This is a genomic window from Pseudomonas fluorescens (assembly GCF_004683905.1).
In the GTDB taxonomy this organism is placed as follows: domain Bacteria; phylum Pseudomonadota; class Gammaproteobacteria; order Pseudomonadales; family Pseudomonadaceae; genus Aquipseudomonas; species Aquipseudomonas putida_A.
On sequence record NZ_CP038438.1, the window covers coordinates 2,693,829 to 2,806,343 of the forward strand.

109 protein-coding genes, 3 tRNA genes, 3 rRNA genes and 3 pseudogenes (2 of these 118 running past the window's edge) are annotated in these 112,515 nt (G+C 59.2%); 55 read left to right on the forward strand and 63 right to left on the reverse strand.

Annotated features, from left to right (window positions below; all coding sequences use genetic code 11):
• Both E4T63_RS12045 and E4T63_RS12050 read left to right on the forward strand, forming a co-directional pair.
• Window positions 1-14 carry the 3' portion of a TonB-dependent receptor plug domain-containing protein gene (locus E4T63_RS12045; protein ID WP_135295559.1) on the forward strand. 2,374 nt of this gene lie to the left of the window's left edge, so only the last 14 of its 2,388 coding nucleotides appear in the window; its start codon lies beyond the left edge, outside the window; it ends in the stop codon at window positions 12-14.
• Between the two features lie 41 nt (window positions 15-55).
• On the forward strand, window positions 56-1,420 hold the full coding sequence (locus tag E4T63_RS12050; protein WP_135295560.1) for an APC family permease: 1,365 nt from the start codon (window positions 56-58) through the stop codon (window positions 1,418-1,420).
• On the opposite strand, the gene E4T63_RS12055 is transcribed toward E4T63_RS12050, so the two are convergent.
• Both E4T63_RS12055 and E4T63_RS12065 read right to left on the reverse strand, forming a co-directional pair.
• Window positions 1,417-1,878: a DUF3574 domain-containing protein gene (locus E4T63_RS12055; RefSeq protein ID WP_098968323.1), complete on the reverse strand. Its 462-nt coding sequence runs from the start codon at window positions 1,876-1,878 to the stop codon at window positions 1,417-1,419. The two genes, E4T63_RS12050 and E4T63_RS12055, sit on opposite strands and share 4 nt — an antisense overlap.
• A gap of 614 nt (window positions 1,879-2,492) precedes the next feature.
• Window positions 2,493-3,404, reverse strand: coding sequence for an AraC family transcriptional regulator (locus E4T63_RS12065; RefSeq protein ID WP_135295561.1), 912 nt, complete (start codon window positions 3,402-3,404; stop codon window positions 2,493-2,495).
• A 103-nt stretch (window positions 3,405-3,507) separates the two neighbouring features.
• Here E4T63_RS12065 and E4T63_RS12070 point away from each other — a divergent pair, with 103 nt between their 5' ends.
• The 5 genes from E4T63_RS12070 (at window position 3,508) to E4T63_RS12090 (ending at window position 7,956) form a co-directional block, all read left to right on the forward strand.
• Window positions 3,508-4,053, forward strand: a complete 546-nt coding sequence (locus E4T63_RS12070; RefSeq protein ID WP_027614171.1) for a carboxymuconolactone decarboxylase family protein — start codon at window positions 3,508-3,510, stop codon at window positions 4,051-4,053.
• Between the two features lie 64 nt (window positions 4,054-4,117).
• Window positions 4,118-5,188 carry an acyl-CoA dehydrogenase family protein gene (locus tag E4T63_RS12075; protein ID WP_135295562.1) on the forward strand — a complete coding sequence of 357 codons (1,071 nt, stop codon included), beginning with the start codon at window positions 4,118-4,120 and terminating at the stop codon, window positions 5,186-5,188.
• Complete coding sequence (locus E4T63_RS12080; RefSeq protein ID WP_135295563.1) at window positions 5,185-6,027, forward strand: ABC transporter ATP-binding protein; 843 nt, start codon at window positions 5,185-5,187, stop codon at window positions 6,025-6,027. The genes E4T63_RS12075 and E4T63_RS12080 overlap by 4 nt, the downstream gene beginning before the upstream one ends.
• A complete protein-coding gene (locus E4T63_RS12085; protein WP_135295564.1) occupies window positions 5,993-7,192 on the forward strand; it encodes an ABC transporter substrate-binding protein in 1,200 nt (399 codons plus the stop codon). Before E4T63_RS12080 ends, E4T63_RS12085 begins: the two co-directional genes overlap by 35 nt.
• Window positions 7,192-7,956: an ABC transporter permease gene (locus tag E4T63_RS12090; RefSeq protein ID WP_135295565.1), complete on the forward strand. Its 765-nt coding sequence runs from the start codon at window positions 7,192-7,194 to the stop codon at window positions 7,954-7,956. Before E4T63_RS12085 ends, E4T63_RS12090 begins: the two co-directional genes overlap by 1 nt.
• A 769-nt stretch (window positions 7,957-8,725) precedes the next feature.
• Here the strand turns inward: E4T63_RS12090 and E4T63_RS12110 are convergent.
• Window positions 8,726-11,107, reverse strand: coding sequence for a DUF3772 domain-containing protein (locus E4T63_RS12110; protein ID WP_135295566.1), 2,382 nt, complete (start codon window positions 11,105-11,107; stop codon window positions 8,726-8,728).
• A gap of 194 nt (window positions 11,108-11,301) precedes the next feature.
• Between E4T63_RS12110 and E4T63_RS12115 the strand changes: the two genes are divergently transcribed.
• From E4T63_RS12115 to E4T63_RS12135, 5 genes are all read left to right on the forward strand, one after another.
• The gene (locus tag E4T63_RS12115; protein WP_135295567.1) at window positions 11,302-12,066 is read left to right on the forward strand and encodes a COG4705 family protein; all 765 of its coding nucleotides are present in this window, start codon (window positions 11,302-11,304) and stop codon (window positions 12,064-12,066) included.
• 28 nt (window positions 12,067-12,094) lie between these two features.
• Complete coding sequence (locus tag E4T63_RS12120) at window positions 12,095-12,532, forward strand: hypothetical protein (RefSeq protein ID WP_135295568.1); 438 nt, start codon at window positions 12,095-12,097, stop codon at window positions 12,530-12,532.
• Between the two features lie 98 nt (window positions 12,533-12,630).
• Window positions 12,631-13,296: a response regulator gene (locus E4T63_RS12125; protein ID WP_098968331.1), complete on the forward strand. Its 666-nt coding sequence runs from the start codon at window positions 12,631-12,633 to the stop codon at window positions 13,294-13,296.
• Window positions 13,272-14,624, forward strand: a complete 1,353-nt coding sequence (locus E4T63_RS12130; protein WP_135295569.1) for an ATP-binding protein — start codon at window positions 13,272-13,274, stop codon at window positions 14,622-14,624. Before E4T63_RS12125 ends, E4T63_RS12130 begins: the two co-directional genes overlap by 25 nt.
• 83 nt (window positions 14,625-14,707) lie before the next feature.
• Window positions 14,708-16,060 carry a hypothetical protein gene (locus tag E4T63_RS12135; RefSeq protein WP_135295570.1) on the forward strand — a complete coding sequence of 451 codons (1,353 nt, stop codon included), beginning with the start codon at window positions 14,708-14,710 and terminating at the stop codon, window positions 16,058-16,060.
• 318 nt (window positions 16,061-16,378) lie between these two features.
• On the opposite strand, the gene E4T63_RS12140 is transcribed toward E4T63_RS12135, so the two are convergent.
• The 6 genes from E4T63_RS12140 to E4T63_RS12165 all read right to left on the reverse strand — a co-directional run bounded on the left by E4T63_RS12140 (window position 16,379) and on the right by E4T63_RS12165 (window position 22,035).
• Window positions 16,379-17,464 (reverse strand): hypothetical protein, encoded by a 1,086-nt coding sequence (locus E4T63_RS12140; RefSeq protein ID WP_127646236.1) that lies wholly within the window; start codon window positions 17,462-17,464, stop codon window positions 16,379-16,381.
• Window positions 17,465-17,510: 46 nt separating this feature from the next.
• A complete protein-coding gene (locus tag E4T63_RS12145; protein ID WP_127646237.1) occupies window positions 17,511-18,179 on the reverse strand; it encodes a hypothetical protein in 669 nt (222 codons plus the stop codon).
• A gap of 660 nt (window positions 18,180-18,839) precedes the next feature.
• Window positions 18,840-19,676, reverse strand: coding sequence for a PhzF family phenazine biosynthesis protein (locus E4T63_RS12150; RefSeq protein ID WP_098968335.1), 837 nt, complete (start codon window positions 19,674-19,676; stop codon window positions 18,840-18,842).
• Between the two features lie 54 nt (window positions 19,677-19,730).
• Window positions 19,731-20,180, reverse strand: a complete 450-nt coding sequence (locus tag E4T63_RS12155) for a GNAT family N-acetyltransferase (RefSeq protein ID WP_098968336.1) — start codon at window positions 20,178-20,180, stop codon at window positions 19,731-19,733.
• Window positions 20,181-20,285: 105 nt separating this feature from the next.
• The gene (locus E4T63_RS12160) at window positions 20,286-21,011 is read right to left on the reverse strand and encodes an alpha/beta fold hydrolase (RefSeq protein ID WP_135295571.1); all 726 of its coding nucleotides are present in this window, start codon (window positions 21,009-21,011) and stop codon (window positions 20,286-20,288) included.
• Window positions 21,012-21,111: 100 nt separating this feature from the next.
• Window positions 21,112-22,035 (reverse strand): LysR family transcriptional regulator, encoded by a 924-nt coding sequence (locus tag E4T63_RS12165; RefSeq protein WP_135295572.1) that lies wholly within the window; start codon window positions 22,033-22,035, stop codon window positions 21,112-21,114.
• Between the two features lie 271 nt (window positions 22,036-22,306).
• Here E4T63_RS12165 and E4T63_RS12170 point away from each other — a divergent pair, with 271 nt between their 5' ends.
• Window positions 22,307-22,903, forward strand: coding sequence for a DJ-1/PfpI family protein (locus E4T63_RS12170; protein ID WP_096797689.1), 597 nt, complete (start codon window positions 22,307-22,309; stop codon window positions 22,901-22,903).
• 31 nt (window positions 22,904-22,934) lie between these two features.
• Here E4T63_RS12170 and E4T63_RS12175 read toward each other — a convergent pair whose 3' ends face one another.
• Together E4T63_RS12175 and E4T63_RS12180 are read right to left on the reverse strand one after the other, a co-directional pair.
• Window positions 22,935-23,093, reverse strand: coding sequence for a DUF2986 domain-containing protein (locus E4T63_RS12175; protein WP_081730283.1), 159 nt, complete (start codon window positions 23,091-23,093; stop codon window positions 22,935-22,937).
• 156 nt (window positions 23,094-23,249) lie between these two features.
• On the reverse strand, window positions 23,250-24,281 hold the full coding sequence (locus tag E4T63_RS12180) for an alpha/beta hydrolase family protein (protein ID WP_135295573.1): 1,032 nt from the start codon (window positions 24,279-24,281) through the stop codon (window positions 23,250-23,252).
• A gap of 222 nt (window positions 24,282-24,503) precedes the next feature.
• Between E4T63_RS12180 and E4T63_RS12185 the strand changes: the two genes are divergently transcribed.
• The 3 genes from E4T63_RS12185 (at window position 24,504) to E4T63_RS12195 (ending at window position 27,031) form a co-directional block, all read left to right on the forward strand.
• Complete coding sequence (locus E4T63_RS12185) at window positions 24,504-25,199, forward strand: tRNA (adenine(22)-N(1))-methyltransferase (protein ID WP_134786153.1); 696 nt, start codon at window positions 24,504-24,506, stop codon at window positions 25,197-25,199.
• A 72-nt stretch (window positions 25,200-25,271) separates the two neighbouring features.
• On the forward strand, window positions 25,272-25,715 hold the full coding sequence (locus tag E4T63_RS12190; protein WP_098968341.1) for a MerR family transcriptional regulator: 444 nt from the start codon (window positions 25,272-25,274) through the stop codon (window positions 25,713-25,715).
• A gap of 83 nt (window positions 25,716-25,798) precedes the next feature.
• The gene (locus E4T63_RS12195; protein WP_135295574.1) at window positions 25,799-27,031 is read left to right on the forward strand and encodes an NADH:flavin oxidoreductase/NADH oxidase family protein; all 1,233 of its coding nucleotides are present in this window, start codon (window positions 25,799-25,801) and stop codon (window positions 27,029-27,031) included.
• Between the two features lie 65 nt (window positions 27,032-27,096).
• Here the strand turns inward: E4T63_RS12195 and E4T63_RS12200 are convergent, their stop codons facing one another.
• Together E4T63_RS12200 and E4T63_RS12205 are read right to left on the reverse strand one after the other, a co-directional pair.
• The gene (locus E4T63_RS12200; RefSeq protein WP_097087837.1) at window positions 27,097-27,657 is read right to left on the reverse strand and encodes a fasciclin domain-containing protein; all 561 of its coding nucleotides are present in this window, start codon (window positions 27,655-27,657) and stop codon (window positions 27,097-27,099) included.
• Between the two features lie 119 nt (window positions 27,658-27,776).
• On the reverse strand, window positions 27,777-28,199 hold the full coding sequence (locus E4T63_RS12205; RefSeq protein WP_135295575.1) for an SgcJ/EcaC family oxidoreductase: 423 nt from the start codon (window positions 28,197-28,199) through the stop codon (window positions 27,777-27,779).
• Window positions 28,200-28,252: 53 nt separating this feature from the next.
• Here E4T63_RS12205 and E4T63_RS12210 point away from each other — a divergent pair, with 53 nt between their 5' ends.
• On the forward strand, window positions 28,253-28,546 hold the full coding sequence (locus E4T63_RS12210; RefSeq protein ID WP_135295576.1) for a hypothetical protein: 294 nt from the start codon (window positions 28,253-28,255) through the stop codon (window positions 28,544-28,546).
• 166 nt (window positions 28,547-28,712) lie between these two features.
• On the forward strand, window positions 28,713-29,147 hold the full coding sequence (locus E4T63_RS12215; protein ID WP_098968345.1) for a GFA family protein: 435 nt from the start codon (window positions 28,713-28,715) through the stop codon (window positions 29,145-29,147).
• A gap of 19 nt (window positions 29,148-29,166) precedes the next feature.
• Here E4T63_RS12215 and E4T63_RS12220 read toward each other — a convergent pair.
• Together E4T63_RS12220 and E4T63_RS12225 are read right to left on the reverse strand one after the other, a co-directional pair.
• A pseudogene (locus tag E4T63_RS12220) lies at window positions 29,167-29,250 on the reverse strand (DUF1993 family protein); the annotation flags it as partial.
• A gap of 45 nt (window positions 29,251-29,295) precedes the next feature.
• Window positions 29,296-29,688 carry a MerR family transcriptional regulator gene (locus tag E4T63_RS12225; RefSeq protein WP_041074696.1) on the reverse strand — a complete coding sequence of 131 codons (393 nt, stop codon included), beginning with the start codon at window positions 29,686-29,688 and terminating at the stop codon, window positions 29,296-29,298.
• 74 nt (window positions 29,689-29,762) lie between these two features.
• On the opposite strand from E4T63_RS12225, the gene E4T63_RS12230 reads away from it, so the two are divergent.
• Window positions 29,763-30,842, forward strand: coding sequence for an SDR family oxidoreductase (locus tag E4T63_RS12230; RefSeq protein WP_098968346.1), 1,080 nt, complete (start codon window positions 29,763-29,765; stop codon window positions 30,840-30,842).
• Window positions 30,843-30,987: 145 nt separating this feature from the next.
• Here E4T63_RS12230 and E4T63_RS12235 read toward each other — a convergent pair whose 3' ends face one another.
• Both E4T63_RS12235 and E4T63_RS12240 read right to left on the reverse strand, forming a co-directional pair.
• Window positions 30,988-32,109: an SMP-30/gluconolactonase/LRE family protein gene (locus tag E4T63_RS12235; protein ID WP_098968347.1), complete on the reverse strand. Its 1,122-nt coding sequence runs from the start codon at window positions 32,107-32,109 to the stop codon at window positions 30,988-30,990.
• 115 nt (window positions 32,110-32,224) lie between these two features.
• Entirely contained in the window at window positions 32,225-33,259 is a 1,035-nt protein-coding gene (locus tag E4T63_RS12240; RefSeq protein ID WP_135295577.1) for an NAD(P)/FAD-dependent oxidoreductase, read from the reverse strand.
• A 136-nt stretch (window positions 33,260-33,395) separates the two neighbouring features.
• On the opposite strand from E4T63_RS12240, the gene E4T63_RS12245 reads away from it, so the two are divergent.
• Window positions 33,396-34,511: a saccharopine dehydrogenase family protein gene (locus E4T63_RS12245; protein ID WP_135295578.1), complete on the forward strand. Its 1,116-nt coding sequence runs from the start codon at window positions 33,396-33,398 to the stop codon at window positions 34,509-34,511.
• Between the two features lie 2 nt (window positions 34,512-34,513).
• Window positions 34,514-35,002, forward strand: a complete 489-nt coding sequence (locus E4T63_RS12250; RefSeq protein WP_135295579.1) for a DUF2269 family protein — start codon at window positions 34,514-34,516, stop codon at window positions 35,000-35,002.
• A gap of 8 nt (window positions 35,003-35,010) precedes the next feature.
• Here the strand turns inward: E4T63_RS12250 and E4T63_RS12255 are convergent, their stop codons facing one another.
• Window positions 35,011-35,463, reverse strand: coding sequence for a thiol-disulfide oxidoreductase DCC family protein (locus E4T63_RS12255; RefSeq protein WP_135295580.1), 453 nt, complete (start codon window positions 35,461-35,463; stop codon window positions 35,011-35,013).
• 689 nt (window positions 35,464-36,152) lie between these two features.
• On the opposite strand from E4T63_RS12255, the gene E4T63_RS12265 reads away from it, so the two are divergent.
• The 5 genes from E4T63_RS12265 (at window position 36,153) to rrf (ending at window position 41,360) form a co-directional block, all read left to right on the forward strand.
• Window positions 36,153-37,689, forward strand: a 16S ribosomal RNA gene (locus tag E4T63_RS12265).
• A gap of 81 nt (window positions 37,690-37,770) precedes the next feature.
• Window positions 37,771-37,847 (forward strand) — tRNA-Ile (locus E4T63_RS12270).
• 29 nt (window positions 37,848-37,876) lie between these two features.
• A tRNA-Ala gene (locus E4T63_RS12275) sits at window positions 37,877-37,952 on the forward strand.
• 247 nt (window positions 37,953-38,199) lie between these two features.
• Window positions 38,200-41,091 (forward strand): 23S ribosomal RNA (locus E4T63_RS12280).
• 153 nt (window positions 41,092-41,244) lie between these two features.
• Window positions 41,245-41,360, forward strand: a 5S ribosomal RNA gene (gene rrf, locus E4T63_RS12285).
• Together the 16S, 23S and 5S rRNA genes with 2 tRNA genes alongside form the textbook arrangement of a ribosomal RNA operon.
• Before the next feature lie 81 nt (window positions 41,361-41,441).
• Here the strand turns inward: rrf and E4T63_RS12290 are convergent.
• From E4T63_RS12290 to E4T63_RS12300, 3 genes are read right to left on the reverse strand one after another with little or no spacing between them, the layout of a single operon-like run.
• Window positions 41,442-42,371 carry an alpha/beta hydrolase fold domain-containing protein gene (locus E4T63_RS12290; protein WP_134787570.1) on the reverse strand — a complete coding sequence of 310 codons (930 nt, stop codon included), beginning with the start codon at window positions 42,369-42,371 and terminating at the stop codon, window positions 41,442-41,444.
• A 37-nt stretch (window positions 42,372-42,408) separates the two neighbouring features.
• On the reverse strand, window positions 42,409-43,665 hold the full coding sequence (locus E4T63_RS12295) for an MFS transporter (RefSeq protein WP_027613784.1): 1,257 nt from the start codon (window positions 43,663-43,665) through the stop codon (window positions 42,409-42,411).
• A gap of 47 nt (window positions 43,666-43,712) precedes the next feature.
• Entirely contained in the window at window positions 43,713-44,645 is a 933-nt protein-coding gene (locus E4T63_RS12300; RefSeq protein WP_245223440.1) for a DMT family transporter, read from the reverse strand.
• A 99-nt stretch (window positions 44,646-44,744) separates the two neighbouring features.
• On the opposite strand from E4T63_RS12300, the gene E4T63_RS12305 reads away from it, so the two are divergent.
• Window positions 44,745-45,611 (forward strand): LysR substrate-binding domain-containing protein, encoded by an 867-nt coding sequence (locus E4T63_RS12305; protein ID WP_135295581.1) that lies wholly within the window; start codon window positions 44,745-44,747, stop codon window positions 45,609-45,611.
• A 49-nt stretch (window positions 45,612-45,660) separates the two neighbouring features.
• Here the strand turns inward: E4T63_RS12305 and proP are convergent, their stop codons facing one another.
• A complete protein-coding gene (proP, locus tag E4T63_RS12310; protein ID WP_135295582.1) occupies window positions 45,661-47,163 on the reverse strand; it encodes a glycine betaine/L-proline transporter ProP in 1,503 nt (500 codons plus the stop codon).
• Window positions 47,164-47,393: 230 nt separating this feature from the next.
• Between proP and E4T63_RS12315 the strand changes: the two genes are divergently transcribed.
• Complete coding sequence (locus tag E4T63_RS12315; RefSeq protein ID WP_103367606.1) at window positions 47,394-49,598, forward strand: OsmC domain/YcaO domain-containing protein; 2,205 nt, start codon at window positions 47,394-47,396, stop codon at window positions 49,596-49,598.
• A 490-nt stretch (window positions 49,599-50,088) separates the two neighbouring features.
• Here E4T63_RS12315 and E4T63_RS12320 read toward each other — a convergent pair whose 3' ends face one another.
• Window positions 50,089-50,370 (reverse strand): hypothetical protein, encoded by a 282-nt coding sequence (locus E4T63_RS12320; RefSeq protein WP_098968355.1) that lies wholly within the window; start codon window positions 50,368-50,370, stop codon window positions 50,089-50,091.
• An 88-nt stretch (window positions 50,371-50,458) separates the two neighbouring features.
• Between E4T63_RS12320 and E4T63_RS12325 the strand changes: the two genes are divergently transcribed.
• Window positions 50,459-50,947: an AAA family ATPase gene (locus E4T63_RS12325; protein ID WP_135295583.1), complete on the forward strand. Its 489-nt coding sequence runs from the start codon at window positions 50,459-50,461 to the stop codon at window positions 50,945-50,947.
• Window positions 50,948-51,050: 103 nt separating this feature from the next.
• Here E4T63_RS12325 and E4T63_RS12330 read toward each other — a convergent pair whose 3' ends face one another.
• Both E4T63_RS12330 and E4T63_RS12335 read right to left on the reverse strand, forming a co-directional pair.
• Window positions 51,051-51,290, reverse strand: coding sequence for a hypothetical protein (locus E4T63_RS12330; RefSeq protein WP_193774888.1), 240 nt, complete (start codon window positions 51,288-51,290; stop codon window positions 51,051-51,053).
• Window positions 51,291-51,355: 65 nt separating this feature from the next.
• Complete coding sequence (locus E4T63_RS12335) at window positions 51,356-51,832, reverse strand: hypothetical protein (RefSeq protein WP_098968357.1); 477 nt, start codon at window positions 51,830-51,832, stop codon at window positions 51,356-51,358.
• Between the two features lie 320 nt (window positions 51,833-52,152).
• Between E4T63_RS12335 and E4T63_RS12340 the strand changes: the two genes are divergently transcribed.
• Window positions 52,153-54,072, forward strand: a complete 1,920-nt coding sequence (locus E4T63_RS12340) for a tyrosine-protein phosphatase (protein ID WP_135295584.1) — start codon at window positions 52,153-52,155, stop codon at window positions 54,070-54,072.
• 897 nt (window positions 54,073-54,969) lie between these two features.
• On the opposite strand, the gene E4T63_RS12350 is transcribed toward E4T63_RS12340, so the two are convergent.
• The 7 genes from E4T63_RS12350 to E4T63_RS12395 form a co-directional block, all read right to left on the reverse strand.
• Window positions 54,970-55,944 carry an AraC family transcriptional regulator gene (locus E4T63_RS12350; RefSeq protein ID WP_135295585.1) on the reverse strand — a complete coding sequence of 325 codons (975 nt, stop codon included), beginning with the start codon at window positions 55,942-55,944 and terminating at the stop codon, window positions 54,970-54,972.
• A gap of 1,093 nt (window positions 55,945-57,037) precedes the next feature.
• Window positions 57,038-57,766 carry a peptidoglycan recognition protein family protein gene (locus tag E4T63_RS12370; RefSeq protein ID WP_098968363.1) on the reverse strand — a complete coding sequence of 243 codons (729 nt, stop codon included), beginning with the start codon at window positions 57,764-57,766 and terminating at the stop codon, window positions 57,038-57,040.
• Complete coding sequence (locus tag E4T63_RS12375) at window positions 57,766-58,308, reverse strand: PAAR domain-containing protein (RefSeq protein WP_098968364.1); 543 nt, start codon at window positions 58,306-58,308, stop codon at window positions 57,766-57,768. The genes E4T63_RS12370 and E4T63_RS12375 overlap by 1 nt, the downstream gene beginning before the upstream one ends.
• A gap of 214 nt (window positions 58,309-58,522) precedes the next feature.
• Window positions 58,523-58,885, reverse strand: coding sequence for a DUF6124 family protein (locus E4T63_RS12380; RefSeq protein WP_135295587.1), 363 nt, complete (start codon window positions 58,883-58,885; stop codon window positions 58,523-58,525).
• Between the two features lie 362 nt (window positions 58,886-59,247).
• On the reverse strand, window positions 59,248-59,721 hold the full coding sequence (locus E4T63_RS12385; protein WP_098968367.1) for a MaoC family dehydratase: 474 nt from the start codon (window positions 59,719-59,721) through the stop codon (window positions 59,248-59,250).
• Between the two features lie 26 nt (window positions 59,722-59,747).
• The gene (gene panB / locus E4T63_RS12390) at window positions 59,748-60,590 is read right to left on the reverse strand and encodes a 3-methyl-2-oxobutanoate hydroxymethyltransferase (protein ID WP_003224363.1); all 843 of its coding nucleotides are present in this window, start codon (window positions 60,588-60,590) and stop codon (window positions 59,748-59,750) included.
• A 25-nt stretch (window positions 60,591-60,615) separates the two neighbouring features.
• The gene (locus E4T63_RS12395; RefSeq protein WP_098968506.1) at window positions 60,616-61,233 is read right to left on the reverse strand and encodes a LysE family translocator; all 618 of its coding nucleotides are present in this window, start codon (window positions 61,231-61,233) and stop codon (window positions 60,616-60,618) included.
• Window positions 61,234-61,412: 179 nt separating this feature from the next.
• Here E4T63_RS12395 and E4T63_RS12400 point away from each other — a divergent pair, with 179 nt between their 5' ends.
• The 5 genes from E4T63_RS12400 (at window position 61,413) to E4T63_RS12420 (ending at window position 66,182) form a co-directional block, all read left to right on the forward strand.
• Window positions 61,413-61,865 (forward strand): Lrp/AsnC family transcriptional regulator, encoded by a 453-nt coding sequence (locus tag E4T63_RS12400; RefSeq protein ID WP_045122414.1) that lies wholly within the window; start codon window positions 61,413-61,415, stop codon window positions 61,863-61,865.
• Between the two features lie 55 nt (window positions 61,866-61,920).
• A complete protein-coding gene (locus E4T63_RS12405; protein ID WP_098968368.1) occupies window positions 61,921-62,793 on the forward strand; it encodes a helix-turn-helix domain-containing protein in 873 nt (290 codons plus the stop codon).
• 117 nt (window positions 62,794-62,910) lie between these two features.
• The gene (locus E4T63_RS12410) at window positions 62,911-64,179 is read left to right on the forward strand and encodes a DUF1479 domain-containing protein (protein ID WP_134786168.1); all 1,269 of its coding nucleotides are present in this window, start codon (window positions 62,911-62,913) and stop codon (window positions 64,177-64,179) included.
• A gap of 197 nt (window positions 64,180-64,376) precedes the next feature.
• Window positions 64,377-65,636, forward strand: a complete 1,260-nt coding sequence (locus E4T63_RS12415) for an IS256 family transposase (RefSeq protein WP_135295504.1) — start codon at window positions 64,377-64,379, stop codon at window positions 65,634-65,636.
• Window positions 65,637-65,930: 294 nt separating this feature from the next.
• Window positions 65,931-66,182 (forward strand): DUF2790 domain-containing protein, encoded by a 252-nt coding sequence (locus tag E4T63_RS12420; protein WP_098968370.1) that lies wholly within the window; start codon window positions 65,931-65,933, stop codon window positions 66,180-66,182.
• A gap of 45 nt (window positions 66,183-66,227) precedes the next feature.
• On the opposite strand, the gene E4T63_RS12425 is transcribed toward E4T63_RS12420, so the two are convergent.
• Window positions 66,228-67,172 carry a LysR family transcriptional regulator gene (locus E4T63_RS12425; protein WP_135295588.1) on the reverse strand — a complete coding sequence of 315 codons (945 nt, stop codon included), beginning with the start codon at window positions 67,170-67,172 and terminating at the stop codon, window positions 66,228-66,230.
• Window positions 67,173-67,259: 87 nt separating this feature from the next.
• Here E4T63_RS12425 and mug point away from each other — a divergent pair, with 87 nt between their 5' ends.
• The 5 genes from mug (at window position 67,260) to E4T63_RS12455 (ending at window position 71,205) form a co-directional block, all read left to right on the forward strand.
• Window positions 67,260-67,778, forward strand: a complete 519-nt coding sequence (gene mug, locus E4T63_RS12430; RefSeq protein WP_135295589.1) for a G/U mismatch-specific DNA glycosylase — start codon at window positions 67,260-67,262, stop codon at window positions 67,776-67,778.
• A 72-nt stretch (window positions 67,779-67,850) separates the two neighbouring features.
• On the forward strand, window positions 67,851-68,234 hold the full coding sequence (locus tag E4T63_RS12435; RefSeq protein WP_135295590.1) for a DUF1801 domain-containing protein: 384 nt from the start codon (window positions 67,851-67,853) through the stop codon (window positions 68,232-68,234).
• A 137-nt stretch (window positions 68,235-68,371) separates the two neighbouring features.
• Window positions 68,372-68,446, forward strand: a tRNA-Gln gene (locus E4T63_RS12440).
• A 172-nt stretch (window positions 68,447-68,618) separates the two neighbouring features.
• Complete coding sequence (locus E4T63_RS12445) at window positions 68,619-68,999, forward strand: RidA family protein (protein WP_135295591.1); 381 nt, start codon at window positions 68,619-68,621, stop codon at window positions 68,997-68,999.
• 217 nt (window positions 69,000-69,216) lie between these two features.
• The gene (locus E4T63_RS12455; RefSeq protein ID WP_003224378.1) at window positions 69,217-71,205 is read left to right on the forward strand and encodes a peptidase U32 family protein; all 1,989 of its coding nucleotides are present in this window, start codon (window positions 69,217-69,219) and stop codon (window positions 71,203-71,205) included.
• 27 nt (window positions 71,206-71,232) lie between these two features.
• On the opposite strand, the gene E4T63_RS12460 is transcribed toward E4T63_RS12455, so the two are convergent.
• From E4T63_RS12460 to E4T63_RS12485, 6 genes are all read right to left on the reverse strand, one after another.
• Window positions 71,233-72,195, reverse strand: a complete 963-nt coding sequence (locus tag E4T63_RS12460) for a Dyp-type peroxidase (protein WP_135295593.1) — start codon at window positions 72,193-72,195, stop codon at window positions 71,233-71,235.
• 68 nt (window positions 72,196-72,263) lie between these two features.
• Window positions 72,264-73,529 (reverse strand): NAD(P)/FAD-dependent oxidoreductase, encoded by a 1,266-nt coding sequence (locus E4T63_RS12465; RefSeq protein WP_135295594.1) that lies wholly within the window; start codon window positions 73,527-73,529, stop codon window positions 72,264-72,266.
• Between the two features lie 2 nt (window positions 73,530-73,531).
• Window positions 73,532-75,109 (reverse strand): aldehyde dehydrogenase (NADP(+)), encoded by a 1,578-nt coding sequence (locus E4T63_RS12470; RefSeq protein WP_135295595.1) that lies wholly within the window; start codon window positions 75,107-75,109, stop codon window positions 73,532-73,534.
• 58 nt (window positions 75,110-75,167) lie between these two features.
• Entirely contained in the window at window positions 75,168-76,115 is a 948-nt protein-coding gene (locus tag E4T63_RS12475; RefSeq protein WP_135295596.1) for a dihydrodipicolinate synthase family protein, read from the reverse strand.
• A 50-nt stretch (window positions 76,116-76,165) separates the two neighbouring features.
• Window positions 76,166-77,092: a 4-hydroxyproline epimerase gene (locus E4T63_RS12480; protein ID WP_135295597.1), complete on the reverse strand. Its 927-nt coding sequence runs from the start codon at window positions 77,090-77,092 to the stop codon at window positions 76,166-76,168.
• A 21-nt stretch (window positions 77,093-77,113) separates the two neighbouring features.
• Window positions 77,114-78,742 carry an APC family permease gene (locus E4T63_RS12485; protein ID WP_135295598.1) on the reverse strand — a complete coding sequence of 543 codons (1,629 nt, stop codon included), beginning with the start codon at window positions 78,740-78,742 and terminating at the stop codon, window positions 77,114-77,116.
• 200 nt (window positions 78,743-78,942) lie between these two features.
• Here E4T63_RS12485 and E4T63_RS12490 point away from each other — a divergent pair, with 200 nt between their 5' ends.
• Window positions 78,943-79,716 carry an AraC family transcriptional regulator gene (locus tag E4T63_RS12490; protein ID WP_135295599.1) on the forward strand — a complete coding sequence of 258 codons (774 nt, stop codon included), beginning with the start codon at window positions 78,943-78,945 and terminating at the stop codon, window positions 79,714-79,716.
• Between the two features lie 10 nt (window positions 79,717-79,726).
• Here E4T63_RS12490 and phnE read toward each other — a convergent pair whose 3' ends face one another.
• The 7 genes from phnE to E4T63_RS12525 form a co-directional block, all read right to left on the reverse strand.
• The gene (gene phnE, locus E4T63_RS12495; protein ID WP_003224391.1) at window positions 79,727-80,494 is read right to left on the reverse strand and encodes a phosphonate ABC transporter, permease protein PhnE; all 768 of its coding nucleotides are present in this window, start codon (window positions 80,492-80,494) and stop codon (window positions 79,727-79,729) included.
• A complete protein-coding gene (locus E4T63_RS12500) occupies window positions 80,491-81,318 on the reverse strand; it encodes a PhnE/PtxC family ABC transporter permease (protein ID WP_135295600.1) in 828 nt (275 codons plus the stop codon). Before E4T63_RS12500 ends, phnE begins: the two co-directional genes overlap by 4 nt.
• Window positions 81,312-82,109, reverse strand: coding sequence for a phosphonate ABC transporter ATP-binding protein (locus E4T63_RS12505; RefSeq protein ID WP_135295601.1), 798 nt, complete (start codon window positions 82,107-82,109; stop codon window positions 81,312-81,314). The genes E4T63_RS12500 and E4T63_RS12505 overlap by 7 nt, the downstream gene beginning before the upstream one ends.
• Complete coding sequence (locus E4T63_RS12510) at window positions 82,106-82,969, reverse strand: putative selenate ABC transporter substrate-binding protein (protein WP_096796864.1); 864 nt, start codon at window positions 82,967-82,969, stop codon at window positions 82,106-82,108. Before E4T63_RS12510 ends, E4T63_RS12505 begins: the two co-directional genes overlap by 4 nt.
• Window positions 82,970-83,159: 190 nt before the next feature.
• Window positions 83,160-83,750, reverse strand: coding sequence for an HD domain-containing protein (locus tag E4T63_RS12515; protein ID WP_135295602.1), 591 nt, complete (start codon window positions 83,748-83,750; stop codon window positions 83,160-83,162).
• A 77-nt stretch (window positions 83,751-83,827) separates the two neighbouring features.
• Entirely contained in the window at window positions 83,828-84,385 is a 558-nt protein-coding gene (locus tag E4T63_RS12520; protein WP_134786184.1) for a helix-turn-helix domain-containing protein, read from the reverse strand.
• 75 nt (window positions 84,386-84,460) lie between these two features.
• Window positions 84,461-84,859, reverse strand: coding sequence for a RidA family protein (locus E4T63_RS12525; protein ID WP_135295603.1), 399 nt, complete (start codon window positions 84,857-84,859; stop codon window positions 84,461-84,463).
• A gap of 122 nt (window positions 84,860-84,981) precedes the next feature.
• Here E4T63_RS12525 and E4T63_RS12530 point away from each other — a divergent pair, with 122 nt between their 5' ends.
• Both E4T63_RS12530 and E4T63_RS12535 read left to right on the forward strand, forming a co-directional pair.
• Window positions 84,982-85,926 carry a LysR family transcriptional regulator gene (locus E4T63_RS12530; RefSeq protein WP_135295604.1) on the forward strand — a complete coding sequence of 315 codons (945 nt, stop codon included), beginning with the start codon at window positions 84,982-84,984 and terminating at the stop codon, window positions 85,924-85,926.
• A gap of 74 nt (window positions 85,927-86,000) precedes the next feature.
• Window positions 86,001-87,161 (forward strand): radical SAM protein, encoded by a 1,161-nt coding sequence (locus E4T63_RS12535; protein WP_135295605.1) that lies wholly within the window; start codon window positions 86,001-86,003, stop codon window positions 87,159-87,161.
• Here E4T63_RS12535 and E4T63_RS12540 read toward each other — a convergent pair.
• Entirely contained in the window at window positions 87,143-88,030 is an 888-nt protein-coding gene (locus tag E4T63_RS12540) for a LysR substrate-binding domain-containing protein (protein ID WP_135295606.1), read from the reverse strand. The two genes, E4T63_RS12535 and E4T63_RS12540, sit on opposite strands and share 19 nt — an antisense overlap.
• Before the next feature lie 135 nt (window positions 88,031-88,165).
• Here E4T63_RS12540 and E4T63_RS12545 point away from each other — a divergent pair, with 135 nt between their 5' ends.
• Genes E4T63_RS12545 through E4T63_RS12565 form a run of 5 tightly spaced genes read left to right on the forward strand, consistent with a single transcriptional unit; the run spans window position 88,166 to window position 93,478 of the window.
• On the forward strand, window positions 88,166-89,218 hold the full coding sequence (locus E4T63_RS12545; protein ID WP_135295607.1) for an agmatine deiminase family protein: 1,053 nt from the start codon (window positions 88,166-88,168) through the stop codon (window positions 89,216-89,218).
• A 3-nt stretch (window positions 89,219-89,221) separates the two neighbouring features.
• Window positions 89,222-90,130: an N-carbamoylputrescine amidase gene (gene aguB, locus E4T63_RS12550; protein WP_135295608.1), complete on the forward strand. Its 909-nt coding sequence runs from the start codon at window positions 89,222-89,224 to the stop codon at window positions 90,128-90,130.
• 2 nt (window positions 90,131-90,132) lie between these two features.
• Window positions 90,133-91,236, forward strand: a complete 1,104-nt coding sequence (locus E4T63_RS12555; RefSeq protein WP_135295609.1) for an extracellular solute-binding protein — start codon at window positions 90,133-90,135, stop codon at window positions 91,234-91,236.
• Between the two features lie 47 nt (window positions 91,237-91,283).
• A complete protein-coding gene (locus E4T63_RS12560; RefSeq protein WP_135295610.1) occupies window positions 91,284-92,405 on the forward strand; it encodes an agmatine deiminase family protein in 1,122 nt (373 codons plus the stop codon).
• A gap of 50 nt (window positions 92,406-92,455) precedes the next feature.
• On the forward strand, window positions 92,456-93,478 hold the full coding sequence (locus E4T63_RS12565) for a GlxA family transcriptional regulator (RefSeq protein WP_135295611.1): 1,023 nt from the start codon (window positions 92,456-92,458) through the stop codon (window positions 93,476-93,478).
• Window positions 93,479-93,712: 234 nt separating this feature from the next.
• On the opposite strand, the gene E4T63_RS12570 is transcribed toward E4T63_RS12565, so the two are convergent.
• Together E4T63_RS12570 and E4T63_RS12575 are read right to left on the reverse strand one after the other, a co-directional pair.
• Window positions 93,713-94,732: an AraC family transcriptional regulator gene (locus tag E4T63_RS12570; RefSeq protein ID WP_098968396.1), complete on the reverse strand. Its 1,020-nt coding sequence runs from the start codon at window positions 94,730-94,732 to the stop codon at window positions 93,713-93,715.
• A gap of 90 nt (window positions 94,733-94,822) precedes the next feature.
• On the reverse strand, window positions 94,823-95,518 hold the full coding sequence (locus E4T63_RS12575; protein WP_027613831.1) for an SDR family NAD(P)-dependent oxidoreductase: 696 nt from the start codon (window positions 95,516-95,518) through the stop codon (window positions 94,823-94,825).
• A gap of 439 nt (window positions 95,519-95,957) precedes the next feature.
• Here E4T63_RS12575 and E4T63_RS12580 point away from each other — a divergent pair, with 439 nt between their 5' ends.
• From E4T63_RS12580 to E4T63_RS12595, 4 genes and pseudogenes are all read left to right on the forward strand, one after another.
• Window positions 95,958-97,454 (forward strand): sensor domain-containing diguanylate cyclase, encoded by a 1,497-nt coding sequence (locus tag E4T63_RS12580; protein ID WP_098968397.1) that lies wholly within the window; start codon window positions 95,958-95,960, stop codon window positions 97,452-97,454.
• A gap of 169 nt (window positions 97,455-97,623) precedes the next feature.
• A pseudogene (locus E4T63_RS28855) lies at window positions 97,624-97,710 on the forward strand (oxidoreductase); the annotation flags it as partial.
• 119 nt (window positions 97,711-97,829) lie between these two features.
• Window positions 97,830-98,051, forward strand: a complete 222-nt coding sequence (locus E4T63_RS12590; protein ID WP_098968507.1) for a hypothetical protein — start codon at window positions 97,830-97,832, stop codon at window positions 98,049-98,051.
• A gap of 162 nt (window positions 98,052-98,213) precedes the next feature.
• On the forward strand, window positions 98,214-100,340 hold the full coding sequence (locus tag E4T63_RS12595; protein WP_135295612.1) for a TonB-dependent siderophore receptor: 2,127 nt from the start codon (window positions 98,214-98,216) through the stop codon (window positions 100,338-100,340).
• A 67-nt stretch (window positions 100,341-100,407) separates the two neighbouring features.
• On the opposite strand, the gene E4T63_RS12600 is transcribed toward E4T63_RS12595, so the two are convergent.
• Window positions 100,408-100,947 (reverse strand): GAF domain-containing protein, encoded by a 540-nt coding sequence (locus tag E4T63_RS12600; protein WP_135295613.1) that lies wholly within the window; start codon window positions 100,945-100,947, stop codon window positions 100,408-100,410.
• A 217-nt stretch (window positions 100,948-101,164) separates the two neighbouring features.
• Between E4T63_RS12600 and E4T63_RS12605 the strand changes: the two genes are divergently transcribed.
• On the forward strand, window positions 101,165-101,395 hold the full coding sequence (locus tag E4T63_RS12605) for a hypothetical protein (protein ID WP_027613841.1): 231 nt from the start codon (window positions 101,165-101,167) through the stop codon (window positions 101,393-101,395).
• A gap of 83 nt (window positions 101,396-101,478) precedes the next feature.
• Complete coding sequence (locus E4T63_RS12610) at window positions 101,479-101,718, forward strand: hypothetical protein (protein WP_135295614.1); 240 nt, start codon at window positions 101,479-101,481, stop codon at window positions 101,716-101,718.
• Window positions 101,719-101,740: 22 nt separating this feature from the next.
• Here E4T63_RS12610 and E4T63_RS28860 read toward each other — a convergent pair.
• Window positions 101,741-101,882: pseudogene (locus E4T63_RS28860) on the reverse strand (LysR family transcriptional regulator); the annotation flags it as partial.
• A 908-nt stretch (window positions 101,883-102,790) separates the two neighbouring features.
• Here E4T63_RS28860 and E4T63_RS12625 point away from each other — a divergent pair.
• The gene (locus tag E4T63_RS12625; RefSeq protein ID WP_027613844.1) at window positions 102,791-103,204 is read left to right on the forward strand and encodes a hypothetical protein; all 414 of its coding nucleotides are present in this window, start codon (window positions 102,791-102,793) and stop codon (window positions 103,202-103,204) included.
• A gap of 86 nt (window positions 103,205-103,290) precedes the next feature.
• Here the strand turns inward: E4T63_RS12625 and E4T63_RS12630 are convergent, their stop codons facing one another.
• From E4T63_RS12630 to E4T63_RS12690, 12 genes are all read right to left on the reverse strand, one after another.
• Entirely contained in the window at window positions 103,291-103,770 is a 480-nt protein-coding gene (locus E4T63_RS12630; protein WP_167797073.1) for a hypothetical protein, read from the reverse strand.
• Window positions 103,771-104,521: 751 nt separating this feature from the next.
• Entirely contained in the window at window positions 104,522-105,067 is a 546-nt protein-coding gene (locus E4T63_RS12635; protein WP_135295616.1) for an NADAR family protein, read from the reverse strand.
• Window positions 105,068-105,078: 11 nt separating this feature from the next.
• A complete protein-coding gene (gene sseB / locus E4T63_RS12640; RefSeq protein WP_135295617.1) occupies window positions 105,079-105,879 on the reverse strand; it encodes an enhanced serine sensitivity protein SseB in 801 nt (266 codons plus the stop codon).
• Between the two features lie 165 nt (window positions 105,880-106,044).
• Entirely contained in the window at window positions 106,045-106,266 is a 222-nt protein-coding gene (locus E4T63_RS12645) for a hypothetical protein (RefSeq protein WP_135295618.1), read from the reverse strand.
• A gap of 361 nt (window positions 106,267-106,627) precedes the next feature.
• Entirely contained in the window at window positions 106,628-107,677 is a 1,050-nt protein-coding gene (locus E4T63_RS12650) for a tyrosine-type recombinase/integrase (RefSeq protein ID WP_135295619.1), read from the reverse strand.
• A 1-nt stretch (window position 107,678) separates the two neighbouring features.
• Entirely contained in the window at window positions 107,679-107,921 is a 243-nt protein-coding gene (locus E4T63_RS12655; protein ID WP_095135434.1) for a DUF4224 domain-containing protein, read from the reverse strand.
• A 515-nt stretch (window positions 107,922-108,436) separates the two neighbouring features.
• Window positions 108,437-108,820 carry a DNA N-6-adenine-methyltransferase gene (locus tag E4T63_RS12665; protein WP_135295620.1) on the reverse strand — a complete coding sequence of 128 codons (384 nt, stop codon included), beginning with the start codon at window positions 108,818-108,820 and terminating at the stop codon, window positions 108,437-108,439.
• Between the two features lie 49 nt (window positions 108,821-108,869).
• Entirely contained in the window at window positions 108,870-109,199 is a 330-nt protein-coding gene (locus E4T63_RS12670; RefSeq protein WP_135295621.1) for a hypothetical protein, read from the reverse strand.
• Window positions 109,200-109,599: 400 nt separating this feature from the next.
• Window positions 109,600-110,142: a hypothetical protein gene (locus tag E4T63_RS12675; RefSeq protein WP_245223442.1), complete on the reverse strand. Its 543-nt coding sequence runs from the start codon at window positions 110,140-110,142 to the stop codon at window positions 109,600-109,602.
• Window positions 110,139-110,453, reverse strand: a complete 315-nt coding sequence (locus E4T63_RS12680; RefSeq protein ID WP_135295622.1) for a DUF4406 domain-containing protein — start codon at window positions 110,451-110,453, stop codon at window positions 110,139-110,141. The genes E4T63_RS12675 and E4T63_RS12680 overlap by 4 nt, the downstream gene beginning before the upstream one ends.
• On the reverse strand, window positions 110,450-111,049 hold the full coding sequence (locus E4T63_RS12685; protein WP_135295623.1) for a hypothetical protein: 600 nt from the start codon (window positions 111,047-111,049) through the stop codon (window positions 110,450-110,452). The genes E4T63_RS12680 and E4T63_RS12685 overlap by 4 nt, the downstream gene beginning before the upstream one ends.
• A 640-nt stretch (window positions 111,050-111,689) precedes the next feature.
• Window positions 111,690-112,515 carry the final stretch of a DNA cytosine methyltransferase gene (locus E4T63_RS12690; protein WP_135295624.1) on the reverse strand. 980 nt of this gene lie beyond the right edge of the window, so only the last 826 of its 1,806 coding nucleotides appear in the window; its start codon lies beyond the right edge, outside the window — the gene reads right to left on this strand; its stop codon occupies window positions 111,690-111,692.

Genomic DNA, 112,515 nt, shown 5'->3' on the forward strand with positions numbered 1-112,515 from the left:
CTTACGGCTTCTGAGCCGCACCGCCATGGACGGCGGATCTTCTGCGGGACTCTGCATGAATCACTCCAACGGTCCCAAGCGTCACCTGCCGGTAATGCAGGCGTTGCTGATCACGCTGGGCATGGTGATCACCACCGACATCCTCAAGACCGCGCCGACCGTGGCGCTGAACGTCGGGCCTGCCTGGTTCTACTGGGTCTGGGTGCTCGGCGGCCTGGCGTCGATGGCCGGGGCGTTGTGCTTTGCCGAAATGGCCGCGGCATTTCCACATCCTGGCGGCGACTATCACTTTCTGCGCACGGCCTATGGCGAGCGCATGGGTTTCCTGTTCGCCTGGTCGCGCTTTTCGGTGATGCACACCGGCTGGATCGCCTTGTCGGCGTTCATGTTTGCTGATTACGTCAATGCCGTGGTGCCGCTCGGTCGATACGGCTCGGGGCTGTTTGCTGGCGGGGTGATCGCCGCGTTGGTGCTGCTCAATCTGACCGGCAAGCACATCGGTTTCATCACCCAGACGTTGTTGGTCGGCTTGTTGGCGCTGGGCTTTCTGAGCATCGCCAGCGCCGGGGTGTGGCTGGCGTGGCAGGGGATTGAAGCGGCGCCAGCGAGCGTTTCGGTTGCGCCGGAAAACCCCGGTATGGCCGGGTTTTCGGCGGCGATGATTTTCGTGTTTCTGGCGTTTGGTGGCTGGAGCGATGCGGCGACCTTGTCGGCGGAAGTGCGCGATGGGCGACGCGGAATCTTTATCGCCATGCTCGGTGCGCTGACGCTGCTGATGGCGATTTATCTGGCGCTGAACTGGGCGTTTGTGCGAGGCCTGGGATTCGCTGGACTGGCGGCGAGCAATGCACCGGCGGTGGAGCTGTTGAACCGTGCATTCGGGGCGCCGGGGGTGCTGCTGATTCTGCTGATGGTCGGCATCGCGGCCATCGCCACTATCAACTCGACCTTGCTGGTCGGCGCCCGCACCACCTACGCCGCGGCCCGCGATGTGCCGCAGTTGCGTCGTTTCGGCGAGTGGCACGAACGTGACGGCGTGCCGCGCAAAGCCCTGCTGGCGGAGGGCGCGGTGGCATTGTTGCTGGTGCTGTTTGGCAGTTTCACCCAGAGCGGCTTCAACACCATGGTCGAGTACCTGACCCCAGTGTATTGGTTGTTTCTGAGCTTCAGCAGCCTGGCGCTGATCATTCTGCGGCGGCGCTTTCCCGATGTGCCTAGGCCGGTGAGGGTGCCGTGGTATCCGCTGGTGCCGCTGCTGTTTTTCGGGCTGTGCCTGTACATGCTCTATTCGAGCGTGACGGTGGTGGGGTGGGGCGCGTTTCTGGGGATTGGTGTGTTGCTGATGGGGGCGCTGCTGCTGGCGGGATTGAGCCGCCTGGCGTCGACGCCTCGGCAAGCTCTCGGCCAGATCAGCGATTAGAACGATACGTCGGCCGGTTGCGACAGACGCAGTACCGACAAGTCCCCGGTAATGCGTTTGTACGCCAGTCGAATTGCCTCGATGTTGCCGGCGTTCTGCGGATTGTTCTCGTGCAGGATCACGATCACTTTGGTACTCAGCCGCTCCGGCTCCTTCGCCCCATGATCGCGCCACTGCCCATAGGCATCGAACACGGTGAAGCCGTCGGGAAACCGCGACGTCACTTCCTTGTCGAGAAACTCGCGCCAGCGCGCCGGGCTGACCGCGCCTTCCTTGCCATCCACCGTGCCTACCGAGAAGTACAGCTCGGTGCGAATCCACTGCGCCTGCGCCGGACGCGTGGCGTCGCCTTGCAGGGTTGAACTGGTGGGGTCATGGGTGTGAACGGCGGCAGGCGGCGGGCTGGCACAACCGGCGACAGTGACGAACAGTGCGGCCAGTAACAGGCGTCTTTGCATGAAGCATCCCTTTTTATGAGTTGAGTACAGGGGCGCAATTATAGAGGGCGAGGTTAATAGCGATAAAAGATTAAAAAATGGTTTTGTGGTTGATTAGTGGAATAAGGAACGAACCAAGCCAGGATGCCAAATGTACCGCCGCCTTCGCGGGCAAGCCCGGCTCCCACAGGTCTCGTGGCGTGCACAAATCCCGTGATCCACACATCTCCCCTGTGGGAGCCGGGCTTGCCCGCGAAAGCGCCGGTTCAGTCAATAAAGATGTTGGATGCACCAACGCCATCGCTGGCAAGCCAGCTCCCACAAGTTTTTGCGGTGTACACAGATCCGCTGATCGACACCATCCACTGTGGGAGCGGGCTTGCCCGCGAAAGCGCCGGTCCAGTCAATAAAGATGTTGGATGTACCAGCGTCATCGCTGGCAAGCCAGCTCCCCCAGGTTTTTGCGGTGTGCACAGATCCGCTGATCAACACCATCCCCTGTGGGAGCGGGCTTGCCCGCGAAAGCGGTGTATCAGTCGCTGGGGATTTTGCCTGTGCCGGCGCTTTCGCGAGCAAGCTCGCTCCCACAGTCTCTCTCGGTGCTTTCCAGCAGCGACGGCGTACTAACGCTTCGCTCAGCGCCCCTCATGCTGCTTGCGATAAGCCCCCGGTTGCACCCCCGCCGACTTGGCAAACGCTCGTGTAAATGCGGCGATCGACTGATAGCCCACGGCCGCGCACACCTGTTCCACCGTGTGATTGGCCCGTAGCAACTGGCAGGCATGCCGCATGCGCAACGCCAGCAGCACTTGCCCCGGCGACTGCCCGGCCAGCTCATTGAAGCGTTTGAAAAACGCCGAGCGCGACAGGCCGATACTCGCCGCCATGCTCTCCAGCGACCACGGCAATTGCGGTTGTTCGATCAACTGGTCCAGCAACGGCGCGAACTGCGGATTGCGCGCCAAAGCCACGAGGCCGCCGAGGCTCTGGTTGTCGGCCATCTGTTGGCGCAACACATACAAAAACAGCAGATGACTCAAGCGTTCGAGCAGCGCCGAGGAGGGCGCCGGCAAGCGTTCACACTCTTGCAGGATCAACTCGAACAAGGCTCGCGCCGCGCTCGAAGAGGGATCGCCCGCGCGCAGGATGATCCAGTCCGGCAGGCCTTCGATGATCAGCGACGACAGCCCGGACTTGAAATGAAAGAACCCGCAGACCAGCCCGACGCCATCCTGTGCCTCACTGTCGAGCGCGGTCATGGCCATGCGCGGCAGCGACTGGGCGAGGGCCGTCTCTTCGGCGCTGGAGAGGCGGTAGTTCAGATCGCGCAGCAGAAATACCGCATCTCCCGCGTTCAACACTATCGACTGCTCCTGCCCGTCAATGTGCAGCCAGCAACGCCCCTGCACGATCAAGTGAAAACTGGCGCGCGCCAGCCCGTGCGTACTCGCATGCCAGCCACCGCAATAGCGCCCGACGTGGAACAGGCTCGCATCGAGTTCGAGGCTTTCTAATAACCAATCAACCAGTGGGCTGGACGAAATCATCTAATGGAAACACTCAGGAGCAAGTAATCGCTACTTTAGAATATGGATCGAAATTTTTATAACCAACAGACTGGCCGGACACTCAACAGCAGGAGTCCACTCCATGTCGCGCCTTACTCTACACACCGTGCAAAGCGCTCCCGAAGCCGCCAAACCGTTTCTGGAAAATGCGCAGAAAAACTCCGGATTCATTCCGAACCTGCTGGCCGTGCTGGCCAATGCCCCGGCCGCGCTGGAAACCTACGTTACGGTATCGGCGCTCAATGGCAAGTCCGAACTCAGCCTCGCCGAGCGCGAAGTGGTGCAACTGATTGCGGCGACCAACCATGGTTGCGATTTCTGTGTCGCAGGTCATACCGCCGTCGCGCTGAATAAGGCAAAACTGCCGCCGGAAGTGGTCAGTGCGCTGCGTGAAAAAGCCACTGTCCCCGTGGAAAAACTGGAAACCCTGGCCGCGTTTGCCCGCGAAGTGATTGCCACCCGGGGCAAGGTCAGCGATCAGACCTTCAACCAGTTCAAGGCCGCCGGCTACACCGAAGGCAACGCGCTGGAAGTGATCCTCGGCATCAGCCTGGCGACCCTGTGCAACTTCGCCAACGTGTTCGCCGACACGCCGCTCAACCCCGAGCTGGCGCCGTATCGCGCGTAATCGGCCAGCGCTTCAGGCCGCATCGTCTATGGTTGATGCGGCTGCGTACAAGGAGAGAAACGACATGCTCAATCCGGCATTAATTCAATGGCTGGAACACAACGCCCAGGCCCTGGATGCGGGCGACGGCGATCCACAACAGGTGCTGACGCAACTGGCGCAGGCCGGCGTGCTACGGGTCGGCATCAGCCCGGCGCTGGGCGGCAGCGGTGGTCACGTCAGTGATGCTGTGGAAACCCTGGCTGCCGTCGCCAGCCATTCATTGGCGGCGGCGTTTGTGTTCTGGGGCCAACGGGCCTTTATCGAATACCTGCTGCACAGTCCCAACGCTGCGCTGAGGGAAAAACTGCTGCCGGCGTTGCTCCGCGGCGAACTGGCCGGCGCCACCGGTTTGTCTAACGCGATGAAGTACCTGTCCGGCATCGAGGCATTGCAAGTGCGTGCCGCCCACACCGCAGACGGCTGGACCCTGAACGGGCGCCTGCATTGGGTGACCAATCTGCGCCAAAGCGGTTTCGTGGTGGCGGCGGCGATCGAGCACGAGGAGGGTGGTTCGCCGTTCGTGCTGGCGATCGCCGATGACGCTGCTGGTGTGCAACGTTCCGCCGACCTGCAACTGATGGGGCTGCAATCGAGCAACACTGCCGCCATCGATTTTGCCCAAGTGGCGGTCGGACGCGAATGGCTGCTGCATGAAGATGCGCGCAAGTTTCTGCCAGCGGTGCGCCCGGCGTTCCTCGGCTTGCAGTGCGGCATGGCGATTGGTCTGGCGCGACGGGCGCTGGCCGAGGTCGAAGGACATTTGCAGGACGGCCGTTCGATCCTGCTGGAGCCGTTGCAGGAACAACGCGAGCAACTGGCGCAGAGCGTCGATGCGCTCAAGCAAGGTTTGCACGACGGGCGTTTCCTGACCCAGCCGGGCGCCTTGTTCCAGATCCGCATCGCGCTGGCCGAATCCGCCGCCAACGCCGTGCAACTGGAATTGCAATCCAGCGGCGGCAAGGCTTATCTGACCGAGCACGGCAGCGGTTTCGCCCGGCGCTGGCGCGAGTCGGCGTTCGTGCCGATCGTCACTCCGAGCCTGGTGCAATTGCGCGCCGAATTGCAGCGGCAGAAACGGGAAGCGACGGCATGACGGCGCCGGTGCTGGAGGCGCAGGGCATCAGCCTCGGCTACCCGCGAGAGCAGGGCTGGCACACCGTGCTGGAGCACTTCGACCTGCAATTGCAACCCGGCGAAGTGGTGACGATTCTCGGCCCCAGCGGTGTCGGCAAATCCAGTCTGCTGCGAGTGCTGGCGGGTTTGCAGGCACCGCAACAGGGTCGGGTGAGCCTGCTTGGCGAGCCGCTGACCGGTGCGCATCCACGAGTGGCGGTGGCGTTTCAGGACCCGAGCCTGCTGCCGTGGCTGACTTTGGAAAAGAACGTCGCCTTCGGTCTCGACTTCGCTCGCCAGCCGCACCTCACGGCCGAGCAGCGCAAGGCGCGGATCGACCACGCCATCGCTGCGGTCGGCCTCGAACACGCGCGGTTGCAGCACCCGGCGCAATTGTCCGGCGGCATGGCCCAACGCACCGCGCTGGCGCGGTGTCTGGCGCGGCAGCCGCAGGTGCTGTTGCTCGATGAACCGTTCGGCGCGCTGGATGAAATCACCCGCGCCGACATGCAGCAGTTGCTCCTGCAATTGATCGCCGAGCACCACACCGCAGCCGTGTTGATCACCCACGACATCGATGAAGCCTTGCTGCTTTCCGAGCGGATTCTGCTACTGGGTAACAGCCCGGCGCACATCCTCGGCGAGTGGCGCATCGACCTGCCTCAGCCGCGTGCCGAGCTGGTCGAGGAACTGGGCGCGCTGCGCATCGACATCCTCAAAACCCTTCGGCGGGCGAGCCGCAACCCCCTCATTCAACCTGTGCCCGCTACGTCGGAGATTGACCATGTGCCTGGACGACTTCACTCACACACGTCGTGACTTCCTCAAACTCAGCGCGCTGCTGACCGCTGGCGGTGCGTTGCCGCTGCTCAACAGCCTCAGCGCGCGCGCCGCTGCTGAACCGAACGCGCCGGTGCGCATCGGTTATCTGCCGATCACCGATGCCACGCCGTTGCTGGTCGCGCACAACAACGGCCTGTTCGAAGCCGAAGGCATCCAGGCTGAGCGCCCGGTGCTGTTGCGCAGTTGGGCGCAGGTGATCGAGGCGTTCATTTCCGGGCAGGTCAACGTGATTCACCTGCTGTCGCCAATGACCGTGTGGGCGCGTTACGGCAGCAAAGTGCCGGCCAAGGTCGTGGCGTGGAACCACGTCGGCGGCTCGGGTCTGACCGTGGCACCGGGCATCACCGAGGTCAAGCAACTGGGCGGGCAATCGGTGGCGATTCCGTTCTGGTATTCGATTCATAACGTGGTGGTGCAGCAACTGTTCCGCGACCACGGACTGGTGCCGGTGAGCAAGTCGGCGAGCGCCGCGCTGGCGCCGAACGAAGTCAATCTGCTGGTGCTGCCGCCGTCGGATATGCCGCCGGCCCTGGCGAGCAAACGCATCGCCGGCTACATCGTCGCCGAGCCGTTCAACGCTCTGGCCGAGGAGCTCAAGGTCGGCCGGGTGCAGCGCTTTACCGGCGACGTCTGGCGCAATCACGCCTGCTGCGTGGTGTTCATGCACGAGCAGGATCTGAACAACCGCCCCGAGTGGTCGCAGAAAGTGGTCAACGCCATCGTCAAGGCGCAGGTCTGGACCCGCGACAACCGCGCCGAGGCGGCGAAACTGCTGTCCAAGGACGGCGAAAATCGCTACACGCCGCACGCGCAACCGGTGCTCGACCGGGTGCTGTCGCCGGCCACCAGCGACCGCGAGCAGTATCTGGCCAGCGGCGCGATCCTGCACAGCCATTGGGACGAGCAGCGCATCGATTTTCAGCCGTACCCGTTCCCCAGCTACACCGAAGAACTGGTCAAACGTCTGAAGGACACGCTGATCGAGGGCGACAAGGGATTCCTTGCCAACCTCGATCCGCAGCAAACCGCCCGGGATCTGGTAGACGATCGCTTCGTGCGTAATGCCATTGCTACAGTCGGCGGGATGAAGGCATTCGGATTACCGGAAAGCTTTGATCGCAGCGAGGAGTTCAGCCTCTGATGCGTCAGCGATCTTCTTCGACCGTTCGTGGTTTGTTGGGTGTGGCGGGGCTGTTGTGCCTGTTGCTGCTGTGGTGGCTGGGCGTACACGTGTTCGGCGGCAACGACAGCCTGGCGCTGCGCTTTTCACCCGAGGCGACCCTGGCGAGCCTCGGCGAACTGCTGCTGCGCCCGGAGCTGTACGAGCATGTGCTGGTCAGCCTGAAGCGGATTCTGGTCGGTCTGCTGCTGGCGCTGTTGATCGGCGTGCCACTGGGCTTGATGATCGGCAGCTACCGGCATCTGGAAGCGGCGACCACGCCGGCGTTTCAGTTTCTGCGGATGATTTCGCCTCTGTCGTGGATGCCGGTGGTGGTGATGCTGCTGGGCGTTGGCGATCAGCCGATCTACTTCCTGCTGACCTTCGCCGCCGTGTGGCCGATCCTGCTCAACACCGTGGCCGGCGTGCGCCAGCTCGACCCGCGCTGGCTGCAACTCAGCCGCAGCCTCAGCGCCACCCGCTGGGAAACCCTGCGCAAAGTGATCCTGCCCGGCGTACTCGGCCATGTGCTGACCGGAGTGCGGCTGTCGATCGGCATTCTGTGGATCGTGCTGGTGCCGTGCGAGATGCTCGGCGTCAGCGCCGGGTTGGGCTACTTCATCCTCGATACGCGTGATCGACTGGCGTATTCGGAACTGATGGCGATGGTACTGCTGATCGGCGTACTGGGCTTTGCCCTGGATGCGTTCGCGCGCTGGCTGCATCGGCGTTGGGCGCCGGCGTGAGGCTCATCGCGAACAGGCTCGTTCCCACAATGGATTAATGACAAGCATGCATTCCGTGTTTAGCGTAGAACCCCTTGTGGGAGCGAGCCTGCTCGCGAAGGCGGAGTGTCGGTTGTCGGAGATTTTGCCTGTGCCGGCGTCTTCGCGAGCAAGCCCGCTCCCACAATGGATCAATGGCAGGCATGCATTCTGTGTTTAGCGCAGAGCCCCTGTGGGAGCGAGCTTGCTCGCGAAAGTGGTGTGTCGGTTGTCGGAGATTTTGCCTGTGCCGGCGTCTTCGCGAGCAAGCCCGCCCCCACAACGGATCAATGGCAGGCATGCATTCCGTGTTCAGCGCAGAGCCCCTGTGGGAGCGAGCTTGCTCGCGAAAGCGGAGTGTCAGTCGCCGGAGGTTTTGCCTGTGCCGGCGTCTTCGCGAGCAAGCCCGCTCCCACAATGGATTAATGACAGGCATACATTCCGTGTTCAGCGCAGAGCCCCTGTGGGAGCGAGTTTGCTCGCGAAAGCGGAGTGTCAGTCGCCGGAGGTTTTGCCTGTGCCGGCGTCTTCGCGAGCAAGCCCGCTCCCACAATGGATAAATGGCAGGCATGCATTCTGTGTTTAGCGCAGAGCCCCTGTGGAAGCGGGCTTGCTTGCGAAAGCGGAGTGTCAGTCGCCGGAGGTTTTGCCTGTGCCGGCGTCTTCGCGAGCAAGCCCGCTCCCACAATGGATTAATGACAGGCATACATTCCGTGTTTAACGCAGAGCCCGCTCCCACAGGGGGGGGCTGTTACGGGGCGGAGGCTGGTTTCGCCAGCGCAATCCCCGCATCCCCCAACCGCTTGAGAATTTCGAACAGCAAATCACTCTTGGTCCCGCCCACGATCCGCGGGCTGCCGACGTAGCCGGTCACCGTCAAGGTGATGCCATCCGGCGAGAGTTTGCTGAAGCGCACGTACGACGCTGGTTTGTCGAGGATGTTTTCGTTTTCGTGGTAGGTGTTCAGCAGCAGTTCCTTGACCTGTTCGGGGTCGATGTCCAGCGGGAACATCAGCTCCAGGCTTGCCACCCCCTGGGCGCTGCCGCCGAGGGTGACGTTGCGCAGGTTCTGCGAGATCAGTTGTGAGTTGGGCACGATCACGATGGAGCGGTCGCTGAGCTGGATTTCCGTGGCGCGCACGTTGATCCGGCGGATGTCGCCCTCGACGCCGCTGATGCTGATCAGGTCGCCGACCTTCACCGGGCGTTCGGTGAGCAGGATCAGCCCGGAGACGAAGTTCTTGACGATCTCCTGCAAACCGAAACCGATCCCCACCGAGAGCGCACTGACGATCCACGCCAGATTGGTCCAGCGCACGCCCAGCGACGACAGCGTCAGGAGGATGACCGTGGCATAACCGATGTTGGAAAACAGCGTGCTTAACGACGCGCACATGCCCGGATCCATGTCGGTCTTGGGCAGGAATTCGTTGTCGAGCCAGCGGCGCAGGGCGCGGATCAGGTAGATGCCGATCAGTAGCGCCAGCACGGCATTGATCAGATGCGCCGGAACGATGTTCAGCTTGCGCAAGCCGGCGCCACCGAGAATGCCCATGACATTGCTGGTCAGTTGCCCGAACGTGGTGCCGATGCCGCCGACGAACAGGGTAATCACCGCCAGCAACAGCAGCCCGGCGCGGCTGGCACCGGACAGCACAATCGAAATCTGCTCCAGCCGCCGGTCGCCCATGCCCAGGGTCTGCTTGATGGTCTTGCCGGCCGAGTAGCGCGGCGAGAACAGGTATTCGCAGGCATCCTTGACCACTTGAACCAGCAAATAGAAACCGGCCAGCACGATATAGGCCCAGACCAATTCATAGGTGACGAAGCGGGCCAACGACACATAGCCGGTGAGCAGAGCCAGCGCCGACACGCACATGCACACCGTGGCGATGCTGTAGATCGCCCCGGCAAACGTGCTGCCGGCCTCCGGGTCATTGGCGGTGAGCAACGCTTTGCGCACTTTGCCGACGCGCAACAGCAGCGGCACCAGAATCACGATCACCACGATGGCAATCACCCCGCGCTGGGCGATCACGATCTGGCTGCTCATGCCGGTGGCGTTGCTGACCTGCACCAGCGTTACCAGCACCAGCAGAGTGGCAGCGAGAATCCTTGGATAGGGCCGCAACGCCAGCGCCACCGAGTCGGCCATCGCCGGCAGCCGCCATGAGGGATGTTTGGTCGACAGCAGTGCGCGGCTCAGCGCGGTGATCAGGACGCAGGCGTAAACGGCTTTTTCAAACTCCTCGGAAAAAGTCTGCAGCATGGGCGTCAGCGGTTCGTGACGGGTGCAGGCGTAGAACAGCAGATGCAGGGCGATGGCCGTGGTGCCAAGGGTCGCCAGCGCCGAGGCGAACGCCAGCGCGCTGCGGCGCAGGCGCCCCTCCGGCATGCGGTGGATGCAAACCCAGGTCAGGCCACGCTCGGCGAGTCGGCGGCCGACCGTCCAGAAAGCCAGCGCCAGCAGCACCAGCACGCAGGTGAAAAAGCGCTGGCCGGGCGCCCAGACCGTGGCCCAGGTGAGTTTCACCTGATTGATGAAAAAATTCAGGCGCTGACGATCATCCGGCTCTGGCGACACCAATGGCGACCAGAAGTCCGGGCTCAGAATGCTGTCGGTGCGCAGCGTCAGTTCGCTTTCGAGCAGTGTGCGGCGGATGCCGGCGATTTGCGTGATCAGCTCGGCGGCGCTTTGTTTGAGCGCGGCAAGGCTTTTGAGCGTGGCATCGACCTTGTTTTTCTGCTCGTTGAGCTGCGCCCGTTGCGCGGCGATTTCCGCCTGTTCGGCGGCAATCTGCGTATCCGGCGCCGCGCCGAGCACCCCCAGTTGCACCGCCAGTTGTGCCTGCTGCGGCAACAGAGAAGCCGACAACCGATCGATGTCCAGAATGAACGTCTGTACCCGGTCTTGCGGGCCTTCGAGCTGGTTGTAGTTGTTGGCGGCGGAAATCTGCTGCTTCAGCCCGTCTAGGCGCAGTTGCAGGGCTTGCAGATCACTTTGCGAGACCTCCACCAGCGGCGCCGCAGTGGTCGCCGAAGGTGCCGGCAAATCCGCCGCCCACAACGCCGAACCGCCCGGAGCGAGCAGGAGCAGCGCGACAAAAAACAATGACTTCAATGTGTTGCGCATGAGAGGGGCCGGTTCTCGTTGATCACACAAGCTATGAGGTTAGGTGATCGAACCGGGCGCGGCGGAAAATTTCAGGCGAGCAGGGCGGGCCAGTGAGCCGGCCGTGCCGTGTACGCCCTCAGTCTCAGCTAAGTATTGGCTCGTATCTTCCCCCCAGCGCAAGTTCAGCGCTGGACAGGAGAGGCGATCCACACATGAATCCCGCAAAAGCCGGATGGCTTAACAAAGTCCCCGAAGTGACACTGGCCTTCTGGGTGATCAAGATTCTCTCGACGACCGTGGGTGAAACCGGCGCCGACTTTCTCGCCGTGGATGCCGGTTTCGGTGCTGGCTGGACCAGCATCGGCATGGCGCTGTTACTCGGGTGCGCGCTGTTCTTTCAAATGCGTAAAACCGCGTATACGCCCTGGATCTACTGGTTGACCGTGGTGCTGGTGAGCATCGTCGGCACGCAGATCACCGACATCATGACCGACATGCTCGACATCAGCCTGTACGTCAGCACTGCGGTGTTCTCGGTGTTGCTGGCCGTTAACTTCCTGATCTGGTTCACGATGGAGAACAACCTGTCGATCCGCGAAATCAACACGCCGCGGCGCGAGCTTTTTTACTGGTCCACTGTGCTCTGCACCTTTGCCCTGGGCACTGCCGCCGGGGACCTGGCAACCGAAGCGTTGGGGTTGGGCTTCACCGTCGGTGCAGTGATATTCGGCGCGCTGATCGCGGCGACGCTGCTGGCCTGGCGGATGGGGGGCAACGTGGTGCTGACCTTCTGGATCGCCTACATCCTCACCCGTCCGTTCGGCGCCTCTCTCGGTGACTTGCTGACTCAGGCCAAGACCTACGGTGGCCTGGGCATGGGCGCCGCCTGGACCAGTGCGATCTTCCTCAGCGTCATCGTGCTGCTGGTGGCGGTCGCGCAGATCAGCCTTGGCAATCGCAAAACCCTCACTCAATAAACGTTTGGATACCCATCAAGGAATCAATATGCACGCCTTCAAAACGGCTTTTCGCCACGTCGCGATCATCTCGTCTCTGGTACTGCTCGGTAGCCTCGCCGGCTGCTCGAAACCCGCCGACAAGCCCGCTGCCGGCACGCCGACCAGCTCTTTGAGCGCGCCGCCGCAATCGGGCTCGAAGCTGGGTGACCTGAGCGAGTTCCGCAACATCGCCGCTGACGTCAGCACGCTGGTCGAGAAAAACGACCTGCTCGGCGCCAAGACCCGGATCAAGGATCTGGAGACCTCCTGGGACTCTGCCGAAGCCGGCATCAAGCCGCGTGCCGCTGCCGACTGGCATGTACTGGACAAGGCCATTGACCGCGCGCTGGATGCCCTGCGCGCCAGCTCGCCGAAGCAGGCTGACTGCAAGGCGGCCATGGATGATCTGCTCAAGGCCTTCGATTCGATGAACGGCAAGCAGTGATCGCAGCGCTGAACCGGCGGCGGACAAACGTCGGTTCAAGTGCTTCAATACAGGCGCGATGGCAATGACCGTCGCGCCTTTTTCTGTCGGAGCGCTGCATGCGGATTCTGCTGGTCGAAGATGACCTGATGATTGGCGAAGCCATCGAGGCGGCGCTCAAGGAAGCGAGCTACGCCACCGACTGGGTGAAAAACGGCCTCACCGCGCTGGCGGCGCTGGACACCCAGACCTACGATCTGGTGTTGCTCGACCTCGGCCTGCCCGGCAAGGACGGGCTCGATGTGCTGGATGCCATTCGCGCGCGCAACAACCCCGTGCCGCTGCTGATTATCACCGCCCGCGATGGCCTCGATGACCGGCTGCGTGGCCTCGATGGCGGCGCGGATGACTTCCTGCTCAAACCGTTCGCCATGGCCGAGTTGCTGGCACGGATGCGCGCGGTATTGCGCCGTCGCGGCGGTAACGCCCAATCGTTGCTGGATAACGGCGAGGTGTCGCTGAACCTGATTTCGAAACAGGCCTCCACCGCGCAAGTCGCCGATGTACAGCTTTCCAGCCGCGAGTTTGCGCTGTTGCAGGCGCTGTTGATTCGTCCGGGGGCGATTCTCTCGCGCAGCGAACTTGAGGACCGGATTTACGGCTGGGGCAACGAAGTGGAAAGCAATGCGGTGGAATTTTTGATCCATTCGCTGCGGCGCAAACTGGGCAACCATGTCATCAGGAATGTCAGGGGGATGGGATGGATGGTTTCAAAAGGCGTTTGAGCGACTCGGTGCAGTCACGGCTTTCCATCACGCTGTCTCTGGCGATTCTCATTGTCGCCTTGCTCGCCGGTGCATTCGCGTTCATCTCGGCACTCGACGAAGCGCACGAAATGCAGGACGAAAGCCTGCGTCAGGTGGCGCTGCTGTTCGATCGGCAGCACATGACCCTGGGTTATCCCGCTGCCGGGCAGGTCGTTGGCGATGACGAAGACTCGCGGATCACCGTGCAATACCTGGCCGACAGCAGCAAAGCCGTCGGCACTGATGACGCGAGCATTCCGTTGCCCTTTCCCCTGACCCTGGCCGATGGTCTGGCGACGCTGAATATCGCCGGTGAACACTATCGTGTGCTGGTCAGAACCACCTCGGCAGGCGAACGCATTGCGGTCGCGCAGGAAGCCGATGTGCGCGACAAGGAAGCCCGGGAAAGCGCCTGGCGCAGCCTGCTGCCATTTCTGATTCTGTTTCCGGTGCTGCTGTTGGTAGTGGGGGATCTGGTGCGCAAGCTGTTTCGCCCGATCGCGACGCTCTCGGCGGAAATCGATCAGCGCGACCAACAGGCCCTGCATGCGATTGATGAACAGCACTTGCCGAGCGAAATCCGGCCCTTCGTCGTGGCGATCAATCGGTTGCTGCGCCGCGTTGCGCAGGCGATGGAGGCGCAACGACGGTTTATCGCCGATGCCGCCCATGAACTGCGCTCGCCGATGACGGCGCTGTCGCTGCAGGCTGAGCGATTGGCCGCTACGCCCATGTCGGCTGACACCCGGCAGAACTTTCTGCCGCTGGCTCAGGGGATCGAGCGCAGTCGCAAGCTGATCGAGCAATTGCTCGCTCTGGCCGCCGCACAATCAATCGCGCAACGCGCCGAGGCTGCCGTGTCGGTGCATGCAGTGTTCCGCCGAGTGCTGGAAGACCTGCTGCCACTGGCAGAGAACAAAGCCATCGATATCGGCGTGGAGAGCGTCGAGGATGTGCAGGTCGTCATCAGCGAACTGGATCTGATCATCCTGATCAAGAACCTGGTGGATAACGCCATCCGCTATACCCCGGCGGGCGGACGAGTCGACCTCAGCGTCGAACGGACGGAGCAGGGCGCGCGCATCGAAATCAAGGACTCGGGGCCGGGCATCCGCGCCGAAGAACAGGCGCTGGTGTTCGATCCGTTTTACCGCAGCCTGGGCACCGGCGAGGCCGGGTCCGGGTTGGGGCTGTCGATTGTCAGGGCGATCGCCGAACGGACGGGGATTCGGGTGGGTTTGAGTTTTGTCGATGAAGTGGGGCGGTGTGGCTTGCGTGTTTCGCTGTGGTTGAAAGATAGGTTGTGAGAGAACCCTGCATTTAAAAAAGCGACGGTGACAGGCATGCTATGGCTCACGCCAATGTTCGGACGTCAGGGATAGTCAGCTCCATGTGGAAAGTTTTGTTGCAAAGACTCACCGGAAAAACATCCACCACTGCAAAAACCGAACGCTCAGTAGATCCAGTAGATCCAGTAGATCCACCTGAAGTATTGCCAGTGCGTGACTGGAAGTGGCTGGTCATGTCCTGGGATGGATTCCACAGGGAGGCCGGTCTACGGCAAATCCGCTCATCGCAATCGACCGAGCGGCTGGCGTCCATTATCGTGCGGCTCAACGACTGGGTGCCGCAGGTACGTGCGGCGGCCAGAGACGCTTTCGCAGACTACCTGACCCCCGAGTATGGCCCTTGGCTGATCGCCAAGACTCCCGCCATCCTTGCCCTTGAGCAGCGCCGACGCGAAGACCACGGCGTTACTATCCAAAAGCTTGAAGCGCTGCTGGCAACACCCGAATGCCTCGCGCAAACCACAGCTGCCTTCGAAACCAGCCGTGGCGCCTGTACGCGGTTGTTTTTCAGGGTACTCGCTCAGACAAAGCGCGCAGATGAGCTGGAGGCGTTTCTTGTCGCGAGCCTTCATCATGCAGATTTCAGTGTGCGGCGAGCTGCGCTCGGCAGGGCAATGGCGCTGCCTCTGGCATCGGCTCAGAAGGCCATCGCCTATGGACTCGCCAGCAACAGCAGCATTCTCCGGCGCCTGTCGTTTCTGCAAGCCATTGAGTTGCAAACGGATCGCACACGACTGATCGAAGACTTTCTGACCGACCCATCGTCTGCAGCAAGATCGACTGCACTCTGGGCCGCCAGAAAGTATGGCGTCGACCCGTTGCAGGTACTTCAAGCGCAACTGGCAGGCGAGATTCCCGCCACCAAAGCCCGTTGGCTTGGCGTACTCGGGTTGGCGCAGTCGCTTGGCATGGCAATCCCGCAAGGGTGGATGAACGCGGCCCTCAGCCAAAACAGTGGCGAGGTTCGGTCACTGGTCCTGAGCCTCGAAGGAGAGTGCAGGCCTGATTTACTGATCGCGGCGATCGCGGATCCGTCACGCCCGGTGTTCGAGGCCGGAGTACGCGGCCTGCGCCCGCAGCCATGGAAAGTCATCGAGTCAGCATTCAGCGCTCAGCTCGAAACACTCTGGCCAGCGCTGTCCGCCTCTCGACGTCAGGCGCTGCTTGAGCTGATGCCCAAATGGACGCAGGCCGGGTATCTGTTGCAGCAGCTGTCTAGCGCACCTGCTGAATCTTCCGTGCTTGAGCAGTTGCGTGCATGGGTCTATGGCCAGACTTATTCGATTACTGACCGCGAAACATCGGAAAGCGAGCGTGCCCGAGTTGTCGCGAAACTGACTGCGCTTGAGAAGGACGGGGTATTGCCGGCAGGGTCGGTTGCCAGGCTGATATGAAGTTGAAACCGGTGGGATACGGGCAGAACACTGATGATCCCGTCGCATTGAGCTTGATAATAATGTTTAAGCTAAAGGAACGTTATTTTTTTTAACTAGGCTCATCAACCATTGCGGTATTTTGAGTTATATTTACCGTGAACGGCCGAATCGACGTTATTGATAAAACAATTTCATAGGTTTTTACAGTAGAGAGGGGTTTGTCAGCGTATTTAAGGACAAAGTGGAAGTTGAAGTGCCGGCTTTCTGCGTGTAACTTGAAATTTGCAAAAAACCGGCTGGATACCAGGAAGGGTTGGAAATGTAATGGTGTTTTTCTCAGGATATTCTTAACGATAATAGACCAAACCCTGCATTGCTGACATCAAATTCACTTCGAATGATGTTGTCGTCTGGGAGAATAACTGTGGGCCCATTACAAGCCAGATATAACGAACCAGTACATTCTTGCGCATAAACCGCGTCGCCGCTCCAGAGGGGAAGAACAGTTCCTTTTGCGCCATACTTGAAAAGTAGCTGCCCCCGTTTGGCTCCTGGGCCGTGATATGGATATCGCGTATCACCCTCGACGCTTTCTTTACATCCACCAGGTCCGCAGTAAGGATATCGCAAGGCCCCTACAGCATTTACCACAGATTTTTCTGGTTCGGGGTCTGGAGCATATCGCCAACATGCACTGCGTTCCAAGATAGCTGGCATTGGCATTGACATGAAAGCATTCGGGCTATATCCATCACTATCTATAAGTTTCCAGTTGGTCCAGCGGGGGAGTTTCGTACTTTTCCACCCGCACTGTGCGTAAACCGTATATATCATGTCTTGTTTTGGCGTAATCGCTGGGTTTCGGGCGATTATTATTTTTATATTTCCTGAGTTTGATTCCAAATCATCATTTGTGGTGTTGATTCTGAAATAAAGCTCACCCTCTTCGTTTAAAGTGGTGAAGCTGTATTCATTCCAGACGGGCTGTGCCAGTCCATTCTCACCGTACTTATAAATTAACTGTCCCGCGCGTGCACCTCTACCACTGTAGGGGCAGCGTTTATCTGCCTCTACACTGTTGCGATTACCTTCTGGTCCGGAATACAAAGGTTTTTCGGCTCCGTATTCGCAATCCCAAACGCTTCTGTGTTCTTTGCTTGTTTCGGTGTGAAACCAAATTTGCGGGTATAGGATAGGTACGGGTAATAACAATGTTCTGTTGTTTCCCAAGTCAGCCCAGTTTCGATATCGTGCTGAGATGGTTTTAATCTCGTTGTACGTTGTAACCGCTCCTGGTCGGTGGATGCTATATCGGTCGGGGCGTTTGAATGGATCTGTGGCAAAACCATATTCAACGATATCCTCTACCATTGCTGTGATAGCAGCAGAGAAATCTCCTCCTGCACTGACTGCGATTCCCATGTTTAAGTTCTCCCTAAATGATGGTGGCGATTTTTCGAAACGTTTTTCATTTGTTTAAAACAATTGAAGCTATTTTGTCTTTAGCTGTTTGTTTTATTTCTTTGATGGCGAAATCGACGGCAATGTGTTTCACGCCTTGAGCTAATAAATTTTTGTATGCACTTTGATATTCGCGTTCAATTCTTTTTCTTTCCAGGTTTATGTTGAAAGCGTCTGTGGCTGCCTTAAATTCTTCAGGTGTTGAATTAAATTTGATGGGAGGAATTTCAATAGTGATGGTTCCGTATTCCTTTTCTTCCGGGGGGTTAAAGTTTAGTTGTACGGAACTTGTGATGTTCAGCTTTTCCTGAACTTCTAAAAATCTTGTGTTGTATTCGCGTTGCAACTCATTTGTTTTATTGTTGATGATGTCTGACTCTCTTTTGTACCACTTTGACCAAATGGCTTGTTCTACACAGCTTTGACTGATATTGGCCGAACTGTTTTTAGCGTTTGAACCGATAAAGCGCTGAATGTGTATTTGATCATGCCAGTTTCCATCTCCAAGCCTAAAGCGACAGCGATATCCATCCTCGCTAGCAAAAATATCCCCAAGCTCGGAGATGGTTATTTCAATTTTGTCAAGCGTGTCTTCATAATATTCTAAAGTTCCGGTGCGGGAACTAACTGAAAGCTTTAGTTCCTCTCCGATTTTATGTAATATCAGTCGTTCCACGACTGTGATTCTTTCGTTTTCATTATCAATTTTTGGTCGGTTCATTTGTTCTGTGTATATAGCTGATTTAGTTTCAGTGTCGACTGGGTATAGGTCCATTTTTTTCTCGAAATTGTCTTTTTGTTGAATGGGAGTTGGGAGATCTAATTCTAAAAGATAGCGCCTTTTACGCCACCTGTCAGAAGTGACAGGTTTTTATATTTTTTTGTGACTTCGGTTATAGCATTCTGAAATAACTATAACGTGTGGATTTGGATGTTTTGCTGGGAAAACAACAGTGAATCTCTGCGCAAAATACTTGGCAGCTATTGTTTCGGATGACCAAGCGTCGGAGTTTTACTTTAAGTTCGTCAGATTAATGGTTGGCCATGAATCCAGCGAATTTAATAGTAAGTTCGGGAAAGCAACGCTTCCAGTGCGGTTGAAGCATTCGCCACCGGTCAGAGGCTAAACAGTCGGTAAGCTGCAGGTCGTGGATGCCAAAGATGATGAAGTCTCTAATGGGATACGGGCAGCAAGACTGTTCGGTTCATCAAATGCCTGGGTTCAGTAGTTTTCGTTTTACCAGGAAGGTCGCTTAAGCGGTTTCAGAAGGGGCGCTCTGGGACATTGAGGCTGCATGCGCAGAAATGGGCAGAGCGTGATTCAAAAAAAAACTGCTCAAAAGACCACCCGGCCGGAAATACAGTGCTGAACGGCACCGCCCACCCAGACGCTGCCGTCCACGTTCTCAATGTGCAATCGGCCGCGGCGGCCCATGGCGGTGCCTTGGCTCACGGTGTAGCGGTCGCCAAGGATGCCTGAGCCGATCAGCCACTGAGCCAGGCTCGCATTGAGGCTGCCGGTGACGGCGTCCTCGGCGCATTCCTCGCCCATGAAGGCTCTGACTTCCACGTCCGTTTCAGCGTCGGGACCCGCCCACGGCGCAATAACCCCGACATTCAGCCCCTGCAGTGCCGCGTAATCAGGCTTGATCGCCAACAGGTCTTCACGACTCGCCAGCAACACGCCCGCCCAACCCGGACCGTTATCGACCCATTGGCTCGCGCGGATCTGCCCGGTGGCGAGGCCGAGTCCTTGCTCGATCAGGTTGAGCGTCGTTGCCTCCAGCGGCCCGCTGCGCACCAATGGTGGCGCGGCGAAAGCCAGTTGCGGACCTTGCTTGCGTACCCGAATCAAGCCCGCCGAGCACTCCTGAACAATCTCGAGCTGCTCAGGGTTGTCGTTCCGTGCCAACCACACCTTGCAGCTGCCCAGGGTGGGATGCCCAGCGAAGGGCAGCTCACGCAACGGTGTAAAGATGCGGACACGGTAGTGCGCGTCCGGCGCCTCGGGCTTCAACAGAAAAGTGGTCTCACTGAGTTGAGTCCAGCGGGCGAACGCCTGCATCTGCTCGGTCGTCAGCCCATCAGCATCCACCACCACTGCCAGCGCATTACCTTCGTAGGGGTGATCGGCGAATACGTCGACTTGTTCGAACTGCAGCGAGCGTGGCATTGAATGTCCTTATAGGTTGAGTTGGGGAAGGTTTTTTACGCGGATGGATTCGGATCACGTCTGCTGGCTTTCAGGGCCTGTCCACGACATTTCAATATGCGTGTCTGTCGTGCCAGTCTGGCGAAAGCCCAGCCGTTCATAGAGCTTCTGCGCCAGAGTGTTCGTGCGAAAAGCGCCCAATTGCAATGGCACTTGACGTGCAGCGGCTTGCAGCTGGAGGTTCTTCAGAATGCGCGAGCCAATGCCCTTGCCTTGGTATTCGGGCGAAATAGCGATGTTCTGAACATGGATTCGGTCTTCCTTTTCCAGTATTTGCACATAGCCAACAAGCCGGCCGTCTTGTTCAATAACCGAAGTGGCTGTGCATGCGAATTCCACCGCGAAATTTGCGCGTTGCCAACTCTCATCCCAGCCCCATATTTTTTCGATGTGTTCGCGGAAGACCGCTCGATGCAAGTCGAAGAGGGCTGTCAGGTCGCTATCCGTGGCGGGGCGTGCGGTCATGCGGGTCTCTGATTTGTGCTTTTGACCTGGTGAGGCTAGTGGCTGCAACAAAAAACGGCAATTCGGATCGATATGCCGCGCAGCATCTGACTGGCCCAAATACACTCAAAGCGCCACCCGCTGCAGAAACTTCCTGACCTCCAGCGAATATGCCCCCGGATGCGAAAACCTGAACATATGCCCGGTCCTCGGCATGACGACTTCCTGCGCGCCTTTTATGCCATTCAGCAGAATCCCTGCAGCCTCTTTGCCGATCAGCCTGTCTTCCTCGGGCGTAAGGATCAGCGTCGGCACGTCGATCTTTGCCAGCAGGGCGGTGTAGTCGACTTTCTCGATCGAGCGCACGCGGTTGACGTAGGCCTTGTGTGGGGTTTGCTTGATGAAGAAGGCGCGGCTGTTGGCGGCTGACCAAGGGATTTCACCTTCCTTGTCGAACGACGAAGCCAGTTGCGCGGCGTGGAAGCGCAGGGTGGTCTGTCGATAAAGCGGTCCGGGGAAGAACGGCGCCAGTGCGGCCAGCGTTTTCAGCAGGGGCGAGGTGATCGGGTTTTTGGCGAAACCGCCGGACAGCACCAGGCCCTTGAGGCCTTTTGGCTGGCGCGTTGCAACCGCGATCGAGGCGACCGCGCCGTAGGAGTCGCCCACCAGCACGTAGCATTCGAGATCTTTCACTTGATCAACGATGAAGTTGGCGAGCGTTTCCAGATCAGCGACGTCGTCCGGTAAGCGCAACGTACGCATGGCGCGGTGCTGCAAGTGGCTGAGTTGGTTGAGCTGCCACGGCGCACCGGCGAAGCAAGGGACCATGACCAGCGTGGGCTCGGTTTGCATGAGAATTCCAGGGATGTTGAACGGATGTCCGCACTCTAGGAGCACCGAGGCGCGCGATCCAATGGCATTGGTGCAGCCTCTCGATGCACGAGGTCGATCATCAGTCGCCGATCAGCATTCTGGTGATCCATTCAACCGCCGGCTCGTTGGCGCGCCCGCGTGCGCGGACGACAAAGACCTCCCAGGTGGGCAGCGTCAGGGGCAATTCGAACAGGCTCAGTTGTGCGGTTTCCTGCATCTGCAAGGCGACACGTTCGGCGACCACGGCAATCGATTCCGATGCGCCAACCATGAATGGCACTGCGAGAAAACTCGGGCAGGTGACGCTGACCTTGCGGCTGCGACCGAGCTGTTCCAGCGCGTCATCGACAGCGCCCCGCGTGTCGCCCCGGGGCGAAATCAGAACGTGCGGCAGACGCGTGAAGTCATCCAGTTCCATATGCAAATGTTTGCCGCGCTTGACCAATGCCGGGTGCCCTTTGCGGGCGATGCCGACGAATCGCTCCTTGTGCGCGAGCTGGCAATCAAAGCGGTGCGGCACTTGCGCAAACGAACCCGAACCCAACACCAGGTCGATCTCGCCGGCGTCCAGTTGGCGCATCGCCGACTCGCCATCCACCGGCCCGAGTTTCAGCACCACCTCCGGCGCCGCAACCTGAATTTTCGCCAGCGCCGGGGCGATGACGGTCAGCACGGCGTGATCGGTGGCCGCTATCCGCAGTGTCGCCTGCAGACGCGCTGGATCGAACGGCCCCCGTGGGCTGGCGACCAGCCGCACCGATTCGAGCACCGCCGCCACTCTGGGCATCAGCTCGATGGCCAGCGGCGTCGGTGCCATGCCGCGAGGGTTGCGAATGAACAACTGATCATCAAACGCCGTGCGCAAACGCGACAGGGCATGGCTGGTGGCCGACTGCGACAGATGCAGGTGCTGCGCCGCACGACCGACGTGCCTTTCCTCCCAAAGCGCCTCAAGAACCACCAGAAGATTGAGGTCGAAACGCGTCAGATCCAGCGGCTTCATGGGGTGTTGGCCTTTTCATCATTCGATGTTCGCCACTTTCCTACAGCCACTGGCTGAAAGCTACAGCCCGATCTTTCCTGGCAGGCATGCAGGCGTGGTCGCCTGAGAAGGTATAGGGCGAGACGACGCGGTTGTTCAGCCGTCCTTTCCGTGGCGCGTAGCCGGTGTATCAAATGCCCGTCGATGTCGCCTGCAATGTACCCATGACAATTTTTTGATTGTGATGAGCGGCAGATTTTACGATGAGTCATCGCCCATTTAGAGACTCACCATGCACATCGCCATCCTGACCTTTGAAGGCTTCAACGAACTGGATTCGCTCATCGCGTTCAGCATTCTCAACCGGGTCAAACAGCCCGATTGGCGCGTGTCGATCGCCAGCCCGACGGAAAAAGTGCGCTCGATGAATGGCCTGGTAATCGAGGCTCAGGTGTCATTGGAGGAGGCGAGCGACGCGGACGCGGTGTTGGTGGGCAGCGGAAGTCTGACCCGGGATATCGTGGCGGATACCGAGCTGATGGCGCGGCTACGGCTCGATCCGCAGCGCCAGCTCTTGGGCGCCCAGTGCTCGGGCACGCTGATCCTGGCAAAGCTCGGCCTGCTCAATGACGTCCCAGCCTGTACCGATCTGATCACCAAGCCCTGGGTGGAGGAGGCCGGTGTGGCGGTGCTCAATCAGCCTTTCATGGCCAAGGGCAATGTCGCCACCGCTGGCGGTTGCCTGTCCTCACAATATATGGCGGCCTGGTTCATCGCCCGTCTGGCCGGTGTGGAGGCCACCCGCAACGCGTTTCATTATGTGACGCCCGTTGGCGAGAAAGAGCTCTACATCGATCGGGCGATCGCGAACATCGAGGCGTATCTGTAAAGCACGTTTAATCGACGCCTGAAGCAGCGAATCAGCTCTCACGGGTTTCAACCGGTTCGGCCGCCGCTTCGGCCGCCAGTTTCGCGCGGTCGGCCTTGCTGATGTACTTGGGCTTTTTCGGCGCGAGTTTGGCGCTGGCCTTTTTGGCCTTTTCCTTGAACAACTGCTGCAGTTTCTTTTGGCGGTTCATGTTTCTACTCGGAGAAGGGGAGCCGGGCATATGCCCATCAAGCGCGCATTAAAACCGGCTCGGAGCGATTTGGCGAGTCTGTTGCAGCGATGCAGGATCAAACGGCTCACCGGTGTCCGTCATCAGCCATTTCGCAAAGGGGGGCCGCGGCCGGGGTCATGGCTTCGACGCCGCCAGAAAATCGCTGATCAGCGCTACCACCTGCTGCTGGATCACTTCACGCGGGCGCGCATTGTCGCGATCCTGGCAAATGACGCCATCGCCCGGTGCGTCTTCCTCGAGCATCTCGATCGCGCCCGGTTTGCAGATCGACGTGAAGCTGAAGTGAGTGGCGTCGTTGATCTCGACATAACGTGTGGTAGCCGCTGGCAGGCGTTTGGCCAGATCGGCGGATTCCAGTTGCGCCGGCAGGTCTTCGGAAGGTGCGCCGGCGGCGATCACCAGCGTCGGTACTGGCAACGCCGCGAGGCTTGCGTCGGTCATGCCGCGTGACAGGCCCAGGTCCAGCGAAACGATGGCGCTGACTGGTTTGTAACGCCGGTCGGCCGCCAGGTCGGCTTTGCCTTGCGCGGTGCTGGCGGGGTTCATTTGCTTATAGACGTTGCAACTGGCGAGCTGCGCATGGGCCTTGCAGTCCTCGGCAAAACGCTCGGGGTCGAAGCGTGCACCGGCGATTTCCAGAGCCGTCCAGCCACCGAGCGAATGCCCGACGACGGCAATCCGCTGCGGCGCCACCGCGCCAAATTTTCCCGGCTGCGCCACAACGGCTTCGATGGCCCGCCGCAGATCGACCGGCCGCTGCCACAGCTGCGCCGCCGCTTGCGGACTGCGGTCGTGGGTGGTGCTGCCGGGATGGTTGACTGCCGCGACGATGTAACCCTGATCGGCCAGCGCACTGGCCAGCCACATCTGATTGCTCCAGTTGCCCCGGTAACCATGGGACAGCACCACCAGCGGATGCTCGCCGGCGGTCGGCGGCGCATCGCGCACCGCAGAGGCACTGACGAACACCGGACTGTCGTCAATCACCTGCGCGGGTGCATGGGTTGTCGCCGGGTACCAGACGACCATTTCCAGCGGCCGCTGCGGATCCGCCAGGGTTGTGCGGTGGAAGCCGATGGGGTGCGAGTCCGCGAGTGCGCTGGTGGACAGGCCAAGCAGAAGCAGGGCGCCGAGAGCTGTTTTCAAGGTTGATCTTCCATGAGTGCATTTGTTGTTTTGAGATACGGCTGCGCGCAGGTTAGTAGACCGGTTGCAAAGAAGATAGTGGATGCCTCGACTGTGCAGTGACAGGCCGAATCCGAAACAAGACCGCGCCCGTCCGGATTTGAAATACCCACCATTGCCCGCTAGAGTCGCGCCCCTTGTCCGGCCAACAGCGCCGGCGACGGCTGGGGAAGAGGGCGGCAGTTGAACGAACACACATTGTCCATGCGTCTGGAGCGGGTGGCGGCGCATGTACCGGCCGGCGCGCGCTTGGCGGATATCGGCTCGGATCACGGCTATCTGCCGGTGGCCCTGATGCGACGTGGCGCCATCGTTGCGGCGGTGGCCGGCGAGGTGGCGCTGACGCCGTTCCATGCCGCGGTGCGCACGGTGCGCGACAACGATCTGCAGCAGCACATCAGCGTGCGTCTGGCCAGTGGCCTGGCGGCGATCGAGCCTGATGACGGAATCACCGCGATCAGCCTCTGCGGCATGGGCGGCGAGACGATTCGCGACATCCTCGACAGCGGCAAGGCGCACCTGCGCGGGCACGAACGGCTGATCCTGCAACCCAACGGCGGCGAGCAACCCCTGCGCCAATGGCTGATGGACAACGGCTACCGCATTCTTGATGAGGAAGTGCTGCAGGAAAACCGTTTCTTCTACGAAATCATCGTCGCCGAGCGCGGCGCACCACTGAGTTATAGCGCCGAACAGTTGTACTTCGGCCCGTTGCTGATGCAAGCACGCAGCCCGGCATTCCTCGCTAAATGGCAGCGTTCTTTAAGGCAGAAACAGAAAACCCTGAACAGTTTCAAACAGGCGCGCCAGGCTGTGCCCGAGGAGAGGCTGGAAGAGGTTGCGCGGCAGGTGCAGTGGATGACTGAGTTGCTGGCGTGATTTGCCGTGTTGGCTGTTGCACTCCTTCAGGTTTAAAGTCAGCTTCAAGGTTAACGTGCTGCGGAGTCGGACATGAGAATTGGTGAACTGGCAAAAATCAGCGGACTGGCGCCATCGCGTATCCGCTTCTACGAAGCGAGCGGGTTGATCACTTCAGTCGCGCGCAAAGCCAATGGTTATCGCGATTACGCCCCCGACACACAGTGGGTGTTGCATATCATCACCGGCGCGCAGGCGGCAGGTTTCTCCCTGGAGGAAATCCGTCAGTTGATGCCGATGAACGCGAGTGGCTGGCAGCATGACCAGTTGCTCAGTGGCTTGAAGCAAAAGGTCGAAGAAATCGAGGTGCTGCAGCAACGGCTGGCGCAGAACAAGGAACAACTTCAGCTCGTCATCCAGGGCATTGAAGGCAAGCCCGTGGGAGTGGCGTGCGCGGACAATGCGCAAATGCTGATAAATCGACTGCGCGAACAAGGTGTGGTGGGCGCTGCAGAGTGTCGCGATGTGGCGCGTTAAAGCGCGAATCAGCTAAAAAGGCTATTGACCTTAAAGTTGACTTCAATCTTATGGTGGCCTCATCTCCAGTTGAGGACTGCCCCATGAATGTGTTCGACCCCCTGACCTTACCCAACGGTTCGACCATCAAGAACCGCATCGCCAAAGCCGCCATGGAGGAAAACATGGCGGACGCCGACCAGGCGCCCTCTGCAGAACTGATGCGTCTGTATCAGGCATGGGCCGACGGTGGTGCCGGGCTGATCATCACCGGCAACGTGATGGTCGACGGCCGCGCCATGACCGGGCCGGGCGGCGTGGTGCTGCAGGATGATCAGCAACTCGACAAGTTCAAGCGCTGGGCGCGGATCGGCCGTTCTGCCGGTGCGCAGTTCTGGTTGCAGATCAATCATCCGGGGCGCCAGATGCAGTCCAACCTCGGGCAGAAAACCTGGGCGCCGTCAGCGGTGCCGCTGGAGCTGGGCAAACTGTCCAAGCGTTTCGCCACGCCCCACGCCATGACCGCCAGTGTGATCAAGGACGTCATCCAGCGTTTTGCCAATACCGCACGCCAGGGTGAACAGGCGGGGTTCACCGGCGTGGAAATCCACGCCGCCCACGGCTATCTGTTGAGCCAGTTTCTCTCGCCTCTGACCAATCAACGGATGGACGAGTGGGGCGGCTCTCTGCAGAACCGCGCGCGGTTGTTGGTCGAGATCGTCAAGGCAGTCAGGGCCGTGGTTTCTGCAGAGTTTGCCGTAGCGGTCAAACTCAATTCCGCCGATTTCCAGCGCGGCGGATTCACCGCTGACGACGCGAAAAAGGTCGTTGAGCTGCTCAACGATTTGGGCGTGGATCTGGTGGAACTGTCCGGTGGCAGCTACGAAGTTCCGGCCATGCAAGGTGAGGCGCGCGATGGTCGAACTCTGGCTCGCGAGGCCTATTTCGTCGAATTTGCCCGGGACCTTCAGACCGTTGCCAAAATGCCAGTGATGGTCACCGGCGGCATCCGCCGTCGTCCGGTTGCCGAAAGCGTCGTGCACAGTGGTGTGGACATGGTCGGCATCGGTACCGCGTTGGCCATCGATCCGTACCTGCCGCGTGACTGGCTGCAGGGCAAGGACAACGCCCCGCAATTGCCGCCGATCACCTGGAAAAACAAGGCCATTGCGGCCTTGGCGAACATGGCGGTGGTGAAGTTTCAGCTGGGTAAACTCAGTCGGGCGAAAAAGCCTGATCCGGGTGTGTCACCGTTACGCGCGCTGATTTTGCAGCAGATCGCCATGGCGTTTCGCACCCGGCAATATCGGCGCTGGGTGGAAAAGCGTTCGGTGTGAGTCGCAAGGCATTTCAATCGTGAAGTTGGCGGACGCTCTGACGAGAGCCCGCCAACCTCAGCCAGTCAATTCGGCATCAGCACCGTATCGACCACATGAATCACGCCATTGGATTGCATGACGTCCGCGATGGTAATGGCCGCCTTGCCGCCTTTGGCGTCCTGCACCCACAGCTTGCCGTCGTGCAACATCACGGTCAGCGATTCGCCCTGGACGGTTTTCAGCATCACTTTGCCGCCGTGCATTTTGGCGTCGTCCATCAACTGTTTAGCCGTGTGAGTGCCGGCGACGACGTGGTAAGTCAGGATCTTCGTCAGATCGGCCTTGTGTTCAGGCTTGACCAATGTATCGACCGTGCCGGCGGGCAGTTTTGCGAAGGCTTCGTTGGTGGGGGCGAAGACCGTGAACGGGCCCTTGCTGTTGAGCGTATCCACCAGCCCGGCGGCCTTGACCGCAGCGACCAGGGTCGTGTGATCCTTGGAGTTGACTGCATTCTCGACGATGGTCTTGGTCGGATACATGGCCGCGCCGCCAACCATCACGGTATCGGCGGCAAAACTGGATCCAGCGCCGAGGCAGAGCAGGGTGAAGCAAGCGACAGCAAGGCGTTTGATGAGCATGTGCATGGTGCGTCTCCTTGATTCTTCGACCCTTCGAATGAGGGTGTTGAATATACGGAGCAGGGAGTGAAACGGATGCAGCATGCAGCGAAAAACCTTTTGCGGTGCGCTGAAACGGATTACCGCTAATCACGCAGGGTGGCTTCACCTGTGCGCGGGTTGGTCAGGGTCACATTTTCCAGCGCTCTGATGCGCCAAGCCTCGTTCTGCCTGATCAGCACCGCGAGAATCAGCGTATCCACCACATGCGCTCCGGCCGGATGCGCAGCACCGGCCGACAAACGACTCCAGAAGTGAATGATCGCCACCCCGTCAGCAACAGGATCGATATCGATCAGTTCACTCTCAAGAGTGGAGTCACGATAGATCGTCTGGTGAATGGGCGCGTGCAGCGCAACGATCTGCTCGACGCCCCGAACGAAGTGGCCGAAACGATTGACGAACGTCGCTTGCGGATCGAACAGAGCTCCGAGTGCCGCCATGTCGTGAGCGTTCCAGGCTGCCTGGAATGCGGCGGGAGCGTCTTCGGGGTTTTTTATCTGAGTCATGGCCGGGGCCTCGCAGATCGTTAGAATGCGCTTTTAAACATAAGAAGCTCAGTATGGATGTACAAGCGCTCGAAAGTAGCGACGTTTTATCGTTCACGTTGGATCAGGCACATCGCTGTTTCGAAATGGTCGTCAGCCTGAAGGACGGCTGCCGATGCAAACTGACGGCGTGGAATATCGATGGCGCAGAGTTGCCCATCAGTCTCGGTGCTCTGCACCTTCAAAATTTTCGCGTCCTCGGAGAGCTGGAAGGGATCAGCTTTGTTGAAAACGTTCTATTTCTCGAGGGCGATTTTGGCGATATGTCTATCGAGGCGGACACGGTTTTGGTCGAAAAGCTGATTTAGGCTTTGAGCGCAAGAGGAGGGATCGCCATCTCGATAGACGATTCCATTCAAATCTCTGTTAACACTTGGCGCAATAAATTCTGTCTGTAACCTGAGGTTCTGCCGGCGCGCTTGTTTCTAAACCTGACGCCAGCGCCTGATCAATCGTTTTTCCAAGGAGGTCCCCATGACAACAGGGCAGTGTCTTTGCGCGGCAGTACGCTTTTCCCTCTCAGTGGAACCGCGCTTTTTCTATCGCTGCCACTGCTCATTGTGTCGCAAGCAAACCGGTGTCGGGTTCAACCTCGCCACTCTGGTCAACGCTCGGGACTTTCGCTGGGATGCAGGGCAGGACTTGATTAACAGTTGGGTCAAACCCAGCGGCTACAGAAACGACTTCTGCGCACAATGCGGCTCGACCGTGCCCAACCCGCTTCGCGAATCGCCTTACGTGTGGATTCCGCTCGGACTGCTCGATGAGGATCTGAGCATGGAATGCGTTGGCGATTTCTGTGTGGACGATGCCATGTCATGGGATACGCAGCGTTCAACGCAGAGTTATCACGGGGCGGTGGAGTCACTGGCGTTTCTTCTGCAAAAACTCCGGGTCAATCCTGATTGACCCGAAGCTCGCGCTGCAATTACTTCCTTAGATACGCAAACATGTGCTGCACATAATCCGCCTTGCCCAGCGGCACACCATTTTGGCGCAGGATGTTGTAGGCACAGCACACTTTGCGCAGGAGCCTCCCCACGCATTTGCCGTAGGTTCAATGATTGGCAGCGTCGCTCAACTGTTGAAGCTCAAGTTGCCTGGCAGCACTCGCTTCGAGGGTCGCACGCTCTACATCCAGATACCGATGGATGCTTTGGAGGTTGGCAATTTTCTGTTTGATTTCGGCCATCTTCTTTTCAATCAGCTTCGCGCCGTCAGCACAGTCGATCAGCTTGTTGCGCTGCGCATCCAGAATCTCGCCTATTTCCCCCAAGGAAAATCCCATGCTTTGCGCGCGCTGGATAAAGTCCAGATCCTGCAGGGTTTGCTCGGTGTAGACACGATAGTTGTTGGTTTGCCGCAGCGGTGAGATCAGGCCGATTTGCTCGTAGTAACGCAACGTATGACGGCTGGCGCCGCTGCGAGCCTCGAGTTCGCCGATTTTCATGAAAACACCGCTTGACTGTAGAGTTGGGTCGATACTTTACGCTTGATTTCTCACCTTCAACAAGGAGCAGGGAAATGAGCGTGGAGTGCTTTGTCACGGGGGGAACCGGCTTCATCGGTCAACATTTGCTGGCGAACCTGAGTGCAAAAGGTCACACCCTTCGGGTATTGATGCGTCGCCCGGAGCGGCTGGCTGCGTTGCGCGAGCAAGTTGATAGTTTAGGCGGGTGCGCGACACGGGTATTTGCCGTGGCTGGCGATCTGGAACAGGACAATCTCGGGCTGAGCTTGGCTGATCAGGAGGTGCTGAGGCGCGCCAGCGTCATATTCCATCTGGGCGCTCACTTCGCATGGGGGCTTTCGATGGAGCAGTCTCGTGCGGTGAATGTGCAGGGGGCAAAGCGTGTGGCGCTGTTGGCGGCTGAGCAAAAAAGCCGTTTAGTGATGATCGGCGGCTACATGCTGAACAATCATGAACATCTGCAACGCATCGGCATTGATCCTCGTCAGCCGGAGTTGACGAACTGGCCCGCCGTCTACCGACGTGTCGGTGGATACGAGGCAAGCAAGCTGGAGGCGCATTTTGCGACCCAGCAGGTCATGTCCGCCAAGGGGGGTGAGATGACCGTTGTCCACCCTGCGACGGTCTGTGGCCACAGCCGCACCGGGCATATCGTCGACGGTCAGCCGCTGGTGGCGCTGATACGCAACCTGGTGCAGGGCAAGCTGACTGCAGTGCCCGGTACCGCCGAGCACTGGCTGCCACTGGTCACCGTGGATTATCTGGTCGAACTGGTGGCTGTTTGTGCTTTTGATCCTGCCATGGTGGGCGAGGAACTGCTGGCGCTTGATGATCAAACGCCAAACTTGCGAGAACTCCTGGCACAGGTGGCTAAACCTTTGGGCTTGAAGTCTCCCAAACATCACATTTCACTCCGACTGCTGAAGTGGCTACTGAGTATTCCTCCGGTCGCGTGGTTTTTGAATACAAAACCCGAAGCCCTGGACTTTATCCAGACCACTCGTTTCAACACCGCGGCGGTCGAGCAATTTGCCAACAGGCATGGAATAGCCAAACCGGATATACGTCAGGCTTTGCAGCACACGGCAACGTTCGTCAACGCGTATTGCATAGCCAAGGGCCAGGCACTCTGACTTCTCCCTTGGGCGGCGCCGTCGATACAGGGCGGCATGCTATCGAACGACAATTCAGCGACAAGGATCGTCACCGCGCAGCCTCGGATGCGCGGCAGGATCTTGTTTCGCTACTCACGGAACTGTCGCTAGACCAACGTCGGTTTTACAACGCAAACGTAGTCCCGCGAGTATTCACAAACAATGAGTAGATCGAGTGACTACTGGCCATGAACAGTCGATTGCCTTCGCGCCCGCCGAAGCACAGGTTCGGGCAGCGCTCTGGCAATGAAATGTGCCCGATGGCCTTGCCCTGCAAATTGAAAACACGCACGCCGTCGAGTTTTTCCAGGTCCGCCTTGGGATCACCATTACCGCCCCAGCCGCACCACAGGTTGCCCGCTTCGTCGCACTTGATGCCGTCAATCGCAGCATAGTCCAAGCCTTCGATGTGCTTGCGGCGTTCACCCAGGGTGCCGTCGTCTTTCACCGTAATCGCCCAGATCAAGCGATTGGGCTTGGCGCGACCTTCGACGACATACAGGGTCTTTTCATCGGGAGAAAAGCACAGGCCGTTGGGGCCGTTAAGGTCGTCGATTACCCGAGTGACTTTTTGGCTCTCACCGTCGATGCGGTACACGGCGTGGGGTTGGGTCGGGGTGACTTTGTGGCCTTCGTAGTTGTTGCCGGTCTGGAATGGCGGGTCGGTGAACCAGATCGAGCCATCACTTTTGCAGACAATGTCGTTGGGCGAGTTGAAGGGCTTGCCGTCGAAACTGTCGGCCAGCACGGTGATCGTGCCATTGTGTTCGGTGCGCGTGATGCGGCGCCCTTCGCTAGTGGTGGTGGAGCCTTCGCAAACGATCAGACGCCCTTGTCGATCCCGGCACATGCCGTTGGAGAAGTTTGAGTGTTCGCGGTACACCGTGAAGGAGTCGGTGATTTCGTCCCAGCGCATGATGCGATTATTGGGGATGTCGCTGACCAACAGATAGCGGCCATCACCGACCCACACCGGTCCTTCGGCCCAGCGCATGCCGGTGGCGAGCTTTTCAACACTGGCGTTGAAAACGCGTAGCTCCAGGAAACTGTCGTCGAGGATATGAATCAGTGGATCAGGGTAGCGCTGACTCAAGGGTTCGGCGGCATCGGAGAAGCGGGGCAGTGCGGCGCTGCCGACAGTGGCGAGCGTGGCGGAAACAGCGAGCGACTGTTTCAGGAAACTGCGGCGGGTATTGCCTTTCGCTTGATCAAGGCTTTGAGGCTTGGCGGACAGGAATGAGTCCATGTAGCGATCTCCGTGGTTTTATTTTTGTTGAGGAGACGTAGTAATACCCTGTGATAAGACATCGTACAAGATGGCATGCCGTTGCCAGCGCTGCATTTTATCGCGGGTGAATTACTCAAAACGCTGATTGGAATCGATCTGGCCGACACGGCGCTAACGCGGTCGCAAAGCCTCCCCCGACGATCTCCTCGGCCACCAGTCGTCCTACGACTGCCGCCAATGTCACGCCCGGATGCATGACGCAAACATAGGCACCGCTGAGGTTCGGCAGATAGCCAATGACTGGAATGCCATCGACAGGCATTGGTCTGAGGCCGACGCACGCCGTTTGCGGCTCTATGGATAGCACCCCGTGCAGTTCGTGCTGGATGACTTTGGCCGTTCTCTGTGCGATGGCTTGCGCGCTGTTTAGCGGCGCCTCATCTACATAGTCTTCTGCAGCGAGCAACGTACCGTCAGTGTCTTGCCTGATTTCCATTTCGGGGCTGGAGATGATCGTGTTCACTCGTTGGGGTTGGGTTTTGTAACGGATGAATATTGCGGGTGAGGCGTCGATGGGCAGGGTGACGTTCAGTTGACCCACCAACATCGGGGTGGCGGTTCCGGCTGCCAGTACGACAACGTCGGCATCGTGCTTGCCCGTCGCAGTGATCACGCCGCTGACGATACCGTCCAGAATCTGCAAACCGAGCACTGGCGTATGGGTAAGCAGAGTCGCTCCTTGCGCCTGCGCACCTGCAATCAAGGCCCGCGTTGCCTGCACGGCATCCAGCGCGCCTTCTTCGGCGGCAAAGAACGCCCGTTCTGGAGGATGTTTGAGGTTGGGTTCAAGCTCGAGAATCTGCGCGCTATATATAGAAGGCGCTTGAAACCGGCCATCGCCGTAAGACAGCGCACCGGTCCAGCGCACCTTCAGCCCCGGCAGCTCGGATTCGAGTCGGCGGTATTCTGCGATGGCCGCTGCGCGCAACGGCGCAATGGAATCCGGTCCGCCGTGCGAAGTGTTGATCCAGGCGAAGGAGCGGCCCGTCACACCGGACGCAATCTCACCGGCCTCGACCATTATGACGTGTGCACCTTTCGCGGCGAGATGATACGCAACTGACGCGCCGACGATTCCCGCGCCGATGACGATGATTCGTTTACTCATATCAACCTCCGTTGTCGAGGCGCTGACGTTACTACATCGCCGTCCTTTGACGCAGGCTTGCCTGGCCCGGTGATATCAGGGAAGCTGCGCCGAATCCGGTTACGGGTCAGTTGTTGAATTGTTCAGGGAAGCGTTGATGGCACTCAGGGTGTTGGTGGTTGGCGGGTATGGAAACTTTGGCAGTATCGTTTGTCGGCATCTGATCGACATGCCGGGCGTCGATCTGGCGATCTCGGGGCGCGATCCGCAGAAGCTGGAGCGCAAGGTCGCTGAGTTGGGGGCGAGCTGCGAGCGCTGGTGTGGTGATGCGATGGGCGCCGATTTCACCGCTGCTCTGCGCGCAATGAATATTCAACTGGTGATTCACACGGGCGGCCCGTTTCAGGGGCAATCCTATGCAGTGGCCGAAAGCTGCATCGAGGCGGGCGTCAATTATTGCGATCTGGCGGACTGCCGGACGTTTGTCAATGGCATCGGCATACTCGATGCCCGAGCGAGAGAGGCCGGTGTCGTCGTCCTCAGTGGTTGCAGTTCGGTGCCGACGCTGTCGTCGGCGATCATCGATGAGCAGCGCCATCACTTCAAACGCATCGACTCGATCGAACACGGCATTTCCTCGTCAGCGAAAATGCCGGGGTTGTCGACGATCGAGGGTGTACTGGCGTATGCGGGCAAACCGATCCGCCAACTGCGCAATGGTCAAGTGCATGAGGTGATGGGCTGGGAAGACCTGACCCTGCGCAAGCTGCAGAACCTGGGCACTCGTGCGCTGGCCAATGTTGATGTGCCGGACATGGACATCTTTGCCAGCCGGTTTGGTGCGCACACGTTGAGTTTCAAGGCAGGCGCTGGCCTCAAGCTCGGCGGCGTGGCCAATTATCTGTTTGCACTGGGGATGAGGAAAGGGCTGGTGCGTGACCACAGGGTGTGGGCGGCCCGGTTGCATCGCTGGGGGACATGGTTTGAGCGTTTCGGTGATGGCAAAAGTGCGATGTATATAGATGTGCGAGGTGTCGGCTTGAACGACCAGCCGTTGTCGATGATGGCGCAACTGACCGCGCTGAATGACAAGGGGCCGGAGATCCCTAGTTGTGCTGCCGTCGCTCTGGCCGCGAAGATCGCTCGAGGTTACTTGCCCGAATCGGGGGCCCGTCCTTGTGTCGGTGAGATCAGCGTCGACGAATACATGGCAGCGATCAACGATCCGCAGAATCTTGGCCTGTCCGTGATGTTCTCTGACGGGATGCGTTGAGCATGCTTTATCTGAGCGTGAAGTACGTGCATGTCATCGCTGCGATTTTCCTCTTCGGCTTCGGCATGGGTTCCTATCTGTACCTGATCGCCGCCAGTCGCACGGCCAATCCGCAAGTGATTGCGCATGTGGCGAGAATGGTCGTGCGCTATGACGCCTGGATCACCACGCCGGCGGGCTTCATCCAGATCGCGACGGGTTATTGGCTGACAAGGCTTTCCGGGTTGCCCTTGACCGCGGAATGGGTGCTGATATCGCTGATCCTGTTCTTTATAGTGGGCTCGCTTTGGTTGCCGGTGCTGTTGCTGCAGAAACGTTTGCTGGGGATGGCGGCGGACGCGGTGCAATGTGGCGCAAGGCTTGATGCTGATTACCGGGCTGTTTATCGGCAGTGGTTCTGGATGGGTGTTTGCGGGTTTCTCGGGATGTTCGTAATTGTTTTGATGATGGTGACGAAGATGACGCCGGGGCAGTGGCTGCAGTTGATGTAGCTGAGCATTCACATTGGCGACTTGAGAAAGCGTCGTTCGTGATCGGGGTCGGGTAACAGGCAGGTGTCGTACTTGCCGAAGATCCGATAACGATTCAGCGCCACGCGGTCGTAGGTCCAGTCTCTAAGTGCTCGTGGGAAAACTCGCAGAAGCGTGATCGGCGACCAACGAGCCGGCAGTTGTGCAATCACTTCGAAGAACGCATCGGAGCGCACCCAGTAATGCTCGTCGCGGATCACCGCCATAGTGTCGAATTCGTCCACCGGGAGACCGGCCCATGCCAGCAAGGCCTGACCTTCTAGCGATTGCACTGCCGCCAGACGCACTCGCTGTTTGTTGTCGTGGCGAATCAGAAAACGCGCCCAGCCGTTGCATAGCTTGCAGACGCCGTCGAACAGCACCACGGTCTCGCCTGGATTGAGCAGGGGCGCTGGGGTAGGGCGTATTCGGGAGCCGGGCAAGGGCCGGGATCCAGGAAGTTGGGCTGTCATTGTGAGGCATCATCCGAAGGCGTTGTTTTAGGCGATGGACCGTATGCTGCGCATCTGTTGACGGTGCGTCTATATATAAGCAGGCTTTTTCGATGCATTGATAGAAAACTGAAATTAACGGTTGACGGCAGATTCTGGAGGTCTATAATTCGCCCCACTTCCGGCGCAGTCGAAACGGAAAACTCCTTGAGATTCAATGAGTTACGCAGTTTTCGGCAGCGGCTCGCTTCAGTTCATCGAAGCCTGGAAGGAGTTGAAAGAGCGGTGATGTTTGGCTCTTTTGACGGTTCGATCTTCTCGGTCGAAAGCGGAGAAAAAGAGGTGTTGACAGCAGCGTGTAACGCTGTAGAATTCGCCTCCCGCTAACGAGAGATCGGAAGCGCAAGTGGTTGAAGTTGTTGAAGAAATCTTCGAAAACTTCTGAAAATAATCACTTGACAGCAAGTGAGGCTGCTGTAGAATGCGCGCCTCGGTTGAGACGAAAGATCTTAACCAACCGCTCTTTAACAACTGAATCAAGCAATTCGTGTGGGTGCTTGTGGAGTCAGACTGATAGTCAACAAGATTATCAGCATCACAAGTTACTCCGCGAGAAATCAAAGATGTAACCAACGATTGCTGAGCCAAGTTTAGGGTTTCTTAAAAACCCAAAGATGTTTGAACTGAAGAGTTTGATCATGGCTCAGATTGAACGCTGGCGGCAGGCCTAACACATGCAAGTCGAGCGGATGAAAGGAGCTTGCTCCTGGATTCAGCGGCGGACGGGTGAGTAATGCCTAGGAATCTGCCTGGTAGTGGGGGACAACGTTTCGAAAGGAACGCTAATACCGCATACGTCCTACGGGAGAAAGCAGGGGACCTTCGGGCCTTGCGCTATCAGATGAGCCTAGGTCGGATTAGCTAGTTGGTGAGGTAATGGCTCACCAAGGCGACGATCCGTAACTGGTCTGAGAGGATGATCAGTCACACTGGAACTGAGACACGGTCCAGACTCCTACGGGAGGCAGCAGTGGGGAATATTGGACAATGGGCGAAAGCCTGATCCAGCCATGCCGCGTGTGTGAAGAAGGTCTTCGGATTGTAAAGCACTTTAAGTTGGGAGGAAGGGTTGTAGATTAATACTCTGCAATTTTGACGTTACCGACAGAATAAGCACCGGCTAACTCTGTGCCAGCAGCCGCGGTAATACAGAGGGTGCAAGCGTTAATCGGAATTACTGGGCGTAAAGCGCGCGTAGGTGGTTTGTTAAGTTGGATGTGAAATCCCCGGGCTCAACCTGGGAACTGCATCCAAAACTGGCAAGCTAGAGTATGGTAGAGGGTGGTGGAATTTCCTGTGTAGCGGTGAAATGCGTAGATATAGGAAGGAACACCAGTGGCGAAGGCGACCACCTGGACTGATACTGACACTGAGGTGCGAAAGCGTGGGGAGCAAACAGGATTAGATACCCTGGTAGTCCACGCCGTAAACGATGTCAACTAGCCGTTGGGAGCCTTGAGCTCTTAGTGGCGCAGCTAACGCATTAAGTTGACCGCCTGGGGAGTACGGCCGCAAGGTTAAAACTCAAATGAATTGACGGGGGCCCGCACAAGCGGTGGAGCATGTGGTTTAATTCGAAGCAACGCGAAGAACCTTACCAGGCCTTGACATCCAATGAACTTTCCAGAGATGGATTGGTGCCTTCGGGAACATTGAGACAGGTGCTGCATGGCTGTCGTCAGCTCGTGTCGTGAGATGTTGGGTTAAGTCCCGTAACGAGCGCAACCCTTGTCCTTAGTTACCAGCACGTAATGGTGGGCACTCTAAGGAGACTGCCGGTGACAAACCGGAGGAAGGTGGGGATGACGTCAAGTCATCATGGCCCTTACGGCCTGGGCTACACACGTGCTACAATGGTCGGTACAGAGGGTTGCCAAGCCGCGAGGTGGAGCTAATCCCACAAAACCGATCGTAGTCCGGATCGCAGTCTGCAACTCGACTGCGTGAAGTCGGAATCGCTAGTAATCGCGAATCAGAATGTCGCGGTGAATACGTTCCCGGGCCTTGTACACACCGCCCGTCACACCATGGGAGTGGGTTGCACCAGAAGTAGCTAGTCTAACCTTCGGGAGGACGGTTACCACGGTGTGATTCATGACTGGGGTGAAGTCGTAACAAGGTAGCCGTAGGGGAACCTGCGGCTGGATCACCTCCTTAATCGACGACATCAGCTGCTCCATAAGTTCCCACACGAATTGCTTGATTCATTGAAGAAGACGATAGAAGCAGCCCGAAATTGGGTCTGTAGCTCAGTTGGTTAGAGCGCACCCCTGATAAGGGTGAGGTCGGCAGTTCGAATCTGCCCAGACCCACCAATTTTTGTGTGGGAAACCTGTAGAAATACGGGGCCATAGCTCAGCTGGGAGAGCGCCTGCCTTGCACGCAGGAGGTCAGCGGTTCGATCCCGCTTGGCTCCACCACCACTGCTTCTGAAGTTTGAAAGCTTAGAAATGAGCATTCCATCGCTGTGATGGTGAATGCTGATTTCTAGTCTTTTGATTAGATCGTTCTTTAAAAATTTGGGTATGTGATAGAAAGATAGACTGAACGTTACTTTCACTGGTAACGGATCAGGCTAAGGTAAAATTTGTGAGTGGCTCTTAAGAGTTTTGCGAATTTTCGGCGAATGTCGTCTTCACAGTATAACCAGATTGCTTGGGGTTATATGGTCAAGTGAAGAAGCGCATACGGTGGATGCCTTGGCAGTCAGAGGCGATGAAAGACGTGGTAGCCTGCGAAAAGCTTCGGGGAGTCGGCAAACAGACTTTGATCCGGAGATGTCTGAATGGGGGAACCCAGCCATCATAAGATGGTTATCTTGTACTGAATACATAGGTGCAAGAGGCGAACCAGGGGAACTGAAACATCTAAGTACCCTGAGGAAAAGAAATCAACCGAGATTCCCTTAGTAGTGGCGAGCGAACGGGGACTAGCCCTTAAGTGGCTTTGAGATTAGCGGAACGCTCTGGAAAGTGCGGCCATAGTGGGTGATAGCCCTGTACGCGAAAGTCTCTTAGTCATGAAATCGAGTAGGACGGAGCACGAGAAACTTTGTCTGAATATGGGGGGACCATCCTCCAAGGCTAAATACTACTGACTGACCGATAGTGAACTAGTACCGTGAGGGAAAGGCGAAAAGAACCCCGGAGAGGGGAGTGAAATAGATCCTGAAACCGTATGCGTACAAGCAGTGGGAGCCCACTTTGTTGGGTGACTGCGTACCTTTTGTATAATGGGTCAGCGACTTATTTTCAGTGGCGAGCTTAACCGAATAGGGGAGGCGTAGCGAAAGCGAGTCTTAATAGGGCGTCTAGTCGCTGGGAATAGACCCGAAACCGGGCGATCTATCCATGGGCAGGTTGAAGGTTAGGTAACACTGACTGGAGGACCGAACCGACTACCGTTGAAAAGTTAGCGGATGACCTGTGGATCGGAGTGAAAGGCTAATCAAGCTCGGAGATAGCTGGTTCTCCTCGAAAGCTATTTAGGTAGCGCCTCATGTATCACTGTAGGGGGTAGAGCACTGTTTCGGCTAGGGGGTCATCCCGACTTACCAAACCGATGCAAACTCCGAATACCTACAAGTGCCGAGCATGGGAGACACACGGCGGGTGCTAACGTCCGTCGTGAAAAGGGAAACAACCCAGACCGTCAGCTAAGGTCCCAAAGTTATGGTTAAGTGGGAAACGATGTGGGAAGGCTTAGACAGCTAGGAGGTTGGCTTAGAAGCAGCCACCCTTTAAAGAAAGCGTAATAGCTCACTAGTCGAGTCGGCCTGCGCGGAAGATGTAACGGGGCTCAAACCATACACCGAAGCTACGGGTATCACGCAAGTGATGCGGTAGAGGAGCGTTCTGTAAGCCTGTGAAGGTGAGTTGAGAAGCTTGCTGGAGGTATCAGAAGTGCGAATGCTGACATGAGTAACGACAATGGGTGTGAAAAACACCCACGCCGAAAGACCAAGGTTTCCTGCGCAACGTTAATCGACGCAGGGTTAGTCGGTCCCTAAGGCGAGGCTGAAAAGCGTAGTCGATGGAAAACAGGTTAATATTCCTGTACTTCTGGTTATTGCGATGGAGGGACGGAGAAGGCTAGGCCAGCTTGGCGTTGGTTGTCCAAGTTTAAGGTGGTAGGCTGAGATCTTAGGTAAATCCGGGATCTTAAGGCCGAGAGCTGATGACGAGTTACCTTTTAGGTGACGAAGTGGTTGATGCCATGCTTCCAAGAAAAGCTTCTAAGCTTCAGATAACCAGGAACCGTACCCCAAACCGACACAGGTGGTTGGGTAGAGAATACCAAGGCGCTTGAGAGAACTCGGGTGAAGGAACTAGGCAAAATGGCACCGTAACTTCGGGAGAAGGTGCGCCGGTGAGGGTGAAGGACTTGCTCCGTAAGCTCATGCCGGTCGAAGATACCAGGCCGCTGCGACTGTTTATTAAAAACACAGCACTCTGCAAACACGAAAGTGGACGTATAGGGTGTGACGCCTGCCCGGTGCCGGAAGGTTAATTGATGGGGTTAGCTAACGCGAAGCTCTTGATCGAAGCCCCGGTAAACGGCGGCCGTAACTATAACGGTCCTAAGGTAGCGAAATTCCTTGTCGGGTAAGTTCCGACCTGCACGAATGGCGTAACGATGGCGGCGCTGTCTCCACCCGAGACTCAGTGAAATTGAAATCGCTGTGAAGATGCAGTGTATCCGCGGCTAGACGGAAAGACCCCGTGAACCTTTACTATAGCTTTGCACTGGACTTTGAATTTGCTTGTGTAGGATAGGTGGGAGGCTTTGAAGCGTGGACGCCAGTTCGCGTGGAGCCATCCTTGAAATACCACCCTGGCAACTTTGAGGTTCTAACTCAGGTCCGTTATCCGGATCGAGGACAGTGTATGGTGGGTAGTTTGACTGGGGCGGTCTCCTCCTAAAGAGTAACGGAGGAGTACGAAGGTGCGCTCAGACCGGTCGGAAATCGGTCGTAGAGTATAAAGGCAAAAGCGCGCTTGACTGCGAGACAGACACGTCGAGCAGGTACGAAAGTAGGTCTTAGTGATCCGGTGGTTCTGTATGGAAGGGCCATCGCTCAACGGATAAAAGGTACTCCGGGGATAACAGGCTGATACCGCCCAAGAGTTCATATCGACGGCGGTGTTTGGCACCTCGATGTCGGCTCATCACATCCTGGGGCTGAAGCCGGTCCCAAGGGTATGGCTGTTCGCCATTTAAAGTGGTACGCGAGCTGGGTTTAGAACGTCGTGAGACAGTTCGGTCCCTATCTGCCGTGGACGTTTGAGATTTGAGAGGGGCTGCTCCTAGTACGAGAGGACCGGAGTGGACGAACCTCTGGTGTTCCGGTTGTCACGCCAGTGGCATTGCCGGGTAGCTATGTTCGGGAAAGATAACCGCTGAAAGCATCTAAGCGGGAAACTTGCCTCAAGATGAGATCTCACTGGAACCTTGAGTTCCCTGAAGGGCCGTCGAAGACTACGACGTTGATAGGTTGGGTGTGTAAGCGCTGTGAGGCGTTGAGCTAACCAATACTAATTGCCCGTGAGGCTTGACCATATAACACCCAAGCAATCTGCATGCTCGAAAGAGACCAGATTGCGGTGTGTGAAGACGCAATGAACCGAAAGTTCGCGATGCTCACAAACACCTGTATCACATACCCGATTTGCTGAAGCGAGGCCAACCGGTCACGAGTCAGTACCCGAATTTCTTGACGACCATAGAGCGTTGGAACCACCTGATCCCATCCCGAACTCAGAAGTGAAACGATGCATCGCCGATGGTAGTGTGGGGTTTCCCCATGTGAGAGTAGGTCATCGTCAAGATTAAATTCCGAAACCCCAATTGCGAAAGCAGTTGGGGTTTTGTTTTGCCCGCAGGAAAGTATTTTCCTGCCAATACAGGCCCTAACTGCTTGTTTTTGCCCTGATCTGACGCGAAATCCAAGCCCGACTGTAGGACAAAACACGACTAGCCATGGTGGTCGGAAAATGGATAAAGCCATGGGCGGACGAGGGCAGTAGATGGATTTCAACCGGTGCTGATTGTTGCCAGCGCTCAGCCAGTTCCAGCGTGTCATCGCGCAGCGGATCCAGTTCACCGGTGAACATCAACGCCGGTGGCAATCCGCTCAAGTCGCCGTACAGCGGAGACAGTGGCGCCTGCCGGCGTTCATCATCGCTCAATCCTGGAGTCAACAAGCGTAGCGCCTCGACCATTCCCGGGCCGTCGAGTACCAGCGTGTCAGCAGGTGCTGCGTGCACGCTTGGGGTGCCGGCGAGATCGTAAACGCCGTAATAGAGCAGGGCGCCGCTGACCCGCTGCAGCAGATCGGATGATGCTTTGAGCGCTAACAGGGTGGCAGCTGCCAGATGCGCGCCTGCCGATTCGCCGACAACGATTACCGGCAGGCCGACGAACTCCGTGCAATCATCGCTCAACAGCCAGCGTGCAGCGCACAGACAATCCTGCATGAGATCCTCAACTGGCGTATTGACTGCCAACCGATAGTCGACCGATACCACCGCCACGTTGCATGCCTTGACCATGCCGATATTAAGGTCGTCGTTCATCTGCGCATTGCCGATCACCCAGCCGCCACCGTGGTAATCCAGCACCACACCTTGAGCCTTTCCTTGCGGGCGGATGATTCGGACGGGTACTGAAGTGCCTTGTGAGTGGACCACAATGTTCTGCGCATGAAGATCATGCTTGAGCGTTTTATCCGCGCTGAGAATCTGACTGGCACGCAGCAATGCCTGGATCAAACGCGGCGTCAGCCGATTGCGGATGCGAAAACGCGGCAGCCAGGCGAGCTTGCGATTGAAGCGTTGCATCTGCGCCAGATCACTATCGCTGAACTCAAGCACATTCTTAGCCAAATCCTTCCTCCTCAGGTTGCAGCGCCGGCTCAATATTCCCCACCTGCGGCAATGTCTCAGGCACCGCCAGCCACAACAGCACGAACGCCACTCCGGCAATCACTGCCAGGGTGAGAAATGCCGCGTTGTAACCTGCCTCCTGCAGCACAATGCCCGCCACGCTGGCACTCAATGCTGCGCCCAGACCAAACACCGTCGAGAGAGCGCCGAGGCTGATGTTGAAGTGTCCAGTGCCCAGCGTCAGGTCTTTCACTACCACCGGGAACAGCGCACCGAAGATCCCCGCGCCGACGCCGTCGAGCATCTGCACCGCTACCAACCAGTAAGGGTCGGCGGATAACGTATAAAGCACGCCACGCAGCGGCAGAATCAGGAAGCCTGCGAGTAGCAGCGGCTTGCGTCCCCACACATCGGCTTTGGCCCCGACCAGCAAGGCGACCGGCACCATGACCAGTTGTGCGGCAACGATACAGGCCGAGGTCAGTGGCGTCGCCATCTGCAAATTGACCTGCGCCAGTTTCTGGCTCACCAGTGGCAGCATCGCTGCGTTGGCCAAGTGAAAGAGGGCGCAGCAGATGGCGAACATCAGCAGCGCCTTGTTGGTCAGCAACACCGCCAATCCCGAGGGCGCTTTACTGTGTGTAGCGTCGCTGGGGTCAAGGCCCCGGGCCAGATCATGGTTGATCGCGTTGGCATCGACGAAGCTCACGGCGATAACACTGCACAGCGCCATGACCGCCATCAGATAAAACACCGCCACCGGCCCGAACAGGTATGCGAATCCACCGGCCAGCAGCGCCGCGCAGGCGTTGCCGGCATGGTTGAAGGTCTCGTTGCGTCCGGTGCGTCGGGTGAACGCGCGCGGCCCGGTGATGCCCAGGGTGATCGCCGAAATGGCTGGAGCGAACACCGATGCCGCGGCGGCGCTCAGCGCTTGGGTGATCGCTACCAGACTGAAGGACGTCACGAAGGGCAACACCACGCAACTGCCGGTCACCAGTAACGCGGCAATCGCGATCACCGCTCGTTTACTGCGTGTGTTGTCGACCAGGGCACCGGCGGGCGTCTGGGTGACAAGGGCGGCAATGCCTGCGAGGGTCATCACCAGCCCGATGCTGGCCGGCTCCCAGTGATGAACGGCCAGCAGGTAAATGGCCAGATACGGCCCGAGACCATCGCGCACATCGGCGAGGAAGAAATTCAGGCTGTCCAGCGAGAGGTTGTTGCGACGATTGGTATGAGTGACCACGCTGGCATCTTCAATAAACGAGGTTCGGCGAAATGCCTCAACCTCCGCTAAGTCAGTGACTTGTCGCCTGCGGATTTAGTTTCCTGGCGGATGCCGACGGCACACACTTTTTCGCTCGGCGCTCGCCCCAGCAATGGCAAACCGACCAAGGTCAGACCGATACCGAGTAGCGCGCTGGCACTCAGCGGATCGTCGAACTGCATCCACGCCCACAACAGTGTCACCGGTGGCGTCAGAAACAGCGCGCCACTGATGCGCTGTATGCTGAATTGCTGCAAGCACAGCCAATAAAATCCGTAGCCACCAAACGTCGAGAAGATCACCAGCCACAGCACGCCACTGACAAAATCCGCAGTGATGGGCGGGCGCAATTCACCCTCAAGGCCAGCCAGCAGCGCAAATACAGGAATCACCGCGCATACCTGAATGAACAGCGCCGTGGTGGCCGGTATTGCAATGCCCGGCCGGGCTTTCTCAAACAAGGTGGCCGCCGCCAGCGACAATACCGCCAGTAACGGTAAGCTGTAGGCCCACAACCCCGCACCGGCCCATTCGACACTCGCGGCGCTGGCCAGCAGCATGCCGATCACGCATAGCGCCACACCCAGCCATTGCCAGCCACGTGTGCGCTGGCCTGGGACGCTGCCGGCCAGCAGCACGATCGTCAGCGGCAACAGATTGGCAAACAGTGACGCAGTGCCAGGCGTGACGCCAAGTTGAATCGAGGCGGCAATCGGTCCGATGTAGCCACCCATCGCGAATAGCCCAAGGAGTGCCTGATGCAACATGTCCTTGCCGCGTAAACCACGCAAGCCGGCCCAGGCGAACGGCAGCAACAGCAATGCCGCCAATACAAAACGCCACAACGAGGCCAGGTATACGCTGCCCTGATCGGCGACGTAGCGATAGCCAATGAACCCCGAACTCCAGCTGACCACCATTGCCATCAGCAGTAAAAAACGAACAGGCATGACGTTCATCGCATGGCACCTGACAGAGGAATGAGTTCGATGATATGAATCAAGCACTGATGCATTCAAACGATACGATCCGCACCACTGATGCAGGAATTCTCAAGAATGGCCGAAACCCTTGATATCGAACTGTTGCGCACCTTTCAGGCAATCGTGCGCTTCGGGCAATTTCTCGCCGCCGCGAGTTTCCTCAACAAGAGCCCGTCAGCGGTCAGCCTGCATGTGCGGCGTCTGGAAGCGCTGGCGGGCGGGCGCTTGCTGGAGCGCGATAACCAGACGGTCAACCTCACGCCACTGGGTCGACGCTTTGCCCTGCAGAGCTCCGATTTGCTACGCCACCACGATCAATTGCTGGCGAGTTTCAGCACGCCGCTGGCCAGCGGGCGGGTTCGCCTGGGGATTTCCGAGGAATACGCCGGCGCGGTCCTGGGCTGTACGTTGCCGCACCTGTCGGCAGATTTTCCGCACATCGAATTGGAAGTCGAAACAGGTGCCAGCGGTCGGTTGAGTGCGCGTCTGGAACGCGGGCAACTGGATCTGGCGTTGCTGGTGGTCGTCGCAGACGCGCCGCCATCGACGCGTTGCGTAAGGATGCTGGGCCTGACCCAGCCCGTGTGGGTTGCCGCGCACAATTACACGCAGGATCTCACCCGGCCGGTACCGCTGGCCTTGCACGGCAAGGGTTGTCCCTATCGCAGCGTTGCCGTGGATGCATTGAGCGAGCAGGGACGCCGGTGGCGCGCAGTGATTGTCAGCGCCGGTGCCAGCGCGCTGGAAACAGCCATCGAGGCCGGACTGGCGGTGGGCATTGTTGATCGTGCGCAAGTGCGACCCGGCATGCGCGTGTTGAGCAGTGAGGAGGGGCTACCCGAGTTGCCGCTGCACGAGTTGCGCCTGATGCAGGCACCGGGTGAATTGAGTGAGGCGGGGGAGGTTCTGGTGCGCTTGATCGGTGACGGCTTCGTGTTGTGACGCGTTGAGCGACGGCGGCCTCCGGGCAGGGCCGCCGTCAGTCATTACATCAGTTGATGCGCGGATGCTGCTGCACCAACTCCTTGCGCTTGGCTTCCAGTTCGGCGATTTCGGCGTCGATGTCTTCGATTTTCTGCTCGATGTTGTCGTGATGTTCCTTGAGCAGTTCCTTGGCTTCCTCAAGATCCGACGCCGCCGGTGCGGCACCGCGCAGCGGTTTGTTGGCGGTCTCTTTCATGGTCACGCCGGTGATCAGGCCGACCACGGCAATCACCATCAGGTAGTAGGCCGGCATGTACAGGTTGTTGGTGCTTTCTACCAGCCAGGCCACGGCAGTCGGGGTCAGACCGGCGATCAACACCGAGACGTTGAACGCGGCGGCCAGCGCGCTGTAGCGGATGTGTGTGGGGAACATCGCCGGCAGGGTCGAAGCCATGACGCCGATGAAGAAGTTCAGCAATACCGCGAAGATCAGCAGGCCGGAGAAAATCAGGCCGATCTTGCCGCTGTTGATCAGCATGAACGCCGGGATCGCCAGAAGGAACAGGCCGATACTGCCGACCACAATGAAAGGTTTGCGGCCGATCTTGTCGCTGATAAAACCGATCGCCGGCTGCACGAACAGCATGCCGACCATGATCGCGATGATGATCAGCACGCCACGGTTTTCGCTGTAGTGCAGGTTGTGCGACAGGTAGCTCGGCATGTAGGTCAGCAGCATGTAATAGGTGACGTTAGTCACCGCCACCACGCCAATGCAGGTCATCAGGCTGCGCCAGTGTTTGGTCGCGACTTCCTTGAACGAGACCTTCGGCCCGCCCGCCAGACCTTCACGGTCGCCTTCTTCGAGTTTCTCGACGTGCTGTTGAAACGCCGGCGTCTCTTCCAGCGCATGCCGCAGATAGAGGCCGATCATGCCCAGCGGCAGGGCGAGGAAGAACGGCAGACGCCAGCCCCATTCAAGGAATTTCTCTTCGCCGATGATCGTTGAAATCAGCACCACCACACCGGCGCCGAGGACGAAACCGGCAATCGAGCCGAAGTCCAGCCAACTGCCAAGGAAACCGCGCTTGCGGTCGGGCGCATATTCGGCGACGAAAATCGAGGCGCCGGTGTACTCACCGCCGACCGAGAAGCCCTGAGCCATTTTCGCCAGCAACAGCAGGATCGGCGCCCAGATGCCGATCGACTCATACGACGGTATCAGGCCGATGGCGAAGGTACTCAGCGACATGATCACGATGGTCGCGGCCAGCACTTTCTGCCGCCCGTATTTGTCGCCCAGCGCACCGAAGAACAGGCCGCCCAACGGACGGATCAGGAACGGCACCGAGAAGGTCGCCAGTGCCGCAATCATCTGCACGCCTGGATCGGCGCCGGGGAAGAAGATCTTGCCCAGTGCATAGGCGACGAAGCCGTACACCCCGAAGTCGAACCATTCCATGGCGTTGCCCAGTGCGGCGGCGGTGATCGCCTTGCGCATCTTGGCGTCGTCGACAATCGTGATGTCTTTCAATCCGATGGGATTGACCTTGTTTTTCCTTGATTTCATGCGGGTCACTCATAGCTGAACGGATTCGATGCCATTGTTTTGCTGGCATGGGTTCTTTCCGTCAGATACAAGAAGACACGAAAAAATTCACTGCTCAGGGCATTTTTGTCGTTCGCACCCGCCAAGACGCAGCAGAGCCCACCCGGCGGCGATTACGCAAAAGCACAAGACGTCAGGCTGAAAACCCGGATAATGGCCGCCAATTCGTTTCTGCTCTCTGGTAAACCCGCATGGAAATCAAGGTCAACTTTCTCGACAACCTTCGACTTGAAGCCAAGTTCGACGACTTCACGGTGATCGCCGATCAGCCCATTCGCTACAAGGGCGATGGCTCGGCACCGGGGCCGTTCGACTACTTCCTGGCGTCGTCGGCCTTGTGCGCGGCTTATTTCGTGAAGCTGTACTGCGAAACCCGCAACATCCCGACCGAGAATATTCGCCTGTCGCAGAACAACATCGTCGACCCGGAAAACCGCTACAACCAGATCTTCAAGATCCAGGTCGAATTGCCGGCAGACATTTCCGAGAAGGATCGTCTGGGCATCCTACGTTCGATTGATCGCTGCACGGTGAAGAAAGTCGTGCAGACCGGCCCCGAGTTCGTGATCGAAGAAGTCGAGAACCTCGACGCCGATGCGCAGGCCTTGCTGATGCCGCATTCGACCTCTGAAGCGGGCACCTACATTGCCGGTAAAGATCTGCCGCTGGAGCAGACCATCGCCAACATGTCGGGGATCCTCGCTGATCTGGGGATGAAGATCGAAATCGCTTCGTGGCGCAACATCGTGCCTAACGTCTGGTCGTTGCACATCCGCGATGCGCATTCGCCGATGTGTTTCACCAATGGTAAAGGCGCGACCAAAGAGGGCGCGCTGGCCTCGGCATTGGGCGAGTTCATCGAGCGCCTGAATTGCAACTTCTTCTACAACGACCAGTTCTGGGGCGAGGACATCGCCACCGCCGAGTTCGTGCATTACCCGAATGAGCGCTGGTTCAAACCGGGCCCGAAAGACGAGCTGCCGGCAGAGATTCTCGACCCATACTGCCTGGACATTTACAACCGCGACGGCGAGCTCAAAGGTTCGCACCTGTACGACACCAACTCCGGCAACACCCAGCGCGGCATCTGCTCGCTGCCGTTCGTGCGCCAGTCGGATGGCGAGGTGGTGTACTTCCCGTCGAACCTGATCGAAAACCTGTTCCTGAGCAACGGCATGAGCGCCGGCAACACCCTGGCTGAAGCCCAGGTGCAATGTCTGTCGGAGATCTTCGAGCGCGCGGTCAAACGCGAAATCCTCGAAGGCGAGATGGCCTTGCCCGATGTGCCGCAGGAAGTGCTGGAGAAGTACCCAAGCATTCTCGCCGGGATCAAGGGCCTGGAAGAGCAGGGCTTCCCGGTGTTGGTCAAGGACGCGTCGCTGGGCGGTGAATTCCCGGTGATGTGCGTAACCCTGATGAACCCGCGTACCGGCGGCGTGTTCGCCTCGTTCGGCGCGCACCCGAGCCTGGAAGTTGCACTGGAGCGCAGCCTGACCGAGCTGCTGCAGGGCCGCAGTTTCGAAGGCTTGAACGATCTGCCGCAGCCGACATTCTCCGGCCAGGCCGTGACCGAGCCGAACAACTTCGTCGAGCACTTTATCGACTCCAGCGGGGTGGTGTCGTGGCGCTTCTTCAGCGCCAAGTCTGACTTCGAATTCGTCGAATGGGACTTCTCAGGTCAAGGCGAAAACTCCAACGCCGAAGAAGCCGCAACCCTGTTCGGCATCCTTGAAGACATGGGCAAAGAAGCCTACATGGCGGTCTACGACGACCTCGGCGCCAATGCCTGCCGGATCCTGGTGCCGGACTACTCGGAAATCTATCCGGTGGACGACCTGATCTGGGACAACACCAACAAGGCCCTGCAATTCCGCGCCGACATCCTCAACCTGCACAGCCTGAGCAAGGTCGGTCTGCGCAACCTTGCTCAAGGCCTGGAAAACAGCGAGCTGGATGATTACACCGACATCACCACGCTGATCGGCATCGAGTTCGACGACAACACGCCGTGGGGCAAGCTGACCATTCTGGAACTGCGCCTGCTGATCTACCTCGCCCTGCAGAAATTCGAACAGGCCAAGGATCTGGTCGAAGCCTTCCTGCAATACAACGACAACACCGTCGAACGCGGCTTGTTCTACCAAGCGGTGAACGTGTGCCTGGAAATGGAACTGGACGAGGATCTGGAACTGGCCGATTACGAGGCCAACTTCCGCCGCATGTTCGGTGACGAACGCATGGACGCGGCGATCGGTTCGGTCAATGGCAGCGTGCGTTTCTACGGTCTGACGCCGACCAGCATGAAGCTCGAAGGGCTGGATCGTCACCTGCGTCTGATCGACAGTTATAAAAAGCTGCACACCGCGCGGGCTAATGCGGCGGGTTTGAATCGCTGATAGCAGACGGTCACTTCTGCTGAGTAAACCTGTAGTGGGGGGATTCATCCCCGATGGCGGGCAAAGTGGGCCGGGCTTCTTCAACCAATAAAGAAGCGGGCCTGCTACGCAGTCCATCGGGGATGAATCCCCTCACCACAAGTGAGTATTGTGGGGACATGGAGTCGGCAAAATGACTCTCACTAATACTGCTGTGTACTTGAACGCCAACGCCATGAACCGCATGGTTCAGGACGGCACACTGGACGCCAATCCCCTCTCCGCCGCAAAACCTGCGGGAACCCGCCGCTAATTCTGAGTCCACTGCACAACCCCATGTGGGAGCGAGCCTGCTCGCGAAGAGGGCGTGTCAGTCGCCATCGCATTCGCGAGCAGGCTCGCTCCCACATTGGATTTCTGGCAGCCGCCAATCCTGAGTCCACCCAATAACCCTGTGGGAGCTGGCTTGCCAGCGATAGGGCCGTTTCAGCCAACATCATTATCGGTGCCGTCAGCGCTTGCACTGCGCCTGCACCACCTGGCAAGTGTTCGGCGTCCCTCCGGAGCGGCTCGCATAACGCATGCAGTTATTCAACGACTTCTTGCGCGCCATGCTCAAGGTATCGCCCCAGGCCAGACCGCCTTCGCCGGAAGTGGGCACGGCTTTGGCGTAGCAGTTCGAGCCATTGGTGGCGTAGCGCTTGCTCGAACAGCCGGCCGTCAGCGCCATGGCAGTGGCGAGCAGGGTAAGTAGCACCCAGGACGAGCAGTGGCGTGCGGTGATTGTGGTCATCTGGGTTCCTCGTTGGGTCATGCGCCTCAATTGCCTCGCTGACAGGCGCTGGGCATTATCCAGCAATCGACATAAGGAAGCGTCCCCAATGCGTGCACCCACACTACACCTGATGTGCGGCAAGATCGCCTCGGGCAAATCGACACTGTCCCAATTACTGGCTGAGGAGCAGCGCGCGCTGGTGCTCAGTGAGGATCAGTGGCTGTCGCGGCTGTATCCGGAGCAGATCAAATCCGTGGCGGATTACCTTCGATGTGCGCGGCAGATTCGCGGCGTGCTGGGGCCGTTGGTGATCGATCTGCTTAGCGCGGGGGTGAGTGTGGTGCTGGATTTTCCGGCCAATACCGTGGCGGATCGGCAGTGGTTGCGAGGGCTGGCGGATACTGCAAAAGTGCCGCATTGCCTGCACTATCTCGCGGTGGATGACGATACTTGCCGCGCCCGGCTACATGCACGCAATGCGCTGGCCGAACATGAGTTTGCCGCTTCGGATGCAGAGTTTGATTTGATCTCCAGCTACTTTCAGGTGCCGGAATGGGGCGAGGAGCTGGAGATTGTCATGCACCGAAATCGCTAGCAGGCTAGCTCCCACTTTGAATCTCTGGCAGCCGCCAATCCTGAGCTCACCGCAAAAAACCGTGGGAGCTGGCTTGCCAGCGATAGGGCCATGTCAGTCGCCATCACTTTGGCAGGCTCGCCCCAATCGCCAGCAGGCCAGTTCCCACAATGATTTCCACCGCCTGATCCACGGAGAGACTCGTGGTGTCGAGCCGAAGGATCGGCTGCGTCCAGGCCTCATATTCGTGATTCACAACAGAAAACCAACTCGGTGATGTCAGCCCCGTGATGTCTGATTGCCGCTGCTCAACCCGACGACGATGCTCACGTCGATCCGAGCAAATCACTTCGATGTTGAGCAACGGCGCACCCGAGCGAGCCGCGATGTCGGCCCACGTCGCGTGCAGAAGTGGATGAAGAACTTGACCTACAAAGCCCACATCCGAACCAGGGCAAATTGCAGATCCACAGTGACGCATGTCCGGCCATCCACCCATTCATCTTCGCGAAGGCGACGTCCGGTATTGGTTTCGCGCTCGCCTTTGGCGATGACCAGGACGAACAGGCGGGTGGGGCATTCGAAAGAGCGCAACCGATCAACATCGGCCCGCACTGACCAATCGCCTTCCAGGCACTTGGCCTGCGAGACATCGCCCAGGCATTTGATTTCGGCGACCATCCTCGGCGCACCGTTGTCGTCCAATGAGTACAGGTCCGCTTTGCGTCGGTCGCCTATCGGCAGATCCGTCCAGATCTCGATCTCATCTTCGAACCAGGCTTGCAGACTGATCTGGGCTTGAATCCAATGCTCGCGGCAACTGTTGAGTTGCAGCACTTGCTCAAGATTCTTTTCCATGCCGCGAAAAGCCCGCTCGAACAAACCGAGCCATTGAGTGGTGTCCATTTCACATTTCCTGTGTCAGTCCATTTGGGGGAGGGATTATGGACGGAATCGCCTTCAACCGAAAACTCCACATTCATCACCGAACCCTGTAGGAGTGAGCCTGCTCGCGATAGCGGTATATCGCTGACATTTGCGTTGTCTGACACACCGCTATCGCGAGCAGGCTCACTCCTACAGTGGCTCTCTGGCAGATACGGACAAAAAACGCAGCCCACGGCCCGATCGCGCAGCCATTTCCTTGCGCAGTCGTTCTGTCATATTCGGTATCAGTTGATTGCAGATAGTAGCCAGCCCAACGCTAATTCCAATGAGGCTGCACTGTGTTTCAACGTCTTGTGTGTTCGCTGTCCGTTCTGAGCCTGTCCATCGCCGCTGCCCACGCTGCCGAGCCTGTCGCGCTCGACACGCCGCGCCTGCAAAGTATCGACAACTTCCGTGATGTCGCCGGCCTGACCACTGCGTATTCCACCGCCCACGACGGCACCATGCGTAGCGGCGTGTTTTACCGCTCCAACGCGATCACGCCGTCGGCAACGGATCTGGCGACCCTCAACAGCCTCGGTGTCAAAGCCGTCTACGACCTGCGCACGCCGAGCGAAATCGCCGGCACGCCGGATACGATGCTGACCGGTGCGACCTACCAGAACATCGACGTCATCGGCAGCACCACCTCCGGCGCGAACATCACCACCGTGTCGTTCAAAAGCGCCGCCGACGCCATCGCCATGATGGAGCAGACCAACCGCGCCTTCGTCAGCGACGCCGGGATGCGCGGTCAGTTCGGCAAGCTGTTCAACGAACTGGCTACCACCGACGGCGCACAATTGTTCCATTGCACCGCCGGCAAGGACCGCACCGGCTGGACCGCCGCCGTGCTGCAGAGCATCGCCGGGGTCGATAACGCGACCATCATGGCCAACTACCTGGCGACCAACGACTACACCGCCGCCCGCGTCGCCGCGACTCTTAAAGCGATGCCGCCAAGCATGGCTTCGGTGTACGCGCCGCTGCTGGGGGTGCAGGCCAGTTACCTCCAGGCCGGTCTGGATGAGGTCACTGCCGAATACGGCAGCATGGACAACTACCTCAAACAAGGCCTCGGCCTGTCGCAGGAAACCATCTACGTGTTGCGCGGCAAACTGGTCGAGTACAACAGCCTGCCGGGTCAGGCGGGGTTGATCGGCAACGCCGCTGCCGGTGCCCAATTGCTCCGCGAGTTGCAGAACACCAACCTGTCCGGCACCTACAGCGCCTACAACTACTACCTGCAATCGGCCATCGACGCCGGCACCCTCGGCGGTGTCGAATCCCAGGTTGGCGGTCAAGTTCACGCCGACGCCGCCAGTTACTTGCTGCGGCAGAACGCGCTGATCGAACAAGCCGCCGCACCCTACGCCAGCGGCACCGATCTGAAAGTCGGCCAATACCGTTTGTGGACCACCGCGCTCGCCGGTTACCTCGGCACCGACGGCTCGTCCCACGCCGAAAGCAGCAACGAACACAGCCAGGGCCTGATGGTTAGTATCACCCAGCGCTTCTCCGAACAACTCAGCGCACGCGGCGGCTTCGGCTACAGCAAAGGCACCGTCGGCGGCGCGGGCGGCGAGGCCGATACCGATTTCACCTTCTTCAACCTCGGCGCGCGCTACGGCTTCACTAGCCTGGAACGTGGCCTGTTCGTCGACGCCAACGCCAGCGCCGGCTACGTCGATTACGACAGCAAACGCGAACTCGGTGGCGGCCTCGGCGCGGCCAAGGGCGACACTCACGGCAACCTCTCCGGCGCGACGTTGGCGCTGGGTTACCGCGCACCGGTCAACGGCATGATCCTCGAACCGAGCCTCGGCTTGCGCGTCAGCCACCTCGACCTCAAAGGCTTCCAAGAGAACGGCAGCGAACTGGCACTCGACATCGACGACAACACCGCCACCCGCCGCAGTGCCGTCGCCAACCTCAACGTGGCATTTGCCCCGGTGGCGATGGGCGCATGGCAACTGGTGCCGGGCGTACAAGTCGGCTACGAACGCACCCTGGGCAACAACGACGTCAACAGCCAAAGTCACCTGCTGGGCCTAGACATCGAACAGCGCGCCGCCTTCGACAACCGCGACCAGTTCAGCGGCGGCGTCAACCTGATGGCCAGCCTCGGCGCGGTCAGCGTCGGCGCAGAAGTCGGTGCCAGCGGCGGTGGTGACAGCCACGGTTTCAGTGGCAGCCTGAAGGCCAGTTACGCGTTCTAAAGCAGGGACAACCGCGCAAGGTCAAGGACGACCACCATTCACAAAGCACCAGCAAAATATGGTGGAGCAGGGAACGGCCAACCCTGAGTCACCGCAAAAACTTGTGGGAGCGGGCTTGCTCGCGAAGAGGCCGTGTCAGTCACCATCACCTCGCCTGACCCACAGCATTCGCGAGCAAGCCCGCTCCCACATTCAGATCCCGGCCAGCCGCCAAACCTGAGTCCAGCACATAACCCCATGGCACCGACCAGCCGCAATCTTGAGTCCACCAACTAACCCTGTGGGAGCGAGCTTGCTCGCGAAGGCGTCATGTCAGCCAACATCACCATCAACTGACCCCACTGCATTCGCGAGCAAGCCCGCTCCCACATTCAGATTCCGGCCAGCCGCCAACCCTGAGCCCAGCACATAACCCCATGGCACCGACCAGCCGCAATCTTGAGTCCACCCACTAACCCTGTGGGAGCGGGCTTGCTCGCGAAGAGGCCGTGTCAGTCACCATCACCTCGCCTGACCCACCGCATTCGCGAGCAAGCCCGCTCCCACATTCAGATTCCGGCCAGCCGCCAACCCTGAGCCCAGCACATAACCCCATGGCACCGACCAGCCGCAATCTTGAGTCCACCAACTAACCCTGTGGGAGCGAGCTTGCTCGCGAAGGCGTCATGTCAGCCAACATCACCATCAACTGACCCGCCGCATTCGCGAGCAAGCCCGCTCCCACATTCAGATCCCCGCCAGCCGCCAAACCTGAGTCCAGCACATCAGCCGTGTCACCGACCAGCGCCAGTCTTGAGTCCACTGCATAACCCTGTGGGAGCGGGCTTGCTCGCGAAGGCGCCATGACAGCCAACATCACCATCAACTGATCCACCAGCATCCCCGCCGATAAACCAATCAACCCCGCCCCCTCAACTGCGCCGGACTCACCCCATACGCCTGATGAAAATACTGACAAAACCGCCCGACATTACTGAAGCCAAAGCGCAACGCCACCTCCGTCACCGACGCCGAATGCCGCTGCCCCAGCGCCTCGAAAGCGCGCTCCAGCCGCACCTGCCGCTGATACGCCACAATCGACATCCCGACAAACTGCCGAAACCCATCCTGCAATGCGCGCTGACTGGCATTGCTCAACCGCGCCAACTCAACCCCACTCACCAACTGCTCGGGATGCGCCTGAATAAACTCCATCGCCAACTTCACATGCCGCGGCGCCACCCTCGGCGCCGGCTGGCGCAACGCCTCGGTAAAATTGTGCGGCCACGCCTCCAGCACCGCATCGATCAACATCTCGCGCAACCGCGACGGCATCAGCGTCCCGCTGTTGAGCAACAGATCAAACTCCGTCCCCGTCGCCAGATCAATCAACGCCTTGATCCCGCCAAACGCTGCCGAGTGCAGATCCACCACCGGCTCAAACACAATCTTCTGCACAACCGGCCGCCCCAACAACGCCGCCAACCGCTCCGTCAGTTGCCCCCGATTCACCGAAATCCCGTGCTGCGCGTGATTGTCGAGAAACCGCATCGAGCGGATATCCGCCTTATCAATCGCCAACCCCACTTGCGCCACACCGACGGACTCGGTGCGGTGGTTGAACACAATCTTGCCCGCCGTGGGAATCACAAAAGTGATCTCGTCCTGCGGGTCGGGGAAGGTGACGGTGAAATCACCGTGGTAATGCATACGCCGGAAACTGACCCCGTCGTGCCGCCCGTAGACGCCGCCGATGATGATGTTGGAGGGGATCGGCGGGGTGTCGGCGTAGCGATTGCCGAAGAGCCGGGAGAAGAGGGCGCCGAAGTCTTCGGAGTGGAGGTTTTCGGAGCGGAGGATGATTTTTTGGCGGGGTGGGGCGACGGAGTACACCTTGGGGCACCTTTTGTTGGGGCTCTTAAGTAAGTGGGGAGGAGGCGCAGGGGAGGTTAGCAGGTTGGGGGTGACAGGTTTGTGACGGGAGATTGAGCCACTGGAGGCAGGTTTCCTTTCGACCAATAACCCCCAGGTATATCCAGCAGCAGTCAGATACTTCAGGTTGTTCTTGCTTAGGTTTTATCTAAGGCTTCTTAAATATCTGTTCTGTCATTTTCGTGGTTGGAATGATCAATGACTTTGTGTAATAGGTTTTATATCCATACGCGGTAATGCGTACCTTGCAGGGTATGAAAGCTTTATTGGCTAGTAGCGGTCGGACGGCTTCGTAATCATTCAGATCGAGTTGCGTCCCGTAGGGTCTAGCGTTGTAGAAAACAAGCTCTGAGGTGAAAGTGTAATTTGGTCTGGTTTGGCTGCTCGCATTCACCAGGCCTTCAGCCTTTATATTGATTGAATGCTTGGACGAAAAATCCATATCGCCGTCTAGTGAGCAGATCAGCGTTGGCGTGAGCTGATTAGAGTTCTCGAAATCATTGGATGCGCTAGCCAAATCTACTGTTGAAGTGAATTTCACAGTAAAAAGATTATTCGGTCCTAATTCGAAAGACGATAAAGTAAGGTCGGCGGGCGGGATGTTGGCTGTTTTTACACAGCCAGCGCAGAGAAGTAATGTCAGGTAAACGAAGCCGCGATATAGATTCATTGGCCGAAAATACCATTGATGGAATCAAAAATCAGATCGAGCGCTGATTTTGCTTCCTGAACAGGTTGAATGAACATCCAGTTATTCGGCTTGTCTTGTTTTATCTCTTTGCGCACATTTCAATTTCAGCTTGTGTTGACACTTTTGTGTCAATACCTAATCTGTATTTGCAATAGTCAATGATGTCCTGCCTTTGCTCGTTCGTGAGTTTTTCTACTCGACGGTAATTCCCATCGTTTGCATGGATGTTTGTAAATTTCACACGCATGCTTGGATCCTTCTTAATGAAGAAAACTCGATTGACCTCACCATCAGATACTTCGTTATAGAAGCCCACGTTCAGGATGATTAAAAGCGAGACCAATCCTGCAAATATAAAATATTTCATTCCGCGCCTGGCTTCGGTGGTGGGAGAAGTCCGGTCTTGGTGCGGATGTTTCTGACAAGCTCCATGCCAATGTTGCCGGGGCAGATTTTCCCTTCACTCACTTGGCCGGGGTACTCCCGGTGGCCGCCAAAATTCTTGATCAGAAAAACGTCTTTAAGCACTTTGATCAATCGCAGTAACGAGTCAATCTGTGCCGCAGGTATGACATTTGTTGTGCTAACCCCGAAGTACTCCAGGGTTTCCCTGCCTTTCGCAACGATGTCTCCGCCTTCCTCTGCAGTAGTCAGGTTTTCCAGAAGCACTATTCCGATCACGCCTGTGTTGAACAGGTGAACGTTCGACCCTAGAAACCTGATGTCACGGCCTTCGAGAACCGTTCCGTCGCAAGCGATCCCATAGTGGTAGCCGATATCGTCAAAGCCGTTACCCATGTGATGGGATTGAACGCCTTTCATCTGCTTGCTTCCGCCTGGAGTGCATTCGTATGAGCGCCCGGCATGATGCAGAGCAATCATTGAATAGTCCCAATCCTTTTCCATGTCAGGTTTGGCCTTGGCCGCTCCCCAACTAGAGCGTTCGGTAAAGACGCCACCTGCCTTTCGAAAGCTTTGAATGATCGCTTCGCGTGTCGCCGCACGATCATCGACTTTTACCGGGATGGGGCACATGAACTCGCCGGGTTTGATTTTTTGAGCGGTCGCTTTCGTTGAGAAATTGTCAGCCATTACTGCCCCTCCGACAGTTCGTCGAGTGTTCTTGCCGGAGCATTAAATATGACGTGCAGAGAGATTTTTGAGTCTTTCGATGGCGCCTTTACGTGAGCAACTCCATTTGCATCCGTGACGCCCGTGATTTTTACCCCGTCGATGGTTGCAACAAAATCCCTGAGTGCCAATGGCTCACCGGTCTCGCTATTGAGCACGCTGAATGATTGACCAAAGGTATTAGGCAGGACTAACGGCAGTGGAGGCGTAAACGGCGCGGGAGTATGCGAATTGCCAATGATTACGGTACCGGAGCCACTGATGACATTGTTGCCATGAGCCCCCGTGCTACCCAAGGTTGCTGCGGGCAAGCCATTGATGAGAACCGTGGAGGCGACGTCTCCGACAATTGCGCTTCCACATGCGCTCTTGTCAGTCTGTCGTGCGGCAGCCAAGCCATCGAAGAAAACGTCTGGAGACCCAGAGGCTATTGGGTTGACTCCGTGCCCTGGTAGTGGGCAGGACGTGGGATCGGTAATACGAGCGGCAGGTTTGCCCGACATCTTGAACATCCTTGTAGAAGTAACGGCAGTCGAAGTCTGGCATAGAGGCAGGCTGCAAACCATAGCAGGGCGATCTTGAGCTTTCGGAGCGAGATGTTGGGAATCTGAGAATTCGCCTATCGGTTCGTCCTGAAGGCAGATGCCTAACGCGTTCCTGTTTCTAGTTAGTCCCTCCGTGGCGACCTATTTAACGCCGCCAAGGAGGGAGCGTTCGTTATGCCGTCGGCACAACATTATCCAACGCCTGATTCACCGCCAGTTCCCCCAGCATCACCACCTGCGCAATGCCCAGCAGCGGCTTGCGAATCGGCCCCTCCACCAGCGCGGCCACATCCCCCAACATCACCGTTGCCGAACCCAGTGATTCACTGGCGTTCGCCAGCAATTCCTCGGTGGCGATTTTGGGGTTGGCCAGGAACATGGCGTTGGGTGTGTAGGGCGTGGCCATGATTTGGCTGGCGGGGTTCAGGTAGTGGTCGAGGGCGCGTTCGGCGGCTTCGCTGAGTTTTCGGGAATCGGAGGATTCGTAGGGTGAGACCGTTTCGGTTACGGGTGGGTTTGGTGTGACCTTGACCATAGTGACGCTCCATATGTGGCTAAGGGAACCATCACATTCGCTACCAAACGAGGGTGGTGGCCATTACGAAGGTTGGTAGACCGGCACACATGGAAAAACCGGCGCGCTCGAAAGCGCCCTGCGCATGGCCACCATAAAACACAGGCGCCAGAAGGCATCTGCGTAAGGTGACGTTTTGCGCCATGTGTGAAACCGGGCTACCAAACCCGATCGCTGCTTTATCAGCGACCGACCCACGATAGAACCCGCACTCTAGGCGCACAAGCCGGCGGATTCTGGCGTAGTCGTAGGCAATGGCGCAAGGCGTTGTAGCCTTGGGGACGTAACACCGGGTGTCATATAAACAACTCTGTTTAAACGCGTCATCGCGCGCCATTGGTAGGGTCGCCCTCGGCCAGCATGTGTTTCATGTATTCGCGTTCTGGCGCGCCGGGCAGGACGCCGGTGGTGATAGCTTCGAGCACGGTGATGTGTTGTTCGTTGAAGACGCTGACTTCGGCTGTTGCGTGGCCTCGCTCGTCGATGCTGGTGATGAGCCAGTGGCAGGTGATGGTTTCGCCGGGATAGACGGGGCGCTTGAACTGGAGGTTCATGCCGGTGGCGAGCCAGCCGATCTGGCCGCCGATTTCGGTCATCAGGCTGGCCGTGAGCAGGCCGTGGGTGATCGGCGCTTTGAATGCTCGCAGTTGCGCATAGTGCGCGTCGCAGTGGACGGGGTTGTAGTCGCGGGACAGTTGCGCGAAGTGATGGACGTCGTCGGGTGTGAAACGGCGGACGACGTTGAAGCGGTCGCCCACCTTGAGGCCTTCGGCGGCGCGTTGTCTCGGGGTTTGCATGGGGGCCTCCTGCTGCTGGCGGTTGGTTAAAAGGTGTGTTCGGGGCCGGGGAAGGTGCCGGCCTGTACGTCGTCGGCGAAGTCTCTGGCCGCCGTTTGCAGGACGCTGCGCAGGTCGGCGTACTGTTTGACGAAGCGCGGCAGACGTCCCTGGCGCAGGCCGGCCATGTCTTGCCAGACCAGCACTTGCGCGTCGCACTGATTGCCGGCGCCGATGCCCACAGTGGGGATCGCCACCGCTTGAGTGATCGCTGCGCCAACGTCGCCGGGCACCATTTCGATCAGCAGGGCGAACGCGCCGGCGGCTTCCAGCGCTTTGGCGCTGTCGATCAGGCGCTGCCCGTCTTCGCCCCGACCTTGTACACGATAGCCGCCCAATTGATGTTCCATCTGCGGGGTGAAACCGATGTGGGCCATGACCGGGATGCCCGAGACGCTGAGCTTGGCGATGTGTGGCAGCAATTCGACACCGCCCTCGATCTTCACCGCATGGGCGCCAGCCTCCTTCATGAAACGCACGGCGGTTTGCAGGCATTGTTCGGGTGAAACCTGGTACGAGCCGAAGGGCAGGTCGGCGATGACCAAGGCCCGCCGGGTTGATCGGGTGACGGCGCGCACCAGCGGGAGCAGTTCGTCGACGGTCACGGCCAAGGTCGAGTCGTTGCCAAACACGTTGTTGGACGCTGAGTCGCCGACCAGCAGGACGGGAATGCCGGCGTCCTCGAAAATTACTGCGCTGTACATGTCGTACGCGGTCAGCATCGCCCATTTGCGCCCTTCGACTTTCATCTGTTTGAGCTGCGGGATGCGTAGGCGTGTTGCCGGCTTGGTTAGGGCAGTGGTGTCGTAGGGTGAGGTGTGTTCGGTCATTGGCAGATCTCGTCAGGAGGAAGAATCAGGCGTGCAGCTGTTCGATCAGCAGCCCCAGCGCAATCGCAATCATGATCAGCCCTGAAACTCGACTGACCCTGCGTGCCGCTGCAGGCCGGGCGCGCAGTACCACCTGTGAGCCAAACCCGACCAGCAGATAGATCACCGCGCAACTGGCGGTATGCACCAGGCCGAGCGCGACCATTTGCAGCGGCACGGGCCACGGCGCGCCGGCGTCGGTGAATTGCGGCAACAGGGCGAGAAACAGCAAGAACACTTTCGGGTTGAGCCCGCTCACGCAAAGACCCTTCAAGGCCCAGCGCGCCCATGAGTCGCTGGTCTGGCTCGCTGCGGCGTGCGGAGTGGAAGGGCGGGCGAACAGATTGGCGCCCAGCCACAGCAGGTAACCGGCGCCGGCTACGGTCAGTGCTGTCAGGGCCAGCGGATGTCCGGCGATCAGCGTGCCTACCCCGGCCGCCACAATCAGCGTCGCGAGTAAGTGCCCGGACAGCAGACCGCCCACGGCGGGGAGTACGACGCGGTGCTTCAAGCCTGCGGAAATCGCGTAGGCCCAGTCGGCGCCGGGGGTGATCACAAACAGAATCGATACCGCCCAGAAAGCGGCGAATACGCTGAAGGTCATGACGTCACCCATGGCCGTTGACGTGGCGTTGCTTTGCTCATGTTGGTTTTCCATCAATCAAGTGCCGCGCCGGTTGCAGCGGTGCGGCAGTTTTTGGTTGAGGGAGAATAAGCAAACTCGGCTAGAATATTTTTCCAAAGATGGTCGTCATGGCGCATCAGATTAGAAGGTTTTATTGCGTGGACAGAACTGATCGGAAGATTCTTGCTGAGCTGCAAAAGGATGGTCGGCTGTCGGTCACCGAACTGGCCGATCGCGTGGGCCTGAGCCTTTCACCCTGCCACCGCCGCGTGCGGGCGCTGGAAGAGTCCGGGGTGCTGCTCGGCTACCGGGCAAAACTCGACCCCGCCGCGCTGGGCCTGAACTTTTCCGCGATGGTCTTCGCCACGTTGCGCGAAGGCGACCGGCAAGCGGTGGAGGCGTTCGAGGCGGCGCTGGTGGAGATTCCGCAGGTGGTGGATGCGCAACGGTTGTTCGGCGAACCGGATTATTTGCTGCACGTCATCGCTCAGGATTTGCCAGCGTTTCAGCGCCTGTATGACGAGTGCCTTTCGACTTTGCCGAATGTGCAGCGGCTGACCTCGACGCTGGTGATGAAGCGCGTGGTGCAGGATCGACCGTTGCCGTTGTAAACAGAGTGATACGATCGGGGCGTGCCTCCCACGCCACAGAGCAGAATCGTCCACCATGAAACCCAGTTTCGAAAAAATCCCCACCGAAGCCACTGCCTCCTGGACGCTGCTGAACCGGCGCCTGCCAGGGGCAATTCCGTTTGAGTGGCACCACCACCCCGAGTACGAACTGACGCTGACCTTGAACAGTCGTGGCCATCGCTATATCGGCAATGACGTCGCGGCTTACGATGACGGCGATCTGATTCTGGTCGGGCCGAATGTGCCGCATAGCTGGTCGTCGGCGGAGCGGGTCGACGCCGGGCAACCGCATGTGGCGTTGGTGATCTGGTTTTCGGCGGCGTGGGCGGAGTCGCTGGTGACGTTGTTTCCGGAGATGGGGTCGCTGCGGCAATTACTTGTGGCGGCGCGGCAGGCGTTGAGTTTCAGTGCGGCAGCGTCGCGGGAGATTCGGCCGCTGATCGAGGCGATGGTTGAGCAGGAGCCGGCCGAGCGTTTGATCGCGCTGTTGACCGTGTTGAGCAAACTGACGCGGGACGTCGATGCCAGGCGAATCCTCTCTGCGTCGGACTCGCAGGCTGGCAGCCAGATTGTTGAAGACCCGCGCATCCACCGGGTTCTGGATTATTTGCATGGTCACTACGCCCAGGCCATCAGCATTCCAGCGTTGGCCGAGATGGCGTGCGTCAGTGTGTCGGCGTTCCATCGGATGTTCCGCCGTCATACGCGCTGCACGGCGTTGGACTACATCGTACGGCTAAGAGTCGGACACGCCTGTGCGTTGTTGATGCAGGGGAATACGACGGTTTCGCTGATTGCCGACGAAGTAGGGTACTCGTCGCTGGCGCTGTTCAATCGGCAGTTCAAGGCGTTGAAGGGGCTGACGCCTTCGGAGTTTCGTCGTCAGCACGGTCATCACTTTCAGTAAGCAGCGCGCCGCTACAACGCCACAATCGTATTACTTGACGCGGCAAATCAGGCTGCCGCCGACACCATCGGAAGTGGTCCCATACCTGCACCAACAACAAGGTCTGCAGGTCCCCCGATGAGCAAATACCAGGCATTCGAGAGCGCAACGCTTCCGGAGAATTACCGCGAAAGTATCGTCAAAATGAAACGCACCTTGCGCGCGCAGATCGGCGATGTGCAGGGGCTGTTTGCCGAGGTCAGTGAGTTTATTGCCGGCGAGATTGCGTCGATCAAAGCCCAGGAGGCGCAGACCGGGTCGGGCTGGCCGGTGCTGGAGTTCGCTGACATCGCCGCTGGCACAGTGACTGCCGAGCAACTGGCGTTGATCAAGCGTCGCGGTTGCGTGGTGATCCGCAATCACTTCCCCCGCGAGCAGGTGTTGCAGTGGGACCAGGGGTTACTGGATTACCTCGACAAGAACCGGTTCGATGCGTTTTACCGTGGGCCGGCCGACCAGTTTTTCGGCAATCTTGAGGCGTCGCGGCCGGAGATTTTTCCGATCTATTGGTCGGCGGCGCAAATGCAGTTGCGCCAGCATGAGCGGATGGGCACGGCGCAGGCGTTTCTCAATCGGTTGTGGAAGACTCATTCGCACGGTCAGGACTGGTTCAATCCGGACATCAACGCGCTGTATCCGGATCGGGTACGTCGGCGTCCGCCGGGCACGCACTCGAAAGGCCTTGGCCCGCACACCGATTCCGGGGCGCTGGAGCGCTGGCTGCATCCGGCGTATTTGAAGGTCTTCGACAAAATCTACAGCAACGACTTCGCGGCCTACGACCCGTGGGATGCGGCGTTTCGTACCGAGGTGGATGAATACGCCTACAAGGACACGGTGAAGTGTTCGGCGTTTCGCACGTTTCAGGGCTGGACTGCGCTGTCGGACATGCAGGCCGATCAAGGCGTGCTGCACACCCTGCCGATCCCCACGGCGATGGCGTACCTGCTGCTGCGGCCGCTGCTCGATGACGTGCCCGAAGACGAGTTGTGTGGGGTGGCGCCGGGCAAGGTGCTGCCGGTATCGCGGCAATGGCATCCGCTGCTGATCGAGGGGCTAAGTCCGATTCCGGATGTGCAGGCCGGCGATTCGGTTTGGTGGCATTGCGATGTGATCCATAGCGTCGCGCCGGTGGAGAATCAGCAGGGCTGGGGCAACGTGATGTACGTGCCGGCGGCGCCGATGTGTGCGAAGAATCTGCGCTATGCGCGGGATGTGTTCAGGGCGTTTGAGCAGGGGGCGTCGCCGGATGATTTTCCGCGGGAGGATTATGAGCGGGCGTGGGTGGAGCGTTTTCCGGTGGAGCGTCTGAATTCGATGGGGCGTGCGGGGCTTGGGTTGGAGTAGGTGAGTTTGGGGTTTGGGGCCGATTCGCGGCCCATCGGGACGGTGCGACGTATCGCTAAACCTCTCGCCATGGGTTTTGTGTTGTCTGGTCGCTGGCGGTCGTCTCGGGTTCTTTGTTGACTGGGCTGGCGCCATCGCGAGCAGGGGGAGTGTCATAAATTTTGTGTTCGGGCATAACATGTCGCAGAGGTGCATGTATGCCGACCAAAAAGAAACCGGCCCGAGAGGCCCAGCGTGACCTTCCTTCCATTCCCCAAGAGCTGATCGACCAGTTCGTCAGCGGCCCGATGAGTGCCGACGCTATTCAGGATGCCGCGATGGCGTTTAAGAAAGCGCTGATCGAGCGAGCCCTTGGCGCCGAGATGGGGCACCACCTTGGTTATCCTCAGGGCGCGGAGCGCCCTGAGGATTCGAGTAATCAGCGTAATGGCAGAAGCAGCAAGACCGTGCTGACCGAAGACGGCCCGTTGCGTCTGGATATTCCCAGAGACCGCGACGGCAGTTTCGCCCCGATCCTGATCCCCAAGCACGAGCGCCGTTTCACGGGTTTCGACGACAAAATCATCGCCATGTATGCCCGTGGCATGAGCGTTCGCGAGATTCGTGCTTTCCTCTCGGAACAGTACGGCACAGATGTCTCTCATGACTTCATCAGCTCCGTCACCGATGCGGTTCTGGAGGAAGTCAGTACCTGGCAGCAACGCCCGCTTGAGCCCATGTATCCGGTCATTTTCTTCGATGCTCTGCGGGTCAAGATCCGTGACGAAGGCGTGGTTCGCAATAAGGCCATCTACTTGGCTCTGGGCGTGCTGCCGGATGGGACCCGAGATATTTTGGGGATCTGGATCGAGAACACTGAAGGTGCCAAGTTCTGGATGAAGGTCTTCAATGACCTCAAAACCCGGGGCGTCGAAGACGTGCTGATCGCGGTAACTGACGGGCTCAAAGGTATGCCGGAGGCTTTGAGTGCGGTGTTTCCAGAGACAACGCTGCAGACATGCATCGTCCATTTGATCCGCAACAGCCTTGATTACGCGGCGTGGGACAAGCGCCGTGAACTGGCCAAGGCCCTTAAGCCGATTTATCAAGCTCTCAATGCCGATGTCGCCGAACAGGCTCTGGACGCCTTCGAAGCGGGGCCGTGGGGCAAGCAGTATCCGACGATAGCGGCGGCTTGGAGACGCGCCTGGGAGCGGGTTATCCCATTTTTCGTGTTCCCACCCGCGATACGCAAAGTGATCTACACCACCAACGCGATCGAAAGCATCAATTCGCAGTTACGCAAGATCATCAAGACAAGAGGCCACTTTCCAACCGATGAGGCGGCGACAAAACTGATCTGGCTGGCGCTGAAAAACATCACCGCCAACTGGGGCAGCGCCGCCCATGACTGGAAAAACGCCATGAATCAGTTTGCGGTTTTATATGGAGACCGATTCATCAGGCCGAACTGGTGAAATGAAGGCCTGCCTGACGGCAGGCCATTACCGGCCCGCACACAAAAAATCTGACACTCTCCGAGCAGGCTCACTCCTACAGGTTTTGCGCCCGCCACAACATTCGTGAGCACTGCAAAATCCACTGTAGGAGTGAGCCTGCTCGCGAAAAGGGCACCCACGGTGTCTGGACTTATTCATCACCATTCTGGACACAGTGTTTGTCCAGCCGACCGATTTTTGCCGTGCGCTTGAACCCCTAACATCGTCTCCACTCCGTGAACAAACACGGTTCCCCACGAGACGGTGAACATCATGAAACTTGCAAAAATCGCTCTTCTTCTGGCCCTAGGCGGTATCGGCGCGCAAGCCTTTGCGGCGGATGAAACCGCACAAGTCGAGGCGTACAACTCCGCCAGCCAACTCGACATCGCTCACGTGGTGTCGATCTCCGACACTGCCAATCAGTGCGGCGCGGTGCCGGTGCAGATGACTTATGACGACTCAACCGGCGCGCAACACGTCGTGCAATACCAAGTGATGGGCAGCGGTTGCTCTAACGGTTAATGGTCGATGCCGGTGCTGGAGGGTCGACACTCCAGGTCTGCGGCACTAAGCATCAGCGAGTTGCTTGGCCCCAGCCATGTCTTCATCCGATGCCAACAGTTGCGGGATGGCGGTTTTCAGGAACTCCACCCAGGTCTTGATTTTGGCGTCGACGAATTTGCGCGACGGGTAGATCGCGAACAGGTTGTATTCCTCCAGGCGGTACTGCGGCAGTACCCGCACCAGTGTGCCTCCGACCAATCCTTCGACGGCTGATGCCAGCGGCTGAATGCCGATGCCCATGCCATTTCTGATCGCCGTGGCCATGCCGTCGGCGGTGTTGATGTGGAAAGGGGAGTCGGGGATATTCTGGGTTTCCATGCCTTGAGGCCCTTCGAACACCCAGTTGTCTGCGGGCATCACCGTGTTGACGATGCGCAGGCAGTCGTGCGCGGCGAGGTCGGCGGGTGTGGCGGGGTGGCCGTGTTTGGCCAGGTACGCCGGCGAGGCGCAGAGGATGCTGTAAGTGCTGCCCAGGCGTTGCGCGACGAAACCGGAATCCGGCAGGTCGCGGGCGAGGACGATCGACATGTCGTAGCTTTCTTCGAGCAGATCGGGCAGGCGATTGCTCAGGGTCAGGTCGAACATCACCGTGGGGTGAATTTCGCGGTAGCGGGCGATCGCATTGATCACATAGTGGTTGCCGATGGCGGCCATGGCGTGGATCTTCAGACGCCCGACCGGCAAGGTCTGCGCGGTGCCGGCTTCGTCATCGGCCTCGCGCAGGTCATCGAGAATTTTCTCGGCGCGCTGCAAATAACGCACGCCGGCTTCGGTCAGGGCGAGGCGGCGGGTGGTGCGGTTGATCAGGCGCGTGTGCAGCCGGGCTTCGAGGCTGGAGACGGCTTTGGAGACGTTGGTCGTGGTGGTGTCGAGCACATCGGCCGCAGCGGTGAAGCTGCCGCTCTGGGCCACGGCGACGAAGCAGCGCAGGGTCTGAATGACGTCCATCGTTGTTGTTGGCTCTGTGGCTGGGATGGCCATTCTAGGGTTTGCCGTGGGTGGTGTTGCAAATGTTTGCGAACGAGGGGCGGACGCATGGCGGGTGAAGGGCTTGAAGACATTCTGGCGCCGGGGCTTTCGGTGGTGTTCTGCGGGATCAATCCGGGATTGCTCGCGGCGGCGCAGGGGCATCATTTTGCCGGGCGCGGGAATCGCTTCTGGCGCACCTTGCACCTGGCCGGGTTCACCCCGCATGAAGTGCGGGCGGAGGACGATCGAAGCATCCTGCAATTTGGCTGCGGGTTGACGGCGGTGGTCGAGCGGCCGACGGCGCGGGCGGATCAGTTGGCGGCGCAAGAGTTCGCCGCTGCGGCCCTGGGCTTTGAGCAGAAAATCAGTAGCCATGCGCCGCGCTATGTGGCGTTTCTTGGCAAGGCTGCGTATGCGGCGTTGTCGGGGCAGAAGGTGGTGGCGTGGGGGCGGCAGGAAAAGACCTTTGGTGGCGCGCACGTGTGGGTGTTGCCCAATCCCAGTGGGCGCAATCGGGCGTTCTCCCTTGAGCAGCTGGTAGCGGCTTATCAGGAATTGCATGAGTCCCTGATCGCGAGCGGGTAAATCATGCGTCCAGCGTTTTTCGGTTGGCCAGCTACGATTGATGCAGTCAAATCGCCGAGGAGGACGCCCGCCATGAAGCCCGAAAACCCAAACATCGACGCCTCGGCGCTGATCGACGCTCGAATCGCCGAACTCGCCGATTGGCGCGGCGCCATCCTCGGCGAGATTCGCAAGGTCATGCACCAGGCCGATCCCGAGGTGGTGGAGGAGTGGAAGTGGCGCGGTGTTCCGGTGTGGTCCCGTGGTGGCATCATTTGCACTGGGGAGACCTACAAGGCGGCGGTGAAGATGACCTTCGCCAAGGGCGCGGCGCTTGCCGATCCGGCGCGGTTGTTCAATGCCAGCCTGGAGGGCAACACCCGGCGGGCGATTGATTTTCACGAGGGCGACGAGGTCGATGAGCAGGCCTTGAAAACGCTGATTCGCGAGGCGATCAAGCTGAATTTGTCCAAGTGAATCGTGCCGTTTGCCCCGGCTCAGAAATAACTGGCTGTTTTAAAACAAATTTTTTTGCACTCGGGGCTTCCCAGATCAAAAAAAGGTTGGTAAATTGCGGCCCATTCTCGCAGAGCTTGTTACAGAGCTTGAGATACAGGGGCGTCGCCAAGCGGTAAGGCAGCAGGTTTTGATCCTGCCATGCGTTGGTTCGAATCCAGCCGCCCCTGCCATATTCAAAAAAAACGCCAGTCCGAAAGGGCTGGCGTTTTTTTATGCGCGCGATTTGTGGCTGGGGCTGACAGTTGCCTGAGCCGGAGCGGGGGACTGATGTAAACTGCCCGCGCGAAAGTCCCGGCGGGTTGTTGGCCGGCGACCCTCAATCTCTCCAGACAAGAGACTTTCATGGCTAATCAAGACCTCAGCTTCACCCCTGATCCGGATGCAGATTCGATTTCCTCCGACATCGTCGGTTTCAACGGCATTCTGGTTTCGACCCAGATCCCGACCCGCGCCGACGGCAGTCTGGAGCTGGGCGACATCACCCTGCAAAGCGAATGCACCCTGCAGGCGCTGAAAGTGGCGCTGGAGCGGGCCGGCAGTTCGATGGATCGGGTCATGCACCTGACCATCTACCTCACCGACATGGCCGATCGTGCGGCGTTCAACGAAGTCTACAAGCGCTTCTTCGCCAAACCATGGCCGGTGCGCGCCGCTGTGGGCGTGGCGTCGCTGGCGGTGGAAGGCATGCGCGTGGAAGTCACCGCAATGGCCGCCAAGGCCTGACCGCCCCCTGTAGGAGTGAGCCTGCTCGCGATAGCGGTAAATCAGCCACCATCAACGTTGACTGTGCCACCATCATCGCGAGCAGGCTCACTCCTACAGGAGACTCTCGTGTCGGATTGGAGCGAGGTCATCTGCCACTTGGCAGCACAGGCGTGCCGCTCGGGCGTTTCGCGGCTACAATGCGCGCCTTAACCGTGACAGCCTGACTAAAAAAACTATGTCCTTGCCCAAGCATCATCTGGAATTGCTCAGCCCCGCCCGTGACGTGGCGATTGCCCGCGAGGCGATCCTGCACGGCGCCGATGCCGTGTACATCGGTGGCCCGAGCTTCGGCGCGCGCCACAACGCCTGCAACGAGGTGAGCGAAATCGCCGAGCTGGTGGAGTTTGCCCGCCGTTATCACGCGCGCATTTTCACCACCATCAACACCATCCTGCACGACAACGAACTGGAGCCGGCGCGCAAGCTGATCCACCAGTTGTACGACGCCGGTGTCGACGCGCTGATCGTCCAGGATCTGGGCGTGATGGAACTGGACATCCCGCCGATCGAGCTGCATGCCAGTACCCAGACTGACATCCGCACGCTGGAGCGGGCGAAGTTCCTTGATCAGGCCGGTTTCTCGCAGCTGGTACTGGCCCGCGAGCTGAACCTCAAAGAAATCCGCGCCATCGCCGACGAAACCGATGCCGCCATCGAATTCTTCATCCACGGCGCACTGTGCGTGGCGTTCTCCGGGCAGTGCAACATCTCCCACGCGCAGACCGGGCGCAGCGCCAACCGTGGCGACTGCTCGCAGGCCTGCCGTTTGCCGTACACCCTCAAAGACGAAAAGGGTGGGGTGATCGCCTACGAAAAACACCTGCTGTCGATGAAGGACAACAACCAGAGCGCCAACATCCGCGCGCTGGTCGAGGCCGGTGTGCGTTCGTTCAAGATCGAAGGTCGCTACAAGGACATGGGCTATGTGAAGAACATCACCGCCTATTACCGCCAGCGCCTCGACGACGTGCTCGAAGACCGCCCGGACCTGGCCCGCGCTTCCAGCGGCCGTACCGCGCACTTCTTCCTGCCGGACCCGGAAAAGACCTTCCACCGTGGCAGCACCGACTACTTTGTCACCGATCGCAAGATCGACATCGGCGCGTTCGACTCGCCGACCTTCACCGGTCTGCCAGTGGGCACCGTCGAGAAAGTCGGCAAGCGTGACATGCAGGTGGTGACGCAGGAACCGCTGTCCAACGGCGATGGCCTCAACGTGCTGGTCAAGCGTGAAGTCGTGGGTTTCCGCGCCAACATCGCCGAGCCAAAGGGCGAGTTCGAAGAAGACGGCGAGAAGCGCTATCGCTACCGCGTCGAGCCGAACGAAATGCCCGAAGGCCTGTACAAGCTGCGGCCGAATCATCCGCTGAACCGCAACCTCGACCACAACTGGCAACAGGCTCTGCAGAAGACCTCTGCCGAGCGTCGTGTCGCATTGAGCTGGGTTGCACGCCTGCGTGAAGAACAGCTGGAAGTGACTGCGACCAGTGAAGAGGGGATCAGCGCCAGTGTGACTCTGAACGGCCCGTTCGGTGTGGCCAACAAACCGGAGCAGGCGCTGGAGCAATTGCAGGATCTGCTCGGTCAGCTCGGTACCACTCAGTACCACGCCACCGACATCAAACTTGATGCACCGCAGGCGTTTTTCATTCCGAACTCGCAGCTCAAGGCCTTGCGCCGTGAAGTGATCGAAGCCCTGACCGCCGCCCGTGTCGCGGCGCATCCGCGTGGCAGCCGCAAGGCCGAAACCACGCCGCCGCCGGTGTACCCGGAGTCGCACCTGTCGTTCCTGGCCAACGTCTACAACCAGAAGGCGCGCGACTTCTATCACCGTCATGGCGTGAAGCTGATCGATGCGGCCTACGAGGCGCACGAAGAGGCCGGTGAAGTGCCGGTGATGATCACCAAGCACTGCCTGCGTTTCTCGTTCAACCTGTGCCCGAAACAGGCCAAGGGCGTGACCGGTGTGCGCACCAAGGTCGCACCGATGCAGCTGATTCACGGCGACGAAGTGCTGACCCTGAAGTTCGACTGCAAGCCGTGCGAGATGCACATCATCGGCAAGATGAAAGGCCACATCCTCAACATGCCGCAACCGGGCAGTGTGGTCGGCCACATCAGCCCGGAAGACCTGCTGAAAACCATCCCGCGCGCGCCACACTGAGTGACGGGCGGGCGTGGCGCTACGGTGTCACGCCTGCTCGGGCTCGCGCTCCGCGAGGTCTTCGAGCAAGTCGGCTGACGGCACAAAGAACAGCCCCCCGGTGACTGCCGTGCTGAAGTCCAGCAAACGGTCGTAGTTGCCGACGGGTTTGCCGACAAACATATTCTCCAGCATCTGCTCGATCGGTTCCGGCGAGCGCGCGTAACCGATGAAATAGGTGCCGAACTCGCCAACCCCCGGACGACCGAACGGCATGTTGTCGCGCAGGATCTTCTGCTCCTGACCGTCCTTGGTGATGGTGGTCAGGGCGCTGTGGGAGTTGCTCGGTTTCACCTCTTCACCGAGTTCGATGTCGGCCAGCTTGGTGCGGCCGATCACCTTCTCCTGAGCCTCCACGCTCAGCGCATTCCACGCCTCCATCTTGTGCAGGTACTTCTGCACCAGCACATAACTGCCGGATTCGAACGCCGGGTCTTCGTTGCCGATCAGGGTGAAGTGGTCTGCCTTGCGGCCCACCGGGTTCTCGGTGCCATCGACGAAACCGATGATGCTGCGCATGTCGAAGTAGCGGAACCCCTGCACCTCATCCACCACGGTGATCGCGCCATTGAGTGCGCTGCACAACTGGGTTGCCAGTTCGAAACACAGGTCCATCTGGTCGGCACGGATGTGCAGCAGGATGTCGCCCGGCGTTGCGACGGCACGACGGCCCTCGACGCCGAACTCACGAAACGGATGCAGCGAGGCCGGGCGCGGGCTGCCGAACAGCGAGTCCCAGGCGCTGGCGCTGAACCCGCAGACACACGACAGGTTGCCGTTGGGCACACGTTTGCCGACCGAACGGGTGAGGGCGGCGATGTCGCCGCACCAGCCGCGCACCTGACTGGCGGCGTCGTTCCCGGGCAGCAACGTGGCGACGATGAAGATCGCGCTGCTGGTGATGGGGTTGCAGATCGCTTGCGGCTCGGGGGTATCCATTGCTGAGGTCATCGTCGGTTCCATATGCGCGGGGCCAAGGTCGGCGCTCAGTATGAAACCAAAAACGTTTCATCGATATCTCAGAAGCGACCCAGTCGATAGGCATCCATCGTCGGCACGCCGGCATTGGTCGCGGGTGACGCCAACTGAGCAATCATCTCAGCAGTCACCGCCGCCTGCGTCAGCCCCAAATGCTGATGCCCGAACGCGAGCAGCACCTTGCCTTCACAGACCTTGTCGATGATCGGTAACGAGTCCGGCAGCGACGGGCGAAAGCCCATCCACGGCGTCGCGTCTTCAGCGTTCAAATCACGGCGGAACAAACCTTTGCTCAAGCGATGCAATTGCCAGGCGCGTTCCATGAACGGCGGGCGCTGCAGGCCGGCGAACTCCACGGTACCGGCCAGGCGCAGACCGCAGGTCATTGGCGTCATGATGAACTTGCGCTCCAGTGACGTCACCGCAAACGGCAGGCGCCCGTGCTCGTGCGGCAACATGAGGTGATAGCCGCGCTCGGTGTCCAGCGGAACCTGCTTGCCGGTCAGCGCGGCAGTCAGCTTCGCCGAGTGCGCACCACAGGCGATCAGCACCTGCCGCGCGCTGAAACGCCCCTGATCGGTGAGCAACGACACGCCATGTTCCTGCAACTGGCCACCCCGAACCTCCTGCTGAATGAACTGCACGCCGGCCGTTTTCGCCGCACTCACCAGTTCACACACCACCTGATACGGATCGAGAAAATGCCCGGTGCGCGGGTAGAACAATCCGCCCTGAATCTGTTCGCTGAGCTGCGGCGCGCGCTCCCTTACGGCGTTGGCCGACCACAAATCCACCGGCACCTGTTGCTGACACATGCGCGTCTGCAAGGCGTCGATCGCTTGCCGCGACTCGGCGCGCTCGAACACCAGCAGCGAGCCGTCCTCCTTGAGCAGGTCGGGGCGGGCGATGCTGTGCAGCAGGCGCTTCCAGGCATCGAGGCTGCTTTCGTTGAGCGCGCGCAAACCGGCCACGGTGCGCTGAAACGGCGCCGGGCGCAGGTTCAGCAGCAATTGGCTGAACCACGGCACGGCGTGCGGCAGGTACTTCCAGTCCAGACGCAGCGGCCCCATCGGGTCCATCAGCATTGCCGGCAGGCGCTTGAGGATCGACGCATCGGCAATCGGAAACACCTGCTCGGTGGCCAGATGCCCGGCGTTGCCGAACGAGGCGCCATGACCGGGCGGCTGCTTGTCGATGACCACCACCCGTTTACCCTGACGCGCAAGTTGCAGGGCGCAGGCGACACCGATGATGCCGGCGCCGATCACCGCGATATCGGCGTTGTCTGCTGTGAGGTTGTCGGGCATGGTCAGGCTTCCCTCTGACCGTCGAGCAGGCGCCGCAATTGCAGCGGATTCGCCTGTTTCAGCGGCTGCGGCAGCAGGCTGTCGGGAAAATCCTGATAACACACCGGACGCAGGAAACGCAGGATCGCCGCCGTGCCGACCGAGGTGCTGCGCGAATCCGAGGTGGCCGGGAACGGCCCGCCATGCACCATCGCGTCACACACCTCGACCCCCGTCGGCCAGCCGTTGACCAGCAGACGTCCGGCCTTGCGTTCCAGTGTCGGCAACAAGGCCCGGGCTTGATCCAGATCGGCGTCATCCAGGTGCAGGGTGGCGGTCAACTGGCCTTCGAGGTGTTCGCAGACCTGACGGATTTCATCGTCGTTGGCGCACTGTACGAACAGTGATGCGGCACCAAAGATTTCACCTTGCAGGCGTGCGTCGGCGAGGAAGTCCTGCGCCTGAGTCATGAACAATTGCGTCTGGCACTGGTTCGGGCCTTCAGCCGTTAGACCGCTCGCCACGTGTTGCGCCTGCGGATGTTCGGCCAACGCGGCGACGGCGCTTGCATAGGCGCGGAAAATCCCCGGCGTGAGCATGGTCTGCGCCGGGCTGCGCTGGACCCCTTCGGCGGCGGTGGCGATGAAACTGTCCAGCGCCGGCCCTTGGTGAGCGATGACCAGCCCGGGATTGGTACAGAACTGCCCGGCACCCTGAGTCAGCGAGGCGACAAAACCCTGCGCCAACGCCTCACCGCGAGCGGCAAGCGCTGCGGGAAACAGCAGCACCGGATTGATCGAGCTCATTTCCGCGTACACCGGAATCGGCTCCGGCCGTGCCTGCGCCGCTTGGCTCAGGGCGAGGCCGCCACTGCGCGAGCCGGTGAAGCCCGCAGCCTTGATGCGCCAATCGCTGACCAACGCAATGCCCACTTCATTGCCCGAACCGAACAGCAGCGAAAACACGCCTTCAGGCAAACCGCATTTTTTCACCGCGCGAGCCAGCGCCTGGCCGACCAGTTCACTGGTGCCGGGATGTGCGCTATGCGCCTTGACGATCACCGGGCAACCGGCGGCCAATGCCGAAGCGGTGTCGCCGCCGGCCACCGAGAACGCCAGCGGAAAGTTGCTGGCGCCGAACACCGCCACTGGCCCCAGCGCAATCTGCCGCTGGCGCAAATCAGAACGTGGCAGCGGCTGGCGCTGTGGTTGTGATTGATCGACGCGAACGTCCAGCCATTCGCCAGCACGCACTGTGCGGGCAAAGGTGCGCAATTGCCCGCAAGTGCGTCCGCGTTCGCCCTGGATACGGGCGCGTGGCAGGCCGGTTTCGGCCACGGCACGGTCGATCAGCGCATCGCCAAGGGCTTCGATCTCATTGGCGATGGTTTCGAGAAATTCGGCGCGAGCGCTGAGGGAGGTCTCGCGATAACGATCAAAGGCTTGCCACGCCAGTGTGCAGGCCTGTTCGACATGCTCGCTACTGCCTCCGGCATAGGCCGGTTCCAGCACCGCGTCAGTGGCGGGATTGATCGCGCGGATCGCTTCACGGCTGCCGGCGATGGCTTGGCCGCCGATCAACATGTGGCCTGTCAGAGTCATGACGCTTCCTTGATAAAAGAGGTGAAGCCCCGGCATCACACCGGGGCAGGGACTGCGATCAGGCGAGGTTCTGTTCGGCGGACCAGTTTTTGTACCACTGGCGGAACAGCGCGTACTGGGTCTCGGCGTAACGACGCTGGGCATCGCTGAGGGCGTCGGTTTCGTTGAAGTGCAGGGCGTATTCGCGGTCGCCGTTGAGCACCATCAGATGCTTGTAATACAGCACCAGGTCGCAGCCTTCGTCGAACGACGACAGCACCGCCAGCGCCGCTTCCAGTTCGCGCGCCAGACGCCGGGCCTTGGCGTCGCCCTTGGCCGCTTGCTTGCTCAGCGCCACCAGTTGCAGCACTTCGCGGGGCAGGGCGTTGCCGATACCGGTGATCGCGCCGGTGGCGTTGCAGTTGACGAAACCGTGCACCACTTGGGTATCGACACCGACCATCAGGGTCACGGCATCGTCCTGCGAGGTGATGTTTTCGGCGGCGTAGCGCAAGTCGGCGCCACCGCCGAACTCCTTGAAGCCGATCAGGTTCGGGTGTTCACGGCGCAGTTCGAAGAACAGGTCGGCGCGGGTGGCGAAGCCGTAGTAGGGACTGTTGTAGATCACCGCCGGCAGGTTCGGCGCGGCGTTGAGGATCGCGGCGAAGTGGGCTTTTTGCGCGGTGGCCGAAGCACCACGGGACAAGACACGTGGAATCACCATCAGGCCATGGGCGCCGACTTTCGCCGCATGTGCAGCGTGGGACACCGCTTCACGGCTGTTGACCGCGCCAGTGCCAACGATGGTCGGAACCCCGGCGGCCACCAGACGCGCTACGCCTTCCTGACGCTCAGCCTCGGTCAGCAGCGGCCAGTCGCCCATCGAGCCGCAGTAAACCACCGCGCTCATGCCGATATCGATCAGATCGCGACCCTTGGCCACCAGGGCGTCGAAGTCGGGTTTACGCGCGGCGGTGCACGGAGTCATCAGCGCGGGAATGCAGCCAGTGAAGATGTTATCGCTCATTGTTGTAGCTCCTCGGGACATTCATTCGGATCGTTAGAAAAGCGGGGCACTCAGATGCCCCAGGCGAAAGGATCCTGCTCGTCGATCAGCAGGGTGGCGTCGGCGGTCATGTAGGCGCGGCCGGTAATGAATGGGCGTACGCGTTCGCCTTGCCATTCGAAGCGCCCTTCGAACTGGCTGCCGGTGATGCTCGCTTGCGTCCAGACCTGGTCTTCGGCGAGTTTGCCGTCAGCGGCCAGGCAGGCGAGTTTGGCGCTGGTGCCGGTGCCGCAGGGCGAGCGGTCGTAGGCTTTTCCGGGGCACATGACGAAGTTGCGGCTGTCGGCGTGGGCGTCGTCGGCAAACAGTTCGACGTGGTCGATCAGCGCGCCGTCCTCACCGTGGATGCCTTGGGCCTCCAGGGCCTTGAGCATCGCCCAGGTGTACTCGGTGAGGGCTTCGACGTTGCTCATCTGCAGGTCCTGGCCGTGTTCGGAAACCAGGAAAAACCAGTTGCCGCCCCAAGCGATATCGCCGGACACGCGACCGTAACCGGGCACATCGACCGGCACCTGTTTGCGGTAGCGCCAAGCGGGGACGTTGCCAAGGGTCACCGCGCCGTCCTCGTGCAGGGTGGCGCTGACCGGGCCGACCGGGGTGTCGATCTTGTGCACGCCCGGTTCGATCTGCCCCAGGTAATGCAGCGAGTTGACCAGGCCGATGGTGCCGTGGCCGCACATGCCGAGGTAACCGGCGTTGTTGAAGAAAATCACCCCGCAGGTGGCATCCGGCGAGACCGGCGCGCAGTACAGCGCACCGACCAGCACGTCGTTGCCACGTGGTTCGAGCAGGCAGGCGCGGCGCCATTGATCGTGGCCTTCGCGCAAAGCATCGCGCTTCTCGGCCATGCTGTTGCCGGGCAGCTCGGGGAAGCCCTTCATCACCAGGCGCGTGGGTTCGCCGCCGGTATGGGAATCGATGATGTGCAGTCGTTTCATGGTTCGTCCCTTGAGTGAAGGTCAGGCGTGAGCAGGGCGCTGGCCCGTTGCCGAATGGGTGGAGGATTCAGCGGCTTCGCTTTCGTCGTCCTCGGTTTCCAGACGAATCAGGTGTGCCGGTACGCCGGTGGCGGCGCCCCAGTAGTAGATGCCCAGCGCGCAGACCGCGACGATCACCGTGTCGAACGGATGGCTGAGCACGCCGATGCCGCCGAAACTGCCGAGCTTGGAGAGGACGATGGTCACGGCGTAGAAGCCGATCAGCCACGCCGAAGAGCGCACTTGCTGGCCCAGATTCAGGTGCGCGGTCGGCACCATGCGCCCGCACAACAGGTAGATGACAAACATCAGGATTTGCAGGCCGAGCAACCACGACACGGTGCCCCAGCCCGACCAGTAGACAATCAGCGCGGCGATGATGAACGACAGCGGCCCAAGCACGCTCATGCCCTTGACCCGGAACGGACGCGGCATGTCCGGCGCATTGCGACGCAGTGCGGCCACCGTTACCGGGGCCACGGCGTAGCTCAATACCAGCGCGGCAGAGACCACGTTGATCAGCGCTTCCCAAGACGGGAACGGCAGGGTCCAGAACACCGACAGGCCAAAGGTCAGCCACAGCGCCGGGCGCGGGATGCCGGATTTTTCGTCGATGCGGGTGAAAATCTTGAAGAAGGTCCCGGTCTGCGCCCAGCCATAGATCACCCGTGGCGTGGCGTTCATGTAGATGTTGCCGCAGCCGCTGGGCGAGATCACCGCATCGGCCACCACCAGATACGCCAGCCAGCCGACACCCAGTGCCAGAGCGATGTCACGGTACGGCAGGGCCAGTTCCTTGGCGACGCCGGCCCAGCCATTGGCGAGCATTTCGGTCGGGATGCCGCCGAGGAAAGCGGTTTGCAGCAACACGTAAATCGCGGTGGATAGGAGTACCGACAGGATCAGCGCAATCGGGATCGTGCGTTGCGGGTTCTTCACTTCACTGGCCACGGAAATGATCGGCGTCAGGCCCAGATAAGCGAAGATCACCCCACCCGCCGAGACCGCCATTTCAATGCCGGACAGACCGAACGGCGCAAAGCCGTGCACTTCGAAATTGGCCGGTTTGAAGAAGGTGAACAGCACGCCGATCACCAGCAGCGGCACGATGAACTTGAACACGCTGACCAGATTGTTGGCCATGGCGAAGGTCTTCACGCTGCGGTAATTGAGCAGGAAAAACAGGCACAACAGACCGAATTGTACGAACCAGCCGAGCGCAGTCGGGTCGCTGGAACCGGCCTTGGTCAATTCGGGAAACCACGCCGCCGCATATTGCCGCGAGGCGACTACTTCGATCGCCACCAGGCTGGAAAACGCGATCAGCGTGATGAAGCCCATCAGGTAGCCAAGCAGCGGGCCGTGGGAGTAAACCGGGTAGCGCACCACACCGCCGGCACGGGGCAGTGCGGCGCCCAGTTCGCAGTAGACGATGCCCAGCAGCAACACGGCGAAACCACCGAGCAGCCAGGAAAAGATCCCCGCCGGGCCGGCGATGGCCGACACGTGACTGGCCGCGAACAACCAGCCCGAACCGAAGATCGCCCCCAGCCCGATGAACGTGAGGTCTATCAGTGAAAGTTGTTTCTTGAACTTGCCTTGGCCTGTCATAGCGTCGCCTTCTTGTTGGTTGTTGGAGGGGCGTGCAGTGGCGCTACAGTGAACTCATCAGGCGATGCGCGATTGATGTTTTTTGCCGGTGACGATGACGAAATCAGCACAATGGCCAAGGTCAAAGGCCCGGCTCGACAGGCTGTCGGCCATCGGGCAATCTGCGCGCAAGCCAATGCGCACCGTGGGGAGTGACAGTCATGACGCAGAATGCGTTTGCGATCCTGAGCCAGCAGAACGAAGCGAGCCGACCGCAAAGCCTCGACGATCTGCTCGCCAGCATGGCGCTGCTGTTACCGATGCTGGATGTGATTCCCAACGCGGCGATCTTCATCAAGGACCTGCAGGCGCGTTACGTCATGGCCAACCAGACTTTGGTGCAGCGCTGCGGTTTGAAAGACCTGCGACCGCTGCTGGGCAAGACCAGCGCCGAGGTGTTTCCGGCGCAATTGGGGCCGGGCTATACCGAGCAGGATCGGCGCGTGCTGGAAGAGGGGTTTGTGTTGGAGGATCAGCTGGAGCTGCATCTGTACGGCAGCCGCGAACCGGGTTGGTGCCTGACCCACAAGCGTCCGCTGTACGATCGCGACAACCGGATCATTGGCCTGGCGGGAATTTCCGTCGACCTGCAAACCGCCAGCGAAACCCATCCGGCGTATCAGCGGCTGGCGGCGGTGGACGAGTACATTCGGGCGAATTTCGCCAGCCGCGTCAGCCTGAGCGAACTGACGCGCATCGCCGGGATTTCAGTGGCGCAACTGGAGCGCTACTGCAAGCGCGTGTTCCACCTCACGCCGCGGCAGATGATCCAGAAAGTCCGTCTTGAGCACGCGCATCGGCTGTTGCACGGCGACTTGCCGATCACCGAAGTGGCGCTGCAGTGCGGTTATACCGACCACAGCGCGTTCACCCGGCAGTTCAAGGCTTCCACCGGATTCACCCCGCGCCAGTATCGCTTGGCGACAGCGCCCTGAGGCTTGCCCGTCAGGCCTTGACCCAACGCTGCCGGCTCCAGGCACTCAGCGAATCCACGCCCAGCACCAGAATCAGCATCGCCAGAATCACCGTGCTCGCCTGCGCTTCCTGAAACAGGCTGAGGCTGACATACAGCATCTGCCCCAAACCACCGGCACCGACAAAGCCCAACACGCTGGCCATGCGAATGTTGTTTTCCCAGCGATACAGGCAATAGGCGAGCAATTGCGGAGCGAGGTTGGGCAGGGTGCCGTAGCAGAAGGCGAGCACCGGGTTGCCGCCCTGCAAGCGGATCGCTTCGGCCGGTTCCGGCGGGGTATTTTCCAGCGCTTCGGCGAACAACCGGCCGAGCACGCCGGTGGTGTGCAGGGCCAGCGCCAGGGTGCCGGCGTTCGGGCCGAGGCCGGCGGCGAGCACCATCAGTGCCGCCCACACCAGTTCCGGAATCGCCCGCAGACCGTTGAGCAGCAGGCGCGAAGCGCTTTGCAGCGGCCAGCCGAAACGTCCGGCGGCGGGCAGCGCGAGGAGGATGCCGAACACCGCCGCGAGCAGGGTGCCGAGGGCCGACATGGCCAGGGTTTCCAGCGAGCCCTTGAGGATCGCCTGCAAATGCGTGGCGCTCAGGTCCGGGCTGAGAAAGCGCTGCGCGTAGGCACCCATCTGCTTGAGGCTGGTGGCGCTGCCGAGTTCACCGAGATCGAGTTCGAGGTAACCGAACGAGGCGATAACCGCGACGCCAATGCCGACGATCAGCAACAGATTGATCAGGCGATTCATGTCAGCCTCCAGCGCAGCAGGCGGCTGAGTTGGTCGGCACCGAGCACCAGAATCAGGAACGTCAGCAACATGCTCGCCACTTCACCGCTGGCGAACATGCGCAATGACAGGTCGATCTGTTGGCCGAGGCCTCCGGCGCCGACAAATCCCATCACCACCGACGCACGAATCGCGCACTCCCAGCGATACACCGTGTACGACAGCAGCTCGGCCGCGACATTCGGCAGAATCCCGTAGGCAAACGCCGCGAGTCGTCCGCTGCCGGCCTGCATCAAGGCGTGCGCCGGGCGTTGGTCGGTGGATTCGAAAATTTCCGCGTAGACCTTGCCAAGCATGCCGCTGTAGGTGATGGCGATCGCCAGCACACCGGCCGCCGGGCCGAGGCCCACGGCACGCACAAACAGCAGTGCCCAGACGATCTCCGGCACGCTGCGCAAGAAGATCAGCAGGCCGCGTACCGGCCAGCGCAGCAAGCGCCCGACCCGACTGGGAATGCCGCCGCGGGACGCCGCCGACAACGACAGCGCGCGGCTGGCAATCAGGCTCGCCGGTACCGCCAGCAGCAGCGCCAGAGCCATACCGGCGGTGGCGATGGCCAGGGTTTGCAGGGTCGCCTTGAGCAGCAACTGGAGAAAGTCGTGGTCATGCGCGGGTGGCCAGAATCCGGAGATGAAACGGCCCATTTCGGTCTGGCTGTCGCTGTGCAGCAACACCCCCAGATCCAGTTCGCTGAGCTGGATGCCCGGCCACAGCAAGGCCAGCGCCAGCAGGGTCAACAGTAATCGCGGCGCGGCAGCAGGGTCGCGTGAATCAGCCCTCAGCATCGCGGGATCTGCACAATCAGCGGCGCAGTGGGCGTCGTCGGGCTTTGCAATTGCTCGTTGGCGTACAGCGTGTCGAGCATCTCGCGGCTGACCTGTTCGGCCGGGCTATCAAACAGGATCTGGCCATCGCGCAAACCGATGATGCGCGGAAAGTGCGCCAGCGCCAGTTCCACTGCATGCAGGCTCGCCACCAGCGTGACGTTGTGTGTCCGGGCGTGCTGCGAGAGGATCGACAGGGTGTGCCCGGCGAGTACCGGGTCCATCGCCGACACCGGTTCGTCCGCCAGCAGAATCTCCGGCGCCTGATACAGCACCCGGGCAATGCCTACGCGCTGCAATTGGCCGCCGGACAATTGCTGGCAGTAAGCGAAGAGTTTGTCGCCCAGATCCAGGCGGGCGAGGGCCGCACGGGCGCCGGGAATATCCGTGGGATGCAGCAGATTCAGCAGGCTCTTGCCCAAACTCCATTGGCCGAGTTTACCGGCCAGCACCGCCGTTACCACGCGCTGGCGTGGCGGCAGCGGTGGGGCTTGATGCACCAGGCCGATGCGCGCACGCAGGCGTTGCCGTTGACGGGCCGAGAGATGCCAGGGACGTTCGCCCAGCACCTCGATTTCACCGCTGCTGGGGCGCAACGCGGTGGCCAGCAAGTTCAGCAGACTGGATTTTCCGGCGCCGGACGGGCCGATGATCGCCACCTGTTCGCCCGCGCCAATCTGCAGGTCGACGCCGCGTAGCGCATCGACCCCGTTGACGTGGTGCAGTTTGGCTTGTTTGAGGCTAAGGGTCATTTCAACAGATCGGCAGCGCGAGCAGCTTCCTCGATGCCCTTGTAGTTTTCGGGCTTGGTGTCGATGAAGCGGCTGGCCGCCTGCAGATCAAGAATCTTCTTTTGCTCGGGGTTGGCCGGGTCGAGGTCAAGGAAAGCTTTCTTGATCTTCGCCGCCAGCGCCGGGTCGAGGGTGCCGCGCACGGTCCAGTTGTAATCGAAGTAGGCCGGGGTGGTGGCGAACACGTGGACCTTGCTGGTGTCGACCTTGCCGGCGTCTACCAGTTTCTGCCAGACGCTGGCGTTCAGCACACCGGCATCGACCTTGCCCGCCTGAACCCAAGCCACGGTGGCATCGTGCGCGCCGGAATAGGCAACGCGGCTGAAATAGGCTTCAGGCTTGATGTTGTCGTTCTTCAGCATGAAATAACGAGGCATCAGGCTGCCGGAGGTGGACGACACCGAGCCGAAGGCAAAGGTTTTGCCCTTGAGGTCGGCCAGGCTCTTCACTTTCGGGTCGGCGGTAATGAATTTGCTGGTGAACTGCGCATCCTGCTCGCGCTGCACCAGCGGGATCACCGGGGTGGTGGCGTCGGTCTTCAGGCGCGCCTGAACAAAAGTGAAACCGCCCAGCCAGGCCATGTCGAGGCGATCGGTCGCCAGCGCTTCAACCACCGCCGGATAGTCGGCCACGGGAACGAACTGCACTTTCATGCCCAACTGCTGCTCCAGGTACGCACCGAGCGGCTCGAACTTGCGCAGCAATTCGGTCGGGGCTTCGTCGGGAATCGCGCTGACCCGCAACACATCGGCGGCATGCGCCACCAGAGCAGAAAAAGACAGGGCCAGACCAGCAGTCAGTGCCAGGGTTCGCTTGAGCATGGAAATCTCCGTTTCATGAGCGTCGCATTCTAAGCGCCACCGGGCGCGGTGTCGCGCGCGGACGCTCAATCAGGTTAGACGAAACGGCGAGGTTATACGCAGCCGCGCTGTCAAAGGCCAGCGCGGGTGCTCGGTGATGTTTTGCTCCACGTTTCTTGCCAGTGGATTGATCCGAGATGAATCGGCCGATTCAAGATCGCTCGTTGCTGTTTTGGCCGTCGCTGATGCGCTGTCGCGTGTCTTGGTCGATCAGCTCACGCAGGGTGGCGAAGACCGGGTCGGCACTGGTGTATTTCTTACCGTAGCCCAGATTGAAACCGTAATCGAAATCCGCCGGGTTCAGCCCCTGGTTGTGTTGCAGCAGCGTCTCCAGTTTATCCAGTGCCTTGACCGCTTTGGCTTCGGCGGACTGAGCATTTTCGTAGTCGTCCCACAGCGCCAGAATTTCGCTGCGCAGCGCCTCATCGAGCGCACCGGTCAGCAGCAGAAGGTCGTTGCGTTCCTGTTCACCCTTGTCGGGGAACGCGGCCTGATTGATCGCCGGAATATCGCCATTGATGGCTTCGCCCAAATCGTGAATCACGCACATCTTCAGGACTTTGAGCAGGTCGAGGCCGGCCAGTTGATCGGCGAAGACAATCGCCATCAGGCACAGGCGCCAGCTGTGTTCGGCGGTGCTTTCGGTGCGGCCGCTGGAGGTGCGCGCGCTGCGCAGCACGTCCTTGAGTTTTTCTGCTTCGCGCAGGAATTCGAGGCGGCCTTTGATCATTTCGAGGTTCATGTGTCTGCCTGGCTGATTACGCCGAAAAGCTCAGCCTAGAACCGCAGGGGCTTGGCGTCCACGCATAAAATATGCGTTCAGAGGGTTTCCACCAGACGCGCGGCGCTGCCGTCGGAGAGTGGAATGCGCGTCCAGCGGCATCGGCCGGCGCGGATCGGCACGAGGTCGGAGGCATTGCTGCCGGTGCTGAATTCCACGGCTGGCGGCGCCTGAACTTCGTGCCAACCGCTGGTTGCCAGGGCCGACTCTCTCAGCACAATTTCCGGCGTTGCGAAGCGCCACAGCGATTGTCCCAGCAACGTACTCAAGGGTCGGGTGAACTCGGCAGCACGCGCAGGAGAGCAGGCCAGCAGGCGATGGGTGAGGTCGCAGATCAGGTGCATCGGCCGCTGACTTTCCCCGATCAGACGCGCCAATACCTGATCGGCGGCGCTGTCCAGGCGCGCAGTCAGCAAACGCTCCAGTTGCAGTTGCGCGGCAGGTTCCATCGCCTGCACACCGCTTTCCCAGCGGGAAATGGTCGACTGGGTGACGTTGAACAACTGCGCCGCGTGAGTCTGTTTGACGCGATGCAGCAGGCGCCAGCGTCGCAGGGCGATACCGGGCAGGGCGGGCTTCAATAACAGGTCTGACATGGCGGTTGTCGAGCAAAGGCAAGCGGGGCGGACAGTCTGAAGACTGGCGGCCCTCGGCGCAAATCCGCCGGACGATCAGGCTGTTTCGCGCAGCCTGGCAATCACCTTGATCTCGAACTGAAACCCGGCCAGCCAGGTCACGCCCACCGCAGTGATCGTCGGATACGGTGCGCTGCCCCAGAACTCCGGTACCACTTCCCAGATGGTTTCGAAGGTCGATTGTGGATCGATCATGAACACCGTGACGTCCACCGCATCGGCGAAGCTGCAACCGGCGGCGTCGAGAATCGCATTGAGGTTATTGAACGCCAGGCGCACCTGGTTCTGCAGATCCGGCTCGGGCGAACCATCTTCACGGCTGCCGACTTGCCCCGAGACGAACAGAAAACCGTTGGAACGAATCGCCGGCGAATAACGATGGCGCTCGTAAAGCGCATGGCGGGCTGGCGGAAAAACGACGTCGCGCTGGGTCATGGGTGTCTCCATCATTGTTTGGTGGTTGTTGATGGAGTGACTGTAGGGACTTGCGCAGTGGCGATAAACGCGCAAGCTTGGCGCTCACTGTTTGCAGATTCCAAACAATCCGAGGGTGCAAAGTGGACCGTTTCGATGCAATGCAGGCGTTCGCGCGGGTGGTCGAGGCAGGCAGTTTTACCAAGGCCGCCGAGACCTTGCACATGAGCAAGACCACTGTGACCCAACTAGTGCAGCAACTGGAGGCACGGCTGCGGGTCAAGTTGCTCAACCGCACCACACGCAAGGTCAACGTCACTGCCGATGGTGCAATCTATTACGAGCGAGTGATCAAGCTGTTGGCCGATATGGACGACGCTGAAACCGGTCTGTCCGGCGCGTCGGCATTGCCCAGAGGACGCTTGCGCGTAGATGTGCCGAGCCCGCTGGCGAGGCTGATTCTGGTGCCGGCATTGCCTGAGTTTCATGCGCGTTATCCGGACATTCAGATCGACATGGGTGTCAGCGACCGCATCGTCGACATCATCGATGAGAACGTTGATTGCGTGGTGCGCGGCGGCGAATTGCTCGATCAGTCACTGATGGCGCGGCGGGTGGCCGATCTTCAGCTCGGGGTTTTCGCCGCGCCGGATTATCTGGCCCGCGCCGGCACGCCGCAGCATCCACGCGAGCTGGAGGACTCGCATCATCGGGTGGTCGGTTTTCTCTGGGCCCGCACCGGCAAACCCGTGCCTTACGCCTTGCGCAATGGCAGCGAACACCTGCAGATCAAGGGCCGCCACGTGCTCGCCGTCGATGACGGCAACGCATACCTTGCGGCAGGTCTGGCCGGCATGGGCGTGCTGTGGTTACCCAGGTACATGTCGCACGCGCATCAGGCTCGGGGCGAGTTGGTGCCGCTGTTCGAGGACTGGCAACTCGAGCCGATGCCGCTCTACGTGGCGTACCCGCCGAACCGGTATATCAGCCAAAAGCTAAGGGTATTTATCGATTGGATCGTGGAATTGATGGCGCACCATGGCAATGGCCCGGAACTTGCTGAGCCGCGCTCCGGGACTGTCAAATAACTAACGAATAACGCCAACCATGACAGTCGCCTGCTCTGGATGCACCGCTATTCACTCAAGGAGCGTCACCCGTCATGAATATGTATATCGATATTGTCGGTGCGTGCAATTTAAGCTGCCCTTCGTGCCCGATGGGCAACTCGGAAAACGTCAACTTCAAGAAAGCCATGCAAGTCGACATGTTCCGCAAGATCGTCGAGAAGGCCCGCAACGAAGGGGTCGAGACGATCTTTCTGTACAACTGGACCGAGCCGTTGATCCACCCGCGAATCGGTGAGTTTGTCGAGATCATCAATGCCGCCGGTTTGCAGAGCGGTATCAGTTCCAACTTGAACCTGGCCAAGAACATGGAAACCGCCATGCTGGCCAACCCGTGGTTCTTCCGTATTTCGTTGTCCGGGTTTTACCAGGAGACTTACCGGCAGGGGCACGTGGGCGGCGACATTGAAGTGGTCAAGGCCAACATGATCAAACTGCATGAACTCAAGCAACAACATGGCTTGAGTACGCGCATCGAGGTTTACTACCACCGTTATCTGGACAACATGGAAGAAGAAGGGCTGATGCGCGAATTCAGCCAAAGTCTGGGTTTCGAGTTCTCCACCGGGTATTCAGTGATGATGCCGCTGGAGAAAACGCTGGCGCTGATCGAGCGCGACCCTTCGGTGACGGATACCGATCATGAAACCCTGAAAAGGCTGGCGCTGCCGCCCTTCGACGATCTGGTCAATCTGGTCCGTCAATATCCCAAGCAAGCGTGCTCGCTCAAGGATGACTGGCTGGTGCTCGACTGCAACGGCAATACCGTTTTGTGCTGTTCCGTTTTCAATCAGACCGAATACCAGGTCGGCAAGTATCTGGACATGCCTCTGGCGCAATTGACCGGCCTGAAGTCCACCCAGAAAAATTGCGTCGACATGTGCAATCGCTGCGCAAAAAACGGCTTGCACATCTACTCGACCCAATCCAATCGGGGGCCGCTGGAAAGTCACGCTGTCAATCGCATTATCGACTTCCAGCGGCGCACGATCATGGGGCTGCCGGTCGAAAGCGAAAAGCTTGGGCGAACCGGCGAAGTCAGTGCGGAGAACTTCGACGAAGCGCAATACCTGCAGATGAACCAGGACGTCAAAAACGCGATTTCCACGGGCGCGTTCACCAGCGGTTATCAGCATTACGTGCTGTTCGGTCGTCTGGAAGGCCGGCTCGGTGCGGGTTATCTCACGGTCGTCTGACCGTGCGGATCAGGTCCCGCCAGTTGGCTTGAAAGCCATTCACTGAAGCATCGCGCCATCGGGTCATTCTCGCTGTCGCGATGGGTCAGCAGCGCCCAGTTCGGGCCACGAATGGTTTGCACCACCAAGGGTTGCAGCAACCCGTTTTCCTGCGCCTGACGGCTGAGCAACTGACTGACCAGCGCAATCCCCAACCCCGCCGCAGCGGCATCGAGCAACAAGCCCGGATCGGAAAAATTCAGCCCCTGATCCTGTTGCCCGACATCGACGCCGGCCTCCACCGCCCAGTGGCTCCAGTCCATTTCCCGCTCACCGTGCAGGGTCGTGCGTTGCGCGGCGGGCTGCGCCAAAACGCTGGGATGACACGCCGGAAACAGGCGGTCGGCATGCAGCACCTTGAAGCTGCATTCAGCCTGGGAGCTGATGTCGTCGCGCACCGCCAGGTCGATGGTTTGCGTGGCCATGTCCGGCACTTCATCGGTGCTGAAAATCCACAGATCGACTTGCGGATGCTGGCGCCGAAAATCCGCCAGACGCGGCAGCAACCAGTGCCGGGCAAACGCCGGCGTGGTGTTGAGCACCAGTTGATTGGGCTTCTGATATTGCCCCAGACGCCGGATGCCGACCGCCAGTTGCTGCAGCATCGCCTGGGTGGTGCTGAGCAGATCGTGGCCGGCATCGGTCAGCGCGACACTGCGACCGTTGCGAAAGAACAGCGGCTGTTCGAGGTACGCTTCGAGGCTGCGAATCTGCTGGCTGATCGCCGATTGAGTAAGGCTCAACTCATCGGCCGCCTTGTGAAAACTGCCGAGGCGCGCAGCCGCTTCGAAGCCGCGCAGGGAGCTGAGCGGCGGCCAGTGTTTGAGCATATTGATAAGTTCCTCTAATCAGTTGTGCGCTAAATCCATCGTTTGTTGCTGCGATTTCAGCGCCGTAGCATTCACCTCACGCCAAATCCCGGCAGTTTCCATTGAACACAATGGCTTAATCGAGAGGTGCTTGTCATGCCGCGCAACGAGAATAACAACAACGCTTGGATGATGCCTGCCGAATGGGTGACGCATGCCGCGACGTGGATGGTCTGGCCGCATAACCAGGCGCTGTGGGAGTCGGGCTGGCGCGTGACTTTGCCGCTGGTGCAGGAGGATTTCGCCCGGGTCGCCAACGCCATCGCCCGCTTCGAACCGGTGAAAATGGTCGTCGATCCCTCGGCGGTAGCGAGCGCCAAAGCCCTGTGCGGGCCGAACATCGAGCTGATCCCGCTGGCGGTCAACGACAGCTGGTGCCGCGACTCTGGCCCAAGCTTTGTCTGCCACCCGCAACAAGGGCTGGCCGGTGTCAGCTGGCGCTTCAATGCCTGGGGCGGCAAGTCGGCGCATGAGCTGGACGAAAGCCTGGCGCGGCGCGCACTTAATCATCTGGGGCTGGAATGCTTCGGCACGCCGTTGAGCAACGAGGGCGGGGCGATTCATGTCGACGGCGAGGGCACGCTGATCACCACCGAGTCGGTGCTGCTCAACCCCAATCGCAACCCGGGCATTGGCAAGGCCGAAATGGAGGAGATTTTCAGCCGTTTGCTCGGCGTGAAGAAAACCATCTGGCTGCCGGGCGACCCGGACTACGTCACCGGCGACATGACTGACGGTCACGTTGATGGCGTCTGCGCCTTCGCCCGTCCCGGCGTGTTGCTGGTGGATGCGACCCACGACCAAAGCTCGGTGTACGCCGAAGTGGTCCGCGAAAACCGTCGTGCGCTGGAGTTGGCGACCGACGCCCAAGGCCGCCGGTTCGAGTTGATCGAACTGTTCGAAGCCAGCGAAGCGGTGGACAGCGACGCCGAAGTGTTCTGCGCCTCGTACACCAATTTCTACATCGCCAACGGCGCGATCATCATGCCGGCCTACGGCATCGAGGCCGACGAGGTGGCGGCCAAAGTGCTGGCGCAGGCGTTCCCCGGACGCGAAGTGGTGCCGGTGCGCATCAATCATCTGGCTCATGGCGGCGGCGGGGTGCATTGCATCACTCAGCAGCAACCCGCCTGGCCGGTGGAGGGTTGAGTGATGAGCCATCTGACCATCGCCACCACCCAGATGCCGTGCACCTGGGATCTGCCGCGCAACCTCGATCAGGCCGAGCAACTGGTGCGTGAGGCCGCCGAGAAGGGCGCGCAGGTGATCCTGTTGCAGGAGTTGTTCGCCACGCCGTATTTCTGCATCGAACAGAGCCACAAACATCTGGCGCTGGCCGAGGAGTATCGCGACAGCCGCGTGCTGCAGCGTTTCGCTGCGCTGGCCAAAGAGCTGGGCGTGGTGTTGCCGCTGAGCTGGTTCGAGAGGGCCGGCAACGCCTTCTTCAATTCGTTGAGCGTGGCCGATGCCGACGGGCGCCTGTCGGGGGTGTACCGCAAAACCCACATCCCCAACGCCATCGGCTATCAGGAGAAGGAATATTTCAGCCCCGGCGATAGCGGTTTCCGCGTTTGGGACACCGCATTCGGCCGCCTCGGTGTGGGTATCTGCTGGGATCAATGGTTTCCCGAGACCGCGCGTTGTCTGGCGCTGATGGGCGCTGAAGTGTTGCTGTTCCCCACGGCTATCGGCTCCGAGCCGGGCTGCGCGGTGCTGGATTCTCGCGACCACTGGCAGATGACCATGCGCGGCCATGCCGCCGCCAATCTGCTGCCGGTGGTGGCGGCCAACCGGGTCGGGCGAGAAGTGGCAACCACCGATCCGTCGCTGCAGATGAACTTCTACGGTTCGTCGTTCATCAGCGATCACAAAGGCCAGTTACTGGCCGAAGCCGACCGCGACAGCACGGGCGTGCTGGTACACAGCCTCGATCTCGATGCGATGCGCGAAGAGCGCCTGTGCTGGGGCATTTACCGCGACCGCCGGCCGGACATGTACGGCGCGCTGCTCAGTCAGGATGGTCGCCACCTTCATGCACGCTGGAACACTCAAGGGGTTTGAACATGGCTACGCACCACAAAAGATTACTGGGCGCGCTGGGCCTGGCACTGACTTGCGTGATTCCGGCGCTGCATGCCGAGGACAAAACCCTGCGCCTGTACAACTGGGCCGATTATTTTGCCGAAGACACCCTGAGCCGCTTTACCGCGGAAACCGGGATCAAGGTGATTTACGACGTCATGGATGGCAGCGAAACCCTCGAAGCGAAAATGCTTTCTGGCGGTAGCGGCTACGACCTGATCTTCCCCGGCGACACTGTGGCCGAGCGCCTGATGCGCGCCGGCAGCCTGATGCCGCTGGACCCATCGAAGCTCACGGAGGTGGCCGACATCGAGCCCGGCTTGCAGAAATTGCGCAGCCACTACGAGCACTCCAGCAAAGCCACCGTGCCCTACACCTGGGGCACCATCGGCCTGACGTACAACGCGGCGCAGATCAAGCAACGCATGGCCGACGCGCCGGTCAACAGCCTGGACATGCTGTTCAAGCCGGAGCTGGCGGCGAAGTTTGCCGATTGCGGTATTTCGCTGATCGACTCGCCAGACGAAGTGCTGGCAGTCGTGCTCAATTATCTGGGCCGCGATCCGCGCAGCGCGAAACCGGCGGATCTGGCGGCGGCCAGTGAGCTGCTGATGAAGCTGCGGCCGTACGTGCGCAAGTTTCAGTCGCAACCGGTGACCGATCTGGTCAACGGCAACCTGTGCCTGTCGCTGGGTTACAGCGGCGATATGACCCAGGCCCAACGCACCTCGGACAGTGCCGGCAAGACCACCCGGTTCGAGTACCGCATCCCTCGCGAAGGCACCACTGTGTGGATGGACACCATGGCGATTCCTGTCGATGCGAAACACCCGGAATACGCCTACGCGTTCATCAACTTCGTGATGCGCCCGCAGAACATGGCGGCGATCAGTAACTTCACCGGTTACCCGACTTCCAACGCCAAGGCGCGGGACAGCGTCGACGCCGCGATGCGCAATAACCCGGACATCTACCTCGACGAGGCGACCTATGCTCGATTGATCCCGGGCAAGGACATCCCCCAGGCCGACATGCGCGCACGGATGCGCACCTGGACCAAATTCAAAACCGCCACTCAGCCATGATTCAACCGCCGGCGCCCGGTCGCCGGCCCTTTTCAGGAAAACCAGATATGTCGACGCGTCGTGAGTTCATCAAACAGCTATCGGTCGCTACAGGTGTCAGCGCCGCAGTCATGGGTCTCGGGCTGGCGCCGGGCAGACTACTGGCGGCCAGTGCGGGGGATTGGTTCATGCCCGACGAGGGCGACAAGCACGAGCGTGCTTTCATCGCTTTCGGCGCACAGGATGCGATCTGGGAAGATTTCACCGCCGATGTGCAGGCTGCGCTGGGCCGCATTGCCCGCACCATTGCCCGTTATGAACCACTCACGGTGTTCTGTCGCAGCGGCGAACGCAGTCTCGCCGAAGAGTATTGCGGCACCCGCAACGTCACCTACGTGACCGCCGCGCTCGACGACATCTGGATGCGTGACATCAGCGCCAATTTTGTCATCGGCGACAAGGGGGGCCTCGGCGCGGTGGACTTCAATTTCAACGGGTGGGGCGACAAACAGCGGCACAGCAAGGATGCGAAAATCGCCGCACGGGTGGCCGCCGATGCACAGGCGACCTACCTGCGCAGTGAACTGGTGGGCGAGGGCGGCGGCATCGAAGTCGATGGCCACGGCACCGGGATCATGACCGAGAGCAGCTGGATCAACAGCAACCGCAATCCCGGCTGGAGCAAGGCCGATGTCGAGGCTGAATTGAAGGAGCGTCTGGGCCTGCGCAAAATCATCTGGCTGCCGGGGATCAAGGGCAAGGACATCACCGACGCCCACGTCGATTTCTATGCGCGGTTCATCAAGCCCGGTGTGGTGATCGCCAACCTCGACAGCGACCCTGAATCCTACGATCACCAAGTCACGCTGGCGCACCTGGAGATTCTCAACAAAGCCACCGACGCTGATGGTCGCAAACTGCAGATCCACACGATTTCGCCGCCGCTCAAGCCGCGCAAAAGCAAGTTCAATCAGAACAACCCGGATTTCGCTGCCGGTTACATCAACTACTTCGTGATCAACGGCGCGATCATCGCCCCGGAATTCGGCGACAAGGCAGCCGACCAGAAGGCTTACGACCTGCTGTCGAAGCTGTACCCGCAGCGCAAAGTCGAGTTGCTGAACATCGATGCGATTGCTGCCGGCGGCGGCGGGATTCACTGCGTGACCAGTCATCAGCCGCAAGCGTGATTGACTCTTTGGCCCATCAAGCCAACTATCGGCGCATAACAACATGACCGATGGGCCAGACCTTGATCGAACGACGTCAATTCAGCGGAGGCATGAAGGGTAAAAACCTCCGCTATCTGAATGAGCAAGCCGCCGAGACCCGCATCACCCGCACCGGTTTCCTGTTGCTGGAGCACTTCTCACTGCCGGCCTTCACCCAGGCGCTGGACACCATTATCACCGCCAACCTGTTGCGCGCCGGACTGTTCAGCTCGCGCACGTTCGGGCTGGGCGAGGGTGAAGTGATCAGCGATCTGGGGCTGGTGATTCGCCCGGATGCGCGGATTGACGCCGCCAGCCTTGCGGATCTGGACGTGCTGGTGGTGTGCGGCGGCTACCGCACTGAGCTGAAGGCCAGCGAGGAGTTGAACAGCCTGCTGCGCTCGGCGGCGGAGCGTGGGGTCAGTCTGGCTGGTTTGTGGAACGGTGCGTGGTTTCTCGGCCGCGCCGGGCTGCTCGATGGTTATCGTTGCGCGATCCACCCGGAACACCGTCCCGCACTCACGGAAATTGCCAAAGCCACTCAGGTCAGCAGCGAACCTTATGTGATCGATCGCGACCGGCTCACGGCATCGAGCCCGTCCGGGGCTTTCCATATGGCGCTGGACTGGATCAAGAGCCTGCACGGCAAGGCGCTGGTCGAAGGCATCGAGGACATTCTGGCGTTCGAGGAGTCGCGGTACCGGCGGATCAAACCGGATGAAAACCTCTGCGTCAGCGCGCCGTTGCGCGAGGTGGTCAAACTGATGGACGCCAACCTCGAGGAGCCGCTGGAGCTGGAGCAACTGGCAGTGTATGCCGGTCGCTCGCGGCGGCAGCTGGAGCGTTTGTTCAAGGAGCAACTCGGCACCACACCGCAGCGCTATTACCTGGAATTGCGCATCACCGAAGCCCGGCGCCTGCTGCAACACACCGAGCTGTCGCAGATGGAAGTGCTGGTGGCCTGCGGTTTCGTTTCGCCGAGCCATTTCAGCAAGTGCTACAGCGCGTTTTTCGGTTATCGCCCGTCCAGGGAAAAACGCCTGGTCAAATAACCCGCGCTGTTTCTACTGCCAGCCACAGACCGACCCCTGTGGTTAGTGTCAGAACCACTGGCTTAGCACAGACTAATGTGGGAGCGGGCTTGCTCGCGAAGGCGGTGTGTCAGTCAGCATATGAATTGGCTGACACGGCCTCTTCGCGAGCAAGCCCGCTCCCACGGTTTTAATCGAGTGGTGTCAGGTCCACTGGTTTAGCGCAGGCCAATCAAGCTATAGGCCAGTGACGCTTCATCGGGCGCGCAGCAACTTGCGGTAATCCACCGGCGAAATCCCGCGGGCCTGACGGAAGGAATGGCTGAAAGAACTGGCCTGCGAGTAACCCAGCATCAGGGCGATGTTCATGATGCTGGTCTCGGTGCGGCGCAGGTAATGGTCGGCCAGTTCCATGCGCATGGTTTCCAGCACCTGATTGAAGTTTTCCCCTTCGGCCGCCAGTTTGCGCTGCAAGGTGCGCGGCGAAATCGCCAATTGTCGGGCCAGGCTTTTCAGGCTGAAATCGCCCGTCGGCAATTGCTCGGTGAGCAGCGCGCGCAATCGATCTGTGACCGAAAACGCCGGATACGACAGGCACAACTGCCAGTCGGCCTCCAGCAGCATGCTGCGATGCATGCGCGGGTCGGCGCCTTGGATCCGCGTCGAGAGCGTCGACTCGGCAAACACCAGTGCATTGCTCCCGGCCTCGAACTGCACCGGACAGCCAAAGAAGTGTTCATACAGCGCCGGTTCGCCCACCGCCGAATGCATCATCCGGACTTCCAGCATCGGCTGATTACTTGCGATCAACCAGCGGCCGAACGCTGCCCAGCCGACCATCAGCGCTTCCTGATGCAGGGCGCAATAGGGCTCCATTTCACTGATGCGTTGATCTTCGAGGGTCACGCGGCCGTCGCCGATGACGATCCGGGTCTGGCTGGACGGACTGTCGTAAACGATCTTGCCGAAACGCAGAATCATGTTCAGCGATTCGCCCAGTGTCGCGCTGGTCATCAGCACATAACCCAGCACGCCGTAGGTGCCCGGGCGTACGGCGGCGCCGACCAGCAGGCCGAAATGCGGCAGGTTGCTGCTGAGCGCCGCCAGTTCCAGCAAGGCACGCAGTTGGCGCATGGGAATGCGCACGATCGAGTCGGACAACTGCTCGCGTGAGAGTCCGGTCTGCTGCAACAGCCAGTCGCCATCGCAGCCGTATTGTTCGGCGACATCAAGGACGTGGTTAACGAAGGCAGCGCTGGAAGTGGCGGGTCGCATGGGGGGAGGGGAAGTCCGGTAATCCGGTGATCTTGCTTTTCCGAAAGGTGAAGAAAGCGACGTCGCCAAGGCGCGCGGCGTCGATAGACCCTACATGCGCCCGATCACCGGAATGCCGGTTCCGGTGACGGCCGACGCTTGTTCCGAGATCAGAAACAGAATGACCGCCGCCAGTTGTGCGGGCGTCACCCAGCGCTGGTGCTCGGCGTCGGGCATGGCTTCACGGTTTTGCGGGGTGTCGAGCACGCTCGGTAACACGGCATTGACCGTGATGCTCATGTCCTTGAGCTCTTCGGCGAGGCTTTCGGTCAGGCGCAAAACGCTGGATTTCGACGCGGCGTAAGCGCCCATGCCCAGCCCGGCCTTCGCCGCCATGCTCGATCCGATATTGACGATGCGTCCCGCCGAGGATTGCAGCAGCAATGGCAGCAAGGCTTTGCTGGCGTTCAATGCGGTTCGAAGGTTCAGCGAGTAGAGCCGATCCCAGGCCTCTATCGCACTGCCCAGCAACGGCTCCCACGCATAGCCGCCGGCGCCGTTGACCAGGGCGTCGAGGCGTCCGAAATAGCGGTTGATCTGGTGGGCGACTGCCTGGCAATCGGCAAGGGAGGTCAGATCGATGCCGGACAGGACCAGTCGATTGTGGGAACTGGGCATCGCCATCGTCGCCTGATCGATCAGCACCAGATCCGCGCCCTGGGCTGCGGCCATGTCCGCCAGGGTCTCGCCGAGATTCCCCAGGGCGCCGGTAATCGCCACAACGCGCCGTGAGAGTGACTGAGTCATCAAGAGTCCTTTCCTTTTTAAGGGCGCATACTCTAATGATATCGGTGGCCCGTGGCATGCTTTTGGATGTCAACTTGTTGTGCAAAAGTGCCAAAATTTTATGCTTGGCAACACATCACGAAAGGGTCGTGAAACAGGCGTCAGAAAGTTGGCTTCTGACGGTGGGCGCCAAGCGGATTCTGAAAGCCTGGCGATGGTTTGGTCTGGCATTCTTGTCGCTGTTTCGCCAAGTGCAAAGCCTGTCCTGAAGTCTTTAGCACGCTTTTTCCGGACGACGCAGCGCAAATCGGAAGTATGTCTTTTTTGCGCGACATAATCTGTTGCTGCAGCAAGCCAGTGCTGCTTGTATCCTTGCGCGCGACAAGGACACGCGGCTGCAGTCATCGAGTCGGTCGACCCGCCGCAGGAACGGAAACCGGACTTTCCCAAAGGTAGTAATGTGAAGCGTGATACCCGCCTGGTTGTGCTTTTGTTGTTGGTGATCGGTTGTTCCCTCGGGTCACTGACGGTGTGGAAAGTATTGGCCTCTCGAGAGCGCGCACTGGAGGAAGTCAACGTTCATGGCTTGAACCTGACCCAGGCGCTGGCGACTTATTCCGAAGGGATCGTTCGCCAGAGTTCGTTGCTGCTGCTCGGGATCGTCGAACGTCTGGAAACCGAAGGCAGTGGCCCCGCGCAGATCCAGCGTCTGAGCGCACTGGTCAATCGTCAGGAACCGCTGATGCCGCAGCTCAGCGGCATCACCATCTACGACAACCAGGGCCGTTGGCTGATGTCGTCCAACCGACCGATTCCGGCCGGGGCCAACAGCAGTGATCGCGTCTACTTCACCCATCATCGTGACGACCCGAGCCGCGAGACCTTTATCGGTCCGCCGATCCAGAGCCGCTCCAATCAGGAGTGGGTGATCACCGTCAGTCGCCGTTTCAATGACGCGCACGGCGAGTTTGCCGGTGTGGTGGCGGTGACCCTGGGAATCGAAAACTTCCTGCGCCTGTTCGGCAAGATCGACGTCGGGCAGGAGGGGGCCATCGGCTTGTCCTACACCGACGGCACGTTGCTGGTGCGCTATCCCTTCCGTGAGCAGGACATGGGGCGCAACTTTTCCAAGTCGCCCATCTATGCGAAGTATTTGGTCGATCGATCCGTCGGTACCGCGTCGTTTACCTCCAGCCTCGATGGCGTCGAGCGGCTCTACGCTTTCCGCAAGAGTGACCGGCTGCCGCTGATCACCACCGTCGCCCTCGGCAAACGCGAAGCCCTTGCTGCGTGGCGCATGGAAGCCTGGCTGTCGGCAGTGGTGGTCACGGGGCTGCTGGGGCTTACCGGGCTCATCGGCTGGTTTCTGATTCTCGATATTCGCAGGCGTACCAGGGCAGAAGACCAATTGCGCGGGACGCAGCAGCAGTTGCTTTCCTCCAATCGTCAGCTTGAGTTACTGGCGATGAAGGACGCCCTGACCGGCCTGGCCAACCGGCGCTGCTTCGATGAGAGCCTCGCCATGGAAGCCCGGCGCGCACAACGTGACGGCACGACGCTGGCGTTGCTGATGATCGATATCGATTACTTCAAGCTATTCAACGACTCGTTCGGGCATGTCGCCGGCGATGCCTGCCTGCAGAAGGTCGGCACAATCCTCGAAGGTTGTGTGCGGCGCCCGTCGGATCTGGTAGCGCGTTACGGCGGCGAGGAGCTGAGCGTGATCATGCCGGCCACCGACAGTGACGGTGCTGCAGTGGTCGCGCAGTTGATCCTCGAACGCTTGGAGCAAGCGAACATCGCACACCCGTCCAGCCCATTCGGCCGGCTGAGTGTGAGTATCGGCATCGCTACGGCCTCGGGGGCGCAACTGCAATCCTTGCAAGGGTTGATCGAGGTCGCCGATCAGGCGCTGTATAACGCCAAGACGCTGGGGCGTAACCGGTTTGTGAAGTGATCGGTGGGCGTTAATCCGATAGATCGCCGTCAGGCTGACTTTCATGCCGGGCGGGAACCCGCTGGGTGTCTTTTGATGGCAGACACCCAAACTGGCGACTGAATTGCGACGGGCTTTCGTAGCCCACTCGATGGCAGGCACTCGCCCCATCCAGCCCTTCGCCGAGCTCGCAGCCCGCGCGATCTCGGATGATTTGTGCCAGGAAACGGACAAGATCCGCGTCACGGTGGTGTGCCCGGGCGTCGTCGAGTCCGACTGGCCGCTTCATTTATCGAGGCCGCAACGAAAACCATCCGTCGCGCCATCAGTCGCCGCCGCTGAACACTCCAGAACCGCAGCCCTCTACCGACTTACAAGTCACCCGGGGTAATGACCATGAGCGACGATGGGAAAGAGCAGGCGTTGGCCGCCTGGCGAAAATTACTGGAAGAGCCAGCGATCCGTATGGACGCCGAGGATCAATACGACGAGTTGCTGAAAATGGCCGATAGCATGGAACAGCAAAGGCTGATTACAGCAACTGAATGGCGCCAGTTGGTGCGCAAGGCCGGGGCGAGGTTCGTCCAGGCCACCGAGGGGCTTTCGGGCGGAACATAAAAATTCGCGGGGCAGGGTGCAGAGCGACGGTGTCTCCCTTACCAGGGATAACGCCGTTAATGGGAATCTGTATTAATTGCGAATAATTTTGTATAGCATGCGCGGGAGTTTTTTGGCGGATTCACCCCCTGCATTGGCCTATTCGTAAAGGTTTCCCTCTCCATGCGTCGAACCCTGCTTTCCATTTGTGTGCTGCAAGCATTGTCGCCTGCCTCATGGGCTGATCAAACGGGGGCATCACCCTCAACGCTGGAGCTGGACGCAACCGATGTCATCGGTACTGCGAATTACGAAAGGGCGGACGGCCCGGTGCAGGGTTATCGCGCGACGCGCTCGGCCAGCGCCACGCGCACCGACACCTCGATCCACGAAACTGCGCAATCGATCAGCGTGGTCTCGAAGGATGCGGTCGAAGATCTGGGCGCCACCCGATTGCAGGACGCGCTGGACTACGCCGGCGGCGTGGGGCGGGCGAACAATTTTGGTGGGCAGGGTCTGACCACGTTTACCGTGCGTGGCTTCACCACTGGCGAGTTCTATCGCAACGGTTTCCCGATCAACCGCGGCTATCCGAACATGCCGGATGCCAACACAATCGAACGCCTCGAAGTGCTGCGCGGCCCGGCCACCATGCTCTACGGTCGAGGTGATCCTGGTGGCACCTTCAACGTGGTGTCCAAGCAGCCATTGCCTGAAAGTAGCGTCACCCTGGGCAGCCAACTCAACGATCAGGGTATGAAACGCGGCACGCTGGACGCTTCCGGCCCGCTTGACGAAGAGGGGCGTCTGGCCTATCGCTTGAACGTTGTGGGCGAGGGCGGCGACACCTTCCGCGATCACGTCGAAACCGAGCGCTACGGCATCGCGCCGGTGCTCACCTGGCAGGCAACCGACACGACCAAGCTGATTTTCGAAGGCGATTTCATGCGCAACAACGCGCCTCTGGATCGCGGCCTTACCCGTTACGCAAAACAGACGGGAACCGCTTCGCGCGACAGTTTTTTCGGTGAAAAAGACGCTGGCAAACTGCATAACGACAACAACATGGCGCAAATGCGTTTCGAGCACATGCTCAATGACGACTGGACCCTGGGCGGCGGTTTCCAGTGGCTCGACGGTTCGCTCAAGGGCAACGCAATCGAGGCCAATGGCATTGCCGATGACGGCCGCACCCTCGGGCGCAATTTCAACTACCGCAAGCTGGAGTGGACCGACAAGGATACCCAGCTCAACCTGACCGGGCATTTCGATACCGCGGGTTTGCAGCACACATTGCTCACCGGCATCGAGTACGAGGATTACGACTACAAGTCGATCATCCAGCGCTCCAGCGGCGCCGTCGGTGCGTACCCGATCGACATCTTCGACCCGGTCTACGGCCAGCCGCGCCCGGCGCTCACCCGCACGCCGACGCACGACAAGGAAAACCTCAAGACGTATGCCGCGTTCGTGCAGGATCAGGTGGCGTTGACCGATAAACTCAAGGTGTTGGCCGGGGCGCGTTTCGAGCGCTTCGAACATGACTACGAAACTTACGTGCCCGGTGGCAAGAGCTGGCAGGCCAGTGACAACGCGGTGACTCCGCGCATCGGCGTGACCTATGACCTGACCGAGACATTGGCGATCTATGCCGACACGGCGCGCTCTTTCAAGCCGAACACCGGCGCCAGTCGCCAGGGCGGAGGGTTCGAGCCAGAGAAGGGCAAGTCCTATGAAATGGGACTCAAGTGGGAAGCGCTGGATCAGCAGTTGAGCGTCGACGCGGCGATCTATCAGATCGAAAAACGTAACGTGCTGACCACCGACCCGGTTGACTCGACCTTCAGCGTTGCGGCCGGCGAGGTGCGCAGCCGTGGATTCGACGTCAACGTGGCCGGCAACCTGACGCCCGAATGGCGGGTGATGGGTGGCTACGCCTATGTCGATGCCGAAGTGACCAAGGACAATGTGCTGCGCTCTGGCACGCGGCTGATGAATATCCCGAAGAACAGCTTCAGCCTGCTGAACATGTATGAGTTCCAGGACGGCACCTTCAAGGGACTGGGCCTGGGCACTGGCCTCAAGTACGTCGACGAGCGCGCTGGTCAAACTGCCAACACCGCGTTTTCGATGGGCAGCTATACCGTTGTCGACTTGCTCAGCTTCTACAAGATCAATGACAAGGTGCGGCTTAATCTCGACGTGAAAAACCTCTTTGACCGAGATTATGAAGAGGGCGCATTCGGCAACGTCTATGCCTACCCGGGGGCGCCGCGAACCGTGCAGGTCGGCGTTTCCTACACCTTGTAGCAGGGTGGAGCAAAATTCTCACAGGCCACAAATGAAACAGCCCTGAATATTCAGGGCTGTTTCTTGTTTATCCGATAACGCTTGAAACGTTCTTGCTGTAGCCGCTGCCGGCCTCCGTCAGATTCGCGTAAAAGATACAGCCGATCAGTCTCGCGAACAGGCCTAACGTGTCTGCCAGATCCGGGTCATCGAAAATCACCGCCCTGGAATCCAACGCACACAGCGCGCCCCAAAGTTGTCCGTCAGGAAGGAAAATGGGCGCGCCTGCGTAGCTTTCAATCAAATATTGCTTCACCACGGGACGCGTGGAAAACCTGCCGTCGCGACTTATCTGCGGCACGAAAAGCACCTGAGGGTCTCTGCGAAACTCGCTGCACAGCGTGGTCTCCAATTCCAGCGTGTCGCCGGAGTTGATCCCAAGTTCGATCGGATCGTAGGCGGAACAGACGATCCAGTCCGTGTCGGTGAATTTTGCGATCGCCGCGAAGCGCGTTCCGGTCATGCGTGTAACAAGCTGCAGAATATTGGTTGTAGCTTCAATTTCAGCGATAGAGGAACGTTCCTCTGCGCTTAGCAACGCTCTGTGAATGGTGTCACTGAGGGGCATGCATTGTTCTCCGGTCATGATTTTTTAAGTTGGCGACTGCTAAACGCTTTTGAAACTGCCCATTTTGATACTAAACAAAATGGATTCGTTCACATCAAAGGTTCCTGATGGCTGCAATAGCGAAGCGTCATTGGCGTGCGGCTTGAGGCGCCGTTATCGGCGGCGTAGCCTTGATCTCATAAATGTTGGATGTCGCATTGAATGAAAGGTGAGGAAAGTGGAAGGCGTAGTGTTGAGCGAAAAGATGCAACGTGAAGCTGATCGGCTCCTGGCGCAGATTGTCCGGGCAGACTCGATGATCATCGCCGTGAAGGCGGGGGCTCGTGCGGATGGCTTCGTGCTTGGGCTGGAAACCAGCGAGGTTCTGCGTGCCGGCGATGCTGAAAAGCTGTACGTCATTTTTGAAGCGGCTTTGGTCGAGCGGCTGAAAACGCTTTCTCGCAGTTGAGCTGCAGAACATTTATCCGCTTGAACTAACGATTGACCGGTAAGTCAGGGTAGTTATCTGCCACTCTGATTTTGAGGTTATCAATGCGCAACTACACCATCGAGTATCTGTTCAACGGCGAGTCCCGTACGCATCAACTCGCGTTGCAGCAGTCGAAGCTCTCCATTCACGACGCTGCCATGCATCTGCTGGAACTGCATTTTGGGGATGCTGAGAACAGTCTGATCATGCCAACAGCTGACTCGACTGCTGAAGAGATACTGGAGCAGGCCAGGCTGGTGGGTATTACGCAAATCGACGTGAAGGATGCAGGCGCTGACTGATTTCTTCTTCGCTCGCCCCCGACCCCTGCGCGATGCCCAACCCTGCATTGACGATACTCACGTATCGCCTCAGGCGAGTTGACACGCAGTCGTTCGGAAATCGGGACATCAGCATCCTTGAACCGCCAGTTGGTTCCAGTGGACAGGAGGGTATAACTGAGGCAGGCGGCGAAGGCGTCCCAGGCCATGGCCGCGTTGTTGAAGGAGATCGCTATTGGTTTGATTGCTACAAAAAAGCGAGTTTGCTTGTGAGTGGCGGCTAATGGCCGATCTGTGGCATTCGTGGAGGGCAGAAAACGGCCAGAAGCGGACTTTGGCTAACGACCGCTACCGGCCAGAAGCAGCCGTTTGGAGGAGGGAAATAAATCCGTCGCATTTCCTGCCGGCTTGGCAATTTGCAGACGCGCTTTTACACACGCTGAGCCGGGAAGTTTAGAATCCGAAAATTAACCAGTCCCTTTTTTCTAAAGTAGATGCCAATGGTGACTCCTCTCGTTCTTCAGGACTTTGATGTTGGATGGATAGCCTCTGATGCCATCGGGCAGGTTGCGCTCTTCACTACGGCTGGTTCGGGGCCTATTCCTGCCTCCGCACTTCCCTCCGTCGAGAACTCCGAAGAATGGGTCCTTTCATTGCCGGAGCTGTCCGATGTAGATCTGGTCACTTCCATGTCTGGTGCAAACGCTTTCGTTGCCTTTGCCAAACGTGGGTTCTTTGCATATGACTGGTCGGACGTCCATCGCACTGAACGCCAAGCCTTGAACGGGTATGAGCTGCAAAACCGTCCACTGAATCCATTGACACTTTTCGACTTGCCGGCCCCTTTACGGGCATTGGCTGAAGTGACCCGGCTATCTGGCGTAACGTTCGGAGTATCTATAGTAATGATAGGTGATTAGGTTTCTTAGCCGTCGTTCAGCGGTTGGGGATCGTTTTGGCCGTCTTTTGTCCCTCAAGACCCGCTGAAAACGGCCAAAATCGGACATTTTAGAGCGGCACCTTCCGGCCAAAAGCAGTCATTGCGACGATGCCGTACGATACACGCCTGCCGTTAGATCATTAGGGCTTACCCATGCAATTTCATGGTTTCGAATTCGGGCATATTGAGGTTGAGATTCAAAACCGTGCGTATGACCTTCATAACTTCTACCACGCCAGCACCATTAATTACGACATCATGGATAGGTCGGCTGTACTCATCTTTACTCGACGGACTGAAGCCTGGGTGCCGACCGAAGAAGCACACAAGATTACTATCAGCTTCCATGAGGTCGATTACTTTTCATCAAGTGGGCGGAATGATTACCCAATCGATGGCGACGATAGTGTTATTCATTCGATCGGAGCCGTGGAGTCCAACGCAGAGACACAGGCCTTTTACCTGACAGATCACATCCAACCAGATCATCATCTTGTCATGTGCTTCGAGTCTGGTCTTACATTACGAATACAGGCCGCTGAAGCACGATGCAAAATCGATTTTTAAACGGCAAAAATTTAGAAAAGGGGACAGAAAAGGGGACGGATTTATTTTCCAGAATGGGAAGTTCAGCTCGATCACCCGCTCTTGAGTCACGCTCTACCCATTTCCTCATACGAAGCATCGACGAACATGATGTGTTCATCGCAAGCCGCTTCAGTTACATCCCGGATTATTTCAGCAAGAGTATCAACATCCAACCCCTGAGCTTCGATGCAGGCCAGGCGTCCGGGTGACCAATCTATGACAGAGCACTGTGGATACTTCCCTAGCAGTGCGGACAGGGCCTTCTGAGGCGGCTCTTTGCAGGTGTACATGAAATCAAAGTACGGGGCGCTGGTGTCCTGAAGCGAGTACACCAGAGCCCAAGCATTTGATGGACCGGAAAAGTACATCGTGACGTAACGATGTGCCCATTCTGGCCCGCCATGTTTGATGAGGCGAAGTACTTCGACGATTGAATGACAATCGGGGATTCGGATCATGCGATCAGGGTCAAACGTTCGGCCAGGCACAGGTTGGGCTGCTACTTTACTGAGCAGAAATGCAGTCATTCTTGCTTTCTTATTCATCGTATTGTCTCGAGTTCGAATGTCCGCTTTTGGCCGAAAGCCGACGGTCGCGAACGGCAGCAATCGGCCACAAGCTGACATTCTCACAGTATCTTGATAGACATCCTTGAGGCCTGAGAGGCTCTCTGAAATTGGGGACGACTCAATGCAACCCCACTCTAGGGCCGCGCTGTACTCGTCCTCTTAACTACCTGCCCAGAAGACTGCTTGAGGTAAGGACTAAATAGTATTGCTGCCCTCAACGAATGTGCCGCCGACATGCAACTGCTCAAGTATTTTGAGAGCCAAGAGGCCATAGACTACTTCAGGCTTGGTGTCATTTCGGGCGTACCGGATGTGGGTAACGACATGTGAGGTGCCAAAGCGTCGATTTGCCTCCGATGTTCCTTCGAGTACGCTTGCAACGATAACAGCCTCAACTAATGGTTCGTGATTACATGCCCCCTGCGGCGGGAGACACTCACAGATCGGCTCATGCTGCTCACCAACTCCTAGGCGCAGTTGCAGGAGATTATGCCGAGGCCCAGTAATACGTGAAGCGGCAAGGTACTCTCCGTGGCGGACGAAATGCATGTGATGTGGCTCTGCTGTTTGGTTAAAGGGTGCACTCTTCGCGTCAGGAACTGCGTCCGCCCCCATTCATTGTTAGAGCGTCCCGAAGGAAAAGCGAGCATGAGAGGGCGGTCGCGTAAGTTGCCCGGCTTCTGTGCGGTACGCCCGTCGCGGTGTTCGCCACCGCGACGTGGGCGAATCATGTTTCGTCGCGGACCTGCATCAGCGCGAACCCCAGCAGATTCAGGCCTCGCCACAGGTTGGGGTTATTCGCGTTTACGTGATCCTGGGCGAGTCCGATGCCCCAGATGCTGTCAACCGGGCTGGCCTCAACGATGATGCGAGAACCGGTATTCTTGAGGAATGCATTCAACTCCGGGTTTTGCGAGAACTTGGCCTGGTTGGCCCGGACGACAATTGCATACCGGTGTTGCAACCAATCGTGTTCGTTGAATCCACGCACGTTGCGGCCAAGCGCCTTGGCCGCGTTGGGCGTAGGCGCCGTTAGCACTTGAGCGCGAATGTCCTGATCGCCGAACAAGGCTGCTTTCTCTGCCATCATGAAATGTTCGGCAGTCGCGTAGCGTTGCCCGTCGACAACAAATTCGGCTTCGAACCACTGGCTGAAGCACGATGCGCTGACTCCGTGCCTGCTTCGCTGGTGTCCCCAGAAAAAGACATAGTTCAGCTCCTCACCAGTGTTGAAGCGGGAACGGAGGTCTTCCAGATATTTGGAGTCGTGCAATTGGACTTCCTTCATGCTTTGTCAAAACCAAACAATGAACGCAGCCAGCCTGCCGACTTCCGTTCATAGAAGGGCGTGGTTTGCTTGAGCAAGTAATCGCTAAGGCCTGAATCTGCGTCATGAACGCGGTACAGGTCAACGGGTTCGCCATCCGGAGCCAAGTCCGCGGCAACGCTGCCCGCTTCGCGCATGACCTGTTCAAAATCGCCGTCCGCTTCGATCCCGATGATCAGATGAGGCTTTTGGTCAGACGAAGCGTCATGCATCAATGCCAGAAACGCGCGCTTCACATTGCGATGTCTGGCGAGTAGTTGCTTGAGCGAATGGACCATCTTCGAGGGATATTGCGACGGCTGCCCGAGCAGTACCTGAGTGTCCTTTTCGACCGTGCGCTGCACTGGTCTCTGGCCGATCTCATCGGAGAGCAGGTAGCGCACTTCCTCGGGGAAAAACTCTTTCCCGTAGGGAGACTTCGGATTGAGGAAAAGAGGAGTGCCCAGCGTGATTTCAAACAGCGATCTGGCCGGGATCTCTATATAAGACTCCTCGCTGTTTATGGATCTTCGTAGTGTATGCAACGAAGTGAAAAACGGGATGACAGCGGAGCCGTCGGGCTTTTGCCAGTGCGCAATGCTGATGTTGCTGCCTGCCTCAAGATTGACTTGCCCTTCGCCAGTGCCGGTGGTGCCTAGGACGTAGATATCCGAATTCAGCAGCGTCTTGAAAAAATCAGGTCGGTGGGCGGGTTCATCCGCCGCCAGTCTGAGTGACTTTTCGAGGGTGTTTTCTTGCTGGGTATCCATGATGTCCATCGGCCGTTCCATCAATGCAGGCAAAAAAATGGGTGACAAAGAACGCACAGTTTTTCACGCTGCTGTGAAAACAGGAAGAACTGAAGCCTGATAAATCTGCCGCATCAGGAAGGCAACACCGCGTGATGACGCCGAGCCGCGTGGAAAGAATGCTCTATCTCGTCTTCAGTTCATTTGCGCACCGTAGAAGTGGTTGAGCAGTATCAACTCAATCACAGCTACAAAAACGCACAGCACGAGAAAGCCAGGACTGAAGACGCGCTTGCGGCCGGATGAGCTTATATCCATCCAGTTAGCGCCGGAATCACCGGAAGTCAGCAGCAGAAACATTGCCCAGGCACAAGCCCAAACTTTGCCCCAGAAACCAGCATTTCTGAAAGAAGTCATCCGTGTTTTTCCGTATGCCGCTTAATTCGGCAGATCTTTATTTGCTGGTTAAGCTTGGCGGGAGGGCATTTACGCCTCCCAGAGAATGCTTCCGTGCCAAACGAGACGGCCGATTGATTTCCTCAACCCCCAGAAACGACAAAGCCCTGAATAATCAGGGCTTTGTCGTACATAAGATGGCGGAGGCGATGGGATTCGAACTCATGGACCTGTTACAGTCGACGGTTTTCAAGACCGCTACGGAAAGGCGCTGAATACGCGGGCTGGGACGCTTTTTCGTTCCAATACTTTTGTTTTGCAGCACCTCTGCAGGCCGCATTCTACGAGGGGCGCGATTTGAGTTATGGAACGCATTTTTTGCCTATTTTGATGGTTTGGCGATGGCGCCGACGCGACGATAAACTCGCTCGGTAATGTCGCCTTTTGTGTGCCCGAGCAGCAGGCTGGCGTCACCCACATCGCTGATTTCCGACGCTGCCTTTGGCCGGATGTCCCTGAACTGGAATTCACCGATCCTCTTTGCCAGCAGCTCGTCTCCCTGCTCAAGAGCTTCCAGCTTTGCCTTCTCCCGCGCGGCATCCCACCGCTTCCTTAGCATCGTCGCCGTCATCCGTTTACCGCTCCGGTTGATGATCAGGTAGCTCGAAACGTGCGCAGCGTTCCGCTCTGTGATCGCAGCGACCAGAATGCCCAGGCTGTTCGCCTCTCCGGCGGTCGTCATCTGAATGCGCAGCTTCTTGTGCGTCTTGTTCTGCTGAACAGTCAGATATCCGCCTTCAACATCATCCTTCCTCATAACCAGCACGTCTGCCGGCCTTTGCCCGGTCAGATAGGCCAGGTCCATCGCTTCCTTAAGCTCCTGAGCTGCCTTCTTGTATACCGCCTCCCAAACGACATCATTTGCGTAGTAGTCCCTCGGCGTTTCCTTGTTCTTGCGCACCCCCTGGCAGGGGTTTTCCTTTGTTGTGAGGCCCCACTCCCGGGCAATGTTGAAAATATGGGAGAGGGTAGCGATCTCGCGGTTGGCCCGGACCTTTGCCGATCGCGCGTCTCGGTAGCCAGCAATCGTTGCTGGCGTGATCGAGTCGATTGGGGCGCTATCGAACATCGGCCGAAGCTGCTTGATCTCCGCCAGGTTGTCCTTCTGCGTGCGCGGTGCTTTCTTCGGCACCACATCGCGAATGTACCGATCGAAGATTCCCTTCATGGTGCGCAGGTCGAGCGGTTTTTCCTTGGCTTCGAGTTCGGCCCACTTCAGTCTGGCCTTATCGAGATCCTTGCCCAGGGGGATGTCATTGCCGAGCAGGTCGCGGTAGTAATATGCGGTCCACGTACTACCGTTTTTGCGCTTTCGGGATCGCTTGTACATTCGAGGGGGCAGGTGCTGGTGCTCGGTCTTGCGGGGGCGCATATCAATTCACTCGCGAATAATCAGGTGTCCATACCGGTGCGGCCGGCGGCGGGTTCGGATCGGCGATGGTGGGGCTGATCATGCCCAGCTTCATGCGGGCGTACATCCGCCCCACCAGCGGGCGCTTACCGCGACTTTCGACAAACACCCACTGGCGATCAATCAGCCAGCGGCGCTGGTATGCGCGGGCCTTGTAGCCGGTGAGTTCGGCCAGCTCCTCGTCAGAGAGGATTTCGGTTTCCATGAGGTATTGCTCCATGCCGCGCGTGGCGGCAGAAGGTGGTGGGTATTGAGTGGTCGCACCTGGTCTACAGTTGGTGGACGCGCTACTTGACGTGGAGAAAATGGATGTTCAGCAGGTATCCCGAACAGAAGCAGAGCCGAAGGGTGATGGGAGCTCTTGGTGCTGCATTCCTAGCGTTGGGCTTGTTTCTGATTGCCATCGACGGAGTGGGTGGCGTTCTTTTCACCGTTATAGGGAGCGGTCTATTGCTGTTGGTGTTTCTTGCGAATGAAAAAACGTATGCGAGAGCAATGCGTGTTCTAGGCTGGTTCGACGGACTTTCGTGAGTCGATTTCCTCCCGCCCTACACCTGCAAGCTGTTGAGTTGGGGGAGGGGTTACATCGAAAACAGGCCAGGCGGCGATTCGGGGAACCAGAACCCCGAGATCCGCCAGACCCTGCAGCGCGATCGCGCATTCATCGCCAAAGGCAAACATTGCACTGCCAGCACCTGAGCGGCCCTTCTTGTGGCTGTTTTAATGGCCAGGCACGAAGGCAATTCGCCCTTTGATCAGTAGGGTCGCTGATGCACTGGCCATCGCTTCCTGAAACCACTCGGCATCCGTACGGCTGAACACCAGCGCGATGCCGTCGCCATGAGCAATCAGCCGGCGCATCCAGAACCCAGTATCCGGACCGTAGGGCGGGTTCATCCATACTCGGCCTGTCCACTGTTTCGAGAGGCCGTCATCGAAGATGGTGTACTTCGTCTTCGCCGGTACCGCCGTCACATAGTCGTGCGGGCTGGATGGGTCTAGGTCGAACTGCAAGCCGAGCCGGTCGAATATCCATGCCGGCGTGTACCACTCGACGCTCTTGTGCTTCGGCGGCGCCGCGCGGGCGCCGATCATTCCGGTCATCGCCACGGCCCCCTGTAGATCAGGTAGGCCATGTAGAGCGGGGCGAAGATCATGGCGTCACCTCGCGGCGAGCCCACCAGCAGACCGGGCCGTTGTCAGTGTCGTGGATGGAAAGGCAGAACCAGCCTTCGCCTTCAGGTTTATCCGGATCCCAGTAGCTGCAATCCGAATCGCCCGCGTCGAAGTAACGGTCAGAGACTGTTTGATCGCTGTGGTATTCGAGCTCGACCATTTTCACTTGCAGGCCCTGCTCGGTGATCCAGGCTTTGCACTTGTCTCCGTCGCCTTCATCGAAGTCGGGCAGGTCGGGATGCTGGAACATGCCGTCCTCATCGCGAACGACCGGAGCTGGCTGGATCAATTTGATTTCTTCAGGCATGACTTCGTCCTTGCCGCTATAGCGGCTGACTTTGAAGGGGGAGGGAGTAGAGGTTTTTGAAGCTACGGCTACTATCGATAAGAGTCAGTTATTGCGGTGGCCCAGATGCTCAACGAGACAGATTAAGGTTGGACAGACGTTCAAGCGTGCGTTCTTCCGCGTCGACGGCGTGGCGATGTACTTCTTTTGGGCAGTTTGGATGGGGTTAGCAGTCTGGCAGCTATTTGATCCAAGTAAGCCAAAAGGCGTGTCTCTCATTTTTGTTGTGGGTGGCATGATGAACCCCTTTATTTTTCTCCTGTTCGGCGTGATGCGCACACCCGCTCCCTGGACTGCGTTACTTATCGTCGGGCTGAATGTTCGCTTCCTGATATTTGGCTGACTTTGAAGGGGGAGGGAGTTAAGGCTTGGCGTGAATTTCGAGGAGGTGTTCGACTTGGTTCGACATTTGGCCGCCGTCCTGCGCGGCTTCGACAAGTTCGAGCGCCCAGTCTTCCAGCCAGTTTCGCGGCACGCCGATAATCTGCGTGGCCGGTGCATCGGAGCAATCCAGCGGCCACGACCTGAGAACCTTGTCCCCGGTGTACGTCAGCAGGGGCTCACCGGTTTCTTTGTCAGTCCACTTGCCGTCGGCGTCGAGCATGGCGAACGTCAGTACAACATCGCGCTCGCCGTCCCAGTTGTCGATGTGGCGCACGGCGTAGAGACCGGGCTTGTAGTTCGGCAGTTCGCTCTCGGCGCCGTCCTGCGTGATGGCGGTCAGCTCATCAGTCCGCTGATCCGCTGCGTTCAGGCGCTGCTGCAGGGCGTCACGCTCGGCGGTGACGCGGTCGAAGTCACGAAGCAAGTCCTGCGCAATGCTGTGGAATTGTCGGCGCGATAGCTCGCTCTCCATCGCCATCTCAAGTGGCATGCCGATCACGCCTCCGGTGATTTCGCTCATCCTGCAATCTCCATCGATACGAGATCATGGGCATTCACGACCTTCATGCCGAGCTCCTTGCCGATGTGCACTTCCAGGCTGGCGCCGCGGGAGTTCTGCCAGCCGGGCAGAGTGGCCACGGTGTCGCATTCCATCAGGGCTGCGATGTCTCGACGCATGCATTCGCTCCAGGTGCCAGGGTCTGGGTTGAGCTCGGCGGGGTTGATGACGCTGTGCCCGGCGGCGCGCAGGCTGGCGGCAGTGGAATGGAACAGCGGGAAATTCAGATCCAGCATGTTGGTCATGGGGCCGCTGAGGTAGATGCGTTTCATGCTGCCTCCTGCTGCTGTTCCTGGCCCAGAGCCTGCTGAGCCGCTGAGATGATGCGGCACAGGTAGTGCCAATCGGGATTGGGCTCGACGGCTTTCTGGTCAACAAGATGCCACCACTCAGGGCCGAACAAGTCGGTCAGAAGTCCATCCTGCCGGTGCCCTACCGAAATTGACTCAACTCCGCGAAGGTCGTCGATCTGGTCGAAGAGGTCGCGGGCATCTTCCTGATCCAGGCTGTCACCAAACTCCCAATACCCTTTTCGCATCCGGCGCCGGTCAATGACCGACTTCTTTGCCAGAGTCAGCAGAGCGTCATCGGAGAACCTCATGGATCCGAGGCTTGGCGAGAAATAGCCGATGATGTAGTGCTCATCGAGGCGGCAGAAGAACTGAGCGATGGTGAGACCGTCCCACATCCCACCCCAGTAAGCGTGCCAGCTCTTGTCGTAGCAGCTGATCGTGATCTTGCCTTTCCGTGGCGCCAGGTCTTCGAGGAACACTGTGATCGGGTCGAGGCTCGGCGCACCGGTGATCACTAGCTTCGTCACGGTTGAGCGCTCGATCTTCAGCTCGGCAGGTTTGTTTTCTGTGGGCATGGGGCGTCCTATGCCGGGGCATGCCCGGGCGGTGGAGGGGGTGAGGGGTTGCCACAACTAATTACGTATCTCGCCTTTCACTTTATGAAAAGCAGATACGCTTAAGAGATACAGCGCTGCTTCCCGCGCTGATCAAAGAGGCGGCAGCAATGAAATACGAGCTGGTAGAGCTGAGGGTGAAAGATGGATTTGTTACTGAGTACTTGAGAGAAGATTTCTCAACAACAAAAACGCAAGTAGTCGGTCGCTCGAGGCCAATTTCTGATTTCACAGCTGAACAGCTAGAGCGGATCAAAAAAGGAGAGCTTTTTTGGCCATCTCATTAAGCTTGCATAAACCGTCGGCAAGTACCGACATCGATCGTTAACCAAAGTCCAGCAAACAAACATTTGAGGTGCTTATGGAGTGCTACATCTGCGACGCGGAAGCTCAAGAGTCTGGATTTGCAGATGGCTGCAAGTCCGTTGAGTGCTCCGGCTGTGGACGATATGACGTCAGCGGCTCAGTTCTCGCAGTGAGAACAGCTGGGGGGCATCGGTTTGATGTTGAACAAATGCGGCACTGGCTTGTTCAGCAGCGCCGGGTCTATCCAGATCGCGACCCATTCATCCAATCTGGCAACGAGCGTTGGGCGCTTTGATCATGCAGCGAGGCGTTGATAAAGCTCGATGATGTCAGCAGCGTTCGCGGCGACCAGAGCCTCGGCTTCATCTGGGCAGACGCTGTTACCGATCAGGCGTACTTGGTCGACTTTCTTGATGTCGCGCCACTCCTCGGCGCCGGTGACCGGGTCGACGAACAGGCCTCGATCAATGATGTAATCCTTGTCGAAGCCTTGCGCTGCTTTTAGTTCAGGCGGTTGCAGCATGCGCAGCGTGATATCGATCAGCACGTAGCCGCCGACCATGACCATTTCGGCGGGGTCTTTGAAGTGCTCCGGCAGATACTTATGCATGAAGGCGGCGCAGCGGCGGGCGCCTTCCATCTGCTCGGGAGTCAGCGTGTCGGGAACCTGCACCGTCTCGACAACCGCGACGCGATCTTTCGTCGGCAGCGTGTGCATCGGCTCATTTAGCGAGATGCCGTCCTTCTCGTTGCCGTAATACTTCACCAAGTATGCGCTAACCAGCCGCTGGTTGGCGCCGGACTGGCAGATGGTCGATATCGGATCGTAAGCCGCTCGGCCGTCGCCTTTGTAGAAACCGCCATTCGCCTGCTCGAAGAACGCTGTGACGATGCCGTGACGTGCGGCGCCGGCCAGCACAGTCTGAGTTGGATCGTCGGGTGAGCTGCCCGCGGCGTTCTGCCCGAACGCGGTCATATGCGCCGCCGCCATCGCGAAGTGTCCGCCTCTGACCTGGGCGACCTGCGTGCGCAGCGGCTCCTGCACGTCGAAATTGCGCTGTGCTGATCCGTTGGCGCACTCGGTGAGGAAGGGGGCTGCAACCGGCTGCACGAGTGCGTGA

Coding starts and splice junctions, on each gene's coding strand:
- E4T63_RS12535 (WP_135295605.1), top strand. CDS start 86,001: ATGAATATGTATATCGATATTGTCGGTGCGTGCAATTTAAGCTGCCCT.
- E4T63_RS12555 (WP_135295609.1), top strand. CDS start 90,133: ATGGCTACGCACCACAAAAGATTACTGGGCGCGCTGGGCCTGGCACTG.
- E4T63_RS12335 (WP_098968357.1), bottom strand. CDS start 51,832: ATGGACACCACTCAATGGCTCGGTTTGTTCGAGCGGGCTTTTCGCGGC.
- E4T63_RS12650 (WP_135295619.1), bottom strand. CDS start 107,677: ATGCGCCCCCGCAAGACCGAGCACCAGCACCTGCCCCCTCGAATGTAC.
- E4T63_RS12520 (WP_134786184.1), bottom strand. CDS start 84,385: ATGTCAGACCTGTTATTGAAGCCCGCCCTGCCCGGTATCGCCCTGCGA.
- E4T63_RS12250 (WP_135295579.1), top strand. CDS start 34,514: ATGCTTTATCTGAGCGTGAAGTACGTGCATGTCATCGCTGCGATTTTC.
- E4T63_RS12210 (WP_135295576.1), top strand. CDS start 28,253: ATGGATGTACAAGCGCTCGAAAGTAGCGACGTTTTATCGTTCACGTTG.
- E4T63_RS12445 (WP_135295591.1), top strand. CDS start 68,619: ATGGCTAATCAAGACCTCAGCTTCACCCCTGATCCGGATGCAGATTCG.
- E4T63_RS12290 (WP_134787570.1), bottom strand. CDS start 42,371: ATGCAACGCTTCAATCGCAAGCTCGCCTGGCTGCCGCGTTTTCGCATC.
- E4T63_RS12115 (WP_135295567.1), top strand. CDS start 11,302: ATGAATCCCGCAAAAGCCGGATGGCTTAACAAAGTCCCCGAAGTGACA.
- E4T63_RS12540 (WP_135295606.1), bottom strand. CDS start 88,030: ATGCTCAAACACTGGCCGCCGCTCAGCTCCCTGCGCGGCTTCGAAGCG.
- E4T63_RS12560 (WP_135295610.1), top strand. CDS start 91,284: ATGTCGACGCGTCGTGAGTTCATCAAACAGCTATCGGTCGCTACAGGT.
- E4T63_RS12080 (WP_135295563.1), top strand. CDS start 5,185: ATGACGGCGCCGGTGCTGGAGGCGCAGGGCATCAGCCTCGGCTACCCG.
- E4T63_RS12425 (WP_135295588.1), bottom strand. CDS start 67,172: ATGGACGTCATTCAGACCCTGCGCTGCTTCGTCGCCGTGGCCCAGAGC.
- aguB (WP_135295608.1), top strand. CDS start 89,222: ATGAGCCATCTGACCATCGCCACCACCCAGATGCCGTGCACCTGGGAT.
- E4T63_RS12235 (WP_098968347.1), bottom strand. CDS start 32,109: ATGGACTCATTCCTGTCCGCCAAGCCTCAAAGCCTTGATCAAGCGAAA.
- E4T63_RS12415 (WP_135295504.1), top strand. CDS start 64,377: ATGCCGACCAAAAAGAAACCGGCCCGAGAGGCCCAGCGTGACCTTCCT.
- E4T63_RS12525 (WP_135295603.1), bottom strand. CDS start 84,859: ATGACCCAGCGCGACGTCGTTTTTCCGCCAGCCCGCCATGCGCTTTAC.
- panB (WP_003224363.1), bottom strand. CDS start 60,590: ATGACCGAACACACCTCACCCTACGACACCACTGCCCTAACCAAGCCG.
- E4T63_RS12395 (WP_098968506.1), bottom strand. CDS start 61,233: ATGACCTTCAGCGTATTCGCCGCTTTCTGGGCGGTATCGATTCTGTTT.
- proP (WP_135295582.1), bottom strand. CDS start 47,163: ATGAAATCAAGGAAAAACAAGGTCAATCCCATCGGATTGAAAGACATC.
- E4T63_RS12385 (WP_098968367.1), bottom strand. CDS start 59,721: ATGCAAACCCCGAGACAACGCGCCGCCGAAGGCCTCAAGGTGGGCGAC.
- E4T63_RS12190 (WP_098968341.1), top strand. CDS start 25,272: ATGAGAATTGGTGAACTGGCAAAAATCAGCGGACTGGCGCCATCGCGT.
- E4T63_RS12065 (WP_135295561.1), bottom strand. CDS start 3,404: ATGATTTCGTCCAGCCCACTGGTTGATTGGTTATTAGAAAGCCTCGAA.
- E4T63_RS12055 (WP_098968323.1), bottom strand. CDS start 1,878: ATGCAAAGACGCCTGTTACTGGCCGCACTGTTCGTCACTGTCGCCGGT.
- E4T63_RS12070 (WP_027614171.1), top strand. CDS start 3,508: ATGTCGCGCCTTACTCTACACACCGTGCAAAGCGCTCCCGAAGCCGCC.
- E4T63_RS12225 (WP_041074696.1), bottom strand. CDS start 29,688: ATGAAAATCGGCGAACTCGAGGCTCGCAGCGGCGCCAGCCGTCATACG.
- E4T63_RS12515 (WP_135295602.1), bottom strand. CDS start 83,750: ATGAACCTCGAAATGATCAAAGGCCGCCTCGAATTCCTGCGCGAAGCA.
- E4T63_RS12370 (WP_098968363.1), bottom strand. CDS start 57,766: ATGGCTGACAATTTCTCAACGAAAGCGACCGCTCAAAAAATCAAACCC.
- E4T63_RS12475 (WP_135295596.1), bottom strand. CDS start 76,115: ATGAGCGATAACATCTTCACTGGCTGCATTCCCGCGCTGATGACTCCG.
- E4T63_RS12200 (WP_097087837.1), bottom strand. CDS start 27,657: ATGCACATGCTCATCAAACGCCTTGCTGTCGCTTGCTTCACCCTGCTC.
- E4T63_RS12455 (WP_003224378.1), top strand. CDS start 69,217: ATGTCCTTGCCCAAGCATCATCTGGAATTGCTCAGCCCCGCCCGTGAC.
- E4T63_RS12165 (WP_135295572.1), bottom strand. CDS start 22,035: ATGAAGCCGCTGGATCTGACGCGTTTCGACCTCAATCTTCTGGTGGTT.
- E4T63_RS12175 (WP_081730283.1), bottom strand. CDS start 23,093: ATGAACCGCCAAAAGAAACTGCAGCAGTTGTTCAAGGAAAAGGCCAAA.
- E4T63_RS12655 (WP_095135434.1), bottom strand. CDS start 107,921: ATGGAAACCGAAATCCTCTCTGACGAGGAGCTGGCCGAACTCACCGGC.
- E4T63_RS12135 (WP_135295570.1), top strand. CDS start 14,708: ATGTGGAAAGTTTTGTTGCAAAGACTCACCGGAAAAACATCCACCACT.
- E4T63_RS12465 (WP_135295594.1), bottom strand. CDS start 73,529: ATGCCCGACAACCTCACAGCAGACAACGCCGATATCGCGGTGATCGGC.
- E4T63_RS12505 (WP_135295601.1), bottom strand. CDS start 82,109: ATGACCCTTAGCCTCAAACAAGCCAAACTGCACCACGTCAACGGGGTC.
- E4T63_RS12160 (WP_135295571.1), bottom strand. CDS start 21,011: ATGCAAACCGAGCCCACGCTGGTCATGGTCCCTTGCTTCGCCGGTGCG.
- phnE (WP_003224391.1), bottom strand. CDS start 80,494: ATGAATCGCCTGATCAATCTGTTGCTGATCGTCGGCATTGGCGTCGCG.
- mug (WP_135295589.1), top strand. CDS start 67,260: ATGGCGGGTGAAGGGCTTGAAGACATTCTGGCGCCGGGGCTTTCGGTG.
- E4T63_RS12595 (WP_135295612.1), top strand. CDS start 98,214: ATGCGTCGAACCCTGCTTTCCATTTGTGTGCTGCAAGCATTGTCGCCT.
- E4T63_RS12050 (WP_135295560.1), top strand. CDS start 56: ATGAATCACTCCAACGGTCCCAAGCGTCACCTGCCGGTAATGCAGGCG.
- E4T63_RS12150 (WP_098968335.1), bottom strand. CDS start 19,676: ATGCCACGCTCGCTGCAGTTCGAACAAGTCGACGTATTCGCCGATCAC.
- E4T63_RS12325 (WP_135295583.1), top strand. CDS start 50,459: ATGCGTGCACCCACACTACACCTGATGTGCGGCAAGATCGCCTCGGGC.
- E4T63_RS12380 (WP_135295587.1), bottom strand. CDS start 58,885: ATGGTCAAGGTCACACCAAACCCACCCGTAACCGAAACGGTCTCACCC.
- E4T63_RS12675 (WP_245223442.1), bottom strand. CDS start 110,142: ATGAGCGAAATCACCGGAGGCGTGATCGGCATGCCACTTGAGATGGCG.
- E4T63_RS12500 (WP_135295600.1), bottom strand. CDS start 81,318: ATGCTGAGGGCTGATTCACGCGACCCTGCTGCCGCGCCGCGATTACTG.
- E4T63_RS12410 (WP_134786168.1), top strand. CDS start 62,911: ATGAGCAAATACCAGGCATTCGAGAGCGCAACGCTTCCGGAGAATTAC.
- E4T63_RS12120 (WP_135295568.1), top strand. CDS start 12,095: ATGCACGCCTTCAAAACGGCTTTTCGCCACGTCGCGATCATCTCGTCT.
- E4T63_RS12420 (WP_098968370.1), top strand. CDS start 65,931: ATGAAACTTGCAAAAATCGCTCTTCTTCTGGCCCTAGGCGGTATCGGC.
- E4T63_RS12630 (WP_167797073.1), bottom strand. CDS start 103,770: ATGAATAAGAAAGCAAGAATGACTGCATTTCTGCTCAGTAAAGTAGCA.
- E4T63_RS12155 (WP_098968336.1), bottom strand. CDS start 20,180: ATGACCGCACGCCCCGCCACGGATAGCGACCTGACAGCCCTCTTCGAC.
- E4T63_RS12170 (WP_096797689.1), top strand. CDS start 22,307: ATGCACATCGCCATCCTGACCTTTGAAGGCTTCAACGAACTGGATTCG.
- E4T63_RS12490 (WP_135295599.1), top strand. CDS start 78,943: ATGACGCAGAATGCGTTTGCGATCCTGAGCCAGCAGAACGAAGCGAGC.
- E4T63_RS12575 (WP_027613831.1), bottom strand. CDS start 95,518: ATGACTCAGTCACTCTCACGGCGCGTTGTGGCGATTACCGGCGCCCTG.
- E4T63_RS12230 (WP_098968346.1), top strand. CDS start 29,763: ATGAGCGTGGAGTGCTTTGTCACGGGGGGAACCGGCTTCATCGGTCAA.
- E4T63_RS12680 (WP_135295622.1), bottom strand. CDS start 110,453: ATGAAACGCATCTACCTCAGCGGCCCCATGACCAACATGCTGGATCTG.
- E4T63_RS12470 (WP_135295595.1), bottom strand. CDS start 75,109: ATGACTCTGACAGGCCACATGTTGATCGGCGGCCAAGCCATCGCCGGC.
- E4T63_RS12140 (WP_127646236.1), bottom strand. CDS start 17,464: ATGGGAATCGCAGTCAGTGCAGGAGGAGATTTCTCTGCTGCTATCACA.
- E4T63_RS12645 (WP_135295618.1), bottom strand. CDS start 106,266: ATGACTTCTTTCAGAAATGCTGGTTTCTGGGGCAAAGTTTGGGCTTGT.
- E4T63_RS12315 (WP_103367606.1), top strand. CDS start 47,394: ATGGAAATCAAGGTCAACTTTCTCGACAACCTTCGACTTGAAGCCAAG.
- E4T63_RS12215 (WP_098968345.1), top strand. CDS start 28,713: ATGACAACAGGGCAGTGTCTTTGCGCGGCAGTACGCTTTTCCCTCTCA.
- E4T63_RS12245 (WP_135295578.1), top strand. CDS start 33,396: ATGGCACTCAGGGTGTTGGTGGTTGGCGGGTATGGAAACTTTGGCAGT.
- E4T63_RS12435 (WP_135295590.1), top strand. CDS start 67,851: ATGAAGCCCGAAAACCCAAACATCGACGCCTCGGCGCTGATCGACGCT.
- E4T63_RS12545 (WP_135295607.1), top strand. CDS start 88,166: ATGCCGCGCAACGAGAATAACAACAACGCTTGGATGATGCCTGCCGAA.
- E4T63_RS12110 (WP_135295566.1), bottom strand. CDS start 11,107: ATGCGCAACACATTGAAGTCATTGTTTTTTGTCGCGCTGCTCCTGCTC.
- E4T63_RS12600 (WP_135295613.1), bottom strand. CDS start 100,947: ATGCCCCTCAGTGACACCATTCACAGAGCGTTGCTAAGCGCAGAGGAA.
- E4T63_RS12075 (WP_135295562.1), top strand. CDS start 4,118: ATGCTCAATCCGGCATTAATTCAATGGCTGGAACACAACGCCCAGGCC.
- E4T63_RS12205 (WP_135295575.1), bottom strand. CDS start 28,199: ATGACTCAGATAAAAAACCCCGAAGACGCTCCCGCCGCATTCCAGGCA.
- sseB (WP_135295617.1), bottom strand. CDS start 105,879: ATGGACATCATGGATACCCAGCAAGAAAACACCCTCGAAAAGTCACTC.
- E4T63_RS12090 (WP_135295565.1), top strand. CDS start 7,192: ATGCGTCAGCGATCTTCTTCGACCGTTCGTGGTTTGTTGGGTGTGGCG.
- E4T63_RS12305 (WP_135295581.1), top strand. CDS start 44,745: ATGGCCGAAACCCTTGATATCGAACTGTTGCGCACCTTTCAGGCAATC.
- E4T63_RS12570 (WP_098968396.1), bottom strand. CDS start 94,732: ATGCGACCCGCCACTTCCAGCGCTGCCTTCGTTAACCACGTCCTTGAT.
- E4T63_RS12685 (WP_135295623.1), bottom strand. CDS start 111,049: ATGCCCACAGAAAACAAACCTGCCGAGCTGAAGATCGAGCGCTCAACC.
- E4T63_RS12460 (WP_135295593.1), bottom strand. CDS start 72,195: ATGACCTCAGCAATGGATACCCCCGAGCCGCAAGCGATCTGCAACCCC.
- E4T63_RS12565 (WP_135295611.1), top strand. CDS start 92,456: ATGGGCCAGACCTTGATCGAACGACGTCAATTCAGCGGAGGCATGAAG.
- E4T63_RS12195 (WP_135295574.1), top strand. CDS start 25,799: ATGAATGTGTTCGACCCCCTGACCTTACCCAACGGTTCGACCATCAAG.
- E4T63_RS12625 (WP_027613844.1), top strand. CDS start 102,791: ATGCAATTTCATGGTTTCGAATTCGGGCATATTGAGGTTGAGATTCAA.
- E4T63_RS12375 (WP_098968364.1), bottom strand. CDS start 58,308: ATGTCGGGCAAACCTGCCGCTCGTATTACCGATCCCACGTCCTGCCCA.
- E4T63_RS12670 (WP_135295621.1), bottom strand. CDS start 109,199: ATGCCTGAAGAAATCAAATTGATCCAGCCAGCTCCGGTCGTTCGCGAT.
- E4T63_RS12320 (WP_098968355.1), bottom strand. CDS start 50,370: ATGACCACAATCACCGCACGCCACTGCTCGTCCTGGGTGCTACTTACC.
- E4T63_RS12130 (WP_135295569.1), top strand. CDS start 13,272: ATGGATGGTTTCAAAAGGCGTTTGAGCGACTCGGTGCAGTCACGGCTT.
- E4T63_RS12665 (WP_135295620.1), bottom strand. CDS start 108,820: ATGACCGGAATGATCGGCGCCCGCGCGGCGCCGCCGAAGCACAAGAGC.
- E4T63_RS12240 (WP_135295577.1), bottom strand. CDS start 33,259: ATGAGTAAACGAATCATCGTCATCGGCGCGGGAATCGTCGGCGCGTCA.
- E4T63_RS12590 (WP_098968507.1), top strand. CDS start 97,830: ATGAGCGACGATGGGAAAGAGCAGGCGTTGGCCGCCTGGCGAAAATTA.
- E4T63_RS12610 (WP_135295614.1), top strand. CDS start 101,479: ATGCGCAACTACACCATCGAGTATCTGTTCAACGGCGAGTCCCGTACG.
- E4T63_RS12405 (WP_098968368.1), top strand. CDS start 61,921: ATGAAACCCAGTTTCGAAAAAATCCCCACCGAAGCCACTGCCTCCTGG.
- E4T63_RS12480 (WP_135295597.1), bottom strand. CDS start 77,092: ATGAAACGACTGCACATCATCGATTCCCATACCGGCGGCGAACCCACG.
- E4T63_RS12300 (WP_245223440.1), bottom strand. CDS start 44,645: ATGAACGTCATGCCTGTTCGTTTTTTACTGCTGATGGCAATGGTGGTC.
- E4T63_RS12485 (WP_135295598.1), bottom strand. CDS start 78,742: ATGACAGGCCAAGGCAAGTTCAAGAAACAACTTTCACTGATAGACCTC.
- E4T63_RS12125 (WP_098968331.1), top strand. CDS start 12,631: ATGCGGATTCTGCTGGTCGAAGATGACCTGATGATTGGCGAAGCCATC.
- E4T63_RS12510 (WP_096796864.1), bottom strand. CDS start 82,969: ATGCTCAAGCGAACCCTGGCACTGACTGCTGGTCTGGCCCTGTCTTTT.
- E4T63_RS12085 (WP_135295564.1), top strand. CDS start 5,993: ATGTGCCTGGACGACTTCACTCACACACGTCGTGACTTCCTCAAACTC.